This is a genomic window from Microvirga brassicacearum, from assembly GCF_008757455.1.
In the GTDB taxonomy this organism is placed as follows: domain Bacteria; phylum Pseudomonadota; class Alphaproteobacteria; order Rhizobiales; family Beijerinckiaceae; genus Microvirga; species Microvirga brassicacearum.
The window spans coordinates 1-115,343 of sequence record NZ_VCMV01000071.1; the positions used below are offsets into that span (position 1 = coordinate 1).

A 115,343-nucleotide genomic window follows, 5' to 3' on the forward strand; every position below is an offset into this window, starting at 1 on the left:
ATGAAGGAACAGCGTCATGACCGGCATGACGATGTAGAGCAGCGCCGCCCATGGATCGTCCGAGAAGGAGACGTAGCCGACGACGGGAAGCCACTCGAGCTTCAGGCCGAAGAACAGCAGCAGCAGAAGTCCGAGCCAGAATGTCGGGATCGACAACAGGACGGTGGCGGTTCCGACGAGCACGAGATCGAGAGGGCTGTTTTGCCGCCATGCCGCGATGACACCGGCCGGAACCGCAATCACGCTCGCAATCACCACGGCGATAAAGACGATCTTCGCGCTGATCCAGAAGCGGTCGAGGACGAGCGGGAAGACCGGCTGCGACGAGGTGATCGAGTTCCCGAGATCGCCCTGCAGCACGTTGCCGAACCAGATCGCGAACTGCACCGGCAGGCTCTTGTCGAGGCCGAGCCGCTGCTGCAGGTCGGCGAGGCTTGCCGGGTCGGCCAGATCCCCCAGCATCAGCGACGCGGGATCGCCCGGAATGAGGCGGATCAGCACGAACACCGACACCGCCATGATCAACAGAGTCGGTACGGCCATGAGGATCCGTCGGATGGCGAAGCGCAGCATGGTCGTACCTCCCCCGTTACCAGCCGATCAGTTCGTCAAGCGAACTTCCCAGACCCGTGAAAGTGAACCGGACCAAGACTCGAATCCTTCAGCGCGCTTTGCGGAGGCGGAAGTCTTAAGGCCGTTGTAGAGCATGATCATCGGTACATCGTCGATGAACATCTCGTGCAACCGGTCGAACAGCTTCTGACGCTCACCTTCATCCGCCACAACCATAGCGCGCTCTAAAAGCTTCTGCGCCTCCGGGTTATCCCACACCTTGCGTGGCTGCTTGTCCTTCGCACCCATGATCGCCTCGAAGCTCTGGGCCGGGTCTAGGCGCGCCGAGTACGTGAAGGACATCATTTGATAGTTGCCCTTGTTGTAGCGATCGAGCTGGGTCGCCCATTCCAAAACTTCCAGCGACACGTTGAACCCAGCCGCCTTCAGCATCGCCTGCGTGATGATGGCGGTATCGTACATCGCGGAGAAGCGCTTGTTGGTGAGCATGACGATCGGCTCTCCCTTGTAGCCGGCTTCCGTCAGCAACCGCTTCGCCTTGGCCGGATCGTAAGACCAACCCTTGGTTTCCGGTGATTTATAGTAGCTCGATAACGTAGGAACGATAGAGTTGTTGCGCTTACCTAACCCTTCCGTCACCGCTGCCACCACCTGATCACCATTGATGGCCGCGGCGACGGCCTGACGTATCTTGGCGTTCGCGAATATCGGATCGCGCGTCTGGATCAACAATCCCGCAAGGCCCATATGAGGGGATACCGACAGTTTGATCGCGGGGTTGCTCTTCAACTCCTGTGCGTCGGCGTTGGTTACGTCAGGAATGATATCGATATCACCGCGCAGAAGCGCCGCTTTGGCAGTGGAGGAGTCAGGAACCACCATAAAACGCACGTGATCCACAAGAGGACGTTTGCCCCCCGTGTAACCATCCCGTTTACCGCCGCGATTGGCGTAATCCGAGAAGCGTGCGAGCTGGATGTATTCACCGCGCTTCCACTCATCGAGTTGGAACGGCCCGGTTCCAACCGGCTTATCCCACGAACCATCCGCCTTCACGGAGTCTTTGTGAAGAATTGCCGTCATCCCGCAATCGGTGCGTGCCAATGCGTTGAGAAATAGCGCGTTCGGTTTGTCGATTCTGAAGAGGACCGTCATTGGGTCCGGCGCTTCGATTGCGGTGACTTTCAGTCCGTTCCGTCCATCGAATTCGGGGAAGCAGCGCCATTCCGTTTTGGGATCCATGTAGCGATTCCAGCTCCAAACGACATCCGCCGAGGTCATGCCGGCACCGTTATGGAACTTCACGCCCTTGCGTAGTTTGAAGGTGTAAGTCAGCCCATCCTCGGACATCGCGACGGATTCCGCCAGGAGCGGCTTGACGCGGGCGTCCTCGCCATAAGCAACGAGTCCTTCCACCATGTGCAGCACGACCGCGTCAGTATCGCTGTCCCGGTTGACGCCTGGGTTTGTCGATCGGACATCCGTACTCAATTGCACGCGCAGGGGCGTCGCAGCAGATCCCGGAGTGCTTCCGGCAAAAGCGAACCCCACTGCTAGCACAACCGCAATCGTTCCTTGGCGCATCATGATTTCCTCCCGTTCTGGTTCTTGAATGAGTCTTCCGACGTCTTGCTTTGCGTGAAAGCAACTACTCCGCCGCCACCGCGACGTTCACCGGTTCTTGCGTGAAGCTGTATCGGGTAAATTGCCGGTTCAGTGCCGGCAGAGGCGCTACTTCCATCATACCCCGAGCGGGCTCCATGATGACCATCGCGACCGTCGCTGAGAGGTTGCCGCTCATAGCAGGGCGAGGCGGGCGACAAACGGCGTGAGGCGAAAGAAAATTGTCGAAGAAGGCATGCTTCAAATCATTCGTCGTCAATTTTGCGCCAGCTTCGTCGAGTAGTTTGCGCACACGCCAGTCGCGATAGACGCTCTCTGGAACACTCACCAGACCGGTATCTTTCAACTTGGCGAGTGCAATTGGACTGATCCAGTGGTTGGCATGCACGATGAGTCCATCCGATGGATAAATTTGAAAGGCCTCGTCCGGCGCGCATTCGAAGTCGATCGCGAAGCCTTCCACCGTCGAGAGCATCATATTGTTGGAGCAAGCCTTCGGTGTCGTCGCCACTGCTTTCACGGCGAAGGCGAAATGTTCCTGCTCGAGGACTTTGCGGCGAATGAGGGCGAGCGGCACACCGGCTTGGCGGAAGTCTCGCTCTGATTCGAGATAGTTGGCGGTGATACACACGCCAGCCTCATTGAGGCCGCAGCGTGCAAGACCTCCAGCTTCGACGAAAGTCATGAAATCCGGGCCGTCGTCGCGGCGCACCCGTAAGACGACGGCCGTTTCCACACATTCGGCCTTCCAATCCCAATTCTGGCCGTGGATCACCGTTCCCGTCGCGCTGCGCTCGGGCATGATCACGGCGCCGGTGCATCCATCGTCGAGTTCGCTCTCCTCCATCGACAGGGCGCCTCGCTCGAGTCGGGCCTTCGCGATGACCTCGGTGCGCGCATTGATCATCACGATGTCTTCGAAGGCAACGCCAGCACCGTCCGCGATGCCCCGCATCTCCTCAATGTAATGCGGACCGAATGCCTCAATCTCCTTGGCGAATTCTTTGATAAGGCGTGATTTTTCCACGGCGCTGTAGCCGAATTTTGCAAGCTGTCTGCCATAAAGATCAATGCTCAGCTTCACCTGCTCCGGGACAGAGGAACCGTATTGACGCCCTCGCTCATGAGGAGCGCCGGATACGGAAACAAAAGGAAACGGAGATACAACCATCAGGAGAGCACCTTATCTACGTCGGCAAAAACTGTCTTTTAGAGTCGTAAAAGCCACTAACAACTCAAGATATTTGTTGTCAAGTGTCTTATGTGTTACGAGTGAACTGCAACAATGGCGCATATCATGACCAACCCGACTGTAAGCAATTTGCAAGCCGACCTTGCCCGGCAGATCGTGTCCCTCGCCGGAGAGAAGCAGTGGGCGGTCGGGCAGCGTGTGTCCGATTTCACGCTTGCCAAACAACTTGGCGTATCGCGCTCACCGATCCGCGCTGCCCTTGTGCTCCTCGCTGAGCAAGGCTTGCTCGTTCACGTTCCCGGCAAAGGCTATGAACTGGCTCGCGGGCAGACCGGTAGCGAAGAGATCGACAACGTGGCGCCCCCGTCGCAGGTAGAGACTCTGTATCGGAATCTCATGGCGGACCGGGCGTCCGGTGCCTTGGCGGACGAAGTCTCAGAAGCGGAACTCGCCGAGCGCTACGGCGCGACACGGGGCGCGCTCCGCAAGGTGCTGCTGCGCTTTGCGGCGGACGGCCTTGCCCAACGGTCGCGAGGCCATGGCTGGGCCTTTACCGAAAGCCTCGTAACAGATGAGGTTGTTTCGGAGAGTTACCAATTCCGACTGGTGATCGAGTGCGGTGCGTTACGCCAACCTAACTTCAAGGTAGATCAGCAAGAGCTGGACAGTATTCGCGCGGCACAGAAGGCAACGTTGCAGTCGCCTGCCGGAACGATCCGCCGCGACCAATGGTTCCGTATCAACGCGCAGTTCCACGAAACACTTGTCTCATGGTCTCACAACCGCTTTCTCGTCCAGTCCGTCCGTCAACAGAACAATCTCCGTCGCATGACGGAGTACGCCGACTTCGACAAGTTGAGTGGCTCACGCATTTACGACGCCTGTGCCGAACACATCGCGATTCTTGATGCCGTAAGAGATGGTGACATCGATTTCGCGGAAGCGTTGCTGCGGCGCCATATAGAGCGCGCAAGTCGTGATCTGACGGATGCGAGTTGAGGGTTTGACGGGCAGACTCGCGCACCGGTTGAACAGGATCGTGGCGATCGGGTGGATTACAACGGCTCGCGCCTGAGGCCGAGAAGCTGTCGCGCAAGTGAGAGCGCAGAGTGATAAAGCGAGGCTGCAAAATCAGCCGCACCCCTTCGGGAATCGTCATGGCGCCGGCGGCTCCTGTGGCGGTCACTCAGGTAGCTGGGCGGCTGTAAACCCCTTCACGTTAGCGCGACAACGGAAAGCACGGGCTGGCACCGAGGCATGACGGCTCTATTTTCGGATCCGCTTAACTGCGCCCGGGATTCCAATGTCCTACCATCCCTCCCTTCTCCTCGATCGACGTACTCTGTTGACGCAGGCTGCCCTCACGGTCGCCGCTGTGATGAGTCCACGGGAACTCGTCGCCGCCGAGCTTGCACCGACACCGGGGCAGACTGAGGGTCCCTTCTATCCCGTCGAGTTTCCGCCCGACATGGACAATGATTTGGTTCGGGTTACCGGTCAGGCTGCGAGGGCTGTCGGGCAGGTCATCCATATTTCGGGCCGCGTGATGGATACCCGCGGACAGCCGAAAACGGGCAGTATCGTCGAGATCTGGCAGTGCGACGCGAACGGCATCTACCGCCACCCCCGTGCGGGGGACCAGGGCCGCATCGACCACGCTTTCCAAGGCTATGGCCGCACGCAAGTCAGCGAGCAAGGAGAGTATCGCTTTCGCACCATCCGGCCCGTGCCGTATCCGGGCCGTACACCCCACATCCATTTCGCCGTCCATGTGCCGGGGTACGGGCGCTTGGTGACCCAGATGTACATCGAGGGCGAACCATTGAATTCGCGCGACAGGCTCCTGAACAGCATCCGAGATGCCAAGGCCCGCCGCAGCGTGATCGTTCCCCTCGCGGCGCAGCAATCGCCGGAGCCAAGCGCTCTCCACGGGCAATTCGACATCGTCGTCGCGGCATAACCTGATCATCGCCCGGAAAACGCGGCGTGTTTTCTCGGCAAACCAAGCAATGTCGCTCATCACCCGCGCCTCGTCGGCAGGCGACTTCGGTGGAACTCGCTGGTATCTGGCGGGTTTCCACGGTTTGCGAGAATAGCCCGATCCATCGCCGATTTCGGGCGATTTCCTACTGGACAGAACAGCCGAATGCTTCAGGTTCTCGAGGTTCTGACTGTTGTGCTGACCGCCGTGGCGATGACGTTCGCGCTGGCGCACGCTGCCGAACTGCCAGGAAAGATGCGGCTCAACAAAGAGACATACCTAGCAGTGCAGCCGATCTATTATCCAGGTTTCACGATCGGTGGGTTCTCGGAGCCGGCGAGTACCATTGCGGTCATCGTGCTCATGTTCTTCACACCTTTCGCAAGCGCCGCATTCTGGTGGATCGCCGCTGCCCTGATCTCGCTGCTCGTGATGCAGCTCGTCTATTGGACGACCACGCACCCGGTGAACAAGCTTTGGCTCAAGGACCAAAAGCTGAAAGGAGCCGGCGCCGGCTTTTTTTCGATTGGTCAAAACCAGCGGGACACCCGGGACCCTGAGGATTGGCAGGCGCTTCGTAACCGGTGGGAATATTCCCACGTGGTTCGCGCCGGCCTCGCTCTGCTCGGCCTGTGCCTCCTCGTGATCGGTGTTACGACGCGGTAACGAATGGACTCGGTGATCCCTCGACGGATCCGTGGCGCCGCTCGGACAGCGACCAATGACGCTTTCGTTCGGGCGCTTCGCTGAGGGCCGGCATTCGCACAGCGCAGTACCATTGGAGGAGAGCCGAATGGAACAGCACCAGCGACATGTGATGAAAGGCAGCTACAAGAGTTTGACGGTCGAATTGGCAGTCGACTTCGTCATCATGTACTTCGTCATGTACACGATGATCGCCACGCTCGATCACCTCTATCTCAACATCAATAATGTTTACATGACGCTGATGATGGTGGCGCCGATGGCGCTCGTCATGCTTGTCTCGATGCTTTCCATGTTTCCGTCCCGCCGGCTCAACTGGATCATCGGCGTCGGCGCGGCAATCATCTTCGCCGCCAGCTTCGCCGCGATGCGTACGCAGGCGGCCGTGGGCGATAAGGCCTTCCTCCGATCGATGATCCCCCACCATTCTGGCGCGATCCTGATGTGCGAGAAGGCGTCGATCACCGACCCGGAGATCGTCGCCCTATGCGGCCAGATCATCCCGGCGCAGAAGGACGAGATCGCCCGGATGCAGGAAATCCTCAAGCGGTATTGACCTCTCGACGGGAAGCGGGCTGGGCGGGACGGCACACCCGCGCCGACCGTCCGTTCAGGCGCCGCCGGAACCGGAAAGCTCATGGGGAAGTTGTCTTACGCGCGGCGCAGTGCACGAGGCTCCCATGTCCACTCCCAATCCCCGCACGACGGCGCAGATTGCCGGACACCCAATCCACCCGATGCTGATCCCATTCCCGATCGCTTTCCTGGTCGCAACCTTTGTCTGTGACCTGGTTTTCTGGCGCACGGGCAACAGCGCCTGGAGCACGGCGTCGCTCTATCTTTTGGGCGCCGCGCTGGTCATGGCGGCGTTGGCCGCCCTCGCCGGGCTTACCGATTTCTTGGGCGATGCGAGGATCAGGGACTTGTCTGCCGGGTGGCATCACATGATCGGCAACGTGATCGTGGTTCTTCTGTCCCTATGGAATTGGTATCGTCGCTATGAGGCCGGCGATGCCGCTGTACTACCGACGGGTCTGCTCATCTCGTTCCTCGTCGTTCTCATCCTGGTCTATACCGGCTGGCGCGGCTGGGAGATGGTCTATCGCCATCGGGTGGCGGTGGCCGACGAGGCAGCCTGATCGCGCCGTCGGCGTGGTCCAGAGTGTTCTTCGCGTCAGCGACGCCGGCGCCCGACAACGCGTACTGTGGTCATGACCCGGGCGGTCAGCATGCGAGGCGGCCATGATCCGCGCGATCGATTATCGGAAAGCCGTCCTCGCCGGCATGGCGGGCGCAATCGTCTGGGAGATCGTCGCGCGGCTGCTGATCCTTCTTGGCGTCCCGTTTTTCGATATTGTGGGCACCCTCGGCACGCTGGTGCTGCCGCATGCGAGCGCGTGGGCATCGTGGACGGTCGGCATGCTGCTGCATCTGCTGGTCGGCGCGATCTGGGCGGTGTTCTACGCTTACTTCTTCTGGTCCGTGCTGCCGTTGCGCCCGGTGCTCCAGGGCCTCGTCTTCGCCTTCGTGCCAATGCCGCTGGCAATCTTCATCATGCATCCGCAGCTTGAATTGATGCAGCCGCTCGTTCAAGCCGGCCAGGCGCCTTATTCGGGCCTGTTCGGTCTAAGCGGCGGTTTGCATGAGCCGTTGTCGATCGCTGCCGGTCATTTGATCTGGGGCGCGGTCCTGGGTCTGCTCTATACGCATCCAGTGGGCTATCCCGCGGACCGTCCGCCGCGCCTGAGCAGCAAACACCGCCGATCAAGCCGATCTATGAACTCTTCACCCGCGGTAAGCGACGACAGGTTCATGTTCGCCACCGGAATCGAGTGCAGCTACCCGACTCTCGAAGGCGGGCGCTGGCGCATGGACCAGATGGCGGCATGCGGCCATTACCGCCACTGGCGCACCGACCTGGAGCTCGTCCAGGATCTGGGTCTGCGCTATTTGCGCTACGGCCCTCCGCTGCACCTGATCCATCAGGGACCCGGCCGGTACGACTGGGCCTTCCTCGACGAGGTTTCCGCCGAGATGCAGCAACTCGGCATCGTGCCGATCATGGACCTGTGCCACTTCGGCCTACCGGATTGGCTGCAGAATTTCCAGAATCCCGAGGTGCCGCACGCGCTGGCCGAATATGCCCGCGCCTTCGCCCGACGGTACGCCCGGGTGCGCTTCTACACGCCGGTCAACGAAATGTACGTCTGCGCCAAACTCAGCGCGCTCGAGGGCCTGTGGAACGAGCAATGCAGGGATGAGCACGCCTTCGTGACCGCCGTGCGCCATCTCGCCAAGGCCAGTGTTTTGATGATGCAGGCAATCGCGACGGAGCGTCCGGATGCGGTGTTCGTCAACAGCGAGAGCGGCGAGTTCTACCAGCCCTGTTGCCCCGATTCCGAGATTCGCCGCATCGCCGGATTCGAGAACGAACGGCGCTTTCTGCCGCTCGACCTGCTCTATGCGCGTGCGGTGAACGAAGACATGCGGGCATATCTCGGCCGGCACGGGATGCCTCCCGAGGAATACGCGTGGTTCATGGCGCAGGATGTTCGCAGGCGCGCGATCCTCGGCGTCGATTACTACGAGTGGAACGAGAAGCTCATCGACAGTCAGGGACATCCGCAAGCACTCGGCGAATTATTCGGCTGGTATGCCATCGCGGGTCAGTATTACGAGCGCTACCGGCGACCGATGATGCATACCGAGACCAATCGACTGGATGCTCGCGAAGGGCCGCGCTGGTTGTGGCGTCAATGGCACAACGTGCAGCTCATCCGCCGTGCCGGCGTGCCGGTGGTCGGCTTCACCTGGTATTCGCTGACCGATCAGGTCGACTGGGACATCGCGCTCCGGGAGGCGCTCGGCAACGTCAACCCGGTGGGCCTGTTCGATCTCAACCGCGATCCCCGAGTCGTCGGCCTCGCCTATAAACACCTCATCGGCCTTTTCGCCTCCGAACTCGGCCAGGATCCATCGCTTGAGATCGCGTTGAACGAGGCGCGGAAGCTGGCGGTGGCTCGGAAGGAGACATTTCATGCTTAGGATGCTGCAGGCTCACGGCCTCGATGCCGGCCCGACACAGCGCCCGCTGCTGGCTGGCGCTGCTGCCGGCGCAGCGGCCGCTATCCCGGCGATTGCCGTGCTCGTTCCGTTTGGCTCCCTCGATGCGCTCAGTCAGGCCGCTGGCGTCTCGCCTGTGATAACCAGCCTGGCTTGCGGCGCGTTGATGACGGTCGGTGGCGTGCTCTATGGCTGGCTGTTTCGGCGCGCCGCCAATGATCCGCGGGGCGGCTGGCTGTTCGGTTTGTCCTTTGGTTTCGTGCTCTGGATGCTGGGACCGATCCCCCTGCTGCAATGGCTCCCCAAGCAGCCAATCCTTCTCGGCTATCCGTCAGCGGGGCTGCTGCTCGGCCAGTTGCTCTGGGGCCTCGCATTGGGCGCGGTGTTTCCTGTCGTTCATCGGCGTTTTCACGTGACGCTCGATGACGGGTCGAGCGCGGGGTCGAGACGCGCCGGTCCCGAGGCCGCGGCCCAGACGAAACTGCTGCGCTCCCTCCCGTCATCGAAGCGTCCATCCTGATCGCCGGCGTCGTGCCTTATCCACGCTCCCTGGATGGCAGCTGGCGCGCCATGTGGGTGGTGCGGATATTGCGTGGTACGGTCGTCTTCGAGAACTGGAAGGCTGGAATGAAAGGACGATTGCCGCGACCACCCTCGCACCCCTGCGTGAGCGTCCGATGATCGGCTTTGGCGGGGCATCGTGCGACGAGGGCGTCATCCGCGCCGCGGTGCGGGACACGCCTGGCTGCGCCGAACACGCAAAGCCTTGGGTGCTGGCTGCGACCATCCTCGGCTCCAGCATGGCGTTCATCGACGGCTCCGTCGTCACCGTGGCGCTGCCCGCCATCCAGGCTGAATTGACGGCATCGACGAGCGCGATGCAGTGGGTCGTCAACGCCTACATGCTCTTTCTCGGCGCCCTGATCCTGGTCGGTGGCGCGGTCGGCGATCGCTTCGGCAGGCGGCGCATCTTTGTCCTGGGCATCGTCGTTTTTACCGCCGCCTCCATGGCGTGCGGCCTGGCGCCGAACGCGACCGCGCTGATCGCCGCGCGTGGGCTGCAGGGTGTCGGCGGTGCGCTGCTGGTCCCGAGCAGCCTCGCCATCATCAGCGCGGCCTTCCCGGAAGACGAGCGCGGACGAGCGATTGGCACCTGGGCCGGATTCTCGGCTCTTACGACCGCTCTGGGTCCGGTCCTTGGAGGCTGGCTGGTGGACACGCTCTCCTGGCGTGCGATCTTCTTCATCAACCTTCCCCTCGCTCTGGTGACCCTCGGCCTCGCGTTCTGGCGGGTGCCGGAGAGCCGCGACGAGTCGAACCAGGCCGCGGTCGACTGGCGCGGCGGATTGCTTGCAACGCTTGGGCTTGCCGGGCTCGCCTACGGACTCACCGCCGCCTCTGATCGCGGCTGGAGCGATCCGGCCGTCCTCTCCGCGCTGGTCGCCGGTGCGCTGGTGCTGGCAGTCTTCATCCGGTCCGAGGCACACGCACCGTCGCCTTTGGTGCCGCTCCGCCTGTTCCGGTCGCGGACCTTCAGTGGCGCCAACGGAATGACGCTGCTCCTCTACTTCGCCCTGGGCGGCGCCCTGTTCTTCCTGCCCTTCAATCTAATTCAGATCCAAGGGTATTCCGCCACGCTCGCAGGGGCCGCTTTCCTGCCGTCCACCCTGATCATGGGCGGGCTGTCGCGCTGGTCCGGCGGGCTCGTCGAACGCTACGGCGCATGGGGTCCGTTGACGATCGGACCGGGCATTGCGGCGGTCGGATTCGCCCTGCTCGCCGTGCCCGGCATCGGCGGGTCCTACTGGACGACCTTTTTTCCGGCAATGACCGTGCTCGGTCTCGGTATGGCCATCAGCGTGGCGCCGCTGACGACGACGGTCATGGGAGCGGTCGCGGACCGCTATGCGGGCACGGCATCAGGCATCAACAATGCCGTCTCGCGGATTGCCGGAATGCTCGCCGTCGCGCTCCTCGGCACCGTTGCGGTCGGCGTGTTCGGTGCGGCGCTCGATCAGCGTCTGGATGCGTTGCAGGTTCCACCCGAACTGCGACAGGCGTTGCGCAATGAGGTTCCGAAGCTCGCGGAGGCAAAGGTGCCGCCGGAGATCGGCAATGCGGAGCGGGAGACCTTGTCGCGGGCCCTGGACGAGTCGTTCGTGCGGAGCTTCCGGATCGTGATGCTCGTCACATCCGGTCTGGCACTCGGCAGCGCCCTGTGCGCGGGGCTGACGATCTCACGGAACCGGCAGGGCTCTGTTAAGCGGTCGTGAGGGTAGCGCCGGCGCATGGATATCAAGCCTGCGGCCGCCGGCGAAGGCGCTCCCTGAAAGGTGCGGTTTGCGGATATCCCCTGAGGCGCATCTGATATAGTTCCTGGACGCACCAAGGCTCGATCTATAGGGCGCAAGAACATCATGACATCTCTTTCCGTCGCCGTTTCAGGACAGGCGCTTCTTCACGGCGCAATCGATCTCTCGACGCCCGGCGCCGATCAGGTTCGCGCCGTTCTGACGCAATCGGATGCTGCCATCGTCAACCTCGAAGCGACCTTGGAAACAGATGGCACCTGGCCGACGAAGACCAAGACGCTTCACCTGACGAATGCCGACGGCATCGCGTCGCTCAGGGCTCTCGGCTTCAATGGCCTGACTCACGCCAACAACCACGCTTTCGATCTCGGCCCGCCCGGCATCGTCAACACGCGCTCCATCGCGGAGTCGCAGGGGTTTCAATTCGCAGGAAGCGGGATCGACAGAAGAAGCGCTGGGGGGGTGGCATCCATTGCGACCTCCCGCGGGCCGATTGCCTTTCTTTCGGTCGATCTCGGACCGCAACCTGACATCGTCTACGCATCCGTCGAACGTGCCGGGATCAACCCCTTGCGCGTCCGCCGCAAGGTTTCGGTGCCGCCGCAGGAGTTTGAGACCCTCCGCACGATTGTCTCGACGCTGGGCGACGATCGCCGCGAGGCCGCGCGCGCGGCTGTGGGATATCGCTCCGACCTGCCGAATGCCGCGCGGCTCCTGGAAGTCTTCGGTACGGAAGTGTCCGAGGGACAAGCCATCGAAAACCGCTTCGAGGCCGACCGGGACGATCTCGCCGCGTTGGAAAAGGTGCTTGCGGAGGCTCGCGCGACATCGGCCATCGTCGCGGTTTCGCTGCACAACCATCACTGGGATCCGGATTGGGGCCGCAGCCCCGCCTGGGTGCTCGACCTCTCCCGCCAGCTGATCGACATGGGCGCCGATCTGGTTTTTGGAACCGGCGCACCGGTTCTGCAGGGCGTCGCCTTTCATCGGAACAAGCCGATATTTGCGGGCCTTGGCAACCTGATCTTCCATACCCGTCGCAGCGACACCTATGATCGCCAAGGCGTCGATGTTTGGACCGGCGCCGTTTGCCGCTGCATATTCGACGTGAGCGATCGGGCGTGCACTAGGCTGGAGATTCTCCCCGTCACGGTGGGCCATCCCGCGCCTGGACCGGGTGCCTCCGCGCCCGCTCCGGCGCCGCTCGATCAGCATGACGCAGAACGTGTTTTTGAGGCGATGACGAAGGATCTGAGTGCCGAGGATCGTGCGCGCGTGGTTCGCCTCGATCCTCGCGCGCGCGCTGTCAGGTCCGCTTCAACGGCGTGATGTGCTCTGCCGGGACGCACGGCAGTATGACACGCGACGCGCGCTCCGCATCGCAGAACACCGTGTTGCGCGCGACTTTGCGCGTCCGTCCCATTCCCTCGGGCTCGCCCGTATTCGGATTGACGTCGAATTTCGGGAAGTTGGAGGACGAGATGTCGAGGCGGATGCGATGTCCCTTGGCGAAAAGGTTGGCGGTCGCAAACGGCTCGATGGTGATCGAGAACGCTTCGCCCGGGACAAGCGGTTCCGGCTTCTCCCATGACTTGCGGTAGCGGCAACGGAAAATACCATCCGTCAGGATCATGGCGTAGCCGGTCGGATAATCCTCCGACGGCGGGTAGACGTCGATCAGCTTTGCGGTGAAGTCGGTGTCGAGCGCGTCCGACGAGACCCACAATTCCACGCTGATCGGCCCGATCACCGCCACATCCGCGGGGAGCGGCTCCGTTTCGAACGACAGCACGTCGCGCCGCGCCGACAGTGGCAGCCCGGGGTTGCGGCAACCGAAGAATTGCGGCGCTTCGCGCTGGTCGAAGCCGCCACCCTCGAAGACCGGCTGCCCGCTTGTCAGCGCGCCGCCAATCGTCGGCACCGGGTCCGACGGATCGAAATCATAGCTGAGCGGCGCGATGTCGCGCGCCTGACGCGTCGACGAGAGCTTCCCGTCGCGGTGCAGGTAGAAGGCTTGTTGATTGGTCGCCGGCAAGGGCCAGCGTGAGGCTTCGATCCATCTCCCGCCGTGATCGAGCCTGCCGGTATCCGTCTTTCGCCCGGTTCCGCCGCCCATGAGGAACAGGCGAACTCCGGGCTCCTCGTTCGCGCCGTTCTCGATGCCTTTGAGCCAGCGATCGAACCAGCGCTGCCGGAACGCGAGCCAGGACGGGGTCACGTTGCCGGCAAGCGGCGCCCGCGGACCGAATTCGACGTCGCCCGCAAAGGTCGAATTGCGGTTTCCATGCAGCCCCGCTCCCATGATCAGGGAAAGCGGGCGCTGGCCGCCGCGGGAAAGACCCTCATAATTGTCGAATGTGGTCCGGACATAGGCGTCGTACCAGCTCGACATCAGCGCGACCGGCACCTGCGGGAACCTGTCGTATGCGCCCTCGGCGTAGATTCCGGACTTCTTCCAGAAATCGCCGAACGCGCCCTGCCGCCATTGCTCGAGAACATAGGCCTCGTATTCGGGCACCCACCGCACCGGCGAGCGCCCCTCGGACCACGGCATTACCGTGAACCAAGCCTTGATGTCTTCCGCCTCGAGCGCCTTGCGCACGAGCGGGTCATTCTGCGCCTCCGGGCTTTCCTTGGCGTTGTTGTAGGCCCAAGTGAGCTGCTTGAGTTCGAATGCGCCGCCCTGCCGAATGCCGGTGCGATAGGCGCTGGAGAACCCGCCGGAATCCATCACCATGCAGGCAAGGCCGGGCGGGTTGAGCGAGGCCAGCGCGGCTTGCGTATGAGCCGCATAGGAGAGGCCCATGGTGCCGATCTGGCCATCGCACCACGCCTGTTCGACGATCCATGCGCAGGTGTCGAAACCGTCGGGGCCTTCGGAAAGATATTTGGTGAATTCCCCCTCCGAGCCGTAACGGCCGCGGCAATCCTGGTAGATCACCACATAGCCGGCGCGGACGAAATGCGAGGCGGTTTCGCCTCGCGTCATCGGCTGGGTCATGCCCGGCTCGATTTCCGAGCGCGACCGTTCGCTCTTGCCGTAAGGCGTCCGTTCCATAATCACCGGAAGCGGCGTCTCGACCAACTTTCCATCGACGGCAGGTCGATAGATATCGGTCGCGAGGCAAATTCCGTCGCGCATGCGCACCATCACATCGCGATGGATTGCGATGTCGTCGGCGATGAATTCCACCTGCTGCGAGGTGGAGTGATCGGTGAAGCGGAGCGCCTTGGCGGTCATTGAGCCTGTCCTGCAAGTGTCGCCATGAAATCCTCGCCGCGGTTGGCGGTGTAGGTGATGTTGTCCTTCGAGGCCCAATAGACCTTGGGCCAGAACAGCGGAACAAAGCCCACATCGTCGATGGCAATCTTGGTGGCTTCCTTCAGAAGCGCGACCCGCTTCTCCACGTCGAATTCGGCCATCGCTTCCTTCATCTTCGCGTCGAAGGCCGGGTTCGAATATTTGGTCCGGTTGAAGGAGCCCGTTCCCGCTTCCTTGTTCTGCGTCATCAGCAAGTTGCGCAATCCAGTGGCCGAGGTGGGCGTGGTATTGCCAAGCGAAAAGATGAAGGCGCTGAAGGTCTGCTTGCCTGCGGCTGTCGCGTAGACGTTGTAGGGCTGGGCGACGACGCCATTCACCTTGAGGCCGCCCTGCGCAAACATCTGGCCGATGGCCTGCGCGGTCTCAGCGTCGCCGGCGAAGCGGTCATTCGAGGTGTGCAGGGTGATGCCGAACCCTTGTGGGAAGCCCGCATCGGCGAGCAGCTTCTTGGCTCCGGCGACATCGGGTGCCGTCGGTTTCAGCGACGGATCGGATCCACCGATGCCGACCGGCACGAGCTGTCCCGCCGGCTCGCCTGCGCCGTCGAGCAGCCTGTCGACGATGAGCTGGCGATTGATGAGTTTCGACAGCGCCTGACGAACGCGCTGGTCCTTCAGCGGATTGGGATTGAGCGGCTTGCCATCGGCACCGACGACGAACGGGCTCTCGTCCCGGCTCGAATCGAGCGCCAGATAGATGTTGCGTGCGGAAGCGATGGACGAGAGCTTGATGCCCTTCGTCTTCTCCAGCGTCTTCACGTCGCCGGGCGGAACCGCGTCGATGAGATCGACCGAACCGGACCGCAAGGCCGCCACGCGGGCCGCGTCATTGGCGATGAATTTGATCGTCACGGTGTCAAACGCCGGCTTCTTGCCCCAGAATTTGTCGTTGCGCACGAGCGTGATATGATCGCCCGGCACCCATTCCTTCACCTTGTAGGCCCCGGTGCCGATGGCGGCGGAACGGTCGTTGAAGGCCTCGATGCTTTTGCCTTCCGCAAGCTTCTTCTGGACGATGTAAACGAGGCCGATCTGCTCGATGAATTCGGGCGTCGGGCTCTTCGTCTTGAATTCGATCGTCAGGGGATCAACCGCTTTCATGCTGGCGATCGCGCCCACATTGCCGCTGAACGGTGCCGGGCTGTTCGGGATGTCCTTCGCCCGCTCCAGCGAATAGATGACATCCTCCGTCGTCAGCGGGCTGCCGTCCTGGAATACCACGCCTGGGCGCAGCTTGACGCGCCAGGTGGTAGGATCCACGTTGGTCCAGGATTCTGCAAGAGCTGGCGTCACCTGGAGATTCGGATCCGGCTCGATGAGACGATCGAAGATTTGCGCGGCGACATTCTGGTTGTTGCCGGTGCGCGAAAATTGCGGATCGAGCGACGACGGCTCGGTCGAGCTGCCGAGGGTGATATCGGCTGCCAGAGCCGGCGACATGGCGATAAAAATCGCCGTCGACGCGACGAGGCCGAGACGTTTGAGGCGAGATGTTGAATTCATGGCGTTCTCCTTCTGGGTTCAGAGCGCGGCGATTGTTGGTTTTGGATGAGCCGCTTGATTGTCGTTGAGATGGCAGGCGCTGATATGGCCCGATGCGATCTGCTTGAGTTTCGGAGCCTCGCGCGAACAACGGTCGAAGGCGTGCGGACAGCGCGGGTGGAAGTGGCAGCCGCTCGGAGGATGGAGCGGCGACGGGATTTCGCCTTTGACCGGAGAGAAGACCCGGCGGCGATGGGCGATGCTGGGAACCTCGTTGAGGAGCGCCACCGTGTAGGGATGGTTCGGCTGCGCAAAAAAAGCGTCCGCCGGCGCGCTCTCGACGATGCGGCCGAGATACATGATCGCGACCCGGTCGCTGACATGCTTTACGACGCCGAGATCGTGGCTGATGAAGAGATAAGTCAGGCCGAGGTCTCGCTTGAGCTCCAGGAACAGATTGATCACCTGGGCTTGGATCGAGACGTCGAGCGCCGCGACCGATTCATCGCAGACGATGAATTGCGGCTTGACCGCGAGCGCCCGCGCAATCCCGATCCGCTGCCGCTGGCCGCCGGAAAACTGGTGCGGATACCGGCTGCGGAAGGACGGATCGAGGCCGACCCGCTGCATCATTGCGGCCACATAGGAATCCTTCTCGCGGCGCGTGATCATGCCGTGGGCGACCGGTGCCTCGCCGATGATGTCGATCACCTGCTTGCGCGGGTTGAGCGAGGACATCGGATCCTGGAAGATCATCTGCGCTCCGAGGCGCGCAGCACGCCCTGCGGCCGGCGAGAGCGTCCGCGTGTCCTGCCCCTGCCACAGGATCTCGCCATCGCTCTGCGGCATGATGCCCGCCATGATGCGTCCGAGCGTGGACTTGCCGCAGCCGGATTCACCGACGAGCCCGACGACTTCGCCCGGCATGATCCTGAGATCCACGTGATCGACGGCATGAACGGTCTGGGCTTCGAGATTCGCCCCGAGCATCCGCGCCAGCTTTTCCGCATAATCGAGGTCGCGGACGAAGCGCTTGGAGACGTTGCGGGCTTCGACGAGAGGGATCATGCGGCTCTCCTCGCCTGCGGATGGAAACAGCGCCAGGCCACCGCGCCCGCCGCATCGAGCGGCGGTTCGGTCTCGCAGATCGTCGTCGCAAAAGCGCAGCGCTGGCGAAACGGGCAACCGGAGGGGCGTTGCAGCGGCGGCGGCGCCATGCCGGGAATCGCCAGCAACGGCGCTCCGCGCGGCACGTTGGCCGGCACCGACTGCAACAACCCGATCGTGTAGGGATGGGTGGGATAGTCGAGCACATCGTCTGTCGGCCCGATCTCGACGATGCGGCCGGCGTACATGACGGCAACGCGATGGGCCAGGCCGGCGACGACCCCGAGATCGTGGCTGATCCAGACGAGAGCCATGCCGAGCTGCTTCGTCAGTCCCTGCATCTGCGCCAGGATCTGCGACTGGATCGTCACGTCGAGCGCAGTCGTCGGTTCGTCCGCGATGATCAGTTCGGGGCGGTGAAGCAGCGCGATGGCAATCGCCACCCGCTGCCGCATACCGCCGGAAAACTGGTGCGGATACGAGGCGAGACGCTCGTCGGGAGACGGAATGCCGACCATGCCGAGTGCATCTCGCGAGCGGGTGCGCGCCTCTCCACGGCTGACATTCTCATGCGCCAGAACCGTTTCGACCATCTGCGTTTCGATGCTCAGAACCGGATTGAGAGTCATCATCGGATCCTGAAAGATCATCGCGATCCGCCGTCCGCGCAGAGTACGCATCTCCTTCGACGACAGGCCGACGATATCCTCGCCCTGGAAAAGGATGCGCCCGCCAGTCACGCGGCCGGGCGGATCGACCAGACCGAGGATCGAGAAACCGGTGATCGATTTTCCCGAACCGGATTCGCCGACGAGGCCGAGAACTTCGCCCCGAGCGACCTCGAAGCTGACGCCGTCCACCGCCTTGACGACGCCTTTTTCGGTGAAGAAATGCGTGTGGAGGTTTTCGACCTTGAGAGTTGGACCGTTCATCGCGCCGCCCTCACCGTTGCAGCCGCGGGTTCAGCACCTCGCGCAGGCGATCGCCGACGATATTGATGCTGAAGACGAGGGCGACAAGGAGCAGGCCGGGATAGACGCTGATCCAGTATTGGCCTGACATGAGGACTTCGTATCCGTTGGAGATGAGCAGGCCGAGGGACGGCTCGGTGATGGGCAGCCCGATGCCGAGGAAGCTTAAGGTCGCCTCCGCCGAGATGGCGTTCGCCACCTGCAACGTGGCGATGACGAGCAGCGGCGGCAGGCAGTTCGGCAACAGATGCCCGAACAAAATGCGCCCCTTGCTAAGGCCGAGGCAGGTCGCGGCCTCCACGTATTCCTTGCTCTTCTCCACCAGCGCGGCTCCGCGCACGGCGCGGGCGAACAACGCCCATTGCACGAGCACCAGCGCCGCCATCACTTTGCCGAGCCCCTGCCCGATCAGCGCCAACATCATCAGCGCCACAAGGATGGTCGGAAAACCGAGCATCAGATCGACGAGGCGCATGATGAGCGTATCGACGCGCCCGCCATAATAGGCGGCGATGAGTCCGAGCGACGTGCCGATTCCAAGCGCCACGATGCCGCTGACGAGCCCTACCGCAAGGCTCGTCCGCAGGCCGTAGATCATGGCCGACAGCATGTCGCGCCCCTGCCCGTCCGTGCCGAGCCAGTAGGTCGCGCCCGCCATGCTCTGCGAGCCGGGGCTGAGCTTGGCATCCATGATGCTGATCTGCATCAGATCGTAAGGATTCTGCGGTGCGATCCACGGCCCGATGACGGCAATCACCACGAACAGGATGCAGCAGATGCCGGCGATCGTCGCTTTCGGGCTCTTCAAAATCCCGTTCAGCGCGCGGGTTGCGAGGCTGTCTGCATTCAATCGCGGAAGAGAAATCGCGGTCATGCGGCGCTCCCGAGGCGGATGCGGGGATCGAGCAGCGAATAGAGGATGTCGACCACGAAGTTGATGACGATGAACAGGGTCACGACGACGAGAAGATAGGCCACCACCACCGGTCGATCGAGACGCATGATCGAATCGATCAACAGCTTGCCCATGCCCGGCCAGGCAAAGATCGTCTCCGTCACGATGGCAAACGCGATGATGCCGCCGAACTCGACACCCACCACCGTGACGATCGGGATCATGATGTTCTTCAGCACATGCACCGAGACGATGCGGCGCTCCGAGAGACCCTTGGCGCGCGCGAACTTGACGAAATCGAGCGGCATGTTTTCCCGCACGCCGCTGCGGGTCAGCCTGGTCACCAGGGAGATCTTGAACAAGGCGAGATTGAAGGCCGGCAGGATAAGGTGGCTGATGCCGGACCATGATGTCAGGCTGGTCCGCATGCCGAGGACGGTATCGACCTCGCCTCGCCCGGTGGACGGCAGCCAGCCGAGCCAGACCGAGAAGATCATGATGAGCATCATGCCCTGCCAGAAATTCGGCAGGCTGAAACCGAGGATCGATCCGGTCATCACAGTCTCGTCGAGCACCGAATTCGGCCGCAGGCCCGACCACAGGCCGAGCGGAATGCCAATGGCGAGCGACAGGAACAGGGCCACGAACGCCAGTTCCAAAGTCGCGGGCATCCGGTTGAGGATGAGGTCGATCGATGGCTGGTTGAACACGAAGGAGCGGCCGAGATCCCCATGCAGGGCGTTCCACAGGAAAGTGCCGTATTGCTCGATGAGGGATTGGTCGAGCCCAAGCGCCTTGATCGCCTGCTCCCGCTCGGCGAAGGTCGCATCCGGCGCGATCAGGATGTCGATGGGATTTCCTATGGCGTAGATGCCGGCGAAAACGATGATCGAGGTGATGAAGAGGACGAGCAGGCTCTGGGACAAGCGGCGGATGATGAAGACGGTCATGCCCGACGCCTCTGACGGGCGCCAAGGGCGCGACGTGCAATAATGTTCTTATCTTCACTGCCGAGTGCGATCGTCAACGGCGTGCTCCTGTCAGATCATCCGCTCAGTTACGCATCGCTCGAAAGGCGGCGCAATCGTATGAGCCGAGCGGATAGGGTGATGACTTTTTGGAAATGCAGTAAAAGGCGGTTGCCGGAGCGCCTCGCCAATGAATCTGAAACAGCTTGAAGTCCTCAAGGCCGTCATGGCCTCCGGCTCGACGGTGGGCGCGTCGGCGATCCTGCAGCTCTCGCAATCCGCCATCAGCCGCCACCTCACCGCGCTCGAGACCGATATCGGCTTCGAGCTCTTCATCCGCGACAAGGGCCGCCTCATCCCGCGCCCCGAGGCTCGCGCCCTGGTGCCCGAGGTCGAGGAACTGACCGACGTTCTCGAACGGGTGAAGCGCAAGGTGACCGATCTCAAATCGGGGCTTGGCAGCGATACCCTGCTGCGGGTGGCGTTTCCCCACAGCATGACGACGACCGTGCTGCCGGGCGTCCTCGCCCGCTTTCTCGCCGAGAGGCCGCGGGTCCTCGTCGAAGTCCTGGCCGGCCCTTACGGGTCGATCGAACAGATGGTGCAGGCAAGGCGCACCGATCTCGGCTTCGTGCGGCTGCCCACCGAGGATCAGGGATTCGATATCCGCCCGGTCCTGCGCGGCAACATCGCCTGCGTGATGGCAAAAGATCATCTCCTGGCCAGGAAGGACGTGGTCACCTTGGAGGATCTGGCCGGAACCGACCTGATCCTGCTCCGGCGGCAGCGTTCCGGTCGCCACGAGCTGGAGGATGAACTGCGTGCTTCGCGCGTACCCTATCGGTGCCGCATCGAGGTTCACTCGGTGGAGGCGGCCTGCGCCTGCGCCGCGTCGGGTCTCGGCATCGCCATTGTGCCGGGTCTGATCGCCAGCTCCTTCCACTCACTTCCCATCGCGCTGCGACCGTTCCGGCCTGCGCATCCTTCCGATTACGGCATCGCCACGCTGCCCGGAATGCCCCTCTCCCGCACCGCAGACGCCTTCATTGCCATGTTCACCGACGAGGTGTTGATGCGGGCATTCGAGACAACGCGCATCACGGACGATCGAGACGCGCCCGATTTTCCCTCTCTGGATCCAACCGCGACAGACTAGCCGGCGAGCGTGGGAGAGCATCCACATCGTCGGGCAGCCCGGAGCGGATCGTCTTCGTGTGGAGATCCGGTCGATGTCTTTGCAAATGGCTTTGCGAGGCCCCGCGATCGACAGGTCCGTAAGCGCTAAGTTTGATGTTTCATACGCCGTTCGACCCGATCGAGGTGGGCGGTCGCCCATAATGCAGCTTGGGTCCGGTTCTTTACGTTGATCTTGCGATGAATGGCTCTGATGTGGACCTTGACGGTGGCTTCGGTGATGTCACATTTTCGAGCGATCACCTTGTTCGACTCGCCATCCATAAGGCAGCGCAAAATCGAAGCTTCGCGGAACGAGAGACCCTGAGGCTTGCGCCGATCATGCCCGTCCCACGGCTCGGTCGAAGACTTTTCTGGCACTTCTATTTCCGCGGAATGCCAGAGCTGAACGGTCTTTCGCAACGACTCGACGGCCGGCGCAGGAACCATCAGTTCACCCAACATCGTGAGTGAAAGATAGAGCACCAGCGCCTCCTGTGAAACGGAGGTCGTAAGATAACCATCGGCGCCGTCGTCGAGAGCTGCCATCAGGTTTTGCGGCTCGTAGCTGTCCGCGAACATTACCGCACGGCCGCCCGCGTGCAAGCTCCGAAAGGCCTTCATATCCCGCACTGCCTGAGCATGACCGACGGTTCCGTCAATCAGAAGGAGCGCCGCGTGCTCAGGAGCAACGTCCATCTGTGGAATTTCGTCGTACGAGGAGACGGATGCGGCAACTTTGAATCGTGTGCCGCGAAGATAATGTTGGATTCCGGTTCTGAGAATAACCGACGGCGCGACGAGAAACGTCGAAACAGATGTAATCTTGGCGCCGCTTGCTGAATGTATCTTGCTCATGCTTGATCCACGAAGGCTATCAGAGAACACGGAGGCGGCATAGCGGAAGCGCAAGGTGTCGGGTGCGAGCTTGGCGAACAAGCTCGCCGCTCATCACAGCGAACCGTTTTGCTACACCCTGCCGCCTGTTGCGTGACATATCGTAGGCTCATGAGGTGAGACTCGCCAGACGTAACCCGTTCGCTTGCGGCTGCCGACATCCGGATTGCAGCGGGGTAAAAACCCCTGTCTCCAGATTATCGCCGCCTTGCGCTGGAATCGTCCTCCGCTCGGCGATCCGTAGGCGCTTCATGCGCCACACATTACCTTTCGTAAAGTCCCGCCTCATGGCTCCGGGCTGTTCCATGCGCAAACACAACGTTATTGACTTTCCAAAACGTTTCGGATGCACTGGGCTTCGGGGGTCGCATGATGTCGAACCTGAAGCAACTCGCGCAGACCTTGGGTCTCTCGATCACCACGGTGTCTCGCGCGCTGGACGGGTACTCGGATGTGGCGGTCGTCACGCGCGAACGCGTTCGGGCAGCCGCCCATGCGATCAATTACCGTCCAAACTCCGCAGCGCGCAGCTTGAGACGCCGAAAGGCTGAGACGGTCGCCGTGACTCTGCCCATGGAGCCCGGCCGCTTCGGCCCTCCTGTTTTCCTGAATATGCTTGCGGCCTGCAGCCAGAGGCTCGCCGAAGAGGGGCTCGATCTGATGCTGCTGCCGACCGCCGGTCGAGCGGCGGAGATGGAGACCTATCGGCGATTGGTGGATGGCGGACGGGCGGACGCCATCATCGTCGTGCGCACCCGGTTGGAGGATGAGCGCGTGGCCTTCCTCAAGGAACGCGCAATCCCCTTCGTTACGCACGGACGCACAGCGCGCGCTCACGAACATGCCTTCATCGACGGCGACGGCGAGGCAGGCTTCCGCGAGGCGACCCGATTGCTGGCCAGCCTTGGTCATCGCCGGATCGCCCATATTTCGGCGCCGCAGGATCTGACCTTTGCACACCTGCGCCGGATCGGCTGGCACGCCGGTCTCGCGCACGAAAACCTGCCGGAAGCCCTTGAATGCGCCGCGCGACCGACCGAGATCGGCGGCTACGAGGCGACCCGGTGGCTCTTGCAGCAACCTTCACGGCCGACGGGGCTCCTCTGCGCGACGGACAGCATCGCGATCGGGGCGTTGAGCGCGTTGAAGGAATGCGGATTGGTCGCCGGGCGCGACGTGGCGGTGATTGGCCACGACAATCTTCCGTCGGCCGCTTTTACCGACCCGCCGCTCTCGACGATGGAGATCGCCGCCCCCGATGTGGGGTGCCAGCTCGCCGAAATGCTGATCGCCCGCTTGGGCGGCCGCGATCCGCGCGACCTGCAGACCATTCTGCCGGTTCGGCAGGTTCCACGGGCGACGCACGGAAGGCCGAACTGAAGTTGAGAGCCGCTCGTCCTCTCGGACCCGGGTCGAGCGGCGCAAAAACAGGGACCACCGGAGGAAACACATGACCAGACAGGTGACTTTCCGCATCATCGCCCTCGCGGCCACCCTTCTCGCAGGGTCATCCGCAGCGCAGGCGCAAGAGACGATCTTCTACTCGACGCAGCTTCGTCCCATCGAAGAGGCGAGCAAGGTTCGCGACGTCCTGCTGAAGGGCATTCCCGGCAAGGTCACTTACGTGGTCGACGAACCGTCGCCCTTCGCCGTTCGCCTGAAGGCGGAGACGCAGGCCGGCAAGCGCACCATCAGCGTGGTCGGCGCCCTGCACGGCGAACTCCAGCCGCACGTGCCGGGCGATCTCCAACCCATCGACGATGTGGTGGCGAAAGTCGCCAATCGCGGTATTCCGGCAAGCCTGATGGATCTCGGGAAGCTCGGAACGGCCCAGCAGCAATATATCCCGTGGATGCAGGCAACCTACGTGATGGTCGCCAACAAGCAGGCCTTGCCCTTCCTGCCCGCGGGCGCGGATGTGAACACGCTGACCTATGCGCAGTTGCAGCAATGGGCGAAGAATATCGTCGACCGCACCGGGCAGCGCCGGCTCGGGTTTCCCGCCGGTCCGACAGGCCTGATGCCGCGCTTTTTCCAGGGCTATTTTTATCCGTCCTTCACAGGCGGCGTGGTGTCGACGTTCAAGTCGGCGGATGCGGAGGCCGGCTGGAATGCCATGAAGGAATTGTGGGCCGTGTCGAGCCCCAACTCGACCAACTACAATTTCATGCAGGAGCCGCTGCTCGCGGGCGAAGTCTGGATCGCCTGGGATCACATCGCGCGCGTCAAGGAGGCGCTGACGCTACAGCCCGACCAGTTCGTGGCGTTCCCGGCGCCAGCCGGACCGAAGGGCCGCGGCTATATGCCGGTGATCGCGGGCCTCGCCATTCCGAAGGATGCGCCGGATCGCGCAGGAGCGGTGGCGGTGATCGAGCACATGACCAAGCCGGAAACACAACTTCTGACCGCCACCGAAGTCGGCTTCTTCCCGGTCGTCAAGGCGGATCTGCCGCCAAACCTCGCGCCCGGCATCAAGCTCCTCGCCGGTGCAGTGGCGGCGACGCAAGGCGCGAAGGACGCGCTTGTGTCGCTGCTCCCTGTCGGCCTCGGCGCCAAGGGCGGCGAGTTCAACAAGGTCTATAGCGACACCTTCCAGCGCATCGTGCTGCGCAACGAGCCGGTCAAGACCGTGCTGGCGGATCAAGCGAATGTTCTCGCGACCTTGATGAAGGATACCGGCGCGCCGTGCTGGGCGCCGGACAAGCCAAGCCAGGGCCCCTGCCCCGTCAATTGATTGATCCCAAAGACTCGGCGGACCTGTCTCCGCCGAGTTTCACTCTCGTGGTCGGAGCGGTCCCATGCCCGCGCGTACATCCTGGATTCCCTACGCGCTCATCGCGCCATCGGTCGCATTTCTCGGCGCGCTTTTTCTCGTGCCGCTCGTCCAGACCATCTGGCTTTCGTTTGCCACAGCCGACGGCCTGACGCTCGCCAATTACGAGCGGATGACCGGCGATCTGAATTTCTCTCTCGCCGTTCGCAACACCTTCCTGCTGACGCTTGTCGTTGTGCCGATTCAGGTCGCGCTTGCGTTGGCCATGGCGACCATGGTGTCGAAACTCGAAAAAGGACGCGATCTGGCGCTCTGGATTCTCACGATTCCACTCGGAATTTCGGATCTCGCGGCGGGCCTTGCCTGGCTCGCCCTGCTCCAGAACACGGGCTACTTGAATTCCGCATTGTACGCACTCGGCCTGATTTCGGGTCCGGTTGGATGGCTTTCCCAAGAGACGCCCTGGAGCCTCTTCGCCGCCATCGTTCTCGCCGAAATCTGGCGCGCGACCGCCATCGTCCTGGTGATCCTGATCGCCGGACTTCAGCTTATTCCGAAAGAATTCGCCGAGGCTGCGGAGATTTTCGGCGCCAAACCCTGGACGCGATTCCGCAAAATTACCCTTCCGCTGCTGAAGCCGAGCCTGCAATCCGCCCTCATCCTGCGGACCGTGCTTGCCTTCGAAGTCTTCGCGGTTGTCTACGCGCTCGGTGGACGCAACTTCCCCGTTCTCGCCGGGGAAGCCTACACTTGGCAGAACGAAAACCAGAACTACGGGGTCGCAGCAGCTTATGCGGTTCTCATCATGGGGATCTCGCTTGCCGCCACCGCCGTGTATCTGCGCGTCTTGAAGACCCGGCCGGAGCAGCTCCCATGACCGTCAGTGCATCCGAACTTCGGGAACCGGCGCCGAGCCGCGGCCTGACTCTTCCTTCCGCGCGGCGGCTGCTCCTCTGGACAGGCCTTGCGGTGCTCCTGGCGTGGGTGCTGGTTCCAATTTATTTCGTCGCGCTCGGCGCCTTCGGCGGCCGGCTCGGAGTTTTCCGGTGGCCAAAGTCGATCTGGCCGACCGACCTGTCCCTTGCGCCGATGCTGCAATTCCTTGCGATCGAGGGTGTGTTCAACGCGCTGATCAACTCGCTCATCGCCGCGGGGTCGACGGTGTTGTTGTCGGTCGCTCTTGGCGCACCGGCAGGCTACGCGCTGGCGCGCTACACGTTTCCGGGGCAGAACGTTTATCGCCTGCTCGTCCTTTTGACCCGCGCCTTCCCGCTCGCGATTCTGGCTCTGCCGCTGACGGTCTCGTTCATCCGCATGGGCCTCTACGACACGCCGTTCGGCGTTTCTCTCATCCACACGGTTCTTGCGTTGCCCTTCGCGGTCTTGGTGACTCAAAGCCTTTTCATGGGAATTCCGCGCGAATATGAGGAGGCCGCATGGGTCTTTGGCTGCACCCGCTTTCAGGCCTTCCTGAAAGTGGTTCTACCTCTCGCCCTGCCTGGCCTTGCGGCAACGGCGATCTTCGCTTTCGTGATTTCGTGGAACGAGGTTTTCGCCGCGTCGATCCTGACCGTGCGCGAGAGGACGCTGACGGCTTACCTTCTGAAGATCCTCTCCGAGAGCCCGCTCCATTATCGGTTTGCGGGCGGCTTCATCCTCATTCTTCCCTCCGTGCTCTTCATCTTCGCCATCAGGAAATATCTGTTTGCGGTGTGGGGCATTGCCAGCAAGTAACGGAGCGCCTCGATGGCTGATATCGTGATCGATCGGGTGGTTAAGGAATTCGGCTCCTTTCGCGCCTTGAAGGAGGTTTCGCTGAACGCGCGCGACGGCGAGTTCGTGGCCCTACTCGGTCCGTCAGGTTGTGGCAAGACAACGCTTTTGCGCATCATCGCCGGGTTGGAGACCCAGAATTCCGGACGCGTTGTCATCGGAGGACGGGACGTGAGCGAGCTCCCGCCCCGCAAGCGCGGCCTCGCCATGGTGTTCCAGAATTATGCTGTCTTCCCGCACATGACGGTGTTCGAGAACGTCGCATTCGGTCTGCGAATGCAGAAAACGAGCGAGGCCGAGGTGAAGCGGAAGGTGGGGCGCTCAGCCGCGCTGCTCCACATCGAGAGCTACCTCGATCGCTATCCCGCCAAGCTCTCGGGCGGCCAGCGCCAACGCGTGGCGGTCGCCCGCGCGCTCGCCGTCGAACCCGCTGTGCTGCTCATGGACGAGCCTCTGTCGAATCTCGATGCGCTCCTCCGGCTCGAACTGCGCACCGAGTTGAAGGCGGTGCTGCGCGAAGCCGGCACGACTACGATTTATGTGACCCACGATCAGACGGAAGCCATGGGTCTCGCCGATCGTATCGCAGTGATGTATGGCGGCAAGATCGAACAGATCGGCACGCCGCTTGAGGTCTATGCGACGCCTGGCACCCGCTTCGTGGGCGGGTTCCTCGGCAGTCCGCCGATGAACTTCATCAGGGTGGCGTGCTCCGAGGGTGCCGCGCGCATCGGCAACATCACCCTGCCCTGCCCGGTTGCGAGCTCCGAAATGGAAATCGGGTTGCGAGCCGAGGATGCGAGCCTTGCGCCCATTGGATCCGGTATCGGCTTTGATGTCCGGGTGGTGGAGCCCATGGGGTCGCACCTCCTGCTCACCGGGTCCATCGATGGGCAACTCACAAGGATCGTCGTTCCCCCGACCGCCAAGGTGGCGGCCGGCGAGCGCGTCGGCCTGACTGTCGACCCCTCCCGCCTGACATGGATCGACGGCGCCACTGGCCGCGCCGTCGTCCGAGCCTGAATGGAGCCATCATGGATCATATGACCAAGCCCGACATGGACGAGGCTGCGCGCGCAGTCCTGGCGCGGAATGACCGCGGCGGCTACACGGTTCCGACAGACAGGCTTTATCCCTTTCAGTGGAATTGGGATTCGGCCTTTGTGGCAATGGGATTTGCCATTTTCGACATCGACCGCGCCTATCGCGAGCTCGAGCGGCTTGTGGAGGGGCAATGGGATGACGGAATGATTCCGCACATCGTGTTTCATGCTCCGAGCGACACTTATTTTCCCGGCCCGGAGGTTTGGGGAACGCGACACCGGATTGCGACCTCCGGAATCACCCAGCCGCCGGTTTTCGGCATGGCCTTGCGCCATGTGCACGACGCGGCGGTGGCCGCCGGCCGGCCGGATGCGGCGGATCGGACGCTCGCGCTTTTTCAAGCAGCCTTGCGCTCCCATCGCTGGTGGCTCAGCGCCCGCGATCCGCATGGTCTCGGCCTTGTCTCGATCCTTCATCCCTGGGAAAGCGGAAGCGACAACTCGCCGGCCTGGGACGAGGCTCTGGCGCGCGTTCCTCCCACCACGACCACCGCGATCCGTCGCAAGGATACGGGGCATGTCGATCCTGCCATGCGCCCGCGCGATGAGGATTACCAGCGCTTCATTCACCTCGTCGATGTCTACCGCGACTGCGGCTGGGAGCCGGCGCGGCAATGGGCGGTTGCGCCGTTCAAGATCGCCGACGTGCAGATGACCGGAATTCTCGCCCGCTCGACCGCCGATCTCATTTATCTGGCGGAGGCGCTCGGCCTTGAAGGGGAACGTGCAGAGCTTGCCAGCATGCATCACGCGCTCACCACAGGCCTTGCCGGCCGCTGGCGGCCGGACCTCGCGCGCTTCGTGTCGCTCGATCTCGTCTCCGGCGAGGATGTCGGGGCGCCGACACAAGCCTGCTTCATGCCGCTCGTGGCCCTGCACGTGGACCATACCCAGCTTCAAGCGGTGGAGGCCGAGATCAAGCGGTGGCTCGAGGGGATGGTTGTCGGGCTGCCGTCGACCGCTCCCTATTCGCAAGCGTTCGAGCCTAAGCGATACTGGCGCGGACCGGTTTGGGCAGTCGTCAATTGGCTACTCGCCGACGGACTGCGTATGAACGGCGCACTGGAGCTTGCCCGACAAATCGAACAATCGACTGTCAGCGCGATCGAGCGGAGCGGGTTCTGCGAGTATTTCGACCCGACCACAGGTGAGGGTCTGGGTGGCGATGCCTTCTCCTGGACGGCTGCCGCGTATCTGGTGCTCAGCCGGCGCGGACACGGCCCCTCTGCGCAAGCGACCAGACCATGAATCCCGACCGGCTGAAGGGCCGCATTGCCTTGATCACCGGCGGATCGCGAGGCATTGGGCGCGCCGTCGCCGAACGCTTCGCTTTCGAGGGTGCGACGGTGGCAATCAACCACGTTCGCGACGACAACGAAGCCGCACTTGCCGTCGACGCGTGCACGACAGCATCGATCAATGGCGGCCACGTCAAACGCCCGCATCGCATCCTTGAGGCCGACGTGAGTTCAGCTGCGGCGGTCGACACCATGATGGCCGAAATCGTGGCTGCTTTCGGCCGGCTCGACATTTTGGTGAACAATGCAGGCATCCAGTCGCCGACGCCAGGAGACGTTTTCGAGGCTGCGGAACTCGAGCGGATTATCGGCGTCAATCTTCTCGGCGCCGCCTATTGCGCGCGAGCGGCCATCCGTCATTTTCTGATGCGTCCCGAGCCGCGCGGAGTTATCATCAACACGTCCAGCGTGCATGAGGTGATCCCCAAGCCCGGCTACCTCGCCTACTCCATGAGCAAGGGCGGGCTCGGCAATCTCACGCGCACGCTCGCGCTCGAATTTGCCGACCGCGGAATTCGTGTGAACGGCGTAGGCCCCGGCGCGATACTCACCAGCCTCAACGATTCCTGGCGCAATGATCCGGCGGACCGCGCCGGCGTTGAACGTCATATCCCCATGGGCTACGCTGCAGCACCCGACGCAATTGCGCCGGTCTTTGCTTTTCTGGCTTCCGATGAGGCTGCTTACATGACGGGGCAAACGCTGTTTGCCGATGGCGGCCTCACGCTCTATGGCGATTTCAGGGATAACTGGGCTTCATAGGAAATCTACGTTAGCGCGCTGAAACGACCCGGAAGATGCGAGGTGCACGCCATGACCCAGGTGATCGCCTCCCGGTCATATTCATCACCGGAGCGCCAACCGTCAAAATACGTGTTGAGCCGCTCCACGCGATCGGGCCAGACATCGGCGGATTGCAGCCCCAGGGAGACGCCGTAATTGGTGAAAGCGAATTTGGTGGCACGCTGCCACGGCGCGCGACAGAAATAGCCGGGCGGATCGACCCACATTCCATCCAGCGTTCGAAGCGCACGCCGTGTTTGCTCCTTCGCCCATGGCTCATCGGGAAAGAAATGAGCGAGCCACAGCATCATGCCGAGACCCAGATCCTGCTCGATATCGAGACTGCGCCAGTCGCGCTCGATCAGAATTCGCATCTGCGCGATCTCGGGCGCGAGCGCCTCCTCATCGAGCATCCGATACGAAACATAACCGTCATAGGCGTCGATAGCACCGAGGCCATATCCCGGATACGGCCCGCTCAGATCTTCGGTCATCTTCCAAACGACGCCGCGTCCGGGAATCACGAACGCCCGATGGATGTCGCGCGCCAATGCGATGCCGCGCGCGCGATAATCCGGCTTCACGTCCCCGAGCCGCGCCAGCGCAAACAACCACATGGCAAGATAGTGAAAGTATTGTCCATCACGATCAGCCGCCTCCCCGATCCGAAATCCGCGCGGGCGGCCAAGCACCCGCTCCACATCGGCGACGAGCCATTCGGCGCGGGTCAACCAGCGCTCCTCGCCAAGTTCGCGGTAAAGCGAGACATAGAGCACGACCCCGAAAGCGTCGGTCCAGAGATAACGAAGACCGTTCGGCCAAATGTGCTCTGCCTGCATCCAGTCAAGCTTTTTCAGCACATATGGAATGTTGCGAAGCATTGCCGTCACAGCCCGAATGGATAGGTGTCCGGCAGGCCCGGCTTCGCGTGTTTGGGGCCGAGGGGCGTCACTGCGGAGGTTTCATCGAACCAGACCCAGGCATCGAATTGCTGTGGCAGGGAAGCGTCGGCGTAGTGGCTCATCAACTCGGTGTCAGGCCGGTAGATAACGCCGATGAAACGCTCCAGCCGCGGCTCCAGGAGCTGTTGCCGAAGTGTTTCGTGTCGACCAGGATCGAGCAGGAAGCGCGTTACACCTGCGTCGTGGCAAAGCCGCTCGTAACTGTCGGGGTGAGAGGGCTGGACACGCTTGATTTCCATATCGCCGTCCCAATCGGACGCCGCCGCGACGGTGCCCGTGTGAGTGCCGAAGCCGATCAGCGCAGCCTCCTCGCCGAACCGTTCGCGGCAGAGCTGACCGATGTTAAGTTCATCCCGGATTACCCCCATCTCCGTGTGGCGCGCATCGCCGATATGCGAGTTATGGGCCCACACCACCGCCTTCGATTGCGGGCCGCGGGCTTGCAGAAGATGCTCGAGCGTTTCAAACATATGCGTGTCGCGCAGGTTCCAGGATTCCGCGCCGCCATAATACATGATGCGGTAATAGCGCTCGGCGGAGGCGACCAGGCGAGCGTTCTGGGTTGCATCGAGAAAGTTGTCGCCGTCGGCCTCCCCGTATTCCAGCTGCTTGCGGAGCAGGTCCTGGCATTGTTGCAGCACTGCCTGTTCGCATTTTCCGTAGCCGGAGGTGAGCACCGCGCGGCCATAGGTCGACGGCTCCTTCTGCCACGGCGTCAGACACCCGTAACGCTCTCGCGCGATCACGGCTGCTTCCGGATCAACCCGGTCGAGATAGGTCAGAACCGCCGCGATGGACGCGCTCATGTTGTAGATGTCGAGGCCGTAGAAGCCGGTGCGCTGCTCCGGCTCGATCGGGTCATTATGCGCTCGCAGCCAACCGATGAAGGCGTCTACATCAGTGTTGCGCCACATCCAGGTGGGAAACCGTCGGAATGGAGCTTCCAGGCCGGGCCGGAACGGCTGATGGTGCCGGACGTAGCGGTCAAGGGCGGCAGCATCCGGCCAATCCGCCTCGACCGCCACGATCGTAAAGCCGTGCTTCTCGATCAACCGGCGCGTGATCGCCGCCCGCGCGCGGTAGAATTCCGAGGTGCCGTGGCTGGCCTCGCCCAGCAGCACCACACGCCGGTCGGCGAAGCGATCGAACAATTCTCCAAATCCCGGATCGCTGAATTCAGGCAACGGCTCGGCGGCGTCGGCGATCATTTCTGGCAAGCTTTGGTAACGGGAATTGGCGGGCTGATTTGCGGCCCGGCGGCGGCCACCCTCGGCCCAGCCCTGCTCACCGATCAGCGGCACGAAGCTGACCGCGCCAAGATCTTCTTCCTCGTAGTCAGTTTCGGTCGTGCGCGTCGCCTTGAGCAGCCTTTGATGCCCGCCGCCCGGCCCCACCGGAATGACGATCCGGCCGCCGATGGTCAATTGCTCTCTCAGCGCTCGCGGCACATCCGGACCGCCCGCTGCCACCAATATGGCGTCGAACGGGGCGGCTTCAGGCAGGCCGCGCGTGCCGTCGCCCACGCGTAGATCGATGTTGCCATAGCCGAGCCTGCCAAAGCGATGCTGCGCGCTTTCCACCAGCGAGGGATGGCGCTCGATTGCATAGACCGTCTTGGCGATCCGGCTCATCACTGCGGCTGCATAGCCCGAGCCGGCACCCACCTCGAGAACGCGATTGCCCGGTTTGACCTCGGCTGCCTCGATCATCAGAGCGACGATGTAGGGCTGCGAGATTGTTTGGCCGGCGCCGATCGGCAAAGGTCCGTCCTCGTAGGCAAATTCCTCGAAGCCGGGCTCGACAAAGGCCTCTCGCGGCACCTCCCGCATGGCATCGAGAACGTTGCGGTCACGTATGCCGCGCCCAGCGAGCTGAGTTTCAACCATGCGATTGCGAAAGCGAGAAAGATCGAGCATAGCGACGGCTCCGGTTCGTCCAGACGTCAGCCCCTCTTGGAGCGCGTTGCCCACTTTCGGCCGCGCCGAGCTCGCGATAGAAATCCCCCTCAGGGCTCTCCCCCGTTAACTCGAAGCCCGGCCCGCCGTTCCGCGGGGCGCCGGTCGCACACAGGGAGCAACGAGGCACCGTCGCGCTTGTCGTCCGGGGCGCGACGAATTCCGAAACGTTGAACCGCCCTCTTCTAATCGCCGTGGCAGATCGTGACAGATTTCAACTGCGCCTCGAGCAACGCCGCGTAGCGACAGCTCATCGCCTGCAAGCGGACGCGTTCCTCACCCGGACTGATCGCATCGGCCGCCATGGCGAACGCCCCCAGCTGAAATGCCAGATAACACGGCTGCATGTAGGCGAGTACATCCGGATCGATCACACGTGCGGAACAGGCCTCCACGATCGCACATAGCCGCCTAGTTTCGTCGGGAGCGAGGTGAAACTCGATCCTTGCTCCGGCCACGTCCCACGCGATGTCCTGGTGCCCGATGAGGTCATGTGCGGTGCTGTGATCGAGTGCATCCGTCTTTATCAGCTGTTGATCGACAATCAGCCACTCCCATGCGTGCATCCGGTTGTCCGTGTCGACAGGTCGGACTTTGTGTTGCAGTTCCGGCCATCGGCACAGGACACCTGCGAGCGCATCTGCAGCGCTGTCGCCAAGAGCCATGCGCGCGTTGTGAACCGCCATATGGGCCAGCGCTTCCAGCGACGCGCCCTGACTTCCTGCTGATTCCAGATGTCTGCCCCGAAATCCGAGATACGCCCCAATCCGCTCGATGAGACGATCGCGGTCGAATGAAACCTGATCCAGGGATGGCGCGTGCTCGTGCCACTTTTCGACAAGAAATCCGTGCCGGAGGCCCGCAATCGATGGCGTGAAGCCAGCGTGATGAAGAAGGCGGCCCGTTTGGAGCTTTTGCTCGCCGAGCTCCCCCAACCCCGCAAACTTGACGAGCCACGATTGCCCACCTGCGCGCGCCATGTACTTTCGGCGTTCCTGCTGAATATTGGACGCGGGCCATTCTTCAGTGCTGGCATAACGCTCAGCCCGCGATGCGCCGCCAGATATGTCCCGCAAGGGACAATCGAGAGGTCCCAACAATGTTTCGAGCCATTCTGCGAGAGAGCGGCATTCGCCGGGTGGCCGCAGCAGAACGTCTTCAGCCGAAACCACGTGCCGCGCGACGCTGCCCCAAAGCGATCGATGAACTTTACTGGCTCTTGGCCCAAGGTCGTTGTCGTGGCTCGGAAAAAAGTGAATGGAGTGGCGGGCGACCCCGTTCGCCTCCAGCCAATCGGCGACCGCGCCGAACGAACTTCCCGTTAAGCCCGGTCCTTCATCGACGACAGCAAAATCTCTTCTCGGATTCATTCTCAGTCGGGCAGCAAGGGCAGCGCCGATTTTGAGCTCGCGGCAACGTGGATCGCCCACCGGCCGCACTGTAACCGGCGGCTCCGCGCCGATTCCGGCAGCAACCAAAGCCGCAAGCCCGGTCCCGATGCTTCTGATGCCGATGACCTGAGTGTCGGCGCCCAGCCCCGAACATGCGGCGGCCTGCAGGTAGGCCTCCGGATAGAGCGCATAGAACGCGTAGCCTTCCGCTTTTCTGCATGAAATGGCGACGGTTCCATCCAGGCTTGCCAGTCTGCGCGTGAGAGAAGTCGGCAACTCGATCGGCGCGAAGCCGCTTCGCCAGGACCGATCGAGCAGAAGCGCCAGGTCGACGAGGAATGCCATCCCGGTGGCCTGCGCGTCGGATACGGCATCGAACCCAGTGCGCTGAAACTCAAAGTCGGCGATCCCCTGCACGAGTTCGCCGGCGGTGACGAACGCTGAAACGAGCGCGGCATGGCGCTCGATACCCACCCCTGGCTTCGCGACGCCGCGGAGTGCGGTTTCAATGAGGTCTCGTTTTTTTCCTACAGTCTCCAGACGCGTCACATCGCCGTAGACCAACATTTCGAAACCCCGGCAGACAGGCTGCTGAGAGATGGATCAGGCCGGAATGGCTCCGTCGTGAGCAGCTGAGGCGGCGGGCTGGGTGCGTGCGCGCTCACGTTCATGGGCGAACCACGCGATGGTGGCCTTCAAGCCGACCGCAAGCGGTGTCTGCGGAGTCCAGCCCAGAAGCTTGTTGGCACGGGTGATATCGGGCCTGCGGCGACGGGGATCGTCTACCGGCAGCGGCCGCATGACGATCCTTGAGGATGAATCCACCATCGTTCGGATACGCGCCGCGAGTTCGCCCACCATCAGTTCGATCGAGTTCCCCAGATTGACGGCTCCGCCGATTTCGCGCTCACAGGCCATCAGGCGAAGGAAGCCTTCCGCGAGATCCGATACATAACAGAATGAGCGCGTTTGCGAGCCGTCACCATAGATCGTGATATCGTCTCCCGCGAGAGCCTGGCAGATGATGTTCGATACGACGCGGCCATCATCCGCTCGCATGCGCGGTCCGTAGGTGTTGAAGATACGTGCCACGCGAACATTGACGCGGCCAGACCGCTCATAATCGAACGTCAGGGTTTCGGCGGCCCGTTTTCCTTCGTCGTAGCACGCGCGCGGGCCCGTCGGGTTGACGTTTCCCCAATAGCTTTCCTTCTGCGGATGAACTTCCGGATCGCCGTAAACTTCACTTGTTGACGCGAGAAGGAAGCGTGCGCCCATCGTCTCCGCCAGCGACAGCAGGCGCTGTGTGCCGACGACGCTGGTGAGAAGCGTGTGTTCGGGGTTAGCCTGATAATGTGGCGGAGACGCCGCACAGGCCAGATTGAAAATCTGATCGATCTTTCGGCGCTTCGATTGCAGGCTCACGGGCAGAGGCGAGATGATGTCGGCTCGAATAAGGTCGAAGCGAGGCTCCCGCTCAAGGTGATGGATGTTCTGTTTGCGGCCCGTGATAAAGTTGTCGAGTGCGATCACACGGGCGCCTTCGCTTAGAAGGGCATCGCATAAATGCGAACCGAGGAATCCGGCACCGCCAGCAACAAGGACATGCTTTCCTTTAAAACGGTTCATGAACCAGGCTCCTCACGACGCCGGTTTGATCGCGTTGGCGAACGATCTTCGGTCAGCTCACCAAATTTCAGGAATTCCGTGTGTGATCTCATGCATGCTCCTCAGATCAAATCCTGTCTGTCACAGGCGTGTCCGGATCCATCACTGATCTGCCCATTTCCCCTGACTGTGCCGGAGATGAAGGCAACGCTGTTGCGGTTGAGACGCGCGAACTTGTTGGTTTGCTTCTGAGGCTCACATCCAGTCTGGCTATTCGGGAACAAACCGGCCAACATCATCTTTGTTCCTCAAAACTTAACATTGGGATGAACATTCCTCGTAGAAGAATGTGGTCCCAGGAAAGCATGGAAAAGGAACAACTTACCTCGTTCGGATGTTGAGATCGCAACTCGAGTGTTTCGGCGCCGGCAATGACCTTCTCTTCCGCGTCGACCGGCCGACAAAGCTTGGCTTTTTGCTCGCCACGAGGTTTTTAACTTAGGAATAACTGCCATGAGGTCGAGAAAGGTTCGTGTAGGCGTTGTCGGCGTTGGCAATTGCGCATCGTCATTCGTTCAGGGGCTGGCCTACTATCGCGAGGCGAAAGACAACGAACCGGTGCCGGGCCTCATGCACGCGGAGCTTGGCGGCTATCACATCAGCGACATCGAGATCTCTGCGGCTTTCGATATCAACACACTCAAGGTGGGAAGAGACGTCTCCGACGCCATTTTTGCTGAGCCGAACAACACACACCGTTTCTCGTCGGTTCCCCGATCCGGCATCATCGTCGAGCGTGGAATGACTCTCGATGGACTGGGCAAATACCTGCGAGACGAGATCGACGAGTCACCGGAAGACGTGGCGGACGTCGCTCATATCCTGCGGGAGACGCGCACCGACGTGCTCGTTTCCTATCTGCCCGTAGGCTCTCAACAGGCGACCGAATGGTATGCGGAGCGTGCACTTGAAGCGGGCTGCGCCTTCGTCAACTGCATCCCGGTTTTCATTGCCTCCAATCCAGAATGGCGAGAACGCTTCGAACAGCGTGGACTTCCCATCATCGGCGATGACATCAAGAGCCAGGTTGGCGCCACCATCGTGCATCGCGTCCTGACGAACCTTTTCCGAGAACGGGGCGTGCGCCTCGATCGAACCTACCAGCTCAACTTCGGAGGCAACACCGACTTCCAGAACATGCTGGAGCGGGAGCGTCTCGAGTCGAAGAAGATCTCCAAGACGCAGGCGGTCGCGAGCCAGCTCGACATCCCGCTTGCGCGCGGTGACATCCATGTGGGCCCGAGCGATCACGTGCCGTGGCTGACTGACCGCAAATGGGCCTATATCCGCATGGAAGGCACCACATTCGGCGGGGTGCCGCTGAACGTGGAGCTGAAACTCGAAGTATGGGATTCGCCCAACTCGGCCGGGATCGTCATCGACGCGGTTCGTTGCGCGAAGCTTGCGATGGACCGCAAGATCGGCGGCGCGCTCACAGGCCCTTCCAGCTACTTCATGAAGTCGCCGCCCCGACAATTCACCGATCATGAAGCACGTGAGAGAACCATCCGGTTCATCGAAGGAGATGGAGAAGAGGAGGCCGCCGCGTGACCACCACGTTCTTCCTGGTGCGGCATGCGGCGCACGAACGCGGAGGCACCATTCTATGCGGCAGGCTGGAAGGGTTGACGCTTGGAGAAATCGGACGGGCGCAAGCGCAGCGGGTTTCCGAGCGCCTTGCGAACGAGAATATCGCGCGCATCCGCACAAGCCCCCTCGAGCGCGCCCGCGAAACCGCCAATGCTATCGCTGGACGCCTCGGCAGGCCGGCGGAGGTCTTGGACGAAATCGTCGAGATCGATTTTGGCGCTTGGACGGGCCTGAGTTTTGCGGATCTGGCGCAGGACCCTCGTTGGGTACGCTGGAACGATGCGAGGAGTGTCAGTCGGCCACCGGATGGTGAATCGATGTTCGAAGCGCAGGTCAGGATCGTCACCGCAATGGAGCAACTGCGCAGAGGGCATTCAGGCGAGGCCATCGCGCTGGTGAGCCATGGCGATGTGATCAAGGGCGCGTTGCTCTACCATCTGGGATTGCCACTCGACGCCTATAACCGCTTTGACGTGGATCCCGCCTCGATCAGCACTCTGGTTGTGGGCGATTGGGGATCGCGGCTCCTTCGCCTGAATGAGGTGGTCGAGCCATGAAACTCGTCGTTTTCGGGCTTACGATCTCGTCCTCGTGGGGCAACGGCCACGCCACTTTATGGCGCGGGTTATGCCGGGCGCTCGCTCGGCGCGGACAGCGGGTCGTCTTCTTCGAGCGGGATGTGCCCTACTACGCCATGAACCGCGACTTGTTCGAAATACCGGGCGGCGAGCTTGTGCTCTATGGCAGTTGGGACGAGATCAGCGCCCGTGCAAAACGCGAAATCGACGAGGCTGATGTGACCGTCATCACATCCTACTGCCCGGATGGCGTCAAGGCGACCGCGCTGGTCCTCGATGCTCCCAGTGCGTTGAAGGTATTCTATGATCTCGACACCCCGATGACCTTGTCGCGGCTTGGCGCCAAGGAGACGGCCACCTATATTGGCCCACGGCTGCTTCGTGATTTCGATCTGGTGCTCAGTTACACCGGCGGCGCCGCATTGACGAAGCTGCGAAGCGAACTTGGAGCAGGACGCGTCGAGCCATTGTACGGCCATGCGGACCCGGCGTTTCATCGGCGGGTTGCAGCCGTTCCGCGTTACACGTCCGATTTCTCCTATCTCGGAACATATGCGGCAGATCGCCAATCGATGCTTCGCGAGTTGTTCATCGAGCCGGCTCGCCTTGCTCCGCAATGCCGATTTCTGGTCGGTGGCGCGCAGTATCCGGACGATTTCCCGTGGTTGCCGAACATCTTCTTCACGCGACATCTGCCGCCATCGGAACATCCGGCGTTCTTTTCGTCCTCACGTCTCACGCTCAACGTGACGCGACAGGCAATGGCCGAGATGGGCTGGTGTCCCTCGGGCCGCTTGTTCGAGGCCGCAGCGTGCAGGACGCCAATTCTATCGGACACGTGGGAGGGCCTTTCCCGGTTCTTCGAGCCGGGAAAGGAGATCCTTCTGGCGCGAACGGCGGACGAAGCGGTTGCCGCTGTCGAACTCAGTGACGCCGAGCTGAAACGCATTGCCACAGCCGGCTATGAGAGGACGATGCAAGAGCATACCTCCGAGTGCAGAATCAACGAGCTTGAGCGGTTGCTCGACGACTGTCGCTCGGGGTCAGCGTCAGATGCCGTCGCTATGCTGGAGGCTTGATCATGTGGGGTATAGTACCTGCCGCCGGCAACGGGAGCCGCATCCAGCCTCTGGCATTTTCGAAAGAGCTTCTCCCCGTGGGGAGTCGCCTCGAAAGTGGCATCGAGAGGCCATGCGCGGTGAGTGAGTACTTGCTCGAACGCATGATCCATGGCGGTGCCGACAAGATCTGCTTTGTCATCTCGCCCGGCAAATCCGACATCATGGCATATTATGGCGCAGCGTATGGCAACGCGTTCATCGCCTATGTGATTCAACCCAGCGCTCGCGGGTTATGCGATGCCATCTTTTGCGCGTCGGCTCTGATCCCGCCTGACGAAAGCTTGATCGTAGGCCTGCCGGATACGGTTTGGTTTCCCGACAAGGCGTTGCAGCAGCTTCCGGAAGACGTGCTCTCCTTTTTGTTGTTTCCCGTGCCCAACCCGGAGGTTTTCGATGCCGTCGTGATGGAAGACAACGGACAGGTACGGGAGATCCAGGTAAAGCGCGTCGACGCGGCTTCTCACTGGATCTGGGGTGCGTTCAAAATGCCCGGCCGGGTTCTGGAAGAATTGCGACAACTCTGGCTGACACGCCGGTGCGAGGATGAGTATTTCGGGACCCTCGTCAACGCCTATCTGTCGCGAGGCGGTTCGGCGCTCGGCGTCAAGGCGGGTCACTCATACGTCGATGTCGGAACGCTGAACGGCTATCGCGCCGCCATGAGCCTTCTTACCAACGCCGCACATGAGCCCGACACGGCGGGCGCGCGCGTCGGGCTCGGTTGGCCGGCGGGCCGATCGTTGGGCCATGTTCACGACCCGAGAAGGGAATGATCGCATGATCGAAGCCGCGATGATTTGGAACGAGCCAAACAACAAGTCGCATTGGGACCCGGAGATAGACCCCGAGTGGCGGCTGTTCTCGGAGATGGCCATCGCGGCCGGCCAGGCGATCGAGGCAGAAAACTCCAGCCTGCCTCGCGTCCTCGGCGGCATCTCACCCATCGATCCGGGCTTCGTGCGCACATTGGCAGAACGCGGCGTTCTGGATCATCTGGATGTCGTTGCCCTGCACGGCTTCCCGCTCGACTGGAACCTCTGGCAAATCGACGAATGGCCTGCCAAGATCGACGAGATCCGCGAGGTGACGGATCTGCCGATCTGGGTCAGCGAAGTCGGCATCTCGACCTTCGGCGCGGAGGAAATCCAGGTCTGGGGCCTGAACCGTACGGCCGAACTCTTGATCGGCAAGGTACCGCGCATCCACTGGTACAGTCTCTACGATCTGCCGCGGGCCTGGGGAGCGACGACGCGACACCGGGAGGCGGAAGGCTCATCCTACTTCCGGCATTTCTATATGGGGCTCTTGCGCGAAGACGGCACGCCCAAGCCTGCCCTGCACGAGTTTGCCAGGTACACACCCGACGTGGGATTCTGCCAGTGGTTCCATTACCAGGACCCGCGTTTGGATGACGCTGTGGGTTGGATGAAGCGCCTCGGCGTCAAGTATCTCCGGACCGGCATCTCCTGGGCGGATAGCTTCCGCCCGAACGCCCTCGACTGGTTTGATCGACAGATGGAGGCCCTCGAAGATTTCGACGTGACGGTGACATTCTGCTTCACGCCGGAGCACCGGGGAATCGCTCCGCACCACACCAGCCCGCCCCAGGCGAAGGAAGAGTTTGCAGAATTTTGCGCATCCATGATCCGGCGTTATACCAATGCCAAACCAGTCTCGCAGCGACCTGCGGGGGGCGATCTCATGGTCCCGTCGCATAATGTGCCCTGCAACGAAGCCTGACGCTCAAAGCTTGGGAACGACCGGGAGGTCCTCGTCGCCTGCCTTCAGAAGCTCGACCAATCGGGCAATTCGACCGGATGGAATCGCCCGACCCTCGTTGAGCATCACCTCGTCATTCTCAATCCAGGCGCGCGCCTCGACCAGTTCAGCTTGGGTCGCGGCGGTGTCGAGGATCTCACTTATAACCTTGTCGTTTGCCGGTCCGATCAGGACCTTCACCTCATCGTATGTCAGCTTGGCAGCCATGTCTGTTCTCCATCAATCTTGAGTTTTTGGATTGTAGGGGCCAGAGGGTGGCGATTCTGCCGCTCAGGTCAGGGCGGTCCTGTAAGCCGCTTGGCCAGCTTGCCGAAGCCCAGAAGGTTTAAGGCTGACATAGGCTCGCTTTTCACATTCGCCAACGGCGCCAAGCAGACGCCTGTCTCTGCAAACCATGCGCATGCCGTGACATAGGGCATGTGATTGGAACCGCCACTCCGGTCTGCTGGTTAAACGCCCAACAGGCTCCCCTAGATGCGGAGATTCCGGATGCGAATTGCGCAGGTTGCTCCTTTGGCCGAATCAGTTCCGCCCAAGCTTTACGGTGGTACCGAGCGGGTTGTTTTCTGGCTTACCGAGGAACTCGTGCGTCAGGGACACGAAGTCACGTTGTTCGCAAGCGGAGACTCGATGACTTCGGCAAAGCTCGTGCCGTGTGTTCCCCGAGGATTGAGGTTGTCGGGAATCCGCGACCATGTGGCCAGTCACCTCGTCATGATGAACGAGGTGCGCTCGCGGGCGGATCAGTTCGACATCATTCATTTCCACGTGGATCTCTTGCAGCACGTATTGTTCCGCGATCTCGCTCATAAATGCCTCACGACGCTACACGGCAGGCTTGATGTTCCCGACTTCATGCCGGTGTTCCGGACTTTCGATGAAATGCCGCTGGTTTCGATCTCAAAACACCAGCGTGCCCCGATGCCGCCGAACGTGAAGTGGCTCGCAAACGTCTATCACGGGCTACCTTCGACGATTTGTACGCTCAGCGTGCGGGCTGGCGAGTACCTCGCGTTCCTGGGTCGCATCTCACCGGAGAAGCGTCCTGATCGCGCCATCGAAATTGCCAAGCGCGCTGGTATTCCGTTGAAGATCGCCGCCAAGATCGATCCAGCGGACCAGGGTTATTTTGCTCAAGTCGTCGAACCGCTGCTCGATCACCCGTTGATCACATTCGTGGGGGAGATCGACGATAGCGCCAAGTGTGATTTTCTCGGGCACGCACTTGCGCTCCTGTTCCCGATCGACTGGCCCGAACCTTTCGGTCTGGTAATGATCGAGGCAATGTCGGCCGGCACACCCGTGATCGCCTTCGACCGCGGCTCGGTGCCGGAAGTGATTGCGAGCGGAATCAGTGGCTTTATCGTCAAGACGGTGGAGGAGGCCGCCACGGCCGCCCATCGAGTGAGGGAACTGAGCCGTGCGAATGTCCGGCAATATTTCGAGCGCCGCTTCACGGTGGCCCGCATGGCCAAAGATTATGTGAGTGCATATGAGGCGCTCCTTGCCGGGGCGAGCGTCGATCCGCGCCGCCTGATCGCCGCCTAATCAGCACCGACCGCTTGCAGTCCGCTTGGCTAGGAGCAGTTTCAAAATTTCGATTACGCGCCCACAACGAGGATCCTGGCATGAGCGAACGCGTCGTAAGTCCAGCGTCAGATCATAACGAGAATCCTCCGGAGCAGCGCTCGGAACATTCGATCGAGACGCAGACGTCGCTTGTCGAGCGCGCGCTACGGACACTGAAGGTGGGCGACGCCTTTGCGGTGCTGGACATCCAAGGCGATTGTGGCTCCGTGCCGGATTCTCCGGAGGGCCTCTTCTTCGAGGACACACGCTATTTGTCGCGCTTCGAGTTGCGCCTTGACGGTAAGCGACCGCTGCTCCTGGGATCGGTCATTCAGGACGACAACGCGGCGCTCACCGTCGACTTGACGAACCCCGATATCCTGTCCGGAGAGAAAACGATGCTCCCGCGGGACATGATTGCGCTGAACCGGACGAAATTTCTCTGGCAGGGAGCTCTCTATGAGCGGATTGGCCTTCGCAATTACGATGCGCACCGTCGCGTCTTCCGCCTCGACTGTTTTTTTGACGCCGATTTCCGCGATCTGTTCGAAGTCCGCGGCATGCAGCGGCCGCACCGCGGTCGCCGCACCGTGGCGGTGCTCCCCCCTGACTGCGTCACGTTCCGCTATGAGGGTCTCGACGGCGTCATGCGTCAAATGACAATGCGCTTCGAACCGTGGCCGACGCGGCTGGCGTCCGACCGCGTCACCTACGAGATAGGACTGGAGCCGGATGAACGCCGCTCGATCGTAATCACGGTGGCCTGCGAAGAGCAGGAGCCCGGAGGGACATCTCGTTCTGAGGTGCCGAACTTTCTCAAAGCTTTTCGAGACGCGCGTCGCGCTCTACGGGCGGTGACGAGCAAGGTGGCCAATATCGAAACGTCGAACGACCTCTTCAATGAGGTCGTCTCCCGTTCGTCATCCGACATGTACATGCTCGTGACGCCAACCGAGAACGGCCTTTACCCATACGCCGGCATCCCCTGGTACAGCACGGTCTTTGGTCGAGACGGCATTATCACCGCGATGATGCTCCTGTGGGCGGACCCATCCATCGCCAAAGGAGTCCTGCGCTATCTGGCGAAGATGCAGGCGACTGACATCGATCCCGCGGCGGACGCTCAACCGGGCAAGATCCTTCACGAGAGACGCCTCGGCGAGATGGCGCAACTCGGCGAGGTGCCTTTCCGGCGCTACTACGGCTCGGTCGACGCGACGCCGCTCTTCATCATGCTGGCGGGGCAATACTACGAATGCACCGGCGACGGCGAAACGATCGAGGCGATTTGGCCGAATATCGAGGCGGCGTTGCGCTGGTGCGATGAGTACGGCGATCGCGATGGCGATGGCTTCGTCGAGTACCATCGCGAAACCGAAAAGGGACTTGCCAATCAGGGATGGAAAGACAGCCACGACTCGGTATTTCACGCCGATGGTTCGGGAGCCGAAGGTCCCATCGCGTTGTGCGAGGTGCAGGCCTATGTCTTCGCGGCAAAACGGGCGGCTGCACGGCTCGCGATCGTGCGCGACCGACCGGATCTTGCCGCTAAATATATCAGCGAGGCCAATGATCTCCAATCGCGCTTCGAGGCCGCGTTCTGGTGCGAGGAGATCGACACCTATGCGTTAGCGCTCGACGGATCCAAACGGCCCTGCCGTGTGCGGACGTCGAACGCCGGGCATACCCTGTTTGCAGGCATTGCAGCGCCTGAACGAGCCCGCCGTGTTGCCGCGACACTGATGGGCCCGGACTCGTTTAGCGGCTGGGGGATTCGCACGCTCGCGCGAGGCGAGCCGCGTTACAACCCGATGTCATACCACAACGGCTCGGTTTGGCCTCACGACAACGGGATGATCGCGCTCGGAATGGCGCGGTATGGATTGAAGGCGCAGGCCGCGCGGATTTTCAAGGCGATGTTCGAAGTGGCAACGTACCAGGAACTGCGCCGCCTGCCCGAGCTCTTCTGTGGATTCACCCGCCGCCGCCATCGCGGGCCAACCGCCTATCCGGTCGCCTGCTCGCCGCAGGCCTGGGCTGCGGCGACACCCTTCATGCTCCTCGGCGCCAATTTGGGGCTCCAACTTGATTGTGCCGGCAACGCCGTGCGCTTCAATGATCCGATCCTGCCGGACTTCCTGGACGAGATCGTGATCCGCGGGCTGCGCCTGGATACGTCACGCTTTGTCTTGCGGCTGCATCGCTATGGACGGGACGTGGCGCTAAATGTGCTGGAGCATTCCGGCGATGCTCGCGTTCTGCTCTGCAAATAGCAGGCGCTCGCATCGCCGGTGCGTCCGACACGCATGACGCCTTGCCATCAGAACTTGCTGACCGCAACGGTGCCGCATCGCCCGAACTCGCGCAATACTTGGCTTTCAGTTGAACCGGCATCGCGCCGACCTTGATTTAACGCCGCGGGTAGATCGTCCTCCAGTCGTTTTTCATATCGACAACAAGCCAGCCTCGGCGGGGTGCTTCATCGAGCGCCTTGTCGAGTTTGCCCACCGCGGAATGGCGATCGTAAGCGTATTCGCGCTCCGCATCGGTATGGTGGACGATCAACGCGAAGCGCGGACCGGCATCGAGCGTCGTCCATTGCAGCATCTGAAGGTCTCCGTCCGAATTGCCGGCGGCGAAGATTGGGCGCCGTCCGACAAAGCGGTTGATGCCGACCGGTTTGCCCGGACCGTCATCGATGAACTCGACCGTCGGGAGCTTGTTGATGACTGGCTTGTCGCCGTTCAGTTCGAAGGCGGTCTTCCCGCTCGATCCGATCACCTGTTCGGGCGGGATACCATAAGCCTTCTCCGCCCACGGCCGCATGAATTCGACACCGCCACCTGAGACGATGAAGGTCTTGAATCCGTTCGCCCGCAGATGGGCCAGCAGCTCGAGCATCGGTTGGTACACGAGCGCCGTGTAGGGGCGGTGGAATCTCGGATGTTGCGCGGTGGCGATCCAGTCGCGGACCGTCTTCTCGAAGTCGGCGGTGCTCATGCCGCTATGGGTCGCGGTCACGAGTTCCACAAGTCCCTGCTCGCCGAGCGCCGCCAGCGTCGCCCGGTCCGCCTCCAGCACCGCCTTGAACGGCTGCGTCTCCTTCATCTCCGGCCGTTCTTTTGCCATGGCGGCAATCCGGTCGAAGACGAACATGGCCTGGACATAGTTCGGCTGCTCGGTCCACAGCGTCCCGTCATTGTCGAAGGTCGCGATGCGTTCCTCGATCGGCACGAAATCGGGTCCGCCCTCCGTCGTCACGCGCTTCACGAATTCGACGATCGCCGACTTGGCGTTGCCGTCGTTCCAGGACGGCAGGGGATCGGTCTGGGCGACAGAATGTGTCGCCGCCAGGCCAGCGGTCATGGCCGCAAAGATCAACAACAAGACCCGTCGCGTAAACATCGTCATTACACCTTTTCAAAGCTGGGCTGGCAGGGGCGACGGTCGGTCGTCGTCCCTGACGATTCACTTGCCGGGCAAAACGGTATCTGTTGGCAGCCGGACGAACTGGACGGGAGGCTTCGCGGCGTTCGCCTTGATCTTGTGAGCGGGTTGTCGGCGTCGTTCTGCGAGTTGCTGTCCCGGGCATTTGCCTGTCCCAGTGCGAGCGATAGACCGAACCTTATTCGCACAGGAGCATTGATGCCCGGTCCCATTTGGCCCTCATTGCACGTCAACAATGGCCGGACTGTACGATGTCATGCGCGGCTGTCCACCCACTTTCGACGCAACGAGGACGCTGACATATCCCGCCGCCGTCACTTTACCTCGCGCTATTGACGGCGCGCTGCCGTGCAATGACGCGGTAAACAGGACGACCGAGGCTAGTCCACAAGCAGCGTGCCGACACCGAGAAGCGCCTCGCCCTTGTTCACCGAAAGGCTGGTCAGCCGATACAGGATAAAGCCCTCCTTCTCCGAGCGGACGCTGGCGAGCACTTTCCCGAACACGTCTTTGATTTCGCCCAGAATTTCGCCGGCCACGACAGGCTCGGAGAGCTCTTTTCTTGCATACCATAATCCATCGCAGGGGGCTGACGGCACCCACATGGTGACGAATTTGGGCATGGCCTGAGGCGCCGGCTTCACCGGTCCGGAAATCATGCCGAGGGTGTGCATGACGCGCTCGATCCCGGCGATCATCTGGCCGACGGTCTCCTCACCCCAGAGGCCGTTGCCGCTCACTTCGGGAAGAATGCTCGGCACACCGACCCTGTGCGCTGCGTTGATGGTATAGCCCTCGCCTCCCGCAGCAATCGCGACCGGAATCCCGAAGGCGGTCGCGAGCGCTTTCGACTTCTCGCAACCGCTCGGGAAAATCGTAAAAGGCGCGAGCGACTCGTCGAGATCCCCGCCGTGAAGATCGAGATATGCGTCGGCTTGCGGATAAACGCTTGTTACGAGCCAATTCGCGAGACGCTCGCTGGTGGTTCCATCAGGCTTGCCGGGGAACATGCGGTTCAGATTTTTCCCGTCTTCAGGCATCACGTAGATGCTGCGCCGGCGAAAACCTTGCACGTTGAGGATGGGCAGCACGACGAGCGTTCCCTTGATCTGCTCAGGCCGCATCTGCAGCAGTCGGATGGCTGCCTCCACCGAGCAAAATTCCGAACCGTGCACGCCGGCCGTGACGAGCAGGCACGGACCTGGCTCCGCCCCTTCGATGATGCCGAAGGGAATTTCGACGCCGTCGATCGGTTGAATGTAACCCTGCTCGATACGAGCTTCTCCTGTGCGGATTGGCGGCAGTGTCTTCATCATGGTTCATCCCGGTTGACGAAAATGTTCAGGCTGCCTTGCCCTCGAAGGCGCGGAAAAAGCTTCGCAGATAGCCGCCGAGATGAGGACTGAGGTAACCGCCCTCCTGCACCAGAAGAGTCGGCAGGTCGAGCGTGGCGAACTTCCGTCCGGCTTGGGCGAACCCGTCATTGGTGATCTTGAAGGTCGCAACAGGATCGTGCTCCGAAGCATCGAAACCGAGCGAAAGCACGAGCGCACCTGGCGCGAACTCACGCACCCGCGTGAGCGCCGCATCCACAGCCTCGAGCCAGAGAGGGTCCGGCGTCGCCCATGGAAGCGGCTGATTGAAATTCAGCCCCCGCCCCGCACCTTCGCCGATCTCGTCGGCATGGCCCGCATAATACGGCGCGGAGAGCCGCGGGTCGACGTGGATGGAGCAAAACAGCACGTCGGGCCGCTCCCAAAAAATAAATTGCGTGCCGTTGCCGTGGTGCACGTCGATATCGACGAGCGCCACCTTGCCGTACGTTTTCGTCAGGCGATTTGCCGCGATCGCAGCATTATTCAGGAAGCACACGCCCGTCATGAGATCCGGATAAGCGTGATGGCCCGGAGGGCGGCACAGCGCATAGACCGGACTGCCCGATGCCGCGAGACGGTCTGCTCCGTGGATCGCCGTCTGAGCACTGGCGTAAACGGCCGGCCATGTTCCCTCCGTCATCGGACACGATGTCGAGTTCGAGTACCAACCAAGTTCGCCCAGCAGTTCTGTCGGTTTCCGGTGCATCCGATGGGTCGGGTGCACATTCGGGATCACCTCAGGCCCATAATCAGGGTTGGCGGCCCAGCGGGAATAAACCGTCCTAAGAAATTCGACATAGTCCCGATCGTGAATTTCGGTCACCGGATCGAGGCTCCCGAGTGGAGCCTTGACGATTTCGTGGCCATCTTCCTGCACGATGTTCAAGAAAATCCGATAACGTTCCGCTCGATCGGGCTGGTCGACGAACTTCCCGGTCCGGAAGACGAATTCGGGGTCGTGAAGAGCCTGATCGGGGTGATGGACGACAAGCATCGATCGTTGTCCTTTGTTGTTCTCGCTTGGTTGGTTCAGTCGAGGTTTGGCGGAGGCTCAATCGAGCGACCGGCCTCGCGTCTCCGGCGTCAGGAAGATGTGCGTCAGAAGCGTGATTGCGCAGATGATCATCACGTAGATGGAGATGTAGAGCGGCCCTCCGAGTCCTTGCAGCCACGTTGCGATCAATGGCGCCGTGCCGCCGAAAATCGCCGCGCAAACCGCATAGGGGATGCCGATGCCGGAGGTGCGAACTTGCGTTGGAAACAGTTCGGCGAATAGCGTTCCGATGACCGAATTGTTGAGAGAGATGAAAATCGCGCCGACCACTGCAACGAACAGGAAAGTGCCGAAGCTCGGGTTTCCGACAAGCATCGACAGGAGCGGATACGTGAAGACAAGGAAGCATACCGCCGCAGCAATCAGGAACGGCTTGCGCCCAATCCGGTCCGACAGATAGGCGAAGGTTGGAACTCCGACGCAATAGGCTGCGGTCGCCGCGATATTGCCGGCAAATCCAGCTGCCCGGTCGAGACCGCCGACGAGGTTCGCATAGGTGGGAAGGAAGATCAGCCAGAGATAATATTGGACGCCGTTCATCTGCACGACGAACACGATGAAGGCCTCCTTGGGATACTTCGCCAGTGAGGCGAGGATCGAGGCGGCGCTGAGTTTCTGCTTGTCCTTGATCTTCTCGAAGGCTGGCGTTTCATCGATCCCCCGGCGCATGTAAAGCCCGTAGAGCGACAGGAGGGCTCCCAAAAGGAAAGGCAACCGCCAGCCCCAGGAAGCGAGGGCATCCGGCGGAAGAAATCGCGTCGTCAGGCTTGCGACCGCCGTCGCCACCAGAACCGACAACCCGATGGACACCATCTGCGGCGAGGCGCCAAGCGCGCGATTGCGATCAGACGCATGCTCGTTCAGAAACGTGATCGCAATCTGGAACTCGCCACCCGAGGAGAAGCCTTGCAGGAGGCGCGCAGCGACGATGATGATGGGCGCAGCAACGCCGATCTGAGCGTAAGTCGGGCATAAACCGATGATCAGGCTGCCGATACCCGCCATGATGATGGTGGCGGAAAGCATCGTGCGCCGTCCGTATTTGTCCGCCAGGGGAGAGAGCACAAATGCTCCAATCGGGCGACCGGCAAAACCGATGGCGAAAGCCGAGAAACTCGCGATCAGCGAGGCGGTGGGGTCGTCCGCCGGAAACATCTGGACGGCGAAAATGCCTGCCAACAAACCGTAGATCGACCATTCGTACCATTCGATGAAGTGACCGATTGATCCGCCGAAGATCGTCTTCAGTCGGGACGACGATGCACGCGCATCCACCGGGGTCGCGTCCCCGTAGGCTCTGACACTTTCACTCATGACTTACCCCTTCCCCTTGGCCTCTGGAGCCATTTCACGTTGGTCTTGGTGCCGCCCCGTTCTCACGCCGCCGCATTCAGCGGCTGAAATCGTGTTGTGCGAGGGTTTCAAGCCGCTGGCCGACCAACTCGGCCAGGATCTTCAGATTTCGTTCGAAATACGCCTCGTCCTTGTCGAGGAAGCGTTCGAGACTGAGCCCGCGAATGGCGATCAGCATGAATTCGAAAATCGCCACAATGTCGGGACGCGCATCGTTCTCGGAGGTATGACGCTCAAGCCAGGGATGCAGAACGGTGCGCATGGTGTCGAGGCGATGCGTGACGACGCGAGGGTGCAGCACCCCATCCGAACGTGTCCCGATGATGATTTCCCAGATGGCCCAGTATTCGGGGTCGCCGTAGACCTGCCAAAGATGTTGCACAAGGTCCGAAATGTGCAGGACGCCGTCCGGAGAGAGGTGTTCCTCCGCCTCGAGGCGATCGCGCATGCGCTCCGACGCATGATCGAGCACGCCGAACATGAGTTCGTCCTTCGTCGAGAAATGATGATGCAAGGCGCCCGTCGTCACCCCTGCCCGCTTGGCAATGAGCGCGGTCGTCGTGCCGGCAAAACCGACCGTATGGAGGAGCTCGATTGCCGCGCCGATCAAGATCATGCGCGTTTCGGCGCTGCGATCGACCTGCGTCCGTCTTCGACTGGGCGCGACGCTCATCGGCGGGAATTTTCATACATATCGATTAGTATGTAAATTTGCGAAAGCCTGTCAACCGCCAAAGTTCCCCTACGGCGTCTATTCAATGGGGGAGATGACGAGCCCTGCGCGCCACGCTCACCGGAGCAAACCATCCGTCAAGGTCGGCCACTCCTGCAAAAACGCACCGCGCGCCCTTATTCCCGCTAATCCCGTCTGTCTCTTCTCGTCCTGGATCAGACGCGCGAACACCAAAGTATCATCACCCTTCGTTGCCCAACCGACGAACCAACCCCAGCCTCGCGCTCTGTCGAACTTTCCATCGGCCTGCCGAGGAAACGCCGAACCTGATTTACCAAAAATCATCCAACCACCTTGAAGCCGGGTGCGTTCGACGATCTGTCTGGTCATGTCAAAAGCCCGAGGGTGCACTTTCAGCCGTCGATTGACGAGCTTCTCAAGAAAGGCGACCTGCTCCAACGGTGAAATCTGCAACGAGGAACTAATCCAGGCTCGCTCCAACGCGTTGTTCTGTCCCGCATCTCCTGAGAAATCGGCGTTTCCATATTTGAAGTCCCCGGCGTATCGCTGAAGGCGCTCTACTCCGAGAGCATGCGCGACTTGTTGCGAGAACCAGACCACCGAGTATTTCATCCACCTTGTCGGGTCTGTGGGCTGCCTCCAAGCCTCGCCCAGCCAATCGGCATATCCCGGACGGAATGGCAGCGTCGGCGAATGCGCGTCAGTCAAAACGCCAGCATCGAATCCCATGAGACTCAGGGCGACTTTGAAAGTGGAGGCTGGGGTGACGCGGTTCGTGCAATCGCCTTGCTGCAGAAGAATCCTACCGTCCGCTGCGTTCGCGATCACGGTGCAAATGGTCTTTGCATCAGCAGTGGAGACCGGCAGCGCGATCGTCAAGAGAGACAGTGCAGCCAAGCAGTACTTTATCAAATTCATGTGCTGGATCGATCTGAAATGGTGCGTCGGAACCGATGACGCGTTGGCAATTCTCGAGCAGTCAAACTTTGGAGCCAACAAACCGAAGCCGCCGCCCGCAATGACCGTGAGACCGCCGCATGGCAACCGGCTGAGACAACCGGTTTTACATGCAGCGGCACGCGAGGCGGGAGACGATCATCCGTTCGCCAGTTGCAAATGAACGCCGAGCTCAAAAACCGCCGGCCTGCCCATCCTTGCGCGGATCGGAGCCTGCCACGTAGCCTCCATCGATGGACTGGATCAGTTGGCTCCCGCCAAATCCGAAGCTTTCGTCGGCTGTCTCGGACTTGATCACGTGTCCCCGCACGGCGAGGCCGTCGCAAAGATCTTGTCGCATGGTCGACTCGAGAGCGACGTCCAAACCTTGCAGGATCCGCCACCGGGGAGCGTCGGATGCGGTCTGAGGATCCTGTCCCCAGATTTGCGTGCGCAGCACCATCTGCACATGCCCTTGGGCCTGCATCGGTCCTCCCATGAGGCCGAACGCCATCGTGGGTTTGCCGCGCTTGGTCACGAAGCCGGGGATGATGGTATGGAACGGCCGTTTAGACGGGCCCACCTGGTTCTGATGTCCGTTCTCGAGCGAAAAGCCGAAGCCGCGATTCTGCATGCTGATTCCGGTTCCCGGCACCACGATTCCCGATCCAAAGCCGGAATAGTTGGATTGGATGTAGGACACCATCATGCCGGATTCGTCGGCCGCGGCGAGACAGACCGTCCCGCCATCTTTCGGGGCACCCGCTCCAAAATTCTGCGCTTTCGACCGATTGATCAGCTTGGCTCGGCTCGCCAGATAAGCGGGATCGAGAAGATGCTCGGTCGCCACATCGATCATGAAGGCGGGATCCGCCACATACGCGTGCACATCGGCCGTCGCGAGCTTCATCGCTTCAATCTGCAAGTGAACGGCGTCCACGTCGTCTGCGCCCATCCCGGCGAGATCGAAGGTTCTCAGGATCCCGAGCGCCATCAGGGCGGCAATGCCCTGTCCGTTGGGCGGGATCTCATGCAGCGCCACCTCGCCGATCTCCTGGGAGATCGTGCCGCACCAATCATTGGTGTGCGCAGCGAGATCGCTCTCGTCCAGCACGGCGCTGTGTTGGCGCGCGAAGGCGGCGATCTTCTCGGCCAGGGCTCCCCGATAGAACGCATCGCCTTCCGTCTCCGCGATCGACCTGAGGGTGCGGCCAAGGTCCGCATTGCGATAAAGTTCGCCCGTTTCAGGCGCTCGGCCATCGGGCATGAACGCCTCGCGAAAGCCGGGTTGCACGTGCAGTTCCAGTGCGGCCCGACGCCATTGTTCTGCAACCAACGGCGTGACGTGATACCCGCGCTCTGCATAATCGACCGCCGGCGCAAACAGATCAGCGAAGGGAAGTCGGCCGAACCGCCGTGAGAGATCAACCCATGCCGAGACAGCTCCAGGGACCGTGACGGATTCCCAACCCCGACGGGGCATCGATGAAAAGCCGACGAAACGCTCCGGCGTCCATTGAGCCGATGAACGACCCGAAGCGTTCAGTCCGTGCAGCTCCTTGCCATCCCAGAGAATGCAGAACGCATCCGATCCCAATCCGTTGCCGGTCGGCTCCACGACCACGAGCGCAATGGCGGCGGCCAACGCTGCATCGACGGCGTTTCCGCCGCGCGCGAGCATACGCAAACCCGCCTGGGTCGCCAGCGGATGGGACGTTGTGACCGCGTTGCGCGCGAACACGGGGGAGCGGCGGGACGGATATTCGGATTGAATGACGTAACGCACAGGGTGATCCTTCGTTATGGCCTGACAGAGCGGTGATCGCGAACGTTATCCGCCGAGCTGCGCTTCGATCTTGTTGAGCGTTCGGTGGTAGTGTTCAACAAGCATCTCGCTCGCAACCGGGATATCTCCGCCGAGGACGACGTCCATGAGTTCGCGGTGCTCCTCAAGGCCGTTGCGCCGTGGATAGGCGTATGAATCGGAGACGAAGATGTAGCGCTGCGCATGATCCATCAAAACCTCGCAGAACTCCAGCATCCAGGTGGACTGACAGTTTGCGATGAGTGCGATGTGGAACGCGCGGTGCGGAACCTCCCACTCGCTTCGATCCGCTGCACTCAACTCCTGCTTGGCCGCCTGGACACGCGACAGGCGGTAGAAGGCCAGGACGATGTTTTCCTCCCAGGCGGTGGAGCGATTGCGCATCGATTCCTCGAGCGCCTTTGTCTCCAACCAGCAGCGCGTCTTCACCAGTTCGCGCCAATTCTCGATGCTGATGGCGGGAACGAAAAATCCCCTCTGCTCATGCCGATCGACGAGACGTTCTGCAGAGAGCCGGTTCAGCGCCTCGCGGACCGGGTTCGTCCCGACGCCGTATCGCTCGGCCACAAGATCGATCGCGAGCTTCTGGCCGGGCTCGAGAGCACCCATGAGGATGTCCTGCCGAAGTTTTCGGTAAACGATGGTTGCCGCGGTGGTTTTCTCGATGACCTTGGTCACGTGCCGGTGCTCTTTTGGTGGGTGAACAGGAGAGCAGGAGGAGCTTGGTCAGACATTATTTGTGGCTGTCCTGAAGATTGCTGTCCCGATGCCAGAACACGAAGCGTTTCTGGATCCAGACCACGGTCCCGAACGTCATAAGGCCCAGGAGGCTCAGGTAGATGATCAAGGAGAATACCCGCGGGGTGTCAAGCTGAGATGCGGCAACGCGGATCAGTTCACCGAATCCCCGGCCTCCACCCAGGAATTCGCCCGCGATGGCCCCGGCGACGACGCTGATCGAGGCAATTTTCACGCCTGTGAAGAACTGTGGCAGGCCCGTTGGGATCTTCAGTTTAATCAGGGTCTGCCAACGGCTGGCGCCAATGCTCTTGAACAGCATGCGCGCATTCGGATCCGCGGCGTGCAACCCGGCTGCTGTCCCGACAACGACCGGGAAGATCGAGATAAAGGCAGCGAGTGCGACTTTTGACGCGATTCCAAAGCCCATCCACGCGACAAAAAGCGGAGCGAAGGCAAGTTTCGGCATGGTGTCGATCGCCACGATATAGGGCATCACGGCGCGCTCTCCAAAAGTCGTCTCCCCGACCAGAATGCCGAGCGCAACACCGATTCCGACGGCGAGGACGAAGCCGAATATCACCTCCTGCGCGGTGATCCAGAACGCGGCGAGCATGTAGTTTCCAGACAGCAGGCTCTGTCCCACGAAAACCAGATCCTGCGCCGTCCGCCAGGGGCTCGGCAGAATGATCGGGGACACCAGGCCAAGACCGGTCACCAATTGCCATAGGCCGAGGAACACCACCAAGAGACCGAACATCGAGACGGCGCGTGGAAGGGCGTCGAACCAGGACAGGTTCTCATCCCAAATCGTATCCGGCGGCAGGCCCTCGCCGGCAACCGTCGGCTGAATCCCGCTCATATGAAAGCTCCCTTGTCGAGACGGCCGCGGATCTGCTTCGTGTATCGCCCGAACAGCGGGTCGCTCAGCATGTCGAGCGTCCGCGGACGGGGAAGGTCGATTTGAACCGCTTCGACAAAACGCCCGGGACGAGGCGACATGACGTAAACCACGTCCGACAGGATGACCGCTTCGGGGATGGAATGGGTGACCAGAAACGCCGTCGCATTACGCTCCAGGCAGATCCGCTGCAATTCCATGTTCATGAAGTCACGGCTGATCTCGTCGAGCGCGCTGAAGGGCTCATCCAGCAGCAGGACGTCCGGCTCGGCAATCAGCATCCGGCACATGGCCGCACGCTGCGCCATGCCGCCGGATAACTCGCTCGGGTAAACCTTGTCGAAGCCGCGCAGACCGACAAGGTCGAGAAGCGCATGGGCCCGATCATGCACCGCCAATGCTGCCTTCTTGCCGTCTTGAATCTCAATCGGCAGAACGATGTTTTCGAGCGTTGTGCGCCAAGGAAAGAGCGTGGCCTGCTGAAACATCATGCCGATGTCGCGGCGTGGGCCGAGGACCGGTTTTCCGGAAAGCATCACGCTTCCCGAAGACGGAGGCGTGAGCCCGGCCATGATCTTCAAAAGAGTGGACTTGCCGCAGCCGCTGGCTCCGATCACGGAAGCGAACTGCCCTTGTTCGAGGGTGAGATCCACCTTGTCGAGAGCCTGCACGTTGCGTCGTGCAAAGGACTTGCTGACGCCGCGCAATTGAAAGACCGGCCGGGCGACGTGCCCGGCCGGTGCCTTTAGGTTGGAAACAACGCTCACTGAGCGATCCCGGTATTCCAGTCCTTCACGAACTGGTTCGTATACGCCTTCTGCAAGTCGGGCAGAGGAGCCTTCAACGCGCCGCTCGCCACGAGCGCCTTCTGCCACAGGTCCCATTGCTCGGGATGATGATAGCCCCAGCCGTTGGAGAGATCCGCTGGCGTTACCCGGCCCTTCATTGCCTCGAACAGGGCTCCGGAGAAGGCTTTGTCCTCGCCTTCCTGCGGGTTACCGAGCTTCGCATGCGTCAGGACCTTGTCCTTGTTGGCGGGATCGGCTGCAAAAACCGAACCCTTCACGAGCGCCCGTCCGAAACCTTTGAGCGCCTCAGGATCCTTGTTGATGAAATCGCGGCTCGTCACATAGCCATTGCCGAAATAGGCAAGGAACTTTTCAGGCGTGATCTCGCGCAGCGGAACACCGCGCAGACGCAGGATCGCCGCATCTCGCGTGCCGGATGCGTAGGCGTCGATATCGCCGCGCATGAAAGCAGCCGTCGCCATGCCCCCATCACCGACGGTCAGGAACTCGTAATCGGTGCCTTCCTTCATCTTCAGGTCATCGAGGATCGCGCGAACGAACGCCACCTCTGCGCCATCGGCAGTGCCGACACCGATCTTCTTGCCCTTCAGTTGATCGGGAGTCTTGAACGTCGAGTCTTCCTTGACGACCAACCCGAACTGGCTTTTGGCAAAGTTGTTGTAGAGAAAAACCATGTCGAGGCCGGATGCGCGGGCCGCAAGCAATGGGCCCGGCCCGGGATGGCCGATCTGCGCCTGCCCGGCCGCGAGCATCTGGAGAACCTGGCCGGAACCGTTCACGCTCTCGGGGCGGACCCGCAGGCCTTCCTTCTCGAAATACCCTTCGCCCATGGCGACATAGAACGGATAGTAGCCGACGCCCCCGGGACTCGGGAAAACGACGGTGATGTCCTTGGGACTCTGGGCGCCGGCCGGCGCGATCCCGCTCAATCCACAGGCTACGACCGCCGCACAGATACTGAAAAAGCCTCGACGATTTCCCATGCTTGTCCCCTCGTTCCTTGTTGAAGGCAAAATAAATGCATTATTGCGGATATGTGTCAAAAAATATTTTTTTTGACGTTTGGCCTCTTTCATGCATTTTTGCATCACGCTGCCTAACCGCGCGCCAGTTGATCCAATAAGGGCAAAATCGACCATGTCAGAGCATGCAGAATTCGTCGTTGCGAGACCCGCGACCGTCTCGCTTCCCGTCGCGGGAAGTTCCGAGCGGTTCCCGGTTCGGCGCATCTACTGCATTGGGCGAAACTACGTGGCGCATGTCAGGGAGATGGGCGGCGACGAGAACCGCGATCCGCCCATCATTTTCCAGAAGCCGACCGACAGCATCGTGCAGGACGGGTCGCTCGTTGCGTATCCGGCGATGACCGACAATTACCACTTCGAACTCGAACTCCTCGTCGCGATGAAATCCGGCGGATACGACATCCCGGTGGCGGAAGCACTCGAGCATGTTTATGGCTACGGAATCTGTCTCGACATGACCCGTCGCAGCGTGACCGAGGCGCCGGAATCACCGCGCCTTCCGTGGGAATTGAAGAAGTCGTTCGACCAATCGGCCCCCTGCAGTGCGATCTATCCTGTCGAACAGGTCGGCCATGTGAGTTCAGGGGCGATACGTCTGGAAGTCGACGGAGAGGCGCGCCAGAATTCCGACCTCAATCTGATGATCTGGAAGACACCGGAGATCATCTCCACATTATCGCGCTATTTCTCCCTGCAGCCGGGCGATCTCATCATGACGGGCACGCCCGATGGCGTCGGTCCCGTCCTGCCGGGAAATGTCATGGTAGGGACGATCGAAGGGTTGGGAAAACTGACGATCACGGTAAGCAACCCCGCCGCATAAATGCAACGTTGGCTTCCCGTTAGAACATCAAGCGAAAGCCCTGAACGCCGAAAGGCTTCGGGGCTTTTTGCTCGTCGTTTCCCACCTTCGGCAGCTGCGATCGATCGGCCGAGGGAACGTCAATAGGACAAGGTTATACCCGCAAAAGCACCTTGCGCGCGATCGTCACCCGCCAGCTTGGCACGGTACTGAACGTTGATGTCGATGAACGACATCGGCGCCGTGTGCTTGCTCTCCCGGAACCAGTAGCGGAGATTGAGGCCCGCTCCCGCGCCGACGGCCTCGGGGGTGTCCAGGAGGCTGTCATACCCGCCGCCGACCGACAGAAACGGCGTCAGGACCAATCGATTGCTGATCCCGTCCATCCGAAAGCTGCGGCCGACACGAGCCTCGAAGGCGCCGACCGTCTGCTTCTCCTCGACGTAATATCCAAGATCCCCGTACACCTGCCATGTCCACCAATCGGAGACATCGACCCGCAAATCCGTTCCGCGACCGTCGGAAAAGGCCGCGCGGAGAAGCCCATCCGTGCGGGCATATTCGCCGATCGGAAACAAGCGGCTTGCCTCCAGCACGAGATTGAAGCTGCTGAACGGCTTCCAGCGCGCGCCGACCGAACCTTGCGCGGTCGAGATCCCTGTCGGCCCGTCGGTCTCGTCGCTCAACGTTTGAAAGACCCGGCCGAAGACTTCGACGATCGCACCGTTGCGATAGCCAATCCCGGGCGGGCGCCAGTAGATCTCGGATCCAGCCTGCAGCACGTTCCCGGCCGTTGGAACCGGTGCGAACGGCACACTCGGCATCACACCGACAGCGCCATAAAGCAGGCTCGCATAGGCGCCCCAGGTTCGCTCCAGTTCGCCGACTTCGCGGCGCAGCCCGAACAGATATTGCGGTTCGATCGCGAGTCGCCCGCTCGCAGCCTCATCGATGGCTGCCTTGAGCAGTTCCGCGGCTGAATCGTTCTTATACAACCGCTTCGCCGCATAGGCCGCATCCACATAGCCCAAGCCCTTGAGTTGGCCTGCTGCGCGGGCGCGGCTGAAGTGCTCGTCTGCGGTCCGATCATCCCCGACACGGTTGGCCAAATAGGCGAGGTCAAGAGCCGCGAGGGGTGACAACACGCTCTGCGCCTCGGCAAACCGGCGGCGCGCCTCGTCCTTGCGATTCAAATCGACCAGAAGCCCGATCTCGGCGCTTGTGACCGTCGCCTTCTCCTGAGCGGTCGCTCCATACGTGGCCGCATTCCGGAAGGCGTCGAGAGCCTCCTCGCGTCGACTGAGGGCGAGGAGCGCGAATCCGGCGCGGGCCGCGACCGCGTAGCTGCGTTCGCCTCTCAAGCCCTTGAGCGCATCGAGCGCGCGCTGCGGTTGCTTCGCCGTCAGGCTCGCGTCGGCCAGCGCCAGCCGCAGGGCTCGTGTATTCCGGACGGGCGATCTGCGGGCCTGAAGTGCCGCCGCGAAATCATCGGCAGCGGCGGCGTGCTGGCGGAGCGTGACCCGAATATAGCCCCGTTGCGCGAGAATCTCTCCGTCACCTGGGTGGTCCGCCAGCGCAGCGGTGGCAACCCGCTCGGCCTCCTCCGGGCGTTTGCCGGCCGATAGGGTATTGATGAGAAGAAGGCGATAATCCCGACGGTCCGGATCGAGTTCCACGGCTTTGCGGGCCTGCTCGATCGCCGTCGCATAATCTTTGCGCGCATAGGCCTTGTAGGCGCTGTCGGCTGCTTGAAAACTCCGATCCGAGACTGCCTGCTGCTGACCCGGCCGTCCGGCTGCAATCGCCCTCTGAGAGATGCGCTCGCGCACGCGGTCGCGCTGTTGAACCAGTTCAGGATCCTGAATTCCCGCCTCGATGAAACCGGAAGCCGTCCTGTCGGCCTCCTCCAAATCGCCCGATGCAGCCAATGCCTCGACGAGCAGGCGCCTCAGGCGGTTCACATCTGGACGCTGACGGATCGCGTCCCTCGCTTTTGTGACGGCAGCCGCGTAATCACCGCGACTGAACGCTTCATAGGCTTGACTTGCGCTCTCGTAGGCTGAGCCCGTCAACGGCAACTCCTCGGCGGCCTGAGCTCGCGCATCTCCCACCGGACCGACCAGCGCGGCGACTGCCATCAGGGCCAGCACGCTCTTCCGTGAGTGTCGGAGTCTATCGGGCATGCACGTCCATCTCGTGAATCGGCCGGCAATCAGAGGGACTATCGTGCCGCTGGTTGGACTCCATGCTCTCGGATGCGCGAGCCGCTGGCGCATTTTCCGCGAACGTGGTGAAAAAGCCGTTAACTTGGGGCCACTAGACGTCCTCAAGCAAAAGCCCTTGCTGCACGCGGACCGCCTCATGGATCGCGTCGCGTGTGACGACGCCTTCCTTCACGAGAAAATCGCCGATGCGTCCGTGCTGATCAGGCCGGTAGGTTTCGAGAGCCGATGCGAGCACTCCGGCGCCGACTAGGCCCCGTTCCAACAAGATATCCCCTAGGGGCGGCACGGCATGAACCTGGAGGCTACCTGTTTGATCCTGAAGCAGGAGCAGGCCCGCGGTAATCTCACTCTCCCGCGCGATTCGCTGCTCCGGCTCGTAGCCTAGAATGGAGCGTAGTTTCTTCAGGACATCCGCGCTAATCGGCCCCGCGACGGCGACCACGATCGGCGTATCGTTGCCGGCCCTGACAGGCAGCAAGTGCTCCCTCAAGCATAAATCGGCCGGCAACAGACCAACGTTCGAGCGCACCGATTCCGCGTCGAGATGGATGCGCGGCAGATCCTCCTGGAATGCAATGGCCTCCGCAAGAGTCTCCTCGTTGAGAAGGCCTCGCGAAACCAGGATGCGGCCCAGCGGCATGGCCCTCTCCGTCTGCTCGTCAAGAGCACTCTGAACGGCCTGCTCGTCCACGGCCTGCCAGGCGATCAAAATCTCCCCGAGCCTGTGCCGATCCCGGACCAACGCCTCGGCATTGGGAAAGTCATGCATCGTCTTGTCCCAGACGATGCGGGTGCCAAAGATGTAATGTGACAGAAAGATTTTCCAGGCGCGGGCTGTCGCCATGAAGTTAACGAGGTTGCCCACCACGAGACGCGGAACCGACATGACTCCGTGCGCCCAGCCGAACAGACGTGTGACGAAATAAATCCGCTGCGCGACGCGGAGCGAATAGGCGATCACGTTCAGCCAGATGATCGTGCCGAGCCACTGTTCGGTCGCAAAGATCGACGGGTACTGGTTCGTCCACCATCCGGCTCCTGCGGCCGCCTGGAACAGGATGAACTGCGCCAGCAGGATGTAGGCCAGGATCGCCACGAGACTCGTGAGAATGCCCTTGCGGTCGCGAAGCAGAAGATAGCGGTGCGCGAACGATCCGGCCCAACCGATCTGCGACCATCCCTGCAACCCGATCCCGAGAGTCCACCGCGCCTTCTGCCGATATGAGGCTCGAAACGTGTCGGGGAAATACTCGCGAACGCAGAGCGGCATCATCAGAGTCACCTCCTTGACGCGCCCGTAACCGAACCATGTCTTGCGCCGGACCTGGAACTGGACCGGGAACCGCGCCATGATCGCCTTCATTCCCATGCGCGACAGCCTGATGCCGATATCGTAATCTTCGGTCAGGCTGTCCGTGTTGAAAGGCTGGTTGTTGGACGTGGCGATGAGCGCCAGCAATGCCCGCCGCGAGAAACAGGTTCCGACGCCGGCAGAGGGCACGACGCTGGTCATGCTTTCGCGAACGACCAGGTCCTTGGCGTGCCATTCGGCGAACTCATCCATGTAGACGCCGGCAATGAGTTCGTACCAATCGCGCTCGAGCGACGTGACGGGCAGCTGGATGAGATCGATCTGTGGCAGCAGGTAATTGAAGAACTTCAGCTCCAGAGGATGCAGCACATCTTCGCTGTCGTGCAGGATGACACCCGCGAACTGGATGTCGTGCTGCTGCTCGTGAAGGAAAACCGCTTGCACCACCCAGTTAAGGCAATCCGCCTTGCAGGTTGGTCCGTCGTGAGGAACCTCGACACGGACCAGCTGCTTGTAACGTCGCTTCATGCGCTCCACCTCGGCGATGGTGGCGGCGTCGTTGATGTAAGTTCCCACGAAAATCGCGTATTGCCGATAGTCGAGCACGCTCACCATGTTTTCCAGCATGGGCGCGATGACGTCGTATTCCAGCCAAGCAGGGATCATGATGGCGAGAGGCTGCTCGTCGCGCTCCCGTAGTTGCTCGGGCGTCAGCGGCGTGTATCGGCGCTTGATGACGAGTGCTCGGTGCGCCTCCCGAGTCCAATACCACGCGTCGACGAAGAGATCGTCGATGCTTGAGATCAGGATAAAGATTGCCACCGCAGCCGAAACCATTTCCAGGACGGCGTAGTACTCGGCAATGAAGTATGGCCCGAAGGAGAACATGAGGGACCGGCTATCCGTGGTCGCCGCGGGCGCGGCGTCGCCGCACGTGTCTCGCCCTCAAAACGATCAGCACGAAGAGGCTCGCTGCCGCAGCCGATCCACTCCACGCAACGTTGCCCCACAATTTTTGAAGCCATGACCTGCGATCGATGCCGGCAGGCCGGTTGCCGAACGGGTCGCGCGTATCGATCTGGGCGAGAACTCCTCGAGGCCCCAGCACCGCAACGTCTCCTCCAGTCAGGACGAATGGCATCTCAAGGGTCGGCAGGCGATCGCCGATTGTCTTGTAAAGAAGTCCCGCATGATCACCCGCGCTGACGACGCTGAGGGCTCCAAGCCCATCGAGGCCAGCCACATCGAGCAGATGGGTGCTGTCCCGCCCGGCGATGATGAGGCGGTCGCCCTCCACGCTGGTCCTTGCCGGCACACCGTCGATCGGCACGTTCAGAGCAAGAAAGGGCATCGCCGGTTTCACGGCTCTCGAATCCGAGCTTGCCATGAACGATGCCCGCACGGGAGACAACCCGGTTGCGTCGGCCAGACGGATCGCCGTCGCCAGGGTTGCGGGCGCGTTGGCGAGCCACGTGTCTGGAACGATGAGCGCTGCGGCGCCGGCAAGGCGTGGCATCACCCCCGCGAAATCATTGGCGGCCGGAGCCTTTTCCAGAAGGAGGCGGCTGGTCGGCAGGACCGCAACGGGATAGGCCTGCGGCGTTTCCCGGCACGGCTCTCCGGCAGTCTGTCGCTGAAAAGAAACGCGCAGGACGTTGGCGGGCTTGAGGACATAGGAGGGAATCCCGAGCGCGATGCGCTCCGGCTGCCCGTCGGCGTCCAGACGCCTGGCGCCGAGCAGACTGTCGTTGAGAAATACCGACGCGACGGGAGGGGTCGTCGATGCACCGGGGGCGGCGGATACATCGAGTTCGATCCGGGTGGGCACGCGTCCATCGGACGCTAGGGCTCCCAGATCGAAAGCGGCACTCCAATCTCCGCGCTCCAGCACGTCGAAGCTCGTGGCAGCGCCGCCAAGGCGCGTCAGCGACACGGCCGATGCCTTGCCGGAGGCGTCGTTGGCGCTGCGAATGACGACCGCCTTCGACACGGCGATCCTTCGCCAGTGATCATCGAACAGACCCGCAGCCGTGGCGCCCGCATCCGGCGCAACGGCGATCAACGGCTGCCCGGCCAACCGCAAGAGTTGCACGGCACCGGATTCGAGCGGCTCATCCGCAAGGTTCATGGCCTCGGAGCGCCACTTTGCCAAAGCCGCGTTGGCATCTGGCGCCGCGGCATCGATTTGTCGGTCGAGGGCTGCAAGCGCCGCACTGATCTTCCGCCGGAATTCTTCGTCGATGACAGCCACCTGCGCCTGAACCGGCGCCGCACCGAGCGCCAATAAGGCGCCAATTTCAGCAGGATCGGTGATTTTGCGACGCCCCGTTCCAACCAGATTTCCAAACGCCGGGATAGTTCGCAACGCGTCCGGCACGACGATAGTCGCGAGATCGACCTCATCGCCGACAGACGGCAAGGCCTTCACGATGGCGCGCTTGCCCGCCCGCTCGAGGGCGACGCCGAGACGCCATGCGGCATCGTAGACATCCCTTGAGATCGTCTGGCCCGAAACGGCGATGGTCACGGATAACGGCAGGGCCGTCCAGGCGGTGGCAAGATCGCGAATCGAAGCGCCGTTGTAGCGGTAGAGCAGCCGGGTCGTCGGCGCGATTTCGAGGATGTTGCCGTTCATCCGCTCGCTGCCGCATGCTCGTTCCGAGGCGATCGAGGACCACACCGCGCCCAGCCGCACAAAGCCGCCGTTCCGGGGCGATCCATCGACATCGATCGACAGGCCGGCATTTCCCTCCGGCTGCGTGAAGGCGCGGGATGAAACGGGGGAGCCGTCGAGGGAGAGGACAAGAGTCGTGCGGTCGCCATCGCTGCGCAGATACCGGGCGTCGAACTGCAGGCGCGCATCGGAGATCGGAATGTCCACCGGAACGGGGAGAAAGATTTCGCGACGCGCGTCCGCCGCGTTCAGGATGAGCGGCTCTCGAATGCCGATCTCCTTCAGCATGATTTCCCGCGCGACCACCGTGTCCGCTGTAAGCTTGACGAGAGCATCCGCGATTTCGCTGGCGGAGCCGGCGCTCGGCCAGGTGATGAGAGCGAGAGCCGCCGTTGTCTTGGCGGCAGCGAGAGCTTTGTGGGCGAGCGACTGGTAGGGATTCATGGCGTTCATTCGATAATCACTCGGCGGCGACAGGAAATTGCGGCGAGAATTCCTCGACAGATCGACCCGTCAGGGTCGCGGTGATGCGTGCTGCCGCGCCGCCGTCGCCATATGGGCTCCCATGCGGCACAAAGGCTGCGGATATCGCCTCTCGGTCGAGAAGCGCCGCAACTTCCCTGACGATGCGCTGCGGATCAGTGCCCACGAGGCGCACGTTTCCGGAAGCGACCGCCTCGGGACGCTCGGTGACATCGCGCATAACGAGAACCGGCCTTCCCAAGGATGGCGCTTCCTCCTGCACGCCACCGGAATCGGTGAGGATCAGGTGCGAGCGTTGCATGAGATAAACGAACGGGATGTAGTCCTGAGGCTCGATGAGATGGATGTTCGGCCTATCTTCCAGAGCCGCGCGGACCGGCCCGCGAACATTCGGATTGAGATGAATCGGGTAGACGATCTCAATATCTTTTCTGAGAGACAACGCCGCCAGGGCAGAGCAGATATTGGCGAAACCGGCGCCGAAATTTTCACGCCTGTGACCAGTGACGAGCAACAGCTTCCGGTCGGGCCGGAGTTGATTGAATTGTGTGTCGAGACGCGCCCGGAGGTCAGCGTCGCCGCGGAGCCGATCGGTCGTCAGGCGCAAGGCGTCGATCACCGTGTTGCCGGTCACGACGATGCGCCCGGCAAGCCTCTCGGCTTCAAGATTGCTCCTGGCGCTCGCGGTCGGTGCGAAGAGCAGGTCGCTCGCGATATCGACGACGCGCCGATTGAGCTCTTCGGGCCATGGCTGACCCATATCATACGTGCGCAAACCTGCCTCCACATGGCCGACGGGAATGCGCCGGTGGAATGCCGCGAGGGATGCGGCCATGGCGGTCGTCGTATCGCCGTGAACAAGCACCCGATCGGGGCTGATGGAGGTGAGCAGGGTATCGAGAGCCCCCAATACGCGAGCCGATAATCCATTCAACGTTTGGTCGGGGACCATGACGCCGAGATCGTGCTCAGGCCGGATCTCGAAAAGCCCGAGAACCTGATCGAGCATCGCACGATGCTGCCCCGTGACGCAGACGACGGATGTTATGCCGGGCTCGGATTCCAGTGCCTTGATCAACGGCGCCATCTTGATGGCCTCAGGACGGGTCCCGAATATTGAAAGGATCTTCACCGGAGGAGGCCTTTGTTTTTGCGGCCCCTTTGGGCGAGAAGCCGACGGCCCGAAGTTTCATGGGAATTATGCCGGCCGCGAGGGCCGCTAGAGGACGTGCGCTAGCCAGGACGGTTGAACGACGGAGTCGGAGAATGCTTGCTACGAACGCGCTCGCAGCCAGCTGAGAAGGGCTGTGGTGGCGGGTCAGCAATTCTAGTTACGCAGAGGAAATTTCACAACAGGGCCCCACCTGTCTTTATCATTATGGTAATTTTTGCCTGATCGCATGCCTTTTTCAGATTGCTCCCAAAGTTGTCAATGGGAAAATCAGACGTTTCCGGCCCTGCAGGTTGAAAAACAGGTAATTACCTGTCGAATAATCAACGATTTACAGGCGACAGCGCGGCGAAAGCGAAACTATGTTCCAGTTGACGCGAATCCGCCGATAATCGCTGCAATTCCGATCACAACGCAAAACGGCTATTCGGCCTTGGCCGAGATCATCGCGATGACAGCTTGCCGCATATGGTCGAGATGGCCGGCAAGAAGTTGCAGGCATTTGGGGTCACGGGCATGCGCCGAAGGATCGTTGTCGCGCAGCACACTGTTGCCGGAGGCAGCGAGCACTTGGCCGTCGCGCACCGAACGGCCCACCCGTCTTGTCGATCACACCGGCCTGACGCATGAGCTGGATCGCCTGGCTCATATACTCGCGGTCTTGATCGGTCACAGCCCGCTCCGTCGCGGATTTCGCGTCCTGCGCCTGGGCGGACGTTGCGCCCGACCCCGCGACGGTGGCGGCGAACATCGCCGCCCCGGCTGTCAGAAAATCGCGGCGTTGCAACACGCGCGGACGAAAAAAGAACGTCCAACGACGGTTTCGCCGCGATCGCCATTGGGTAAACGGGCCGGCATCCCGCAGTGATTTCTCCTTCGTACGCGGCGGCGTCTCTTTGTCGATTTGCGCCCACGCGTTCGCGTGAGCGCCCCATTCGCTGAGTGTCTTGCCACTCGCCCCGCTAGATCCCGATCTTCCCGCCCTCCGTCTTGGTGATCGCCACGACGGAGGGACGTGTCGGCATATCGGGTTTGAAATCGGGCCAACGCGTGGAGAGGTCCTCGTAATAGGACGGGCGGCCGTGGCCGTCCCAGTCGTCGCCGCCGTCGGCAGGGTGCTGGATGGCGACGAAGGCAGTTTCGTCGTCCGGAGTGAAGAGCGGCCCGCAGAGTTCGCCGCCGACCGGGACGCGGTAGAACAGTTTCGAGGTAGCGCGTGCGGGACCTTCGGTGTCCACCGCCCAAAGCCCGTCGGTGCGGCCGGTGGCTTTGTTAGTGTTGCCGTCGGTCGAAACCCAGAGGCGCCCGGCGGCGTCGATGGCGCAATTGTCCGGCATGCCGAACCATCCGTTCTTCGTCGTCTCGGTGGAGAAGGTCGCGCCCACCTCGGCGATCGAGGGATCGCCGCATTTCAGGAGCACTTCCCACTTGCCCTGTGTGGCGGCGAAATCACCGTCGGCTTCGGCGATCTCGATGATGTGACCGAAGGCGTTCTTGGCGCGCGGATTGGCGGCATCGACCTGCTCGCCGCCGCGTTTGGTGTTGTTGGTCAGCATCACGTAGACCTTGCCGTTATGGGCGTTCGGTTGAACGTCTTCTGGCCGGTCCATCTTGGTCGCGCCGAGAAGGTCGGCGGCACGGCGGGTTTCGATCAGCACGTCGGCCTGGCTCTCGAAGCCGTTGGCAGAAGTGAGCGGTCCCTGACCGAATACAACCGGGAGCCAGGCAAGCGTGCCATCCTGTGCAAATTTTGCGACGTAGAGCGTGCCCTCATCGAGCAGATCCATGTTGGCGGCACGGTTGTTCGGATCGAATTTTCCGGCGGTGACGAATTTGTAGACGTAGTCGAAGCGCTCGTCGTCGCCGAGATAGAACACGACGCGCCCGTCCTTGGCAACGATGGATTCCGCGCCCTCGTGCTTCGTGCGGCCGAGCGCCGTGCGCTTCTTCGGAACGGCGCGGGGATCCAGCGCGTCGACCTCGACGATCCAGCCGAAGCGGTTCGCCTCGTTCGGCTGCTTCCCGATGTCGAAGCGATCATAGAAGCGCGCCCATTCGTAGGAGCCTTCAGGGATGCCCAGGCGCTTATAGTTTGCGGTCTCGCGATGGCCCTCGGGCAGCTTGCCGTCGAAATAGCCGTGGATGTTCTCCTCGGCCATGATGTAGGTGTTCCACGGCGTGACGCCGCCAGCGCAATTGTTGATCGTGCCGAGCACCTTGATTCCGCTTGGATCGGCCTGCGTCTTGAGGCGGTCATGGCCGGCGGCGGGACCGGTCATCATCATCTCGGTATCCGCCGTGATGCGGCGGTTGTAAGGGCTTTCCAACACGATACGCCACTTGCCGTTCACCTTCTCGATCTCGACGATGGTGCCGCCATGGGCCGCGATTTCGATATCGACCTGCTCCTTCGTCAGCGCCCCCTGCTTCACCTTGCCGTCGGTGATGGTGACGAGACCGGGAAACATCAGATGCGGGTTGGTGTATTCGTGATTGACGACGAGAAGGCCGCGCGTCGAGGAGCCCGCAAGCGGGATGAAGCCCACATAGTCGTTGTTGTAGCCGAACTGCCGCACCTGGGCGGCCGCGCTCTGCTTCGTCGGGTCGAATTCCGGCGCATCCGGAAAGAGGCGATCACCCCAGCGCAGCAGCACGTCGGCCTCGTAGCCTTCCGCAACATGGTGATCGGCATCGACGCCGGCGGCCACCTCCTTGAAGGCAAACGCCGAGGCTGTCCCGGCCTTCGCGGTTTCGGCGCTCAGCAGGGCGACCGGACTCACTGTCGCGGCGATCGCCGACACGGCGAGCGACCCTTGCAGAAAACCGCGGCGGGAGAAGCGCGCGCCGATGATCTCGCCCATGGTCGGGTTGTCGCTCGGATTGCGCGCCGGCGCGTCGGCCTCCTCCAACTGGCTGGTCTTGAAGAGATCGTGTTGCGAAACCGGCTTGTTCATGAACCTGTCCTGGATATCCGTTGATTGGAATACCTCCAGCCTGTAGGGCTCGCATATGACGCGCAGATGACCGCTACCGTCCTGCGCTCTGTAACAACGCGCGGCGGCCGGAAGCGGTCGACCGAGCTTGCTTGCGCCTGATGCGAGGCGTAGCCTCCCGCATATCTGGACCGCCGATCCACACCCGCTGCCGCAGCAAGCCGGCGCTGAAGGGAGATGTCCATGGACCACTCCGCCGCTGCCTGGCCCGAACTGCCCTATCCGGCCTGGCAGGAGACCGCCGCAACCCTGCAGCTCTGGACCCAGATCGTGGGCAAGGTGCGCCTGGAGCTGACCCCATGGCTCAATCATGGCTGGCAGGTCCCGCTTTACGTGACGGCCCGCGGCCTCGGCACATCACCGATCCCGATCGATCACGAGATCCTCGAGATCGAGTTCGACTTCATCGACCACCGTCTCCTCTTCCGGAGCAGCCGAGGCGACGAGCGGATGCTGGCGCTTGATCCGCAAACCGTTGCGGACTTTTATCGCCAGGTGATCGATGTCTTAAAGGGCATGGGCGTCGAGGTGGCGATCCATGAAATGCCGAACGAGGTGCCCCACCCGATCCCCTTCTCGCAAGACCATATCCATTCTGTCTACGATGCTGCCGCGGCCCATCGCTTCTGGCGCGCACTTGTTCAAGCCGATCGCATCTTCAAGCTGTTTCGCAGCGGCTTCCTGGGCAAGGCCAGTCCGGTGCATTTCTTTTGGGGCGGCTTCGATCTCGCGGTGACCCGCTTCTCCGGACGGGCAGCGCCGTCCCATCCCGGCGGTGTGCCCGGCCTGCCGGACGTAGTTACGCGCGAGGCCTATTCGCACGAGGTGAGCAGTGCCGGTTTCTGGCCAGGAAACGAGGCTTTCCCGCAGGCGGCCTTCTACTCCTATGCGTATCCTGAACCGAAGGGATTCAGAAACCAGCCGATGACGCCCGGGGCGCGCTTCGATGAATCGCTAGGCGAGTTCATCCTGCCCTACGACACCGTCCGCGCGGCGCCGGAACCGGACGCCCTGCTGCTCGACTTCCTGTCGACCACATACGCCGCCGCCGCGGAGACCGGCAACTGGGACCGCGCCGCACTGGAATGCCCCATGGGTGTGCCGGCGCAACCCCGTCGGCTCCAGCATCCGGTCCGTTGAAGTGCGGCAGTCCCGTAGAAGTCGCGTGCGCTAGAACAACCGTCCTTGCGCGTCCTCGTCCCGCTCGGGCCGCCGTCTGCCCGACCCCGCGACGGGGAGCTCGGGCGCGGTCACCGGTTCCATCAATCCGGCATCGTCGTTCTCGACCTTGTTCACGCGCCGGCTGACCGGCACCATGTCGAGCCATTCCTCCGGGCACGGCCGCACAAGCCGCATGACATCTTTTGTGTTCTCGCTCGTCGGATCGAGCCACGTTGCCACGTCCTCGCGCGACAGGATCACCGGCATCCGGTCGTGGATGGGGGCGAGCACGCCGTTGGCCATGGTCGTCACGATGGCGGCTGTGTCGATCTCGCCGCCGCTCGCATCGCTGTAGGTCTCCCAGAGACCCGCCATCGGCAACGGCATGCGATCGCGCCTGCGAACGAGGAACGGCGATTTATCGTTACCCTGCCGCCGCCATTCGTAGAAACCATCAGCTAGGAAGATGCAGCGCCGTCGCTTGAAAGCCGCCTGGAATGCCGGCTTGGCATCGAGCGTTTCGCCGCGCGCATTGAGCAGCAGCGGAAACGCCTTCGGGTCCTTCACCCATTCGGGCAGAAACCCCCAGCGCACGAGCTGGAAATGGCGACCGCCCCGGTCCGCAACGACTATCGGCACCGGCTGGGTCGGCGCGACGTTGAAGCGCGCCGGGAAGTTCGGGCGCTCCGAATAATCGAAAAAGTCCCGATACGTTTCCGGCGCAAGGGTGATGGTGAAGCGTCCGCACATGCTAGAGCTTGATTCCCAAATGTGGAAAGCGGTTTTCGGGCAACATCATGCTCCGGACTGAACTGATCATGGTTTATGAGGTTCGGTCGATTCGGTCCAACAGACGCCTTAAAGCCAACGCTTCCAGCGGAAGATGACGTAGGGCAGCACCGCCGCCAGAACCATGAGAAGGACTGCGAACGGATAACCAAGCTTCCATTGGAGCTCGGGCATTAGTTCAAAATTCATGCCATAGACCGAGGCGAGCAAGGTCGGCGGCAGGAAGATGACGGACATCACCGAGAACAGCTTGATGATGTCGTTCTGCTCGATGGTGACGAGTCCGAGCGTGGCGTCGAGCAGAAATTGCACCTTGGTCGACAGGAATGTGGCGTGCTCCTCGATCGATTGCACGTCGCGCAAGGCGGTTCGCCATTCGGCCTGAAAGCCATGGGTCCGTTGCGGACGCGGCATCGCGGCCGAGAGAAACAGCAGCATCCGTTCGACCGACACCATGCTCTCGCGCACGTTCGAGATCACGTCGCCCTTTCGCCCGATGGAGCGCAGGGCTGCGCGAAACACCTGGGTCTGCCGCGCCTTCTTTCGCTCGGTCTCGAAGATTTCACGCGACACGTAATCGATGCGCTTGCCAATCGTGGCGAGGATTTCGGCCGCCCGGTCGATGACGGTTTCGATCAAGCCATCGAGTACCGCCTGGGGTTGATGGCGGCAACCGCCCGGCTTTACCGCGCGGGACATGAACATCGCGAAGGATCGTGGTTCGCCGTAGCGAACCGTGACGAGTGCCTTGTCGGTGAGGATGAACGAGACATCGAGGAGCTGCGGCCTGTCGGCCTCCGAACTGCAAAGGACGCGAGCGGTCATGTAGAGCGCGTTGTTCTCGCGATAGAGAATTTCGGACGGTTCGATATCGGCCATTTCCTCGCGCGTCGGGATTTCGATGCCGAGATGTTCCTCGACGAGCTTGTCCTCCGCGCGGGTGGGCTCGATCAGATCGATCCAGAGCGCATCCGCGGGAATCCTCTCACCCGGCTTGAGGACATGGCGGTCAAGCGACTCGCCCGCCGAACCGATTTCGGCGGCCCCGGTGTGGATCACGATCATATGGTTGTCCGTCCTCTGGCCCAAACCTTCATCGGCATTTCATGACGGTTGCTTGGGCGGAATGCTGTCATCGGGAACAAAGAAATCTGGCATGAGCGGCACGGACGGGTCGACGCGGTATGGCTCGAAATCGGTCACGCCTTGCTCGCTCAAGAAAGTATCGTCAATCAGAAAGTTGCCGGTGAACTCCCGCGCAGGCTTCTCAAAAATCGCGTGCGCCGCATCGGCCAGGATCTCGGGTGTGCGGCTCGCCTGCACGATGCGCTCACCCCCGAGCAGGTTCCTGATGGCGCTGGTGGCAATCGTGGTGCGCGGCCAGAGGGCATTGACGGCAATTCCTTTCGGGCGCAACTCGCCCGCAAGCCCGAGGACGCAGAGGCTCATGCCGTATTTCGCCAGCGAATAGGCCACGTGCGGCGCAAACCACTTTTCCTTCATGTCGAGCGGCGGGGACAGCATCAGGATGTGCGGGTTGGCGGCTTTCTCGAGATAGGGAATCGCATATTTCGACACCACGAAGGTGCCGCGCGTGTTGATGTCGTGCATCAGGTCGAAGCGCTTCATGTCGGTCTGCGGCGTCGGTGTGAGGCTGATGGCGCTTGCGTTGTTGACGACAATATCGAGTCCGCCGAAGGTCTCGACGGCCTTTTCCATCGCGCTCTTCACGGCCTCTTCGTCGCGCACATCGACCAGCAGCGGCAGCGCCTTGCCGCCCGCCGCCTCGATCTCGGCTGCTGCCGTGTAGATCGTTCCGGGAAGCTTCGGGTGCGGCTCTGCGGTCTTGGCCGCGATAACCACATTCGCACCATCGCGTGCGGCCCGAAGGCCGATCGCGAGACCGATACCGCGCGAGGCGCCGGTGATGAAAAGCGTTTTGCCGTGAAGGGTCATGTCAGCTCACCAGCGCCAGTCTTGCATCGTCGAGGAAACCCGCGCCACCCATGACCGTATCCTCCAGGCCCTTCGCGCCGACGGCGATATTTTCCGCAAAGAAGCGACACAACGCGATCCGCGCCGGATGGGCAGGATCCGAATCGCCGCCGGCGATGAGCCCGGCGGCCGCGAGCGCCATTTCGGCAAGCGCCGCGCCACCCTGCGCCAACGCGAACAGGCGCAGATATGGCGTTGCTCCCGCGAGCGCCTGCGCCGGAGCATTGCCTGCTACGGCCTTGAGGCAGTAGCTTGTGGCTCGGTCGAGACTTTCGATCGCATCCCGCAGCCGCGACGCGGTCTGGCCGAAAGCCGGATGGGTCTCCTTGGTCACGCGCACGATCGTCGCGCGCATAGCAGCGATCTGGGCGCGAACCGCAGCGCCGTCGGCAAGCGGCAGCTTGCGCATCACCAGATCGATGGCCTGGATGCCATTCGTGCCCTCGTAGATCGGCGCGATGCGCGCGTCGCGCAGGTGCTGCGCCGCGCCGGTTTCCTCGATATAACCCATGCCGCCGTGAACCTGCACGCCGAGCGATGCGACCTCGACACCGATATCGGTCGAGAAGGCCTTGGCGACCGGCGTCAGCAACGATGCGCGCTCATATGCGCTCTGGCGAGCCTTCTCGTCGCTGTCGCGATGGGCACGGTCGATTCCTTCCGCCGTCATGTAGCAGATGGCACGCGCCGCCGCCGTCAGCGCTTTCATGGTGAGGAGATTGCGCTGCACGTCCGGGTGCTCGATGATCGGGCTCATGCCCTCTGCGGCGCCCGGCGCCCGCCCCTGCCGGCGTTCGTTGGCATAATGCAGCGCCTGCTGATAGGCGCGCTCCGCAATCGCCACACCCTGCAGACCGACGGCGAGACGCGCATTGTTCATCATCGTGAACATGCAGGCGAGACCGCGGTTCTCTTCGCCGACAAGCCAGCCGACAGCGCCATCGTGATCGCCGAAGATCATCGTGCAGGTGGGCGATGCGTGGATGCCGAGCTTGTGCTCGATGCTGTGGCAGCGCACGTCGTTGCGCGTTCCGTCGCTCAAGAATTTCGGCACCAGAAACAGCGAAATCCCGCGCGTACCAGTGGGCGCATCCGGCAGGCGCGCGAGGACGAGATGGACGATGTTGTCGGTGAGATCATGCTCGCCATAGGTGATGAAGATCTTCTGGCCCTTGATACGGTAGGTGCCGTCTGCGGCCCGCTCGGCGCGACAGCGGATGGCCGCAAGATCGGAGCCGGCCTGCGGCTCGGTCAGGTTCATCGTCGCAGTCCATTCGCCGGAGACGAGTTTTGCCAGATAACGGGCACGCAGATCGTCCGTACCATGCGCGATCAGCGCTTCGATCGCGCCCATGGTCAAAACGGGCCCGATGCCGAACGCCATCGAGGCCGAGTTCCACATTTCGACGCAGGCGGAATTGAGCAGGACCGGCAGCCCCTGACCGCCAAAATTGACCGGGCCCGGCAGCGCGTTCCATCCGGCCTCGGTCCACGCGCCATAGGCCTCCTTCCAGCCCGGCGCCGTCGTCACCGCGCCGTCCTTCAAGGTGACGCCTGCTGTGTCGCCTTCGCGATTGAGCGGCGCGATCACGTCGTTGGCGAAGCGGCCCGCCTCCTCCAGGATCGTCGTCGCGAGATCCGCCGTCAGGTCTTCATAGAGGCCATCCGCAAGCGCGCGGTCGAAGCCCGCCGCGTGACGCATGGTAAAGACAATGTCGGGGACCGGGGCCCGATAGACCATCGCGTTTCCTCTTCGGCGTTCGGTTTTTGCTGTTGACGCACGTCTCCGCGCGGATAAACCCGCCCGATAGCTTTACATCCCGCGCGGTGACAGGCTGAGGCTGAAGGGTAGGTTAGACGTGAACGATCCGGGGTCAATGGTCCAGACTGAACGCCTCAGCCCAGACGCGGCCGGTATTGCACGAGCGGCCTCGATTCTCCGCCGCGGCGGCCTGGTGGCCTTCCCCACCGAGACCGTCTATGGCCTCGGCGCGGACGCGACGAGCGCCGAGGCCGTCACCGGCATCTACGCTGCCAAGGATCGCCCGCGCTTCAACCCGCTGATTTCTCATGTGGATTCAGTGAAAGCCGCGCAAAGACAAGGCGTGTTCGATGACGTCGCGTCGCGGCTGGCCCGTGCGTTCTGGCCCGGGCCCCTGACGCTGGTGGTTCCGGTGGCGCCCGGCTGCACTGTCTGCGACCTCGCTCGAGCGGGGCTCGACAGCGTCGGCCTTCGGGTTCCCTCCCATCCGCTCGCACGCAAGCTTCTGGCAGCGGTGGGCCGGCCGGTCGCCGCGCCTTCGGCCAATCGGTCGGGCCGGGTCAGCCCGACCCGTGCGGAGCACGTTCTGGTGGATCTCGACCATCGAATCGAGGCGGTTCTCGATGGCGGCGCCACGGAAGTGGGGATCGAATCGACCATTGTGGCCTGTCTTGGTGGAACGCCGCGCCTGCTGCGTCCGGGCGGCGTGCCGCGGGAGGCCATCGAGGCAGTGATCGAGGGAAGGCTCGATCTGCCGCCGGCCGTTTCATCCGCCCCCGTCGCGCCTGGAATGCTCGCCTCCCATTATGCGCCACGCGCGCAGGTCCGCCTGAACGCCACCACCATCCGCCCGGGAGAGGCCGCACTCCTGTTCGGCCGCATGCGGCCCGCCAACGCCGATCAGGCCCACGCCACCCTCAATCTCAGCGAAAACGGCGACCTTCGGGAAGCCGCCGCCCGGTTGTTCTCCGCCCTGCGATCGCTTGATGCGGCGGATATCGGCACCATCGCGGTATCGCCGATCCCCGACGCCGGCCTCGGCGAGGCCATCAACGACCGCCTCCGGCGCGCGGCGGCGGAACGGTAGCCTATCGCGCACGACCAGGAAGGACCGACTTTGCACTCTGCCTTCGCACCTTACGAAAGCCTCGCTGAGCGTCTTCTTCCCCACGGAATCGGGGCGGATGGCGACGGATCGCACGACGTCTCACATCTCCTAAGGGTCTGGCGAAATGCCTCACGCCTCCATGCGGAGGAAGGTGGGGATGATGAGATTCTCTTTGCAGCCGCCATGCTGCATGATTGCGTGGCGGTCGAGAAGAATTCGAGTTTCCGGCCACAGGCCTCCCGCCTCTCCGCCGAAAAGGCGACGAGGTGCCTCCGCGGACTCGGCTGGAGCGAAAGCCGCGTTGCCGCAACGACTCACGCCATCGAGGCCCACAGCTTTTCGGCGGGCATTCAACCGATGACCGTGGAGGCGAAAATTCTTCAGGATGCGGACCGGCTGGACGCCATCGGAATGATCGGCGTCGCCCGATGCTTCTATGTCGCCGGTCGTCTCGGCACCGCCCTCTACGATCCCGCCGACCCCGATGCGAGCCAGCGTCCCTATGACGACGAGCGCTATGCTGTCGATCATTTCCAGACCAAGCTGTTGAAGCTTGCCTCAGGTTTTCAGACGGTCTCGGGAGCGCGACTGGCTCAAGAAAGACACGAGCGCCTTCGACGTTTTCTCGCGGATCTCAGGAGCGAGATCTAAACAGACACCCGTCGGGTTCAGGGTCGAATGCGGCTCTTCCCTGAACCGATCGGGTTGTTGATCAGCGCGCCAGCTTGGCGGCAATCTCCGCCACGTGCTTGCCCTGGTAGCGTGCGCCGTCGAGTTCGACCTGGCTTGGCTGACGGGAGCCGTCACCGGCGGCGATGGTCGAGGCGCCGTAAGGTGAGTTGCCCATGACCTCGGACACGCCCATCTGGCCAGCGAACGCGTAAGGCAGGCCGACGATGATGAAGCCAAGATGCAGGAGGACCGGGTGGAAGGTCAGGATCGTCGATTCCTGGCCGCCATGCTGCGTCGCGCTCGAGGCGAAAACCGACCCGACCTTGCCGACGAGCGCGCCGCTCATCCAGAGGGCTCCCGTCTGGTCGAGGAAGTTCTTCATCTGCGCGGTCATGTTGCCGTAGCGGGTCGGCGTCCCGAAAATGATCGCGTCGTATTCGGGGAGTTCCTCGACGGTGGCGATCGGGGCCTTCTGGTCGAGCTTGTAATGCGCCTTCTCGGCGACCTCGCGAGGAACAAGCTCGGGCACGCGCTTGACCACGACCTCGGCTCCGCCTGCGCGGGCACCCTCGGCGGCCGCATAGGCCATCTGCTCGATGTGACCCCAGGACGAATAATAAAGCACCAGAACCTTGGCCATGACGTATCTCCTGTGAGTGGGCTGGCGGCAGAGAATGGGAGGATGCCGGACGGACTGGGTCCGGCAGACCGGCCAAGCCAGTGACATTGCGGAATGCCTCACAAGGATAGGATTTCCAAACTGCAAATCCAGTGGTACTCTTGCACTGTTCTTCTTGCATGGATGCATAATGACGAAGCCGCATCTCGTCTGGGACGACTTCCGTTTGGTCAAAATTATCGCCGAGGCACGCGGTCTGGCCCCGGCCGCTGACCGGCTCGGCGTGAATCATTCGACGGTATTCCGCCGCTTGGGACAGCTTGAGGAAGGTCTCGGCATCAAGCTGTTCGAACGCCACCGCACCGGCTACGTGCTGACGCCCGCCGGCGAGGAAATGACCGCTCTGGCGGAGACCATGGAAGAGAAGGTCGAGACCTTCGCCCGCAAGCTTGACGGGCAAGCGGTGGCGCCCGCCGGCGAATTGCGGATCACCACCAACGATACGCTGCTGGTGCACCTCCTCACGCCGATCTTCTCGCGCTTCATCGATGCCAATCCCGAAATGCGGCTCGATGTGGTGCTGGCGAACCAGGCGCTCAACCTGTCCAAACGCGACGCCGACGTCGCCATTCGCGCCACCGACAATCCCCCGGAAACGCTCGTGGGCCGGCGCGTGGCAACCATTGCGTGGGCGATCTATGGGCGTGCGGCGGATTTCCCCGAGCCGGCAGATTTCGATCTGACCTCCCTCTATGACCGGCCCTGGGTGATGCTTGGCGACAATCTGGCAACGCTCAAGGCAGCGCGTTTCGTACGCGACAGGGTTGCGCCGGAAAGGATCGTCTACAAGGTGAACACTGTGCTGGGCCTCGCCGAAGCGGTGGAAGCGGGCGCGGGCATCGGCCCCCTGCCCTGCTTCATCGCCGACAGGAAGCCGCATCTGGTGCGTCTGTCGGAGATCAATCCGGACTTTTCCGCGGGCCTGTGGCTGCTGACCCATCCCGATCTGCGCCAATCCGCCCGCGTTCGGGCCTTCATGGATTTTATCGGCGCCGAGATCAGCAAGCAGAAACGCGCCATCGAAGGCGGCGCAAAGCCCGATTAGGTCGGAATTCTGGTGCTATGGCGCCACTTGCACCACGAGGCGACCGCGAACCTTGCCGGCGACGATGTCTCGCGCCGCATCAAGCACTTGGTCGAGCGGAATCGTGGTGGTCATCGCCGCCAGCTTGCCGAAGTCGAGTTCCCGCGCTAGGCGAGCCCACGCCTCCACCCGCAGAGCCTTCGGCGCCATGACGGAATCGACGCCAAGAAGCGCCACGCCCCGCAAGATGAAGGGTGCGACCGAGCTCGGCAGATCCATGCCGCCCGCAAGCCCGCACGCCGCGACGGCGCCGCCATACCTGGTCATCGACAGCACATTGGCGAGCGTTGTGGAGCCGACCGTGTCGATTCCTGCGGCCCAGCGTTCCTTGCCGAGAGGCCGCGCCGCGCCTTCGAGTTGATCCCGCGCGAGGATTTCCGCCGCGCCGAGGCTTTTCAGGTAATCGGCTTCTTGCGGCCGACCCGTCGATGCGATGACGTGCCATCCCGCGCCTGACAGCAGCGCGACCGCCACCGAGCCGACGCCGCCGGCTGCTCCGGTGACGATCGCGGGGCCACGATCCGGCGTCAAACCGTGCCTCTGCAGGGCCATCAGGCATAACATCGCGGTGTAGCCGGCGGTCCCGATCGCCATCGCCTGTGCGGCGTCGATGCCGGTGGGCAGGGGAATCAGCCAATCGCCCTTCACGCGCGCTCGCTCGGCATAGGCACCGAGATGGGTTTCACCCACGCCCCAGCCGTTCAGCACCACCGCGTCGCCGGCTTTGAATTCCGCATGAGAGGAGCGCTCCACGATGCCCGCAAAGTCGACGCCGGGGATCATGGGAAACCGGCGCACCACCGGCGCCTTGCCGGTGATTGCCAGCCCGTCCTTGTAATTGACGGTCGAATGGGTGACTCGAACGGTCACGTTCCCATCCATGAGATCCGCATCGTCGAAATCCCGGATTGCCACCTGCTGTCCGGCTTCGGTCTTATCGATGACGACCGCCCTGAATGTTCCCATTTCTTTCTCCCGCCTGTCTTCGCAGCGGGGCGCGAAAGCCCCGTCGCCGGAGCCCGCTTATTCCGCCGGCTGGAGCGCGGCCGTCCGATCGACCGGCCGCTCCTTGATCGGCAGGTTGATCAGGCCCGACGCAATGCCAAGCGCGACCGACAGCCACCAGACGAGCGTGTAGTTGCCATATGCTTCATAGAGCGCGCCGCCGAGCCACACGCCGAGAAAGCCGCCGACCTGATGCGAGAAGAACGCGAAGCCGTAGAGCATCGCCATGTAGCGCGTGCCGAACATCAGCATCACGAGGGAGGATGTGGGCGGCACCGTCGAGAGCCACAGAAGACCGATTGAGATGCCGAACAGGATCGATGTCATCGGCGAAGGCGGCAGCAGGATGAAAACCGCAATGGCAAGCGAGCGGCCGAAATAGATCCACGCCAGTAGCCAGCGCTTCGACATGCGCGTGGTAAGCCAGCCGGAACCGAGCGAGCCGAACGCGTTGGCGAGGCCGATGACCGCGAGGGTCCAGCCGCCCACGGTCGCCGACAGGCCGGCGTCTTTCAGATAGGCCGGCAGATGCGCGGTGATGAAGGCGAGCTGGAAACCGCAGGTGAAGAAGCCCAGCACCAGCAGCACGAATGAGCGATGTTTGAGCGCCTCGCCGAGCGCCTGCCTGATCGACTGACCCGGCACCGGAACCGGTCCCTCGCTCGTGGTCTCGTCGGCGCCCTTGCGCTTGGCGAGCGCCAAGGCGAGGGGCAGAACCAGCAGCACACTGGCGGCAAAGACGATAAGGGCCTGTTGCCAGCCATAGGTCTCGATGAGGATGTTGCCGATCGGCGGGAACAGGAACTGGCCGAACGAACCGGCGGCCGTCCCGGCGCCGAAGGCCATCGGCCGCCACTTCTCCGGCAAAAGCTTGCCGAATGCGCCGAGCACCAGATTGAACGAACAGCCCGACAAGCCGAACCCTATGAGCACGCCGGCGCCGATCTGCAGCATGCCGGGGGTCGTCGCATAGGCCATCACCACCAGTCCGGCCGCATAGAGAAGCGCGCCGACGCAAAGCACGCGCACGGCTCCGAACCGATCCGCCACGGCGCCGGCAAAAGGTTGCCCGATGCCCCAGAGCAGGTTCTGCACCGCGATGGCGAGCCCGAACACATCGCGACCCCACCCGAACTCGACCGTCATCGGGATCTGGAACAGGCCGGCCGAGGCCCGTGGCCCGAAGGTGATGAGGGCGATGAGACAGCCCGAAAGGACAATCAGCTCGGGCGAGAAGCGGGAGCGGGCATAGGGTGCGGACATGGCGGTGGCCTTTGTGAGCGGCCGAAACTACCCGAACTCTTAAGGCGGCGACATTGAAATTTTGACGATCATGCCATGAGATATCGTGATGAATGGATGGCATTGAGGATGGTCATTTTTTAGCCGTGCCGTGCCGAGCGCATTGCTAAACGATGAAAAAATCTTTCCCCGCGCTGCCGCTCAGGTCTGCCCAGGCCGCAGCTTGTAGAAGATGTGCTGGCCGATCACGTCCATTTTCTTCAACCGCTTGGCCCAATAGGGCCGCACGTATTTGGCGTGATAGTGGGTCGCGCCGCCGACCTCGGCCAGGTACGTCTTGCCTTCAAGAACGGCGCTGGCGATTTGCTTGGCCGATTCCCAGGCCGCGGATTCCGTCGTCCGCAGGGCCTTGCCCTCGCACGCAAAGGTGAATTGGCAGGCGAGATGGCGGTGGCGGTTCTGATAGACGACGCCGCAGATCGAGGCCGGATACAGCCCGCTCTTCATACGGTTCAGGACGACCTGCGCGACCGCCGCCTGCCCATCGGGCGGCTCGCTGCGGGCCTCGAAATAGACCGCTTCGGCAAGGCAGCGCTGTTCCTTGCTGAGATTGTCCGGATCGATCAGATCGGCATAGCGCGGGCGGTCGTCGTCGCGGCCGAGAGTAGCGCTTCCGATCCCCTGCTCGCGCGAGACGGGGGCTGCGGCAATCACCACGGGCGTAGAATCCGACGCCGCCGGCGTTGTCGAAGACAGGACGACCGCGCGCCTGACCGACGGGGTGGTGGCGCTGGCCGCGGCGCCGGTCGATCCGGCTGCGGCGGCGACGGGCGATTGAATCGATGTGGCCTGGCTTGTGGTGGTGAGTTCGGGAGCCTGCCACGGTTCGAACCCGCGTTGCTCCATTTCGGCGCCCTCGACCTTGCCTTCCATCAGCACCGTCGGCGGCAGAAGATTCTCGTCGCGCGTGAACAGCATGCGCGATCCGGGCGCGCCGATGCTGGCGCGAATGTGTTCGGCGCGGCGCGTCAGGGCAAGCCGTTCGGAGGTGTCGGGATCGCCCTTCCCGCTGCGTTGGACAACCGGGTTCGAACCGGCGCCGATCTTGCGGTCGGCCCGCAGCGGATCGCCTTCGAGTGCGGCCGATGCGGAAACATCGTGCGGGAGGTGGCGAAGGATGTCGGCGCCGATCGCGTTCAGGCCGGAGCGGCCGATGAGGGCGCCCACCGGCGGTACGAGCGCGGAATCGGTCAGACGTCCGGCGGCCGTGCGGGGCGAAAAGCTGATGCCCGATTCGGCATTATTGCTGGCGGATGCCGTGAACGAGACCAGGAGGCCGGCGGCCAGCGCCCATGGCGCTGTCGTGGCGCAGATCCATCTCATCCGGGAGCGATGATACCGAAGACGCACGCGACACACCTCAACCAGAACCTGACATTGGGCGCATTCGAGAGATCGCCCGGTTCACGTCCGTTATCGCGGATTAAGGTTGATGGCGGGTTAAGAGCGCTCAGCCTTCTGCGCCGCGCCTTTCCGCCATGGTGCGAAGAATCGCCGCGGTGTCGGAATCGGCGGGGAAGAACGCCTCGATCGCAAGCTCGGAGAGCGTCACGTCAACGGGCGTGCCAAAGACCGTGGTGGTGCTGAACAGCGTCAGCGTGCCGTCCGGTGTGGCAAGCTGCAAAGGCACGAGGACGCCCGCATAATCCTGCCGCGCGGTGGGTTGGTGCTTCCGGCCCGATGGCGTCGGATAAGCCCGCAATTCGTCCATCAGCTTCATGAGCACGGCGTCGGCCGTCACGTCGACCTGATGATGCAGGCGGGCGAGAAGATGATCGCGCCACTCTCCAAAATTGACGATGCGGGGTGCGAGCCCGCCCGGATGCAGGCTCAGCCGCAACACGTTCACCGGAGGCTTCAACAGCGCCGGATCGACGCTGCCGACCAGCGGCATCAAGGCCGCGTTGGCGGTGACCAGCGACCAGTGACGATCGACGGCGAGCGCCGGATAGGGCTCGTGCCCTTTCAGCACCAGATCCACCGCCTGACGCGCGGCATCGAGCGCCGGATCGTCGAGAGAGCGTTGCGAATAGACCGGCGCAAACCCGGCCGAGACCAGCAGCACGTTGCGTTCCCGCAGCGGGACCTCCAGTTGCTCGGCCAGATGCAGCACCATCTCGCGGCTCGGCTGCGAACGTCCGGTTTCGAGAAAGCTCAGATGGCGCGTGGAGATATCGGCCTCGAGGGCGAGGTCCATCTGGCTCATGCGCCGACGCTGACGCCAATCGCGCAGGTGGTCACCGATCGTCGAAGTCATGTTCATCATGCGGCAACATTAGCGCAGACCGAAGGTAGGTTCCATGACCCGCGAGGTAATCGACCCACGTCCCGCAACCGACAATGATCGACGCAAGGTCAGCAACGCCAAGCGACGCGGACCGCGAGCCACCGATCAACAGGAGCGATATCATGACCATCTCCCCTTCCCCCTTCCTCCGTCAGGCCCTCCTCGCCGACGCCGTCACCAGCACCGCCTGTGGAGTACTGATGCTGCTGGCAGCAGGCCCGCTGGCGGGCATGTTAGGATTGCCCGAGGCCTTACTGCGCATTGCCGGCGCCGTGCTGCTGCCGTTTGCAGCGCTGGTCGCCTATCTCAGCCTGCGCCCGCGCCTCTCGCGCATCGCCGTGTGGGCAGTCGTGCTCGTGAATGGGCTTTGGGCAGCCGACAGCGTCCTGCTGCTGATGAGCGGCTGGGTGGCGCCCACCGCCGCCGGCTATGTCTTCGTGCTGGCACAGGCTGCCGTCGTTCTGATGTACGCGGAACTGCAATTCATGGGCCTGCGCCGCTCGGACACCTTGCGGTCGGAGACGATACGGACCTGAAAACCTCTGCCAAACGTTCAACGGCCGGAAGTCATTTCCGGCCGTTCTTGCGTCTCAACCGTGAATCATATGTTCGACTTTCGTGGCAAGCGCGTTGCCCGAAAACGGTTTTGCGATGACCTCCATGTGAGGGCCAAGAAATCCGTTCAGCAAAAGCGTGTTCTCCACATAGCCGGTCATGAAAAGGATCTTGAGATCCGCGCGTCGTTCTCGTGCGGCATCGGCGAGCTGGCGTCCATTCATTCCGGGAAGGCCGACATCCGTCAGGAGAAGATCGATGGTCTGCTCGGCTTGAAGGATCGCCAGGGCCGAGGCTCCGTCCTCCGCCTGGAGCACGCGATAGCCGAACTCACCAAGCATATCGATTACGAGTTCGCGCACGACGGGCTCATCCTCGACCACCAGCACGATTTCCTTTGCCTTCGCGCGCGGCCTCGTCGTCGAGGATGGCGATCCATGATCGGGCGCCGCCTCGCCCCGATAGCGCGGCAGGTAGATCCTCACCGTCGTACCGACACCGGATTCCGACTCGATGGTCACGTGTCCACCCGATTGCTTGACGAAGCCATACACCATGGAGAGGCCGAGGCCGGTGCCCTGGCCGATCGGCTTCGTCGTGAAGAAGGGTTCGAACGCCCGCTCGATCACGTCCTTCGGCATCCCCGCGCCATTGTCGGTGACCGACAGCATCACATACTCGCCGGGAGACAGATCGCGCTGCGTCGAAGGGGACGGCTCGTCCACTTGAACATTCTCGCACGCGATGACGATCCCGCCGCCACTGCTCATGGAATCGCGAGCGTTGATCATCAGGTTGAGAAGTGCGCTTTCAAGCTGGTTCGGATCGCACAAGGTCAACCAGAGATCGCGCGGTGCCGCCACGTCCACGCGAATCGCCTCGGTCATCGTGCGCCGGAAAAGCTCGTCCATCGAAGCAACCAGTTCGTTGGCATCGACGGGCCGCGGATCGAGCGGCTGGCGTCGTGAGAAAGCCAGCAGCCGATGGGTGAGTGCCGCCGCCCGATGAGCGGACGCCATGGCGGCATCGATGTAGCGGCCGGTCTCGCCGATACGCCCCTGCGCGATCCGTGTGCCCAGAAGATCGAGGCTGCCGATGACGCCGGTCAGGAGATTGTTGAAGTCGTGCGCGATGCCGCCGGTCAATTGTCCGACGGCTTCCATCTTCTGCGATTGACGGAGCGCCTCCTCGGTTCGCTGCAGGGCGTCGGCCGCCACCTTCTCGGCCGTGATGTCGCGCCCGACTGCGTGAATGAATTGTTCGCCGGGCACCGCTTTCCACGCGATCCAGCGATAGGTACCGTCCCGATGGCGGAGTTGGATGGGTCCATTGCAGCCGACGACGCCATTCGCGATGTCGGCAATGTCGGCCGCAACCAGTTGGCGCCCCTCCGGATGCACCAGGTCGAGAAATGATCTGCCCTGCAGGTCCGCATCGGGCCAGTCCAGAACCAACTGCCATGCCGGGTTGGTGGTAAGGATCGTGCCATCGAGGTCGGTCACCAGCATGAGATCGGTGGCGAGTCGCCACATGCGCTCGCGATCGCGCGTGCTTTCCTCGACCCGCTCCTCCAACGTGGAATTAAGCCGCGCAAGTTCGCTTGCGGCTGCTTTCTCCTCGTGGATATCGGTGTTGGTGCCGATCCAGCGGATCACTTCCCCATCCGCATTGCGAACCGGCACGCCCTTGGCGAGGAACCAGCGATAGGAATCGTCCTTTTGCCTGCGCAGGCGGATCTCGCGTTCGAAGACGGAGCCTCCCCGTTGGGCCTGCCGCCAGGCCGCCGCAATAGAATCGTAATCGTCCGGATCGAGAACCCGACCCCACGCGCCGTCATGGAGATCTTCCACTGTCATGCCGGTGTATTCACCAAACCGCCCGTTGAACCATTCGATTTTTCCGTCCGGGCCCGCTTCCCAGACCAGATGCGGGACGGCTTCCACGAGCGCGCGGAACCGTTCCTCGCCTGCCCGCAACGCCGCTTCGGACGATTTGCGGTCCGTCACGTCGCGATAGAAACTGACGATGCCGCCGAGAACCGGGCAGATGCGCAATTCAAGCCAGCGATCCTTGCCGAAGCCGAGATAGCGACGTTCCATCGATATCTGGACCTGCTCGTCGAGGCACTTGCGGTACGCGCCTTCAAGAACCGAACCGGCCGACGTGGGCCAGGCCTCCCAATGAGTCTTGCCGAGGATCTCGTGTTCCTCGCGGCCATCGTATTTGAGGGCCGCCGCGTTCATCTTGACGACGCGGAAATCGTTGTCGAACGCGACGAAACCGTCGCCCAGCACGTCGAGAATGCTTTCGGCCCGCGCTTGGCCTGCCCGCAGCAGAGCCTCCGATCGGACTTGCTCGCTCACGTCGATTCCGTGAAGCGCGAGGGCGACGATACGGCCCTCGGGGCACAGCATCGGCTGCACAACGAAATCGACAAACATTTCGCACTGCGCTCCGGACGGCGTGATCGGAACCCGCCGTGCGTGACACGCCCCTCCCGTGGCGGATGCCTGGCGGATCTGATCTCCCAGCCGTTCCAGAGTCCCTATTCGCGTCTCCCGGAACACCCTCCCGGTGAGCGTGCAGGCGGCAAGCTGCTGGATGGCATCGTTGGCGAAGGAGATCACCCCCTCGGGCATTCTGATGACGCAGAGAAAACCGGGTAATTGCTTCAACAGCGCCAGCGCGTCGAGAGGCTGACGCTCGAGGACGGACGCGGCCGCCCCGTCGGCAGCGCGAGGATCCGCTCTCCTGAGATTGTCGTTCGTGACGCCCAAGCTCTCAAGCATGTCGATCTTTCAGGCAACGGCTCCCGGGGTGCCACGGACGGCCCGCGCGACGGGTCGCTCCCTGACCTAACGGTAAGACACGTCATCATAATCGATGTAACGTTGCGTTTCAATGGTTCGATCGAGCTATCGGGCCGTGCCGTGCCTTTCGGCCGCCGCCGGCGCGTCTAGAAGCTGCGGCCGTCCACCGGCACCGGCTTTACCGCAGACAGATCGACGGTTTCGAGACAGCGCACGTTGATGGCGGCGGTTGCCTCGCCGGTGGGCTTCTTGCCTTCAGAGAACGGCGCGCAGCCGCAGGTGGCGCAAAAGCGATGCGCGATCCTGTGCGTGTTGAACGTATAGGTGACGAGGTCGTCCTCGCCACGGATCACATCGAGCGCCTCGCGCGGCACGAAAGCCAGGAGGTAACCCTTCCGGCTGCAATGCGAGCAGTTGCAGGACATTACCTGTTCGAGATCCGTCTCGACCTCGAACGCGACCTTGCCGCAATGGCACGATCCTTTGTGCAGCATAAAATTTCTCCTCAGGCCTGACTCGCAGCCTTGTCGCCGAGCGCGGCCTGCGCTGCCGCCAGACGTGCGATGGGGACGCGATAGGGCGAGCACGAGACGTAATCGAGACCGATCTCGTTGCAGAAATGAATGGAAGCCGGGTCGCCGCCATGCTCGCCGCAGATTCCGAGCTTGATGTCCTGACGGACCTGTCTGCCACGTTCGACGGCGATCTGGATCAACTCGCCGACGCCTTCCTGATCGATGGTGACGAAGGGATCGGCTGCGAGAATTCCCTTCTGCGTGTAGGAGCCGAGGAACGACGCGGCGTCGTCGCGCGAGATGCCCAAAGCCGTCTGCGTCAGGTCGTTGGTGCCGAACGAGAAGAACTCGGCCGATTCGGCGATATCGCCCGCACGCAACGCGGCACGCGGCAATTCGATCATGGTGCCGACCTGATACTCGACCGTAACGCCCGTTTCTTTCGCGACCGCCGCCGCCATCGCGTCGATGCGCGCGCGCACGAGATCGAGTTCGGCCTTCGTCATCACCAGCGGCACCATGATTTCCGGCACGACCGGCTCACCGCTCGCACGGCCCGCCTCGACCGCGGCCTCGAAGATAGCGCGCGCCTGCATCTCGGCGATTTCCGGATACGCGATCGCAAGCCGCACACCGCGGAACCCGAGCATGGGGTTGAACTCATGCAGTTCGGCCGCGCGCCGCTTCAGCTTTTCGACCGATGCATTCATCGCCTTCGCGACTTCCTCCATCTCCGCTTCCGAGTGGGGCAGGAATTCGTGCAATGGCGGATCCAGCAGGCGGATCGTCACGGGAAGGCCGTGCATGATCTTGAACAGTTCGGCGAAATCCTTGCGCTGCATCGGCAGCAATTTCGCAAGCGCCGCGCGCCGTCCTTTCTCGTCGTCGGAGAGAATCATCTCACGCACGGCGACGATGCGATCGCCCTCGAAGAACATGTGCTCGGTGCGGCAGAGGCCGATGCCCTCGGCGCCGAAATTGCGCGCCGTCTCGGCGTCGAGCGGAGTTTCGGCATTCGCCCGCACTTTCATGCGCCGTACCTTGTCGGCCCACCCCATGAGTGTCGCGAACTCGCCGGACAATTCGGGCTCGAGCATCCGCACCTGGCCGAGCAGCACCTGGCCGCTGCCGCCATCCACGGTGATGACGTCGCCCTTCCTGAGGGTTTCGCCGGCAACCGTCAGCGTCTGCGCAGCGTAATCGACGCGGATCGAACCGGCACCGGAAACGCACGGTTTGCCCATGCCGCGCGCAACGACCGCGGCGTGCGAGGTCATGCCGCCGCGTGTGGTGAGAATACCCTCGGCCGCATGCATGCCGTGGATGTCTTCCGGCGAGGTCTCGACGCGAACGAGAATGACCTTGCGGCCGGCTTTCCGCGCCGCCTCGGCGTCGTCCGAGTTGAACACGATCTCGCCGCAGGCCGCACCGGGCGACGCCGGCAGCCCCGACGCGATGATCTTGCGGTCGGCTTTCGGGTCGATCATCGGATGCAGCAACTGGTCGAGGGCCGATGGCTCGACGCGCATGATCGCCTCTTCGTCGGAGATCAGGCCTTCGCTGGCGAGTTCCACGGCGATGCGCAAGGCGGCTTTGGCGGTGCGTTTGCCGTTGCGCGTCTGGAGCATCCAGAGCTTGCCGGTCTCGACCGTGAATTCCATGTCCTGCATGTCACGGTAGTGCTTTTCGAGAATGCCGTAGATGCGCACGAGTTCGTTGTAGGCAGCGGGCATCGCCCGTTCCATCGACGGCCTGTCGGAGCCGGAGGCGATGCGCGCGCGCTCGGTGATGTCCTGCGGCGTGCGGATGCCCGCCACCACGTCCTCGCCCTGAGCGTTGATAAGAAACTCGCCGTAAAGCTCACGCTCGCCTGTCGACGGATTGCGCGTGAAGGCAACGCCGGTGGCAGAGGTTTCGCCCATATTGCCGAACACCATCGCCTGCACATTCACCGCCGTGCCCCAGCTCGCGGGGATAGCGTGAAGCTCGCGGTACTTGATGGCGCGGTTGTTCATCCACGATCCGAACACCGCCCCGATGGCGCCCCACAATTGCTCCTGCGGGTCCTGCGGAAACGGGCGACCGAGCTGCTTCTCGACGATCGCCATATATTGCGGGATCAACGCTTTCCAGTCATCCGCCGTCACATCGGTGTCGAGCGTATAGCCGCGACGATCCTTGTAGGCGTCGAGCGCTTCCTCGAAATGATGATGCTCGATGTCCAGCACCACGTTGGAATACATGGTGATGAAGCGGCGGTAGCTGTCATAGGCGAACCGCTCGTCGCCAGCGCCCTTGGCGAGCGCCGCGACGGTGATGTCGTTGAGCCCGAGATTGAGCACCGTATCCATCATGCCCGGCATCGACGCGCGGGCTCCGGAACGGACGGAGACCAGCAGTGGATTTTGCGCATCGCCGAAGGTGCGGCCGGTGAGCTTGCCCACGTGCTCGAGTGCTTTATCGAGCTGGGTCTTCAGTTCCGGCGGATAGGAATTGTCGTGATCGTAGTAATAGGTGCAGACTTCTGTGGTGATCGTAAACCCGGGCGGGACCGGCAGCCCGAGATTCGACATTTCAGCGAGGTTGGCGCCCTTGCCGCCGAGCAGGTTCTTCAAACCCGCCTCTCCCTCAGCCTTACCATCACCGAAAGCATACACCCATTGCGTCATCGAAAGACCCTTTGGCTAGACGTACCCTGCTCATACGCAGGTGCTGGCTTGAAGCATACGCCGCCAAAACGCAACCTGAACGGCCGAGGTTCCCCGAGAGCGTGACCGCCGGCAGCCGCGATCCCCCGGAAACGATTGCGGAAAAGGAGGATCGTGATAAATATGAAATGATATATCTTTAAATATGCTGAGGGCATCATGGCCGCACCGCGTCAAATCAACACCGCCGAAACCGTCACCGTTACGCTGACGGGCAACGACTCGGATCTGACCGTGAACGCCGCGGTGACGGTGGCCGACCCGCTTTCCGACGGCATTACGGCAACCGCAGGCGCCGGCGGCCTGATCACCCTCAACGCGTCGGTCACCGGTTACGAGGGTATCCGCAGCGAAGCGACAACGGCGATTTACAGCGTCGCGATCGCGGCAGGAACCACCCTCAAGGGAACGACTGGCTCAGGGGTCAAGTTCGACATCGGCGGAAGCCAGATCACCAATAGCGGGCGGATCGAGGCGGCGCAGAGTGGCGTCAGCATCACCGGTGACGGTGGGAACGGTGTCGTCAATTCGGGTGTGATTGTCGCCGACGCCGGAATCGATCTCAGAGGAGACGATAACTTCATCGGAAATTTGGGCAGCATCCACGGGACGACGACCGGGATCGTTCTGTTTGGCACCGCAAACGATATCGAGAATTTCGGGACCATCGGCTCGGCCGGCACCGCAATCGCCATCTTTGGCAGCGGCGACAATAATATTGGTAATTATATCGGCGGAGTGATCGCCGGTGGACTGAACGCGCTTGCGATCGGCGGCGGCGGCGGGATCGAGCACGTGGTCAATCAGGGCACGATCACCGGCAATATCGCACTCAAGGGAGGAAATGATTATCTCGACACCCGCGTCGGCACAATTGCGGGCGAGATCGATCTCGGCCTGGGCGACGACACCTTCCTCGGCGGCGGCGGAAACAATTGGGTTCTGGGTGGCGGCGGAGACGATGTGATCACCGCCGGTTCTGGCTTCACCGGAGCGATCTTCTCCGGCGCCCGCGCCGACTACAATGTCGTCAAGAACCCCGACGGCACGCTCACCGTGACGTCCACGGCAGACGGCGTCGATCAACTGAAAGGCGTGCGCCTGGGACGTTTCAGCGATGGCACCTTCGCGCTGGTCAATACCGCTCCTGACAACATCACCCTCTCGAAGAACGCAGCGGCGGCGGACACAATGGTGGGTAGCGTTGTCGCGTCACTTGCAGGTGACGATGCGGATGGGGACGCGATCACCTACCAGCTGGTGGGCAATGCGGGTGGGATTTTTACTCTGAACGGCGCCAATCTGATTCTTAGCACGCGCCTGGATTTTCAACCGAAACCTGAGCACACGATCACCATCAAGGCGACCGATCCCTGGGGCGGTGAGACCTTGAAAACCTTCACCATCACGGTGACCGCTGCGAGTGTGCCCCCTGTCGTCGGGGCCCCTGCGGTTCCGCTGGTTTTGACAGGCACTTCAAGGGCCGACGTCCTGCGAGGCGAGTCTCTCAACGACATCCTCTATGGGCTTGCGGCAAACGACAGGCTGTTCGGTGAGGCCGGCAATGACCGGCTCTTCGGCGGCACCGGCAAGGACATTCTCTCCGGCGGCGCCGGCAATGACATCTTCGTGTTCGATACCAGGCCCAACAAGAAAACCAATCTCGACCGCATCGTCGATTTCTCGGTCGCCGAGGACACCATCCATCTGTCGAAGAAGGTGTTCAAAAAGATCACTAAAAAGGGCGTGCTGACGAAGAGCGCCTTCTGGTCCGGCGACAAGGCGCACGATGCGAACGATCGGGTGATCTACAACAAGAAGACCGGCGCATTGTTCTATGACAGCGACGGATCGGGCCAGACCGCCGCGGTGCAGATCGCGACCCTGTCGAAGAGGCTCAAGATGAACGCGCTCGACTTTTTCGTCGTGTGACGAGACGGGGAAGCCACAAACAAGAAGGCCGGGCATTCACCCGGCCTTCTTCAGTTCCACAGACCGTCAAATTCAGACGCGATGACGCCCGTTGCGCTTGACATACACCGTGGTGCCGACGGGAACGCGGTCGTAGAGATCGGCCACGTCCTCGTTCAGCATGCGCACGCAACCGGAGGAGACCTGTTCGCCGATGCTCCAGGGTTCGTTGGTGCCGTGGATGCGGAACAGGGTGTCGCCGCCGTTCTGGTAAAGGTAGAGTGCGCGCGCGCCGAGCGGGTTGTCGAGGCCGGCTTCGCGGTAGCTCGGCAGGTCCGGCTTGATGCGCACCATGGTCTTGGTGGGCGACCATGCGGGCCAGACGCCCTTGCGGCCGACGGAGGCGACGCCCTTCCACGAAAAGCCCTGCTTGCCGACGCCGACGCCGTAGCGGATCGCCTTCTGGTCCGGCTGGACGAGGTAGAGATGCTTGTCGTCGATATCGACGACGATCGAACCGGGCTTCTCCATGCCTTTGTATTCGACCACCTGCCGCGCATATTGCGGCTCCATCTTGCGGCGGTCCACGATCGGGATGTTGAACGGCTTGTCCTCGACCGCGCCCACATACCAGCCCGCATAGGGGTCTGCCGAGGCCACGGATTGAGGCGGCATTTGCGCGGTCTGGCAGGCTGCGAGCGACGCGCCCATGAGACCGAGAACGAGAAAGCGGCGGACGATCATCTTTTATCCTGGCATGATCCGGAGAATTAGGCACCGGTTCGCCGCGCGTTCAAGCGACGAAACAAACGTTGGAAGCTGGTTCGGCCCCGAACCGGAATCTCGCGGTAACGGAGTTGCCATCTGCCTATCGCGAAGCGGCCCGCATGGCTGTGACCGCGGCGCAACAGGTTTGAGGAATGTCGTCTCTATCCGGCGATGCGGGAGAAATCTGCGACATTGTGCATCGTCTCGCGAATGGCGTTGAGCAGCCGTAAGCGGTTCTCGCGCAGCTCGGAATCCTCCGCATTGACCGTCACCTTGTCGAAAAAGTCATCGACGGGGGTGCGCAGGGCCGACAAGGCTCGCATGGCGCCTTCGAAATCCTCGGCCTTCACGTATTCGCGAGATTGCTCTGCGGCTTGCTCAAGCGTGGCCATAAGACGCTTTTCCTCAGGCGCGCCGCGTTCTTCGATGATTTGGCGATTCGGCGCGTCCGCATAAGCACGCCCGTCCTTCTTCTCCTCGATGCGCAGGATGTTCGCCGCACGACGATAGCCGGTGAGCAGGTTGGCGCCGTCATCGGTGTCGAGAAAGCGACCGAGCGCCTCGACGCGGCGGACAATCATGAAGAGGTCATCCCATAACCAAGACAGAATTGCGCCATTAACGGCGTTAATTAGATCGTGACGAACACCTCTATCCCGAAGGCTGACTTCCAGACGATCGAAAAAGAAACCTTGAACAAGATCCAGCAAAATTAGTTCTGCTTTTACAGGATCGTCTTCACCAGCACGCCCTTGAGCAGTGAGAATTCTCAGTGCACTCGCACACGCTCCATACAATTCAAACCTAAGTTCATTCTCCAAGGCCAACCAAATGACGCCCAACGCCGCCCGCCGCAACGCATAGGGATCCTTCGATCCCGTCGGCTTCTCATCGATCGCCCAAAAACCCACCAGCGTGTCGATCTTGTCGGCAAGCGCGACCGCCACCGAGACTGGATCGGACGGCACGCGGTCTGACGGTCCGAGCGGCTTGTAGTGCTCTTCGGCCGCGGCTGCGACGCTCGGGTGCTCGCCCTGCAACGTCGCGTAATAGCGCCCCATCAACCCCTGCAATTCGGGAAACTCGCCGACCATTTCGGCCACCAGATCGGCCTTCGCCAGACGGGCCGCACGCTCCGCCAGGTCCGGATCAGCGCCGACGATCGGCGCAAGCTCCTTCGCCAACGCCGCGATGCGCTCCACGCGCTCGTATTGCGTGCCGAGCTTCTCGTGAAAGACGATCGATTTCAGCTTCTCGAGCCGGTCTTCCAGCCGCACCTTCTGGTCCGTCTCCCAAAAGAACTTGGCATCCGATAGCCGCGCGCGCACCACCCGCTCGTTGCCGCCGATGATGGTGGCGCCGCCGTCGCTGGCGACGAGGTTGGAGACGAGCAGGAATTTATTGGAGAGCGCCACAGGCTCTCCTCCCCCTTGTGGGGAGGAGTTGGAGGTGGGGGTGCGAGAGCCAACAGCGGATGAGTCCGGCGCCGACACCCCCACCCTGGCCCTCCCCTCAAGGGGGAGGGAATCAGGCTGGCGCAAAACGAAACATTTCTGATTGGCGCGAATGGTCGTGCGGATCACTTCCGGCGGGATTTCGAGAAAGGCCTCGTCGAAGGAGCCCATCAGCACCACCGGCCATTCGACCAGCCCCGCGACCTCTTCGAGCAGGCCTTCATCCTCCACCAGCTCTAGCCCCTGCGCGAAGGCGAGGTCCTTCGCGTCGTGCAGAATGATGTCCCGGCGCCGGTTCGCATCGAGCACCACGCGGGCGCGCTCCAGCGACGGCGCATAATCGTCGAAGCGCCGCACCTTGATGGCGCCCGGCGCCATGAAGCGATGGCCGTGGGTCACGTCGCCCGACGCGATGCCGTCGACGGAGAAGCGCACCACCTCCGGCTCCTCGGTCTCGGGACCGAAGGTGCAGAGAATGGATTTCAGCGGTCGCACCCAGCGCAGGGCACCGGCCTCCGTCGAGGCAGCACCCGAGCGCATGGATTTCGGCCATGGGAAGGTGCGGATGATGGCGGGGATGATTTCCGCCAGCACATCTTCCGTCGCCCGGCCGGGACGCTCGATCAGCGCCACGTAGAACTCGCCCTTCTTCGGATCGGTGACGATCGTCGCCTCATCGAGCGAGGACAAGCCGGCGCTCTTCAAGAATCCCTGAACGGCGGCCTCGGGCGCCCCGACGCGCGGGCCTTTGCGCTCCTCGCGGACATCCTGGCCTTTCACCGGCAGCCCGACAATGTGGAGCGCCAGCCGGCGCGGGGTCGCATAGGCCTTGGTGCCCTCATAGACGAAACCGCGCTCGACCAGCGCATCCGTCACCAGCCTCAGCAAATCCTCGGCGGCACGGCGCTGCATCCGGGCCGGGATTTCTTCGGAGAAGAGTTCAAGAAGGAGATCGGGCATGGGAAACGCAGCGCCTGTTACTCCCCTCCCCCTTGTGGGGAGGGGCCGGGGGTGGGGGTGTCAGCGCCGGACCCCTGAGGGTTCGCACTGGTTTCAGACGGGGTGTAAAGAGCCGCATGGATCGTGTCGAGTACGACGTCGATCTGCGACAGGACTTCGTGGTTCCAAAATCGCAAGATCCGATATCCTTGCGAGTTCAACCATGCCGTCCGCTCCGCATCCGCTCGCATGCCCTCATCAAGGCCATGCGGCGATCCATCCACCTCGATGATCAGCCCTGCTCGGTGACAAACGAAATCGGCGATGTAGGGTCCGACCGGGGCCTGTTTCCGGAAATGCGTGTCGGCGAGGGGAACGCGGTCGAGATGCCACCACAGACATTTTTCGGCTTCGGTCATGCGCTTGCGGAGGACGCGGGAGAGAGCTGTGTGCGGTTTGCGCGAACGAGACATGAGCTTTAGCGATCCGGCTGGAGTTGGCACCCCCACCCTCCCCACAAGGGGGAGGGAATAGAGTTGCGCTCCCCACCCCGGCGCTTTTCAGCACCGACCCTCCCCGTCAAGGGGAGGGTTGAAGTAGCCTCGTTTCACCCGCTACGCCCTCACGCCACCTCTCCGCCGCCCTCCGTCCGCAGCCACGCCGCCCCGCACGCCTTCGCCAGTTCCCGCACGCGCAGGATATAGCTCTGCCGCTCCGTCACCGAGATCACGCCGCGGGCGTCGAGCAGGTTGAAGACGTGGCTTGCCTTGATGGCCTGGTCGTAGGCGGGAAGGGCCATCAGGTGGCGGTTGTCGTTGGCGCCTTCCTTCGGCTCGCCGTCGGCGAGGTATTTCCGGCACGCGGCCTCGGCGTCGCGGAAATGGCGGAAGAGCATTTCGGTATCGGCGTATTCGAAATTGTGCCGCGAGAATTCCTGCTCGGCCTGTTTGAAAATCTCGCCGTAGGTGACCTTCCGGTCGCCCTCGAGCCCGTTGAAATTGAGGTCGTAGATCGACTCGACGCCCTGCAGGTACATGGCGAGACGCTCGAGGCCATAGGTGAGTTCGCCCGCGACCGGTGAGCACTCGAAGCCAGCGACCTGCTGAAAGTAAGTGAATTGCGACACTTCCATGCCGTCGCACCAGCATTCCCAGCCGAGGCCCCAGGCGCCGAGCGTCGGGCTTTCCCAGTCATCCTCGACGAAACGGATGTCGTGCAGGGCCGTATCGATGCCGATCGCCTCGAGCGACTTCACGTAGAGGTCCTGGATGTCGGGCGGGTTCGGCTTCAGGATGACCTGAAACTGATAATAATGCTGAAGCCGGTTGGGGTTTTCGCCGTAGCGGCCGTCCTTCGGGCGCCGCGAGGGCTGGGCGTAGGCCGCGCGCCAGGGTCTTGGCCCCAAAGCCCGCAAGGTGGTGGCCGGATGAAAGGTGCCGGCGCCCATTTCCATGTCGTAGGGCTGGAGAATGACGCAGCCCTGCTCCGCCCAATAGCGCTGGAGCGTGAGAATCAGCCCCTGAAAGGAGCGCGCAGGGTTCATGTGCGCGGGTTCGCTGGTCATGCTGGAAACCGGAATCGTGATTGAAAATGTCAGCCGAACCCTTGGGATGGGGGCCGGCGCGAGTCAAGTTTTGCCCTGCCCTTTGCCGGCCCTTACAAACCGAGGCGCGACCAGGCCGAGCGCTCTTCCACCGCACCGAGAACTTCAGACGGGTCGAGAAGGCTCGACTGGCCGGCGTCGCGACGCCCCAGCAGGCGGCCGAGCAGCGGCGCGCGGGCGGGCTCGATCATGCGAAGCTGCACCTTGTCGCCGAACCGCTGGCGCAGGATCGAGCGGATATCGCCCAAGCCATCGACGAGACCGAGACTGACGGCTTCCTGCCCCACCCAGAAGGCGCCCGAGAACAGCTCTTCGTTGTCCGTCTGCAGTTTTTCGCCCCGGCGCGAGCGGACGAGGCCTTCGAAAACCTCGTGAATGCTGCGCTGGAGCGCTTTCAGGCGCGCCACGTCCTTCGGATTTTCGGGCTGGAACGGGTCGAGCATCGCCTTGTTGTCGCCGGCGGTGTGAACCCGGCGCTCGATGCCGAAACGCTCGATCAGGCGGTCGAAGCCGAAACTAGCCGACACCACCCCGATCGACCCGACGATGGAGGCGGGATCGGCGTAAATCTCGTCGGCCGCGCAGGCGATCATGTAGCCGCCGGAGGCCGCCGCATCTTCGACGAAGGCGAAAACCGGCAGCTTCTTCTCCTCGGCGAAAGCGCGGATGCGCCGGTAGATCAGATGCGATTGCGCCGCCGATCCCCCCGGGGAATTGATCACGAACGCCACGGCGCTCGCGTTCGGCACCGCGAAGGCGCGCTCCAGCAAGGGCGCCACATTCGCCATGGCAAGCCCCGAGCGCAGCGGCATGACGGCGCCGATCGCGCCGCTGAGGCGCACCACCGGGACGACCGGATGCCGGGTCCGGAAACGGGCCGGAATCAGGAAGTGCAGGCGCTCGGGGAGATAGGCGGAGAGGGGCTTTGCGGACATGGCTTCCATGTAATGCATCGAGCTAAAACTGCGAGTCGAAACAGCCAAGATGAACATACCGCAACGGAATGTCGGGGGCGCATTCAGTTACGATCGCTTAAACAATCAACGCTAGAACAAGGCATGTCGAAACAATATTGCGCACCGACCGCTGCCCGAGTGAGGAGAATTGTGATGCGGAAACTGCTTCTTGGCATTCTTGGTTTTGCGGCTATCGGCTTTGGCGCCGCCGCTTTCCAGCCGGCTGAAGCCCAGCCTTATTATCCGGGCTATCGTGCGGGCCCCATCTCGGTGGAATTCCGAGGCGACCGCGGCTACCGGGACGGCTATCGTCCGGTGGAATACCGGGGTGATCGCGGCTACCGGGGCGATCGCGGCCACCGGTCGGCTTATTATCGGGGCGGTTATCGGGATGGTTACGGCCCGCGCCGTCACGGCTATTACCGCCCGGCCTTCGCCGCGCCGCGCTGCTTCGTGCGCATGGAGCGCGCCTGGAACGGCTGGCGCTGGATCCGGCAGCCGGTTCGCGTCTGTCGCTAAGCTTTTTCGCCGAACGAAGCGGGCGCCTCAGGGCGCCCGTTTTCATGTGAGGAAAGCCTCGCCCCGATGCAAAGCTTCGGATTGCGGCGTGAAGCGCCCTTCGACCGTGTTGAGGATGACCGGCGGCGCGATGGTCAAGGGTGCACGGCTTCCCTTCGTGCCGCCGAGCAGGAAGCGAATCGCCGGCTGATCGGCCTGCGGGTGAACAAAACGCAGTTCAACCCCGCCAAGCCCCCTCGACACGGCCGCAAGGCAATCCGCCAGCCGGTCGGCACGGTGGATCAGGACGAGGCGGCCTTTCGGTTTCAGCAGGTTGAGGCAGGCCGAAAGCCAGGCATCAAGGCCGCCCGCCGGCAGGGCATGCGCCGCCGCCCTGCGCGCGTCCGGCGAGATTCGGGCCTGCCCCTCTTCGAGAAAGGGCGGATTGGTGAGGACCCAATCGGCGCGCTCGGGCTGCAGGCCCGATTGCCGCAGCGACGCCCGATCCAGAACATCCGCGACCGCCACATGCGCCGGCACGCCGTTGGTCTCGCAATTGAACCGGCATAGCCCGGCGAGATCCGGGTCGCGCTCGACGAAGACATAATCCGCATGGGGAACGCGGTTTGCCGCCATGAGACCCACTGCGCCGGTGGCGGCGCCGATATCCAGCACCAGGTCGCCCCGCCGGATTCGCGCCGCGGCCGCCAGCAGGACAGCGTCGGTGCCGGCCCGGTGGCCCTTGGCCGGCTGGCGCAGGTTGACCTTTCCGCCGAGCAGCAGGTCGTCGGTGGTTTCAATCATGAAAGCAATTCGGCCTTGAGCCCGGCTTCGTCAATCAGCCGGCGGGCCTGCGTAACATGATCCGCCGGAACCAGGACCCGGCGCGGGAACGCGCCGATCATGCCTTCGAGCGCGCTCATGTGCAGGTCGGCCACAAAAAACGGGATATTGGCGTTCTCCAACAAGGATTGTAGGAAGCCAAGCAGAACGAGATCGCTCGTGCGGACGATTTCGATCATCGGGCCCCGGTCTCCCTTGCGGCAAGCTTTCGCGTTGCGGCATGGGAATCACCATGCCACGGTAATTTCATATTCCTACCGGCTCACCTTGCCGGCAACCCGGGTTTTCAGGCGTGGGCGTCGTCGTACCATTCGAAGATAAGCATCCCGACAGGAATCCGAGCATCGAAAAGCTCGTGTCGTTGGTGGCAGCCGACATGCAGCGGGTCAACACCATGATCCTGTCGCGCACCGGATCCGACGTGACGATGATCCCCGAGGTGGCAAACCACCTGATCTCGTCGGGCGGCAAGCGCCTGCGTCCGATGCTGACCCTCGCGACCGCCAGCCTCTCGGGCTATGAGGGCGACGGCCACGTGAAGCTCGCGGCCAGCGTCGAGTTCATGCACACCGCCACCCTCCTCCACGACGATGTGGTGGATGAAAGCGACATGCGCCGCGGGAAGATCGCGGCCCGCATCAAATGGGGCAACGAGGCCAGCGTCCTCGTCGGTGACTTTCTTCTCGGCCAGGCTTTCCGCATGATGGTGGAGGTAGGCTCGCTGCGCGCCCTCGATATCCTGTCGGCCGCCGCCACGGTGATTGCCGAAGGCGAGGTCATGCAGCTGGCTGCTGCGAAGAACACCGAGACCACCGAAGACGAGTATCTGGCGGTGATCCGCGGCAAGACCGCGGAGTTGTTCGCGGCCGCCTGCGAAGTCGGTCCCGTCATCGCCAACCGGCCCAAGGCCGAGCAGGCCGCCTGCCGGTCCTACGGGATGAATCTCGGCATCGCTTTCCAGTTGGTGGACGACGCGCTGGATTATGGCGGCACGGCCGCGGCGCTCGGCAAGAATGTCGGCGACGATCTTCGCGAGGGCAAGATCACCCTGCCGGTCGTGCTGTCGTTCCGGCGCGGCTCATTGGAAGAACGCGCGTTCTGGAAGCGCGTGCTCGAACAGGGGGAGGTCGAGGACGGCGATCTTGAGAAGGCCATCGCGATCATGCGCCGGCACCGGGCACTTGAAGACACGGTGGAGCGCGCCCGGCATTACGGCGCCATGGCGCGGGACGCGCTCGCGCTCTTCCCCGATGGCCCGCTCAAGCAGGCGCTCCTCGACACCGTCGATTTCTGCATCGCGCGGGCGCATTGAGGCATCGCCTGCTGCATCAGACGACGAAGAAGTCATTGTAGGTGAGCTTAAGGCCCTTCTTGAGAACGGCGATCTCGACGGCTTTGCCTAAGCCTGAGCCGTCGATGTCGAGGAAAAGCAGGCCCGTCTTCTTGTTGTAGATGAGGTAGTCGTTGCCATCCTTGGCTTTATCAATGCTGAAGAACTTCTTGTTCAGCTTCACCGGCTTGGAAGCCGTGCCCTTGCCGAGCTTCTTGCAGAGCGCATTGTCGATCCAGAGCGTGTCGTCGACCACGTTGAAGTCGGTGATCTTGTCCAGGTTCGTCTTCTTGTTCGGCTTCGTATCGAACACAAAAATATCCTTGCCCGCGGCGCCTGTCAGCACATCCTTGCCGAGCTTGCCATAGAGCTTGTCGTTCCCCACACCGCCGACAAGCTTGTCGGCCCTCCTCGTGCCGATCAGAACTTGGTCCTGCGATCCGGGGCTGCTGTCTGGAACGCTCGCAGGCGGCACGATTCCGTCAGCGAATTGGAACGCTTCGATCCCCGAGACAGTGTCGCGCCCGTCCCCGCCGGTCCGGTTGTCCAGAACCGTGAACGAGCCGTCCTGGTTTTTCGTGACGGTATAGTCTGCGCGCTTGCCGCTGAAGATCGCCCTGTCCTGATCGCCTGCCCCACCATCGAGAACGTCGTTGCCGAACCCGCCGGTCAGAACATCGTTCTCTGCCCCGCCATTGAGCCGGTCGTGCCCGGCGCCGCCCCACAGAATGTCGTTCCCGCCGGCGCCCTCCAGCGTGTCGTTGTGATAGCCGCCATCGAGCTTGTCGACATTGCCCGTGCCGTTCCAGACAAGGCCTGTCACGTGAGCCGGGCTCGAATAATGCGTGGTGACCGTGCCGTTCGCGGGCTTCCACTGTGTGGTGTAGTCCGTCCACGCCACGCCCCGTTCCTCCATCGGGTTTTCGAAGGAATAGTAGCTCCAGAGGAACGACCCGGCGAGCCACTGGCCGCCGTAGTTCTCCATCACCTTGTAGAGCGCGGTGTAGCAATCCACCTGCTCCTGGAGGTCGACGGTGCCGCTGCCGCCGAACACGCCCGGGTCTTTGTTGGCGCCGTCCATGCTCTTGTAGCCGACCTCGGTGAAGATCACCTTCTTGCCGTATTGCTCGGAGAGCGCCTTGTAATATTCGACGACGGATTTGCCCCCGTGCAGAGTGTCTCTGATCCACGGGTTGAAATGCGGCTTGGTCCAGGCATCTACGATCTGATCGACGGTCGGATCATTGACCGTCGAGGATGGGATATAGGCGTCGACGCCGATATAATCGACCTGATCCCAGAAGCCGACATCCTTCACCGTCCCATAGGTGGCCGCGTAAGTGATCTTTCCTGAATAGACGGCGCGCACGGCCTCGATGATTTCCGCCCATTTCTGTGTGTAGGTCTTGCCGTCGCTGCAGACCTTGGTCGGATCGATCATGCTGTCCATCTCGGTGCCGACGCAGAACATCGCTGCGCCTGCCTCCTGCCCCACCTTGGCGTATTCGACCATCATCGCCTTATAGCTGTCGAACCATGCCTTGGGGTCGGTGGGAGCAAGTTCGGCGCGCCAGACGCGATTGTTGGTTTCGAGGTGAGGCTTGAGCACAACGTTGAGGCCGCGCGCCTTGGCGTCGAGAATGGATTGCCTGACCTGCGCAAAGGTGTCGCTCTCGTTGTCCCAGGGATTGTTCGGATCGCCGAGATTCAATGCCACCGAGTTGCTGAATTTATCCGCCTGGAAGAAATTGGGCACGAGGGTGAGGGTGCTGGCGCCGGTCGCCGCAATCTGATCCATGGCCTTATGGCCAGTATCGGTGATCGCTTGTCCGCCCCAATATGAAGGCTGTGTGATGCCTTCCCACTCGAAGATCTGACCGGGGATACTCATGCCTTAGCCCTCTGTTCGCAATGGATGAGCCGAAGCCTATCAGTCGACTCGTATATTAAGTTATAACATTGCATATGGTTCCATTGATTATGTCAAACGGCCTCACTGTCCCAGTGATGCGCCCTCCCGCCTACCCGTCCTCAGGCAGAATCGTGGCGTTTGCCCACCAACCCGGCTGCTATGGCTCGGGCGCCCAGCCGTTGTGGCGGCATGGGCCCGCGAGTGCGCGTTGAAGCAGGATCGAGCGAAGACCTCCAGGCTCAGCCGACGGCGCGGCGATCCTCAAGCCAGGTTCCGGTTGCTTTCGTGTCGGCCTCGTGGCTCGGCTCGCGCGTCGGATCAGCCAATGCGGCCGCTTCCCACTCACGCATGGAAGGCAGCGCCAGGAGGCGCGCCACATAGGCGGCCGAGATTTCGTCGACCTTCAGATTGTAGGTCTGCACGCGAAACGCCACAGGCGCGAAGAACGCATCCACGGCGGTGAATTTTTCGCCCGCGAGGAATGGGCCGCCGAAGCGGGCGAGGCCGTCGTTCCAGAGTTCCTGCAGCCTCGCGATATCCTGGCTCAGGGCAGGCGACATTTCCCACAACTGGACCCGGATGCCGCAATTCATCGGGCAGCGCGAGCGCAGGGTGCCAAAGCCTGAATGCATCTCGGCGGCTGCGCAGCGCGCCCATGCGCGCGCCGCCGCATCTTGCGGCCAAACGCCCGGATGATGCTCAGCCAGATATTCGGTGATCCCCAGCGAATCCCAGACAGTGATGCCGTCGTCGGTCAGGCACGGCACCTGGCCGGTCGGGGAAAACTTGCGGAACGATTGGTAACTCGAACCTTCGGTGAAGAGCACGCCGCGCTCCGTGAACGGAATCCCAAGCTCGCGCATCAGCACCCACGGCCGAAGCGACCAGGACGAATAGTTCTTGTTGGCGATGAAGAGCTCGTACATGGCGGTCCGTCCCGATTCGTTTAGCGACAACAGGTGTCATACGCGAAATCGCCGGACCGGCGAAGGCTGTCAACGCAGCATCGTCGGCTTGACCCACCAATGCGGGCGCACTGCCTGGATCTGCCTTGCCGCCGCCGCCGCCGCATCGGCATCGTCGAACAATCCGAAGACCGTCGCGCCAGATCCGGACATGCGCGCGAGCCGGCAATCCGGCGTCTCGGAGAGCCGACGCAGCACCTCCGTGACGAGCGGCTGCAGGCTGCAGGCAGCGGGCTCAAGGTCGTTGCGCGCATCGCGAAGCGCCGCCACGAGATCCGCAGCGGAGGTCATCGGCCAATCGCTTGCGGTTGGCGATCGGCGAATTTCCCCCGGCGGCAATCCGAGCGCTCGAAAGATCTCCGGGGTCGCCACCGGAACGCCGGGATTGACCAGCACGGCGAACAGACGCGGCAGGCGCAAAACGGGCCCGAGAACTTCGCCCGTGCCGCGCATGACGCGTGCACGCGCTTGCAGGCAGACGAGCACATCGGCCCCCGTCTCGCGCGCGGCATCAACGATGGCCGGATGCGACAGCGGAAGATCGTTCAGCCGCGCGAGCAATCGCAATGCGGCCGCCGCGTCGGACGAGCCGCCGCCGATGCCGGCCGCGACCGGCAAGCGCTTGACGAGATGAAACACGCCGACCTTCACGCCGGGCATCCGTTCCACCAACAGGCGCGCTGCCTTGAGGACGAGATTGTCGGCATCATGTCCCGCCGAGACGGCGGTCGGACCGCTTGTTTGCAATCCGAGCGTCGCCCCCGGCCGCAGGGTCAGGCGATCGCCCGTTCCCGCGAATGCAACGAGGCTGTCGAGCTCGTGATAGCCATCGGCGCGCCGCCCCAGCACATGGAGGCTCAGGTTGATCTTGGCGGGAGCGCGGGTGGCGAGCGGAAGCAGCATGGCCCTTCCATGCCCGAGAGCGGCAGCGTTGGGAAGAGACGCCGTCCAGCCGGATCCTTCGAGATGGTCTGCGGGTCTTGGGGTCGAGCAACACCCCATCAGCCTCATGCTGAGGAAGGCCGAAGGCCTGTCTCGAAGCACGAGGCGCCTGGAGAGACCGCTGGAGGATCCTTCGAGACGCGAGCGTTGCTCGCTCCTCAGGATGAGGCGGAGTGAATTCGCAGCGCCCCCGGGGATTAGGTCGGCGGAGAGACCGGCTTCTCGCCTTCGACGGCGGGTTTGGAATCGTCGAGCCCGTTGTCGATCTTCTTCAGGATCTTGACCAGATCCTCATGCTCGGGGTTCGAATCCTTGGCGTGATTCCACTGGAATTTTGCCTCGAGCTTGCGACCGACCCGCCAATAGGCATCGCCCAGATGGTCGTTGATGACCGGATCGCCGGCCTTCAATTCAACCGCCTTCTCGAGTTCGCGCACCGCTTCGTCGTAGCGGCCCATGCGATAATACGCCCAGCCGAGCGAGTCGATGATCATGCCGTCGCGCGGTGCAAGCTCGACGGCGCGCGTGAGCATCTTGAAGGCCTCGTCGATATTGGTGTTCTGGTCGACCCAAGAATACGCGAGATAGTTCAGAACCTGCGCCTTCCCCTGCGGCAGGGTATCGGGCACGAGTTCCATCGCTGTCTTCAGATCCGCCTCACCCTTCGACCATTGCTTCGCCCGTTCATACGAGGTGCCGCGATAGAAGAAGAGAATCCAGTGGCCGCGATCCGGCGTTCCGATCAGTTCGATCGCCTTGCTGTAGGTCTCGGCGGCTTCCGCGAACTGCTTGCGTGAGCGCTGCACGTTGCCAAGGGCGATGACCACCTCGACGTCCTGCGGACGCTCCTTCATGAGGCGGCTCAAATGTCCTTCGGCCTCGGCGCCACGGCCGAGCATTTCGAGATTCTGGCCGATGGTGATTTCGGCGCTCGGGCGAACCGGTGAATCTTTCGGCACCCGCGCGAAAACCTCATTGGCGCGATCGTATTGCTTCAACCGCTCATAGACATCGCCGAGGGTCACAAGCGCGAGCCCGTGATCGGGATTGAGATCGAGCCCGAGGCGCAGATAGATGATGGCGGTGAGCTCATCGCCTTGCGTGTTGCCGACGACGCCGAGACCGTAGAGAAGCTCCGCCGCGCCATCCTGCGCAGACGTCACCACCGGCGCCAGGGGCTTGCCGCTTTTGAGGGTTTCCATGGCGGCGCGCACAACGGGGTGCCGCGGCAGGGCATCGTCGAAGGTCTTGTAGAGCGCCAGCGCCTCATCGCGCCGGCCGCGCTTTGCGAGGAACCGCGCATAGGCATCGACGACCTGGAGCGTGTTGCGTTCGCCGTCATAGGCCGCCTTGAAGCGCTTTTCGGCCTCGGCCGAATTGCCGACCACGTCGGAAATCAGCGCTGCGTGATATTCGCGAAACTGATTGAAGGCGCGCTCGCTTTTGAGACGGTCGACGGTCGCCAATGCGCGCTTGCCGTCTTTCGACCCCGCATAGGCCCAGGCCGTCAACAGCGTTGCGGTCAGGTCCAACTGCCGATCGCGCTTTCCGCCCGCAATCTTGGCGCGGGCATCGCCATAATGGCGCTCTTTCAAATCGCGAACGGCAAGCGCGAATTGCGCCAGATTGTTGGAGGGATCGCGGGCGGCGAGGCGTTCGGCTGCGCGATACGCTTCATTCATCGAGCCATTGCCGAGAAAGGCCACGAAGCCGCGCTCCAGCAATTCCTGATTGCGCGGATCCTCCTGGATGGCCTCGCGGAAGAAAACGGTCGCGGCAGCCGTATCGCGCGCCGAGCCCGCAATGTAGGCGGCCAGGAAATTTCCCTCCAGGCTTGCGGCCGGCCGGATCGTTTCGGCCGGATCGGTGCTCGCGGCATTTGCGGGAGCGGCAGCGAACCCGACCATCGAGAGCGCGAGAACAGACAGGCCTTTGCGGGCCAAAGGCAAAATAAAGGTTGGCACTAAACGCGGCTCCACTGATCGCAGCATCCCGGCACGAGATGTGCGCCAAATCAGGCCGGAGAATGGCGGTTCCCGGCCAAGGGGGCAAGGGGCGGCGCCCTTGCGGTCAAGCTCTCGTGATGCGGCGGCCCGATCCTGAGCGCCGCGCCACGCAACGATTTTCTCACATGTTGACGTAATTCGGGCCGCCCCCGCCTTCCGGCGTGACCCAGTTGATGTTCTGGTTGGGGTCTTTGATGTCGCAGGTCTTGCAGTGGACGCAGTTCTGCGCGTTGATCACGAAGCGCGGCGCATCGGCCTCCACCCATTCGTAGACCGCAGCCGGGCAGTAATATTGCGAGGGGCCGCCGTAGACGTCGAGTTCGGAGGCCTTCTGCAGCGCCATGTCATTCACCTTCAGGTGAATCGGCTGATCTTCCTCGTGATTGGTGTTCGAGAGAAACACCGAGGAGAGCCGGTCGAAGGTGAGAACGCCGTCTGGCCGCGGATATTTGATCGGCGCGACCTCGGAAATGGGCTTGAGCGTCTCGAAATCGGCCTTGCCGTGCTTCATGGTGCCGAAAAACGACCAGCCGAGAAGCTCGTTCGTCCACATGTCGAAGCCGCCAAGGGCGGTTCCGACCATCGTGCCGAATTTCGACAGGAACGGCTTCACGTTCCGAACGCGCTTGAGATCCCGGCCGATGGCGGACGAGCGCCAGGAATTCTCGTACTCCGTGACTTCGTCGTGCTGGCGTCCGACCGCAATGGCCGCAAACACATGATCGGCGCAGAGGATACCGGACAGAATCGCGTTGTGGCTGCCCTTGATGCGCGGCACGTTCACGAAGCCGGCCGAATCGCCCACGAGGCAGCCGCCGGGGAAGACGAGTTTCGGCACCGATTGCCAGCCGCCCTCGACAATGGCGCGACCGCCATAACCGATGCGCTTGGCTCCCTCGAAGGTGTCGCGGATCATCGGGTGGGTCTTGAAGCGCTGCAGCTCTTCAAACGGCGACAGGGTCGGGTTCTTGTAGTTCAAGTGCACCACGAAACCGACCGACACCAGATTATCGTCGAAATGATAGAGCCAGGAGCCGCCGCCGGTATCGTTCGACAGCGGCCAGCCCATGGAGTGACGGACGAGGCCGGGCCGATGCCGGGCGGGATCCACCTGCCAGATTTCCTTGACGCCGAGGCCGTATTTCTGGTGATCGCGGCCGTTGGCGAGATCGAACCGGCGGATCAGCTGCTTGGACAGGCTGCCGCGCGAGCCTTCGGCGAAGATCGTGTATTTGGCGCGAAGTTCCATGCCGCGGGTGAAGCTGGCATTGGGCTCGCCCTCGCGGCCGATGCCCATGTCGCCGGTCGCGATGCCGACGATCCGGCCATCCTCTTCGAGAAATTCGGCGGCCGGGAAGCCGGGATAGATTTCAACCCCGAGCTCTTCGGCCTTGCGGCCGAGATAGCGTGCCACGTTGCCGAGCGAACCAATGAAATTGCCGTGGTTGTTCATGAGTTTCGGCATGAACAGATTGGGCAGGCGCACGCCGCCGGCCGGGCCGAGATAGAGAAATTGATCCTCCGTCACCTCGGTCGTGAGGGGCCGGTCACCGTCATTGCGCCATTCCGGCAGCAGCTGGTCGAGGCCGCAGGGGTCGATCACCGCTCCCGAGAGGATGTGCGCGCCGATCTCCGAGCCTTTTTCGACCACGACGACCGAGACGTCGCCGCCCTTCCCGGCTGCTTCCTGCTTGAGCCGGATCGCCGCAGCGAGGCCCGCTGGACCGCCGCCGACGATCACGACGTCGAATTCCATCGATTCACGGGCGGGCAGATCCATTATTGTTCTCCTGGCGCATGATCCGGCGAGCGATCACGCGGTTAAGCACCATCCCGAGGTCCGACAATCCGGACCACGGCGCTCATTGTTTACCTATGAACAAGTCGGCCGCACTCCTCAACCTCCCGCTTGGGAAGTTTTGAACGGTTCCATTTGACCCAAACCGCCCCTGACGCAAGACCGGCCTCCGGAATAATGCCGAGTTGTCCACGTGGCGCGGCCGGCTTACATACGATCCATGCAGGACCAGCCCCTCGACCGCGACGCGCTCCACGCGATCCTCGATTTCCATATCGAGGCGGGGGTCGACATCGCACTCGACGAAGTGCCGCATAACCGGTTCGCCGAGGCTGCGGTCCCCGCACCGGCGCGCAATCCCGAGCCCGCTTCCGAGCGGCCCGAGCCCGCGGCTCTCGCCTCGCCGGAGCCGTCGCGCCCGCCCCGTCCGCTGCCGGCGCTTGCCGCCTTGGCCCCCGAGGAAGCAGCGTCCCTTGCCCGAGAGCATGCTCGCGATGCGACCTCGCTGGAGGCGCTTGAAGCGATCCTGCAGAGCTTCGACGGCTGTGCGCTGAAATTCAGCGCCAAGAACCTGGTCTTCTGCGACGGCAACCCGCAAAGCCGCGTTATGCTCATCGGCGAGGCGCCCGGCGGCGACGAGGACCGGATCGGCAAGCCGTTCATGGGCCGTTCCGGCCAGTTGCTCGATCGGATGCTCGCGGCTATCGGCCTCGACCGGACCCAGGTCTATATCGCCAATATCGTGCCGTGGCGTCCTCCTGGAAACCGCACGCCGACGCCGCAGGAAGTCGCGATCTGCAAGCCCTTCATCGCCCGCCAGATCGAATTGGCGAGCCCCGAATTCCTGCTCTGCCTCGGTGGGCCCTCGACCCAGAACCTGCTTGAGACCAAGGAGGGGATCCTGCGCGCCCGCGGCCGCTGGCTCACCTACAAGACCGGCGACGGTCGCGCGATCCGCACGCTGCCGACCCTGCATCCGGCCTATCTGCTGCGCCAGCCTCTGCAGAAACGGCTTGGCTGGCGGGATTTCCAGAGCTTGCGCCGGGCCCTCGACGGGCGCGAATAAGCGGGCTCTTTTGGTCGCGACGGAACTTGCTTATACGCTCCAGCTTATAAGAATGCAGCGGCGTGCCGCGATTTTCCGGGAAAGTTTAAGCCATGCGCTGGGATGATTTTCGCCCCTCATCGAATGTCGAGGACCGCCGTGGAATGAGGATGCCCGGCGGTGCAGGCGGCCTCGGCATCGGCACCATCGTCATACTCGGTCTGGTCGGCTGGGCGCTGGGCATCGATCCGCGCATCCTGATCGGCGGCGCCGAGATGATCGCCGGCGGCGGCTCCGGCTACGAGCAGCCGCAACAACAGGGCCGGCAGGGCGCGCCGCAAGACGAGATGGGCCGGTTCGCCGCCGCGATCCTCGGCAACACCGAGGACGTGTGGAAGGACGTGCTGCCAAAACAGGCCAACCGGCAATACCAGCCACCCAAACTCGTGCTCTTTTCCGAAGGGACCCGCTCCGGCTGCGGCGCCGCCCAATCGGCCATGGGACCGTTCTACTGCCCGCTCGACCAAACGGTTTATATTGACCTCACCTTCTTCCAGGACATGCAGCGCAAATTCCGGGCCGGCGGCGAGTTCGCCTACGCCTATGTGCTGGCGCACGAGGTCGGTCACCACATCGAAAATCAGCTCGGCATCCTGCCTCGCGTGCAGGCACGACAGCGCGAGGTGGGACAATCGGAGGGAAACCTGCTCTCGGTGCGCGTGGAACTGATGGCCGATTGCCTGGCGGGGGTCTGGGCGCATCATTCGCAGGCGCGCTGGCAATCCCTGGAACCCGGCGATGTGGAGCAGGCTGTGGCCGCGGCCGAGGCCATCGGCGACGATCGCCTGCAGCGCAAGACACAAGGTCAGGTGGTGCCGGATTCGTTTACCCACGGCTCCTCGGCCCAGCGCGTCCGCTGGCTCACGACCGGCCTGAAGGAGGGCTCGATCCAGGCCTGCGATACGTTCCGGGCGAGCAGGCTTTAGAGCTTGATGCCGAAAGAGCGAGAACCCCATGCCCGGTATCGATGAAACCCGACCGTTCGTGCCGCTTGGCATCGCGGTGCTGACCGTCTCCGACACCCGCTCGCTTCAGGACGACCGTTCCGGCGACACCCTGTCGGAACGGCTGACGAAGGCCGGTCACGTGCTGGCGGATCGCGCCGTCGTGCCGGACAATATCGAGATGATCCGCCGCAAGGTGAAGGCGTGGGTGGCCAATCCGTCCATCGATGTGGTGATCACCACCGGCGGCACCGGTTTCACGGGCCGCGACGTGACGCCGGAGGCCATCGAACCCCTGTTCGACAAGCGGATGGAGGGCTTCTCGACCCTCTTCCACCGCATCTCGTTCGATACGGTCGGCACCTCGACGATCCAGTCGCGGGCGACCGCCGGACTTGCCGGGACCACCTTCATCTTCGTGCTGCCGGGCTCGCCCGGCGCGTGCAAGGATGCGTGGGACGGCATTCTCGCGGCTCAGCTCGACTACCGGCACCACCCGTGCAACTTCGTCGAGATCATGCCCCGTCTCGACGAGCATCTGAAACGCGGCAAGCTTACCTGAAGGCCGGGTCGCGCTCGATTACAGCAGCAAGCCGCACCGGCGATCCGGCTTTCGTCCCATCCATGAAGACGCGGCGGTGAACCAGATCCCCCGCCCGGATGGCTGACGGCGAGACCCAATCCCGCAGCATGTGAACAGCTGCCTGAAGGAACCCCTGACGGCGCCTGAGCCGGGCGCGGTCCTGCCGATGGACGCTGACAAACCGGTCGAGGACGCGGATCCAGCCCTCCTGTGGCAGGTCGCCGTCGTCGAGACAGAGCAGCCATTCGCGACGGGCACGCTTCGCGCCGTCGCTCCACGACAATGCGGGTGAGAGCGCCAGGGTGGCTCCCGCCTCCTCCACCACCCGCTCGACGGCCTCGTCCGCCGCCCTCACCAGAACGACCGCATCCGCCACAAGTCCGGCCGTGACCGCCGGCACAAGGGCGCCGAGGGTCACCGCCAAAGCTTCGGGGCCGTGCGTGACGCGGATGAGAGCGGTGATCATGGCGCCGACCCTACCGTTTTGGGGAAATCCTGTCGCCCTGAAGATGCCTTGATTTCGTTCCAGTTTTGTTCTCTGTTCTTGAAACGTTCTCATTTCGATTCTCCCGAGGCACCGCACATGTCCGCCCGCGCCAGAGAAGCCAGCAGCCCACCGGCCCCGTTCCAGCCCGCGCTCCCCCGCAGCGAGGCGGCAGACGCCGCGCGACGACGCCTGATCGATCCCGCCTACCGCGTCGACCCGGATCGCCGCCGGGGCCGCGGCGCGGTGGCAAACCCGACCGGCCGCTATGAGCCCGCCCAGCGCGAGACCTTCGAAGACGGCTGGGCCGTCGAGGAGGAGTTGGCGCCGCTCGACACGGAGGTGATCATCGAGAAGCCGCGCACCATCATCGCGCGAAACGATTCTCCCGATATCGGCTTCGACCGCTCGATCAACCCCTATCGCGGCTGTGAACACGGCTGCTCCTATTGCTTCGCCCGTCCCAGTCACGCGTTTCACGGGCTCTCATCGGGTCTCGATTTCGAGACCAAGATCTTCGCCAAGCCGAGCGCACCCGATCTGCTCGAAAAGGAATTGCGAGCGAAAGGCTACGAGCCGAAGACGATCGCGATGGGGTCCAACACCGACCCCTACCAGCCGCTCGAGCGGCGTTTCCGGATCACGCGGGCCATTCTCGAGACCCTCAACCGGACGAATCACCCGGTCGGCATCGTGACGAAGTCAGCGCTAGTGACGCGGGATATCGACATCCTGAGCCAGATGGCCGACCGGCAGCTCGCCAAGGTGGCGATCTCGATCACGACGCTCGACCCGAGGCTCGCACGCAAGATGGAGCCCCGCGCCGCCTCGCCGGCAAAGCGGCTGGAGACGGTGCGCAAGCTTGCCGAGGCCGGCATTCCCGTCACCGTCCTCGTGGCGCCGATCATCCCGGCGATCAACGACCACGAGATCGAGGCGATCCTGAAGGCCTCCTATGCGGCAGGCGCCCGCGAGGCCGGATATGTGCTGCTGCGGCTGCCGCACGACCTGAAGGACCTCATGCGCGACTGGCTCGCCGAGCATTATCCCGACAAGCTCAACCACGTCTTCTCGCTGCTGCAGGAAGCCCGCGGCGGCAAGGATTATGATTCGGGCTGGGGCGTCAGGCAGACGGGAGTGGGCCCCTTCGCGTGGATGCTCGGCCGCCGCTTCGAGACCGCCACCGCGCGCCTCGGCATGAACACCCGACGGATCAAGCTGCGCACGGACCTGTTCGTGCCGCCGGCGCAGGACAAGGCTCAATTGTCGCTGTTTTGAGAATCTGTCTGGAATGGATGCGCCACAGACTTTCTAATGGGGCATGTCCGAACCGATTCGCTTACCCCCGCCCGATATCGGCCTCAAGCGCGAGCGCGCCCTGCGCCGCGCAGGGTTTCAATGCGTCGCCGGTCTCGACGAAGTCGGACGCGGGCCGTTGGCAGGACCGGTCGTGTCGGCGGCCGTGGTGCTCGATCTGAAGAAGGTCCCCTCAGGCCTTGCTGATTCGAAGGCCCTGACGGCGGAACAGCGGGAGGCGCTGTTCGAGCAGATCCTCACCACCGCCCATGTGGGCATCGCGTCGATCTCGCACACGGATGTGGACAGCATCAATATCCGGCAGGCCTCCTTGCGCGCCATGTGCCGCGCCCTGGCGGCCCTGCCCTGCACGCCCGATATGGCGCTCGTCGACGGCAATGACCCGCCTGCCCTGCCCTGCCGGGTCGAGGCGGTCATCAAGGGCGACGCGTCGATCGCATCGATCGCCGCGGCCTCCATCGTCGCCAAGGTGGTGCGCGATCGGCTGATGGTCCGGCTCGGTGCCATCTACCCGTCCTATGGGTTTCACACCAACGTCGGTTACGCCACGAAATTCCATCTTTCGGCGCTCGCGAGCGACGGCCCCTCTCCGTTCCATCGCATGACTTTTTCGCCTTTGCGCCAAGGGTTACTGGACCTGTAACCTAGCTTAACAAGCATTAACCTTGAAAACTCAATCATATCAATGGGTAGGCAAAGTTTGCCGATCTAAAATAAGATGCGTTTTCTCCGCTTTTAAACTTCGTCTTTACCCTAACGCGCCATGATCCGGATTGTCAGTTGCGTAAACGGTGATCACCCATGGGTACCTCGCGTACCGGGGCCGCCGGCGCCGCCTCCCGGATTGTTGTCTCGCGTACCGGGCGGCTTGCGTCGGCGCCTCGGACGGGGCTCAAAGCCCCCTCGTCCGCCTTGCCGAATCCATCCCTCAAGGCAGTTCCTGTCCGCAAGGGTGGCGCTCTCCCTGAGGACCTTCCTCTCAACCAGATTCTTCTCGGCGATTGCATTGCGTCGCTGGCGAAGCTTCCGGCCGAGAGCGTGGACGTGGTCTTCGCCGACCCGCCCTACAATCTCCAGCTCGAACAGGCGCTGACGCGCCCTGACCACAGCCTCGTCGACGCGGTCGACGATGACTGGGACAAGTTCGCGAGCTTCTCCGATTACGACAGCTTCACCCGCGCCTGGCTCTCGGGCGTTCGCCGCGTGATGAAAAAGAACGCGACCCTGTGGGTGATCGGCTCCTACCACAACATCTTCCGAGTCGGCGCGACGCTGCAGGATCTTGATTTCTGGCTCTTGAACGACATCGTGTGGCGCAAGGCCAACCCGATGCCGAATTTCCGCGGCCGCCGCTTCACCAATGCGCACGAAACCATGATCTGGGCCTCGAAGAGCGCGGATTCAAAGAGCTACACGTTTCACTACGACGCGATGAAATCGGCCAACGAAGACGTGCAGATGCGCTCCGACTGGTTCATCCCGCTCTGCACCGGCGACGAACGGCTGAAAGGCGAGGATGGCCGCAAGGTTCATCCGACCCAGAAGCCCGAAGCGCTGCTTGCCCGGGTTCTGCTGTCGTCGTCCAATCCCGGCGACGTGGTGCTCGATCCATTCTTCGGCACCGGCACCACCGGTGCGGTGGCAAAGAAACTCGGGCGCAACTTCATCGGCCTCGAACGGGACCCTGCCTATGCAAAGGCAGCCCGCGCGCGCATCGATGGCGTCGAGCCCTTGTCCGACATCTCGATTGCGGCAGCGCCGGAGAAGCGCACCGAGACGCGCGTGCCGTTTCTCTCCCTGCTCGAAGGCGGCCATGTGAAGGCCGGCGAAACCCTCACCGACGAGCGCCGCCGCTTCCAGGCGACCATTCGCGCCGACGGCACCCTGACGCTCGGTCCGGTCATCGGTTCGATCCACAAGATCGGCGCCCTCTCGCAAGGCCTGCCGGCCTGCAACGGCTGGACGTTCTGGCACGTTCTCCGCGACGGCAAACTCGTCTGCATCGACGATTTCCGCGCCAAGGTGCGGGCGGAAATCGGGGCGTAGCGGACGAGAATTCTTGAACCAGAATGGCCGGGCGTTTTTCCGGCCATTTTGATTCGGTGCCATGTCAAACAGCGTGGACCTCACCAAACTTGAAGGTGTCCCGCACGAACATGGCGGGCTGCGCCAAAACCGCAATCGCGTGATGGTCGGGCTGCAAATCAGCTCCGCACCAACCGCGATGTCCCCATGCCAAATCACCCGAAGAGCTTTAGCATCGTCTCATGGCTCCTTCTTCTCTCGACCCCTCCCTACTCGCCGCCGCCTCGCAACCGTCGTGGGACGATCTCCGGATCTTTCTGGCCGTGGTGGCTCATGGATCGATGAACGGCGCCGGGCGTGCGCTCGGACAAAGCCAGCCGACGATCGCGCGGCGGATGCGGGTGCTGGAGGATGGCCTCGGGGTCGCCCTCTTCATTCGCGGACCGAACAATCTGAGCCTGACGGAGGCGGGGCGAGCCGTTCTCGAAGCGGCGGCTCCCATGGCAAGCGCCGCGGACGCCGTTCCGGCTGCGGCGGCCGCCTATGGTCCGGACCCGGCGGCGCCGGTGCGCGTCACGGCGACCGCATCCGTCACCATGTTCCTGTCGCTCCATGCGGGGAGCCTCGCAAAGCAAGGAAACGCCGATATCGCCTACATCCCGACCCGACGCCACCTCGACCTTATCGGCGGAGAGGCCGATATTGCCCTGCGCATGCGCCGCCTTCCCGAGCTGGCGCCGGAACTGGTCGTCCGCCGAGTCGGACGCGTGGCATTCGCCATGTACGCCCAGACCGCTAGCCCGACCGCGGTGATTGCGCCCTCGGATGATCCCACCCTGTCGCGTCAGGCGGCGTTCGTCGCACGGTTTGCCGAGGGCCGTCCCATCGCGGCGCGGATCGGTGACATGCCGATCCGATATCAGGCGGCGAGATCCGGATTGGGCGCCGCGTTCCTGCCCTGCTGGCTCGGCGATTCCGACCCTGATCTCGTACAGGTCGCGCCTCCGCCTCAGGATCTTGCCGAAGACGTGTTTCTCATCATGCACGAGCGCAGCAGGAAGCGGACGAACGTTCAGCAAGTGGCGAACGCGATGGTCGGCCTGTTCAAGAAAAAGCATGGCCTGCTGGCGGGCCTCGAGCCGCGCCGGACTGAGCTACTTCAGATCTGATCCGGCTTCGGTTTTGCCGCCCCGTTCCTGACGGGCTTGCCGTCCCCAAGCGCGTGCGCCAGCACTTTCTTCATCACACCCGGCAGGGCTTCCTCGTGGAGATCGCGGCGGAGCGTCCAGCGCATGTCGCCCGGCTCCGGCGTTCCCCGCGGCACCTTGGCCAGGAACACCGTCAGTTCGAGCGGAAAATGGGTGAAGACGTGGCGCACGAGGCCGGGCAGCCGCTGCCACCGCGCCTCGATCGGAGCATCGAGCATGGCGCGGGACGGTTCGTAACCGGGCTCCCAGGCGCTTGTGGGCGTCTCCACCATGCCGCCGAGCAGGCCCTGCGTCGGCCGCGTTCGCAACAGGATGCTGTCATCGGCGCGCAGAACCACGAAGGCTGCGCCGCGGCGCAGGTCGCCGGTGAGCTTCTTCTGTTTCTTCGGATAGAGCTCCTGCGAGCCTTGCGCACGCGCCTCGCAAGGCGCCATCCACGGGCAGAGGGCGCAGGCCGGGCGCTTGGGGGTGCAGATCGTCGCGCCGAGATCCATCAGGGCCTGGGCGAAATCCCCCGGCCGGTCCAGCGGCACCATTTCAAGGGTGAGCGTGCGCAGCAGCGGCTTTGCCTTCGGAAGCGGTTCCTCCACCGTGAAGAGCCGCGAGACGACGCGCTCCACATTGCCATCCACCGCCGCCGCTGGTTCGTGGAACGCGATGGCGGCGACCGCCGCCGCCGTGTAGGCGCCGATGCCGGGCAGAGCGAGCAATTCCGCTTCGGTCGCGGGAAATGCGCCGGCGTGCTTGTCCACAACCGCCTTGGCGCAGGCATGGAGGTTGCGGGCGCGGGAATAATAGCCGAGGCCGGCCCATGCCTGCATGACCGCGTCGACCGGCGCCTCCGCCAAGGCGGCGACGGTCGGAAACCGCTCAAGGAACCGAAGATAGAATGGCTT

The 115,343-nt window shown here is 62.6% G+C and carries 98 protein-coding genes (1 of these 98 running past the window's edge); 40 read left to right on the forward strand and 58 right to left on the reverse strand.

All coding sequences use genetic code 11. The features are described from left to right. The 3 genes from FEZ63_RS22485 to FEZ63_RS22495 form a co-directional block, all read right to left on the reverse strand. The coding region (locus tag FEZ63_RS22485; RefSeq protein WP_150949072.1) for an ABC transporter permease at nt 1-573 on the reverse strand (573 nt) is incomplete at its 3' end. Between the two features lie 27 nt (nt 574-600). Then, nucleotides 601-2,160, reverse strand: a complete 1,560-nt coding sequence (locus FEZ63_RS22490; RefSeq protein ID WP_338042247.1) for an ABC transporter substrate-binding protein — start codon at nt 2,158-2,160, stop codon at nt 601-603. A 61-nt stretch (nt 2,161-2,221) separates the two neighbouring features. After that, nucleotides 2,222-3,367 carry a C45 family autoproteolytic acyltransferase/hydrolase gene (locus FEZ63_RS22495; protein WP_201274263.1) on the reverse strand — a complete coding sequence of 382 codons (1,146 nt, stop codon included), beginning with the start codon at nt 3,365-3,367 and terminating at the stop codon, nt 2,222-2,224. 114 nt (nt 3,368-3,481) lie between these two features. Between FEZ63_RS22495 and FEZ63_RS22500 the strand changes: the two genes are divergently transcribed. The 9 genes from FEZ63_RS22500 (at nt 3,482) to FEZ63_RS22540 (ending at nt 12,778) form a co-directional block, all read left to right on the forward strand. Continuing rightward, nucleotides 3,482-4,387, forward strand: a complete 906-nt coding sequence (locus FEZ63_RS22500; RefSeq protein WP_150949079.1) for a GntR family transcriptional regulator — start codon at nt 3,482-3,484, stop codon at nt 4,385-4,387. A 304-nt stretch (nt 4,388-4,691) separates the two neighbouring features. Further along, nucleotides 4,692-5,348, forward strand: coding sequence for a dioxygenase family protein (locus tag FEZ63_RS22505; RefSeq protein ID WP_150949082.1), 657 nt, complete (start codon nt 4,692-4,694; stop codon nt 5,346-5,348). A gap of 186 nt (nt 5,349-5,534) precedes the next feature. Continuing rightward, nucleotides 5,535-6,035 carry an anthrone oxygenase family protein gene (locus tag FEZ63_RS22510; RefSeq protein ID WP_150949085.1) on the forward strand — a complete coding sequence of 167 codons (501 nt, stop codon included), beginning with the start codon at nt 5,535-5,537 and terminating at the stop codon, nt 6,033-6,035. A 127-nt stretch (nt 6,036-6,162) separates the two neighbouring features. Then, entirely contained in the window at nt 6,163-6,630 is a 468-nt protein-coding gene (locus FEZ63_RS22515) for a DUF305 domain-containing protein (protein ID WP_244622941.1), read from the forward strand. A 124-nt stretch (nt 6,631-6,754) separates the two neighbouring features. After that, nucleotides 6,755-7,213 (forward strand): DUF2231 domain-containing protein, encoded by a 459-nt coding sequence (locus tag FEZ63_RS22520; protein ID WP_150949088.1) that lies wholly within the window; start codon nt 6,755-6,757, stop codon nt 7,211-7,213. A gap of 103 nt (nt 7,214-7,316) precedes the next feature. Next, complete coding sequence (locus FEZ63_RS22525; protein WP_244622942.1) at nt 7,317-9,119, forward strand: family 1 glycosylhydrolase; 1,803 nt, start codon at nt 7,317-7,319, stop codon at nt 9,117-9,119. Beyond that, on the forward strand, nt 9,112-9,657 hold the full coding sequence (locus tag FEZ63_RS22530; RefSeq protein WP_150949091.1) for a hypothetical protein: 546 nt from the start codon (nt 9,112-9,114) through the stop codon (nt 9,655-9,657). The genes FEZ63_RS22525 and FEZ63_RS22530 overlap by 8 nt, the downstream gene beginning before the upstream one ends. 52 nt (nt 9,658-9,709) lie before the next feature. Next, on the forward strand, nt 9,710-11,410 hold the full coding sequence (locus FEZ63_RS22535) for an MFS transporter (protein ID WP_201274264.1): 1,701 nt from the start codon (nt 9,710-9,712) through the stop codon (nt 11,408-11,410). 144 nt (nt 11,411-11,554) lie between these two features. Then, entirely contained in the window at nt 11,555-12,778 is a 1,224-nt protein-coding gene (locus FEZ63_RS22540) for a CapA family protein (RefSeq protein ID WP_150949094.1), read from the forward strand. Here the strand turns inward: FEZ63_RS22540 and FEZ63_RS22545 are convergent. Genes FEZ63_RS22545 through FEZ63_RS22570 form a run of 6 tightly spaced genes read right to left on the reverse strand, consistent with a single transcriptional unit; the run spans nt 12,756 to nt 20,175 of the window. Further along, nucleotides 12,756-14,690: a CocE/NonD family hydrolase gene (locus FEZ63_RS22545; protein WP_244622943.1), complete on the reverse strand. Its 1,935-nt coding sequence runs from the start codon at nt 14,688-14,690 to the stop codon at nt 12,756-12,758. The genes FEZ63_RS22540 and FEZ63_RS22545 overlap by 23 nt on opposite strands. Next, complete coding sequence (locus FEZ63_RS22550) at nt 14,687-16,273, reverse strand: ABC transporter substrate-binding protein (protein WP_150949097.1); 1,587 nt, start codon at nt 16,271-16,273, stop codon at nt 14,687-14,689. The genes FEZ63_RS22545 and FEZ63_RS22550 overlap by 4 nt, the downstream gene beginning before the upstream one ends. A gap of 18 nt (nt 16,274-16,291) precedes the next feature. Next, nucleotides 16,292-17,320 carry an ABC transporter ATP-binding protein gene (locus tag FEZ63_RS22555; protein WP_150949100.1) on the reverse strand — a complete coding sequence of 343 codons (1,029 nt, stop codon included), beginning with the start codon at nt 17,318-17,320 and terminating at the stop codon, nt 16,292-16,294. After that, the gene (locus FEZ63_RS22560; protein ID WP_150949103.1) at nt 17,317-18,291 is read right to left on the reverse strand and encodes an ABC transporter ATP-binding protein; all 975 of its coding nucleotides are present in this window, start codon (nt 18,289-18,291) and stop codon (nt 17,317-17,319) included. The genes FEZ63_RS22555 and FEZ63_RS22560 overlap by 4 nt, the downstream gene beginning before the upstream one ends. 10 nt (nt 18,292-18,301) lie before the next feature. Then, entirely contained in the window at nt 18,302-19,204 is a 903-nt protein-coding gene (locus FEZ63_RS22565) for an ABC transporter permease (RefSeq protein WP_150949107.1), read from the reverse strand. Further along, nucleotides 19,201-20,175, reverse strand: coding sequence for an ABC transporter permease (locus tag FEZ63_RS22570; protein WP_150949111.1), 975 nt, complete (start codon nt 20,173-20,175; stop codon nt 19,201-19,203). The genes FEZ63_RS22565 and FEZ63_RS22570 overlap by 4 nt, the downstream gene beginning before the upstream one ends. Nucleotides 20,176-20,383: 208 nt before the next feature. Between FEZ63_RS22570 and FEZ63_RS22575 the strand changes: the two genes are divergently transcribed. Next, entirely contained in the window at nt 20,384-21,349 is a 966-nt protein-coding gene (locus FEZ63_RS22575; RefSeq protein ID WP_150949114.1) for a LysR family transcriptional regulator, read from the forward strand. 125 nt (nt 21,350-21,474) lie between these two features. Here the strand turns inward: FEZ63_RS22575 and FEZ63_RS22580 are convergent, their stop codons facing one another. Next, entirely contained in the window at nt 21,475-22,305 is an 831-nt protein-coding gene (locus FEZ63_RS22580; RefSeq protein ID WP_150949118.1) for a response regulator transcription factor, read from the reverse strand. Between the two features lie 330 nt (nt 22,306-22,635). Between FEZ63_RS22580 and FEZ63_RS22585 the strand changes: the two genes are divergently transcribed. The 7 genes from FEZ63_RS22585 to FEZ63_RS22615 all read left to right on the forward strand — a co-directional run bounded on the left by FEZ63_RS22585 (nt 22,636) and on the right by FEZ63_RS22615 (nt 29,972). After that, on the forward strand, nt 22,636-23,643 hold the full coding sequence (locus FEZ63_RS22585) for a substrate-binding domain-containing protein (protein ID WP_150949494.1): 1,008 nt from the start codon (nt 22,636-22,638) through the stop codon (nt 23,641-23,643). Nucleotides 23,644-23,713: 70 nt separating this feature from the next. Beyond that, entirely contained in the window at nt 23,714-24,997 is a 1,284-nt protein-coding gene (locus tag FEZ63_RS22590) for an ABC transporter substrate-binding protein (protein ID WP_150949122.1), read from the forward strand. Nucleotides 24,998-25,061: 64 nt separating this feature from the next. Beyond that, nucleotides 25,062-25,913, forward strand: coding sequence for a carbohydrate ABC transporter permease (locus FEZ63_RS22595; protein WP_150949125.1), 852 nt, complete (start codon nt 25,062-25,064; stop codon nt 25,911-25,913). Further along, the gene (locus FEZ63_RS22600; RefSeq protein ID WP_150949128.1) at nt 25,910-26,770 is read left to right on the forward strand and encodes a carbohydrate ABC transporter permease; all 861 of its coding nucleotides are present in this window, start codon (nt 25,910-25,912) and stop codon (nt 26,768-26,770) included. Before FEZ63_RS22595 ends, FEZ63_RS22600 begins: the two co-directional genes overlap by 4 nt. A gap of 12 nt (nt 26,771-26,782) precedes the next feature. Further along, nucleotides 26,783-27,832 carry an ABC transporter ATP-binding protein gene (locus tag FEZ63_RS22605; protein ID WP_150949131.1) on the forward strand — a complete coding sequence of 350 codons (1,050 nt, stop codon included), beginning with the start codon at nt 26,783-26,785 and terminating at the stop codon, nt 27,830-27,832. 11 nt (nt 27,833-27,843) lie between these two features. Next, nucleotides 27,844-29,160, forward strand: coding sequence for an MGH1-like glycoside hydrolase domain-containing protein (locus FEZ63_RS22610; protein WP_244622944.1), 1,317 nt, complete (start codon nt 27,844-27,846; stop codon nt 29,158-29,160). Continuing rightward, complete coding sequence (locus tag FEZ63_RS22615; protein ID WP_150949134.1) at nt 29,157-29,972, forward strand: SDR family oxidoreductase; 816 nt, start codon at nt 29,157-29,159, stop codon at nt 29,970-29,972. Before FEZ63_RS22610 ends, FEZ63_RS22615 begins: the two co-directional genes overlap by 4 nt. A 5-nt stretch (nt 29,973-29,977) precedes the next feature. Here the strand turns inward: FEZ63_RS22615 and FEZ63_RS22620 are convergent, their stop codons facing one another. From FEZ63_RS22620 to FEZ63_RS22635, 4 genes are all read right to left on the reverse strand, one after another. Then, nucleotides 29,978-30,874: a hypothetical protein gene (locus tag FEZ63_RS22620; protein WP_150949136.1), complete on the reverse strand. Its 897-nt coding sequence runs from the start codon at nt 30,872-30,874 to the stop codon at nt 29,978-29,980. A 5-nt stretch (nt 30,875-30,879) separates the two neighbouring features. Continuing rightward, complete coding sequence (locus FEZ63_RS22625) at nt 30,880-32,871, reverse strand: protein-L-isoaspartate(D-aspartate) O-methyltransferase (protein ID WP_150949139.1); 1,992 nt, start codon at nt 32,869-32,871, stop codon at nt 30,880-30,882. 224 nt (nt 32,872-33,095) lie between these two features. Continuing rightward, complete coding sequence (locus FEZ63_RS22630) at nt 33,096-34,868, reverse strand: hypothetical protein (protein WP_150949143.1); 1,773 nt, start codon at nt 34,866-34,868, stop codon at nt 33,096-33,098. 36 nt (nt 34,869-34,904) lie between these two features. Continuing rightward, nucleotides 34,905-35,930 (reverse strand): UDP-glucuronic acid decarboxylase family protein, encoded by a 1,026-nt coding sequence (locus FEZ63_RS22635; RefSeq protein WP_150949145.1) that lies wholly within the window; start codon nt 35,928-35,930, stop codon nt 34,905-34,907. A gap of 492 nt (nt 35,931-36,422) precedes the next feature. Between FEZ63_RS22635 and FEZ63_RS22640 the strand changes: the two genes are divergently transcribed. The 5 genes from FEZ63_RS22640 to FEZ63_RS22660 are packed head-to-tail and all read left to right on the forward strand — an operon-like array spanning nt 36,423 to nt 40,998. Beyond that, on the forward strand, nt 36,423-37,520 hold the full coding sequence (locus FEZ63_RS22640; RefSeq protein ID WP_150949148.1) for an inositol-3-phosphate synthase: 1,098 nt from the start codon (nt 36,423-36,425) through the stop codon (nt 37,518-37,520). Beyond that, nucleotides 37,517-38,116 (forward strand): histidine phosphatase family protein, encoded by a 600-nt coding sequence (locus tag FEZ63_RS22645; RefSeq protein WP_150949151.1) that lies wholly within the window; start codon nt 37,517-37,519, stop codon nt 38,114-38,116. Before FEZ63_RS22640 ends, FEZ63_RS22645 begins: the two co-directional genes overlap by 4 nt. Next, nucleotides 38,113-39,216, forward strand: a complete 1,104-nt coding sequence (locus FEZ63_RS22650; protein ID WP_150949154.1) for a CgeB family protein — start codon at nt 38,113-38,115, stop codon at nt 39,214-39,216. Before FEZ63_RS22645 ends, FEZ63_RS22650 begins: the two co-directional genes overlap by 4 nt. A gap of 2 nt (nt 39,217-39,218) precedes the next feature. Beyond that, a complete protein-coding gene (locus tag FEZ63_RS22655) occupies nt 39,219-40,031 on the forward strand; it encodes a sugar phosphate nucleotidyltransferase (RefSeq protein ID WP_150949156.1) in 813 nt (270 codons plus the stop codon). 4 nt (nt 40,032-40,035) lie between these two features. Continuing rightward, nucleotides 40,036-40,998 carry a glycoside hydrolase 5 family protein gene (locus FEZ63_RS22660; RefSeq protein WP_244622945.1) on the forward strand — a complete coding sequence of 321 codons (963 nt, stop codon included), beginning with the start codon at nt 40,036-40,038 and terminating at the stop codon, nt 40,996-40,998. Nucleotides 40,999-41,001: 3 nt separating this feature from the next. Here the strand turns inward: FEZ63_RS22660 and FEZ63_RS22665 are convergent, their stop codons facing one another. After that, nucleotides 41,002-41,244, reverse strand: coding sequence for a hypothetical protein (locus FEZ63_RS22665; protein ID WP_150949159.1), 243 nt, complete (start codon nt 41,242-41,244; stop codon nt 41,002-41,004). A 282-nt stretch (nt 41,245-41,526) separates the two neighbouring features. Here FEZ63_RS22665 and FEZ63_RS22670 point away from each other — a divergent pair, with 282 nt between their 5' ends. Both FEZ63_RS22670 and FEZ63_RS22675 read left to right on the forward strand, forming a co-directional pair. Continuing rightward, nucleotides 41,527-42,585 carry a glycosyltransferase family 4 protein gene (locus FEZ63_RS22670; protein ID WP_150949163.1) on the forward strand — a complete coding sequence of 353 codons (1,059 nt, stop codon included), beginning with the start codon at nt 41,527-41,529 and terminating at the stop codon, nt 42,583-42,585. Between the two features lie 80 nt (nt 42,586-42,665). Next, nucleotides 42,666-44,879, forward strand: a complete 2,214-nt coding sequence (locus FEZ63_RS22675) for an amylo-alpha-1,6-glucosidase (protein WP_150949167.1) — start codon at nt 42,666-42,668, stop codon at nt 44,877-44,879. Between the two features lie 136 nt (nt 44,880-45,015). On the opposite strand, the gene FEZ63_RS22680 is transcribed toward FEZ63_RS22675, so the two are convergent. The 11 genes from FEZ63_RS22680 to FEZ63_RS22730 form a co-directional block, all read right to left on the reverse strand. Next, nucleotides 45,016-46,017 carry an HAD family hydrolase gene (locus tag FEZ63_RS22680; RefSeq protein WP_150949171.1) on the reverse strand — a complete coding sequence of 334 codons (1,002 nt, stop codon included), beginning with the start codon at nt 46,015-46,017 and terminating at the stop codon, nt 45,016-45,018. A gap of 416 nt (nt 46,018-46,433) precedes the next feature. Beyond that, nucleotides 46,434-47,369, reverse strand: a complete 936-nt coding sequence (locus FEZ63_RS22685; RefSeq protein WP_150949174.1) for a succinylglutamate desuccinylase/aspartoacylase family protein — start codon at nt 47,367-47,369, stop codon at nt 46,434-46,436. A gap of 25 nt (nt 47,370-47,394) precedes the next feature. After that, complete coding sequence (locus FEZ63_RS22690; protein ID WP_150949176.1) at nt 47,395-48,423, reverse strand: histone deacetylase family protein; 1,029 nt, start codon at nt 48,421-48,423, stop codon at nt 47,395-47,397. Nucleotides 48,424-48,480: 57 nt separating this feature from the next. After that, nucleotides 48,481-49,797 carry an MFS transporter gene (locus tag FEZ63_RS22695; RefSeq protein ID WP_150949181.1) on the reverse strand — a complete coding sequence of 439 codons (1,317 nt, stop codon included), beginning with the start codon at nt 49,795-49,797 and terminating at the stop codon, nt 48,481-48,483. A 76-nt stretch (nt 49,798-49,873) separates the two neighbouring features. Further along, complete coding sequence (locus FEZ63_RS22700) at nt 49,874-50,509, reverse strand: TetR/AcrR family transcriptional regulator (RefSeq protein WP_150949184.1); 636 nt, start codon at nt 50,507-50,509, stop codon at nt 49,874-49,876. Nucleotides 50,510-50,626: 117 nt separating this feature from the next. Next, nucleotides 50,627-51,448 (reverse strand): class D beta-lactamase, encoded by an 822-nt coding sequence (gene blaOXA / locus FEZ63_RS22705; protein ID WP_150949187.1) that lies wholly within the window; start codon nt 51,446-51,448, stop codon nt 50,627-50,629. A gap of 211 nt (nt 51,449-51,659) precedes the next feature. After that, complete coding sequence (locus FEZ63_RS22710) at nt 51,660-53,252, reverse strand: gamma-glutamyltransferase family protein (RefSeq protein ID WP_150949190.1); 1,593 nt, start codon at nt 53,250-53,252, stop codon at nt 51,660-51,662. Between the two features lie 45 nt (nt 53,253-53,297). Beyond that, the gene (locus FEZ63_RS22715) at nt 53,298-53,969 is read right to left on the reverse strand and encodes a GntR family transcriptional regulator (protein ID WP_150949194.1); all 672 of its coding nucleotides are present in this window, start codon (nt 53,967-53,969) and stop codon (nt 53,298-53,300) included. A 55-nt stretch (nt 53,970-54,024) separates the two neighbouring features. Then, nucleotides 54,025-54,891 (reverse strand): ABC transporter permease, encoded by an 867-nt coding sequence (locus FEZ63_RS22720; RefSeq protein WP_150949197.1) that lies wholly within the window; start codon nt 54,889-54,891, stop codon nt 54,025-54,027. Next, complete coding sequence (locus tag FEZ63_RS22725) at nt 54,888-55,697, reverse strand: ABC transporter ATP-binding protein (protein WP_201274273.1); 810 nt, start codon at nt 55,695-55,697, stop codon at nt 54,888-54,890. The genes FEZ63_RS22720 and FEZ63_RS22725 overlap by 4 nt, the downstream gene beginning before the upstream one ends. After that, on the reverse strand, nt 55,694-56,722 hold the full coding sequence (locus FEZ63_RS22730; RefSeq protein ID WP_150949203.1) for an ABC transporter substrate-binding protein: 1,029 nt from the start codon (nt 56,720-56,722) through the stop codon (nt 55,694-55,696). Before FEZ63_RS22730 ends, FEZ63_RS22725 begins: the two co-directional genes overlap by 4 nt. A 154-nt stretch (nt 56,723-56,876) precedes the next feature. On the opposite strand from FEZ63_RS22730, the gene FEZ63_RS22735 reads away from it, so the two are divergent. Further along, nucleotides 56,877-57,587: a fumarylacetoacetate hydrolase family protein gene (locus FEZ63_RS22735; RefSeq protein WP_150949206.1), complete on the forward strand. Its 711-nt coding sequence runs from the start codon at nt 56,877-56,879 to the stop codon at nt 57,585-57,587. 119 nt (nt 57,588-57,706) lie between these two features. Here the strand turns inward: FEZ63_RS22735 and FEZ63_RS22740 are convergent, their stop codons facing one another. The 6 genes from FEZ63_RS22740 to FEZ63_RS22765 all read right to left on the reverse strand — a co-directional run bounded on the left by FEZ63_RS22740 (nt 57,707) and on the right by FEZ63_RS22765 (nt 68,385). Beyond that, the gene (locus tag FEZ63_RS22740) at nt 57,707-59,749 is read right to left on the reverse strand and encodes a bacteriophage N4 adsorption protein A (RefSeq protein WP_162419828.1); all 2,043 of its coding nucleotides are present in this window, start codon (nt 59,747-59,749) and stop codon (nt 57,707-57,709) included. A gap of 133 nt (nt 59,750-59,882) precedes the next feature. Then, entirely contained in the window at nt 59,883-61,991 is a 2,109-nt protein-coding gene (locus FEZ63_RS22745; RefSeq protein WP_150949212.1) for a glycosyl transferase family protein, read from the reverse strand. Nucleotides 61,992-62,001: 10 nt separating this feature from the next. Then, entirely contained in the window at nt 62,002-64,230 is a 2,229-nt protein-coding gene (locus FEZ63_RS22750) for a cellulose biosynthesis cyclic di-GMP-binding regulatory protein BcsB (RefSeq protein ID WP_150949215.1), read from the reverse strand. Nucleotides 64,231-64,237: 7 nt separating this feature from the next. Next, nucleotides 64,238-65,392, reverse strand: coding sequence for a non-hydrolyzing UDP-N-acetylglucosamine 2-epimerase (gene wecB, locus FEZ63_RS22755; RefSeq protein ID WP_150949218.1), 1,155 nt, complete (start codon nt 65,390-65,392; stop codon nt 64,238-64,240). 462 nt (nt 65,393-65,854) lie between these two features. Next, nucleotides 65,855-66,016 carry a hypothetical protein gene (locus FEZ63_RS25315; RefSeq protein WP_201274265.1) on the reverse strand — a complete coding sequence of 54 codons (162 nt, stop codon included), beginning with the start codon at nt 66,014-66,016 and terminating at the stop codon, nt 65,855-65,857. A gap of 377 nt (nt 66,017-66,393) precedes the next feature. Then, complete coding sequence (locus FEZ63_RS22765) at nt 66,394-68,385, reverse strand: PhoX family protein (RefSeq protein ID WP_150949221.1); 1,992 nt, start codon at nt 68,383-68,385, stop codon at nt 66,394-66,396. Nucleotides 68,386-68,607: 222 nt separating this feature from the next. Between FEZ63_RS22765 and FEZ63_RS22770 the strand changes: the two genes are divergently transcribed. Continuing rightward, on the forward strand, nt 68,608-69,564 hold the full coding sequence (locus tag FEZ63_RS22770; protein ID WP_150949224.1) for a DUF5996 family protein: 957 nt from the start codon (nt 68,608-68,610) through the stop codon (nt 69,562-69,564). Between the two features lie 30 nt (nt 69,565-69,594). Here the strand turns inward: FEZ63_RS22770 and FEZ63_RS22775 are convergent, their stop codons facing one another. The 4 genes from FEZ63_RS22775 to FEZ63_RS22790 all read right to left on the reverse strand — a co-directional run bounded on the left by FEZ63_RS22775 (nt 69,595) and on the right by FEZ63_RS22790 (nt 74,110). Next, a complete protein-coding gene (locus tag FEZ63_RS22775) occupies nt 69,595-70,335 on the reverse strand; it encodes an SOS response-associated peptidase (protein WP_150949227.1) in 741 nt (246 codons plus the stop codon). Between the two features lie 108 nt (nt 70,336-70,443). After that, the gene (locus tag FEZ63_RS22780) at nt 70,444-71,439 is read right to left on the reverse strand and encodes a magnesium transporter CorA family protein (protein ID WP_150949230.1); all 996 of its coding nucleotides are present in this window, start codon (nt 71,437-71,439) and stop codon (nt 70,444-70,446) included. A 39-nt stretch (nt 71,440-71,478) separates the two neighbouring features. Further along, a complete protein-coding gene (locus tag FEZ63_RS22785) occupies nt 71,479-72,330 on the reverse strand; it encodes an SDR family oxidoreductase (protein WP_150949233.1) in 852 nt (283 codons plus the stop codon). Between the two features lies 1 nt (nt 72,331). Next, nucleotides 72,332-74,110: an acyl-CoA dehydrogenase family protein gene (locus FEZ63_RS22790; protein WP_150949236.1), complete on the reverse strand. Its 1,779-nt coding sequence runs from the start codon at nt 74,108-74,110 to the stop codon at nt 72,332-72,334. A 118-nt stretch (nt 74,111-74,228) separates the two neighbouring features. On the opposite strand from FEZ63_RS22790, the gene FEZ63_RS22795 reads away from it, so the two are divergent. Together FEZ63_RS22795 and FEZ63_RS22800 are read left to right on the forward strand one after the other, a co-directional pair. Further along, a complete protein-coding gene (locus tag FEZ63_RS22795; RefSeq protein WP_150949240.1) occupies nt 74,229-75,218 on the forward strand; it encodes an L-threonylcarbamoyladenylate synthase in 990 nt (329 codons plus the stop codon). Nucleotides 75,219-75,248: 30 nt separating this feature from the next. Beyond that, nucleotides 75,249-75,890 carry an HD domain-containing protein gene (locus FEZ63_RS22800; RefSeq protein ID WP_150949243.1) on the forward strand — a complete coding sequence of 214 codons (642 nt, stop codon included), beginning with the start codon at nt 75,249-75,251 and terminating at the stop codon, nt 75,888-75,890. A 61-nt stretch (nt 75,891-75,951) separates the two neighbouring features. Here the strand turns inward: FEZ63_RS22800 and wrbA are convergent, their stop codons facing one another. Beyond that, nucleotides 75,952-76,551 carry an NAD(P)H:quinone oxidoreductase gene (gene wrbA / locus FEZ63_RS22805; protein ID WP_150949246.1) on the reverse strand — a complete coding sequence of 200 codons (600 nt, stop codon included), beginning with the start codon at nt 76,549-76,551 and terminating at the stop codon, nt 75,952-75,954. Nucleotides 76,552-76,720: 169 nt separating this feature from the next. On the opposite strand from wrbA, the gene FEZ63_RS22810 reads away from it, so the two are divergent. Then, on the forward strand, nt 76,721-77,635 hold the full coding sequence (locus FEZ63_RS22810; RefSeq protein WP_150949250.1) for a LysR family transcriptional regulator: 915 nt from the start codon (nt 76,721-76,723) through the stop codon (nt 77,633-77,635). 15 nt (nt 77,636-77,650) lie between these two features. Here FEZ63_RS22810 and acuI read toward each other — a convergent pair whose 3' ends face one another. The 4 genes from acuI to FEZ63_RS22830 all read right to left on the reverse strand — a co-directional run bounded on the left by acuI (nt 77,651) and on the right by FEZ63_RS22830 (nt 82,247). Continuing rightward, nucleotides 77,651-78,640 (reverse strand): acrylyl-CoA reductase (NADPH), encoded by a 990-nt coding sequence (gene acuI / locus FEZ63_RS22815; protein ID WP_150949253.1) that lies wholly within the window; start codon nt 78,638-78,640, stop codon nt 77,651-77,653. 57 nt (nt 78,641-78,697) lie between these two features. Then, nucleotides 78,698-79,942 (reverse strand): MFS transporter, encoded by a 1,245-nt coding sequence (locus FEZ63_RS22820; RefSeq protein ID WP_150949256.1) that lies wholly within the window; start codon nt 79,940-79,942, stop codon nt 78,698-78,700. 180 nt (nt 79,943-80,122) lie between these two features. Then, entirely contained in the window at nt 80,123-81,331 is a 1,209-nt protein-coding gene (locus tag FEZ63_RS22825; RefSeq protein WP_244622946.1) for a cell wall hydrolase, read from the reverse strand. A 100-nt stretch (nt 81,332-81,431) separates the two neighbouring features. Further along, on the reverse strand, nt 81,432-82,247 hold the full coding sequence (locus tag FEZ63_RS22830; protein WP_420846324.1) for a helix-turn-helix domain-containing protein: 816 nt from the start codon (nt 82,245-82,247) through the stop codon (nt 81,432-81,434). A gap of 143 nt (nt 82,248-82,390) precedes the next feature. Here FEZ63_RS22830 and FEZ63_RS22835 point away from each other — a divergent pair, with 143 nt between their 5' ends. After that, entirely contained in the window at nt 82,391-82,804 is a 414-nt protein-coding gene (locus tag FEZ63_RS22835; RefSeq protein WP_201274266.1) for a hypothetical protein, read from the forward strand. A 54-nt stretch (nt 82,805-82,858) separates the two neighbouring features. On the opposite strand, the gene FEZ63_RS22840 is transcribed toward FEZ63_RS22835, so the two are convergent. The 3 genes from FEZ63_RS22840 to ppdK all read right to left on the reverse strand — a co-directional run bounded on the left by FEZ63_RS22840 (nt 82,859) and on the right by ppdK (nt 88,817). Beyond that, nucleotides 82,859-85,612, reverse strand: a complete 2,754-nt coding sequence (locus FEZ63_RS22840; RefSeq protein WP_150949261.1) for a PAS domain-containing hybrid sensor histidine kinase/response regulator — start codon at nt 85,610-85,612, stop codon at nt 82,859-82,861. Nucleotides 85,613-85,779: 167 nt separating this feature from the next. Beyond that, complete coding sequence (locus FEZ63_RS22845) at nt 85,780-86,127, reverse strand: GFA family protein (protein WP_150949264.1); 348 nt, start codon at nt 86,125-86,127, stop codon at nt 85,780-85,782. An 11-nt stretch (nt 86,128-86,138) separates the two neighbouring features. Next, nucleotides 86,139-88,817 (reverse strand): pyruvate, phosphate dikinase, encoded by a 2,679-nt coding sequence (gene ppdK / locus FEZ63_RS22850; RefSeq protein WP_150949267.1) that lies wholly within the window; start codon nt 88,815-88,817, stop codon nt 86,139-86,141. A gap of 198 nt (nt 88,818-89,015) precedes the next feature. On the opposite strand from ppdK, the gene FEZ63_RS22855 reads away from it, so the two are divergent. After that, entirely contained in the window at nt 89,016-90,788 is a 1,773-nt protein-coding gene (locus tag FEZ63_RS22855; protein WP_150949270.1) for a M10 family metallopeptidase C-terminal domain-containing protein, read from the forward strand. Nucleotides 90,789-90,860: 72 nt separating this feature from the next. Here FEZ63_RS22855 and FEZ63_RS22860 read toward each other — a convergent pair whose 3' ends face one another. From FEZ63_RS22860 to FEZ63_RS22880, 5 genes are all read right to left on the reverse strand, one after another. Next, nucleotides 90,861-91,511 (reverse strand): L,D-transpeptidase, encoded by a 651-nt coding sequence (locus FEZ63_RS22860; protein ID WP_150949273.1) that lies wholly within the window; start codon nt 91,509-91,511, stop codon nt 90,861-90,863. A 185-nt stretch (nt 91,512-91,696) separates the two neighbouring features. Then, nucleotides 91,697-93,949 carry a glycine--tRNA ligase subunit beta gene (glyS, locus tag FEZ63_RS22865; protein WP_150949276.1) on the reverse strand — a complete coding sequence of 751 codons (2,253 nt, stop codon included), beginning with the start codon at nt 93,947-93,949 and terminating at the stop codon, nt 91,697-91,699. A gap of 17 nt (nt 93,950-93,966) precedes the next feature. Then, on the reverse strand, nt 93,967-94,401 hold the full coding sequence (locus FEZ63_RS22870) for an endonuclease domain-containing protein (RefSeq protein ID WP_150949279.1): 435 nt from the start codon (nt 94,399-94,401) through the stop codon (nt 93,967-93,969). Between the two features lie 149 nt (nt 94,402-94,550). Next, the gene (locus FEZ63_RS22875; protein WP_150949282.1) at nt 94,551-95,492 is read right to left on the reverse strand and encodes a glycine--tRNA ligase subunit alpha; all 942 of its coding nucleotides are present in this window, start codon (nt 95,490-95,492) and stop codon (nt 94,551-94,553) included. A 92-nt stretch (nt 95,493-95,584) separates the two neighbouring features. After that, the gene (locus FEZ63_RS22880; RefSeq protein WP_150949504.1) at nt 95,585-96,466 is read right to left on the reverse strand and encodes a S49 family peptidase; all 882 of its coding nucleotides are present in this window, start codon (nt 96,464-96,466) and stop codon (nt 95,585-95,587) included. A gap of 174 nt (nt 96,467-96,640) precedes the next feature. Between FEZ63_RS22880 and FEZ63_RS22885 the strand changes: the two genes are divergently transcribed. Next, nucleotides 96,641-97,006: a hypothetical protein gene (locus FEZ63_RS22885; RefSeq protein WP_150949286.1), complete on the forward strand. Its 366-nt coding sequence runs from the start codon at nt 96,641-96,643 to the stop codon at nt 97,004-97,006. A 42-nt stretch (nt 97,007-97,048) separates the two neighbouring features. On the opposite strand, the gene FEZ63_RS22890 is transcribed toward FEZ63_RS22885, so the two are convergent. Then, entirely contained in the window at nt 97,049-97,789 is a 741-nt protein-coding gene (locus tag FEZ63_RS22890; protein ID WP_150949290.1) for a tRNA1(Val) (adenine(37)-N6)-methyltransferase, read from the reverse strand. Further along, the gene (locus FEZ63_RS22895; protein ID WP_150949293.1) at nt 97,786-98,007 is read right to left on the reverse strand and encodes a putative signal transducing protein; all 222 of its coding nucleotides are present in this window, start codon (nt 98,005-98,007) and stop codon (nt 97,786-97,788) included. The genes FEZ63_RS22890 and FEZ63_RS22895 overlap by 4 nt, the downstream gene beginning before the upstream one ends. A gap of 113 nt (nt 98,008-98,120) precedes the next feature. Between FEZ63_RS22895 and FEZ63_RS22900 the strand changes: the two genes are divergently transcribed. Beyond that, nucleotides 98,121-99,140, forward strand: a complete 1,020-nt coding sequence (locus FEZ63_RS22900) for a polyprenyl synthetase family protein (RefSeq protein WP_150949296.1) — start codon at nt 98,121-98,123, stop codon at nt 99,138-99,140. A gap of 16 nt (nt 99,141-99,156) precedes the next feature. On the opposite strand, the gene FEZ63_RS22905 is transcribed toward FEZ63_RS22900, so the two are convergent. The 5 genes from FEZ63_RS22905 to FEZ63_RS22925 all read right to left on the reverse strand — a co-directional run bounded on the left by FEZ63_RS22905 (nt 99,157) and on the right by FEZ63_RS22925 (nt 106,763). Next, nucleotides 99,157-101,049, reverse strand: a complete 1,893-nt coding sequence (locus tag FEZ63_RS22905; RefSeq protein WP_150949299.1) for a glycoside hydrolase family 113 — start codon at nt 101,047-101,049, stop codon at nt 99,157-99,159. Between the two features lie 260 nt (nt 101,050-101,309). After that, a complete protein-coding gene (locus tag FEZ63_RS22910; RefSeq protein ID WP_150949302.1) occupies nt 101,310-101,996 on the reverse strand; it encodes a glutathione S-transferase family protein in 687 nt (228 codons plus the stop codon). 69 nt (nt 101,997-102,065) lie between these two features. Then, the gene (locus FEZ63_RS22915) at nt 102,066-102,935 is read right to left on the reverse strand and encodes a 4-(cytidine 5'-diphospho)-2-C-methyl-D-erythritol kinase (protein WP_150949506.1); all 870 of its coding nucleotides are present in this window, start codon (nt 102,933-102,935) and stop codon (nt 102,066-102,068) included. A gap of 239 nt (nt 102,936-103,174) precedes the next feature. Continuing rightward, complete coding sequence (locus tag FEZ63_RS22920) at nt 103,175-104,941, reverse strand: tetratricopeptide repeat protein (RefSeq protein WP_244622948.1); 1,767 nt, start codon at nt 104,939-104,941, stop codon at nt 103,175-103,177. 163 nt (nt 104,942-105,104) lie between these two features. After that, a complete protein-coding gene (locus FEZ63_RS22925) occupies nt 105,105-106,763 on the reverse strand; it encodes an electron transfer flavoprotein-ubiquinone oxidoreductase (RefSeq protein ID WP_150949305.1) in 1,659 nt (552 codons plus the stop codon). Nucleotides 106,764-107,001: 238 nt separating this feature from the next. Between FEZ63_RS22925 and FEZ63_RS22930 the strand changes: the two genes are divergently transcribed. The 3 genes from FEZ63_RS22930 (at nt 107,002) to moaB (ending at nt 109,392) form a co-directional block, all read left to right on the forward strand. After that, nucleotides 107,002-107,847: a uracil-DNA glycosylase gene (locus tag FEZ63_RS22930; protein ID WP_150949308.1), complete on the forward strand. Its 846-nt coding sequence runs from the start codon at nt 107,002-107,004 to the stop codon at nt 107,845-107,847. A 92-nt stretch (nt 107,848-107,939) separates the two neighbouring features. Beyond that, nucleotides 107,940-108,812 (forward strand): KPN_02809 family neutral zinc metallopeptidase, encoded by an 873-nt coding sequence (gene ypfJ, locus FEZ63_RS22935; RefSeq protein ID WP_150949311.1) that lies wholly within the window; start codon nt 107,940-107,942, stop codon nt 108,810-108,812. A gap of 28 nt (nt 108,813-108,840) precedes the next feature. Continuing rightward, nucleotides 108,841-109,392, forward strand: a complete 552-nt coding sequence (moaB, locus tag FEZ63_RS22940; protein ID WP_150949314.1) for a molybdenum cofactor biosynthesis protein B — start codon at nt 108,841-108,843, stop codon at nt 109,390-109,392. Here the strand turns inward: moaB and FEZ63_RS22945 are convergent. Next, nucleotides 109,385-109,879 (reverse strand): hypothetical protein, encoded by a 495-nt coding sequence (locus FEZ63_RS22945; RefSeq protein WP_150949317.1) that lies wholly within the window; start codon nt 109,877-109,879, stop codon nt 109,385-109,387. The genes moaB and FEZ63_RS22945 overlap by 8 nt on opposite strands. 117 nt (nt 109,880-109,996) lie before the next feature. On the opposite strand from FEZ63_RS22945, the gene FEZ63_RS22950 reads away from it, so the two are divergent. The 4 genes from FEZ63_RS22950 (at nt 109,997) to FEZ63_RS22965 (ending at nt 114,408) form a co-directional block, all read left to right on the forward strand. Beyond that, nucleotides 109,997-111,175: a PA0069 family radical SAM protein gene (locus FEZ63_RS22950; RefSeq protein ID WP_150949320.1), complete on the forward strand. Its 1,179-nt coding sequence runs from the start codon at nt 109,997-109,999 to the stop codon at nt 111,173-111,175. A gap of 43 nt (nt 111,176-111,218) precedes the next feature. Next, a complete protein-coding gene (locus tag FEZ63_RS22955) occupies nt 111,219-111,857 on the forward strand; it encodes a ribonuclease HII (RefSeq protein WP_150949323.1) in 639 nt (212 codons plus the stop codon). A 158-nt stretch (nt 111,858-112,015) separates the two neighbouring features. Next, nucleotides 112,016-113,260 (forward strand): site-specific DNA-methyltransferase, encoded by a 1,245-nt coding sequence (locus FEZ63_RS22960; RefSeq protein WP_150949326.1) that lies wholly within the window; start codon nt 112,016-112,018, stop codon nt 113,258-113,260. 221 nt (nt 113,261-113,481) lie between these two features. After that, nucleotides 113,482-114,408, forward strand: coding sequence for a LysR family transcriptional regulator (locus FEZ63_RS22965; RefSeq protein WP_150949328.1), 927 nt, complete (start codon nt 113,482-113,484; stop codon nt 114,406-114,408). Here the strand turns inward: FEZ63_RS22965 and mutY are convergent. After that, nucleotides 114,399-115,343, reverse strand: partial view of an A/G-specific adenine glycosylase gene (gene mutY, locus FEZ63_RS22970; protein ID WP_150949331.1) — the 3' portion only. Its footprint extends 171 nt past the window's final position; only the last 945 of its 1,116 coding nucleotides appear in the window; its start codon lies off the right edge, out of view; the stop codon is at nt 114,399-114,401. The two genes, FEZ63_RS22965 and mutY, sit on opposite strands and share 10 nt — an antisense overlap.

Coding starts and splice junctions, on each gene's coding strand:
- FEZ63_RS22745 (WP_150949212.1), bottom strand. CDS start 61,991: ATGTTCTCCTTCGGGCCATACTTCATTGCCGAGTACTACGCCGTCCTG.
- FEZ63_RS22895 (WP_150949293.1), bottom strand. CDS start 98,007: ATGATCGAAATCGTCCGCACGAGCGATCTCGTTCTGCTTGGCTTCCTA.
- FEZ63_RS22790 (WP_150949236.1), bottom strand. CDS start 74,110: ATGGTCTATCGGGCCCCGGTCCCCGACATTGTCTTTACCATGCGTCAC.
- FEZ63_RS22775 (WP_150949227.1), bottom strand. CDS start 70,335: ATGTGCGGACGCTTCACCATCACCCTTGCGCCGGAAACGTATCGGGAC.
- FEZ63_RS22780 (WP_150949230.1), bottom strand. CDS start 71,439: ATGATCGTGATCCACACCGGGGCCGCCGAAATCGGTTCGGCGGGCGAG.
- FEZ63_RS22830 (WP_420846324.1), bottom strand. CDS start 82,247: ATGATGAACATGACTTCGACGATCGGTGACCACCTGCGCGATTGGCGT.
- FEZ63_RS22495 (WP_201274263.1), bottom strand. CDS start 3,367: ATGGTTGTATCTCCGTTTCCTTTTGTTTCCGTATCCGGCGCTCCTCAT.
- FEZ63_RS22670 (WP_150949163.1), top strand. CDS start 41,527: ATGCGAATTGCGCAGGTTGCTCCTTTGGCCGAATCAGTTCCGCCCAAG.
- FEZ63_RS22930 (WP_150949308.1), top strand. CDS start 107,002: ATGCAGGACCAGCCCCTCGACCGCGACGCGCTCCACGCGATCCTCGAT.
- FEZ63_RS22905 (WP_150949299.1), bottom strand. CDS start 101,049: ATGAGTATCCCCGGTCAGATCTTCGAGTGGGAAGGCATCACACAGCCT.
- FEZ63_RS22595 (WP_150949125.1), top strand. CDS start 25,062: ATGCCCGCGCGTACATCCTGGATTCCCTACGCGCTCATCGCGCCATCG.
- FEZ63_RS22765 (WP_150949221.1), bottom strand. CDS start 68,385: ATGAACAAGCCGGTTTCGCAACACGATCTCTTCAAGACCAGCCAGTTG.
- FEZ63_RS22770 (WP_150949224.1), top strand. CDS start 68,608: ATGGACCACTCCGCCGCTGCCTGGCCCGAACTGCCCTATCCGGCCTGG.
- FEZ63_RS22630 (WP_150949143.1), bottom strand. CDS start 34,868: ATGTTGGTCTACGGCGATGTGACGCGTCTGGAGACTGTAGGAAAAAAA.
- FEZ63_RS22875 (WP_150949282.1), bottom strand. CDS start 95,492: ATGACCAGCGAACCCGCGCACATGAACCCTGCGCGCTCCTTTCAGGGG.
- blaOXA (WP_150949187.1), bottom strand. CDS start 51,448: ATGAATTTGATAAAGTACTGCTTGGCTGCACTGTCTCTCTTGACGATC.
- FEZ63_RS22550 (WP_150949097.1), bottom strand. CDS start 16,273: ATGAATTCAACATCTCGCCTCAAACGTCTCGGCCTCGTCGCGTCGACG.
- FEZ63_RS22655 (WP_150949156.1), top strand. CDS start 39,219: ATGTGGGGTATAGTACCTGCCGCCGGCAACGGGAGCCGCATCCAGCCT.
- FEZ63_RS22810 (WP_150949250.1), top strand. CDS start 76,721: ATGACGAAGCCGCATCTCGTCTGGGACGACTTCCGTTTGGTCAAAATT.
- FEZ63_RS22720 (WP_150949197.1), bottom strand. CDS start 54,891: ATGAGCGGGATTCAGCCGACGGTTGCCGGCGAGGGCCTGCCGCCGGAT.
- moaB (WP_150949314.1), top strand. CDS start 108,841: ATGCCCGGTATCGATGAAACCCGACCGTTCGTGCCGCTTGGCATCGCG.
- FEZ63_RS22500 (WP_150949079.1), top strand. CDS start 3,482: ATGGCGCATATCATGACCAACCCGACTGTAAGCAATTTGCAAGCCGAC.
- FEZ63_RS22960 (WP_150949326.1), top strand. CDS start 112,016: ATGGGTACCTCGCGTACCGGGGCCGCCGGCGCCGCCTCCCGGATTGTT.
- FEZ63_RS22635 (WP_150949145.1), bottom strand. CDS start 35,930: ATGAACCGTTTTAAAGGAAAGCATGTCCTTGTTGCTGGCGGTGCCGGA.
- FEZ63_RS22955 (WP_150949323.1), top strand. CDS start 111,219: ATGTCCGAACCGATTCGCTTACCCCCGCCCGATATCGGCCTCAAGCGC.
- FEZ63_RS22610 (WP_244622944.1), top strand. CDS start 27,844: ATGGATCATATGACCAAGCCCGACATGGACGAGGCTGCGCGCGCAGTC.
- FEZ63_RS22880 (WP_150949504.1), bottom strand. CDS start 96,466: ATGTCCGCAAAGCCCCTCTCCGCCTATCTCCCCGAGCGCCTGCACTTC.
- FEZ63_RS22565 (WP_150949107.1), bottom strand. CDS start 19,204: ATGACCGCGATTTCTCTTCCGCGATTGAATGCAGACAGCCTCGCAACC.
- FEZ63_RS22600 (WP_150949128.1), top strand. CDS start 25,910: ATGACCGTCAGTGCATCCGAACTTCGGGAACCGGCGCCGAGCCGCGGC.
- FEZ63_RS22665 (WP_150949159.1), bottom strand. CDS start 41,244: ATGGCTGCCAAGCTGACATACGATGAGGTGAAGGTCCTGATCGGACCG.
- FEZ63_RS22945 (WP_150949317.1), bottom strand. CDS start 109,879: ATGATCACCGCTCTCATCCGCGTCACGCACGGCCCCGAAGCTTTGGCG.
- FEZ63_RS22890 (WP_150949290.1), bottom strand. CDS start 97,789: ATGATTGAAACCACCGACGACCTGCTGCTCGGCGGAAAGGTCAACCTG.
- acuI (WP_150949253.1), bottom strand. CDS start 78,640: ATGGGAACATTCAGGGCGGTCGTCATCGATAAGACCGAAGCCGGACAG.
- FEZ63_RS22840 (WP_150949261.1), bottom strand. CDS start 85,612: ATGCTTGAGAGCTTGGGCGTCACGAACGACAATCTCAGGAGAGCGGAT.
- wrbA (WP_150949246.1), bottom strand. CDS start 76,551: ATGGCCAAGGTTCTGGTGCTTTATTATTCGTCCTGGGGTCACATCGAG.
- FEZ63_RS22625 (WP_150949139.1), bottom strand. CDS start 32,871: ATGCTCGATCTTTCTCGCTTTCGCAATCGCATGGTTGAAACTCAGCTC.
- FEZ63_RS22785 (WP_150949233.1), bottom strand. CDS start 72,330: ATGACCCTTCACGGCAAAACGCTTTTCATCACCGGCGCCTCGCGCGGT.
- FEZ63_RS22735 (WP_150949206.1), top strand. CDS start 56,877: ATGTCAGAGCATGCAGAATTCGTCGTTGCGAGACCCGCGACCGTCTCG.
- FEZ63_RS22560 (WP_150949103.1), bottom strand. CDS start 18,291: ATGAACGGTCCAACTCTCAAGGTCGAAAACCTCCACACGCATTTCTTC.
- FEZ63_RS22615 (WP_150949134.1), top strand. CDS start 29,157: ATGAATCCCGACCGGCTGAAGGGCCGCATTGCCTTGATCACCGGCGGA.
- ppdK (WP_150949267.1), bottom strand. CDS start 88,817: ATGACGCAATGGGTGTATGCTTTCGGTGATGGTAAGGCTGAGGGAGAG.
- FEZ63_RS22540 (WP_150949094.1), top strand. CDS start 11,555: ATGACATCTCTTTCCGTCGCCGTTTCAGGACAGGCGCTTCTTCACGGC.
- FEZ63_RS22605 (WP_150949131.1), top strand. CDS start 26,783: ATGGCTGATATCGTGATCGATCGGGTGGTTAAGGAATTCGGCTCCTTT.
- FEZ63_RS22685 (WP_150949174.1), bottom strand. CDS start 47,369: ATGATGAAGACACTGCCGCCAATCCGCACAGGAGAAGCTCGTATCGAG.
- FEZ63_RS22885 (WP_150949286.1), top strand. CDS start 96,641: ATGCGGAAACTGCTTCTTGGCATTCTTGGTTTTGCGGCTATCGGCTTT.
- FEZ63_RS22545 (WP_244622943.1), bottom strand. CDS start 14,690: ATGACCGCCAAGGCGCTCCGCTTCACCGATCACTCCACCTCGCAGCAG.
- FEZ63_RS22740 (WP_162419828.1), bottom strand. CDS start 59,749: ATGCCCGATAGACTCCGACACTCACGGAAGAGCGTGCTGGCCCTGATG.
- FEZ63_RS22570 (WP_150949111.1), bottom strand. CDS start 20,175: ATGACCGTCTTCATCATCCGCCGCTTGTCCCAGAGCCTGCTCGTCCTC.
- FEZ63_RS22585 (WP_150949494.1), top strand. CDS start 22,636: ATGTCGAACCTGAAGCAACTCGCGCAGACCTTGGGTCTCTCGATCACC.
- FEZ63_RS22820 (WP_150949256.1), bottom strand. CDS start 79,942: ATGTCCGCACCCTATGCCCGCTCCCGCTTCTCGCCCGAGCTGATTGTC.
- FEZ63_RS22870 (WP_150949279.1), bottom strand. CDS start 94,401: ATGTCTCGTTCGCGCAAACCGCACACAGCTCTCTCCCGCGTCCTCCGC.
- FEZ63_RS22695 (WP_150949181.1), bottom strand. CDS start 49,797: ATGAGTGAAAGTGTCAGAGCCTACGGGGACGCGACCCCGGTGGATGCG.
- FEZ63_RS22510 (WP_150949085.1), top strand. CDS start 5,535: ATGCTTCAGGTTCTCGAGGTTCTGACTGTTGTGCTGACCGCCGTGGCG.
- FEZ63_RS22575 (WP_150949114.1), top strand. CDS start 20,384: ATGAATCTGAAACAGCTTGAAGTCCTCAAGGCCGTCATGGCCTCCGGC.
- FEZ63_RS22950 (WP_150949320.1), top strand. CDS start 109,997: ATGTCCGCCCGCGCCAGAGAAGCCAGCAGCCCACCGGCCCCGTTCCAG.
- FEZ63_RS22860 (WP_150949273.1), bottom strand. CDS start 91,511: ATGATCGTCCGCCGCTTTCTCGTTCTCGGTCTCATGGGCGCGTCGCTC.
- FEZ63_RS22650 (WP_150949154.1), top strand. CDS start 38,113: ATGAAACTCGTCGTTTTCGGGCTTACGATCTCGTCCTCGTGGGGCAAC.
- FEZ63_RS22640 (WP_150949148.1), top strand. CDS start 36,423: ATGAGGTCGAGAAAGGTTCGTGTAGGCGTTGTCGGCGTTGGCAATTGC.
- FEZ63_RS22835 (WP_201274266.1), top strand. CDS start 82,391: ATGACCATCTCCCCTTCCCCCTTCCTCCGTCAGGCCCTCCTCGCCGAC.
- FEZ63_RS22620 (WP_150949136.1), bottom strand. CDS start 30,874: ATGCTTCGCAACATTCCATATGTGCTGAAAAAGCTTGACTGGATGCAG.
- ypfJ (WP_150949311.1), top strand. CDS start 107,940: ATGCGCTGGGATGATTTTCGCCCCTCATCGAATGTCGAGGACCGCCGT.
- FEZ63_RS22910 (WP_150949302.1), bottom strand. CDS start 101,996: ATGTACGAGCTCTTCATCGCCAACAAGAACTATTCGTCCTGGTCGCTT.
- FEZ63_RS22730 (WP_150949203.1), bottom strand. CDS start 56,722: ATGGGAAATCGTCGAGGCTTTTTCAGTATCTGTGCGGCGGTCGTAGCC.
- FEZ63_RS22965 (WP_150949328.1), top strand. CDS start 113,482: ATGGCTCCTTCTTCTCTCGACCCCTCCCTACTCGCCGCCGCCTCGCAA.
- FEZ63_RS22680 (WP_150949171.1), bottom strand. CDS start 46,017: ATGACGATGTTTACGCGACGGGTCTTGTTGTTGATCTTTGCGGCCATG.
- FEZ63_RS22690 (WP_150949176.1), bottom strand. CDS start 48,423: ATGCTTGTCGTCCATCACCCCGATCAGGCTCTTCACGACCCCGAATTC.
- FEZ63_RS22590 (WP_150949122.1), top strand. CDS start 23,714: ATGACCAGACAGGTGACTTTCCGCATCATCGCCCTCGCGGCCACCCTT.
- FEZ63_RS22925 (WP_150949305.1), bottom strand. CDS start 106,763: ATGGATCTGCCCGCCCGTGAATCGATGGAATTCGACGTCGTGATCGTC.
- glyS (WP_150949276.1), bottom strand. CDS start 93,949: ATGCCCGATCTCCTTCTTGAACTCTTCTCCGAAGAAATCCCGGCCCGG.
- FEZ63_RS22675 (WP_150949167.1), top strand. CDS start 42,666: ATGAGCGAACGCGTCGTAAGTCCAGCGTCAGATCATAACGAGAATCCT.
- FEZ63_RS22520 (WP_150949088.1), top strand. CDS start 6,755: ATGTCCACTCCCAATCCCCGCACGACGGCGCAGATTGCCGGACACCCA.
- FEZ63_RS22515 (WP_244622941.1), top strand. CDS start 6,163: ATGGAACAGCACCAGCGACATGTGATGAAAGGCAGCTACAAGAGTTTG.
- FEZ63_RS22525 (WP_244622942.1), top strand. CDS start 7,317: ATGATCCGCGCGATCGATTATCGGAAAGCCGTCCTCGCCGGCATGGCG.
- FEZ63_RS22555 (WP_150949100.1), bottom strand. CDS start 17,320: ATGATCCCTCTCGTCGAAGCCCGCAACGTCTCCAAGCGCTTCGTCCGC.
- FEZ63_RS22750 (WP_150949215.1), bottom strand. CDS start 64,230: ATGAACGCCATGAATCCCTACCAGTCGCTCGCCCACAAAGCTCTCGCT.
- FEZ63_RS22490 (WP_338042247.1), bottom strand. CDS start 2,160: ATGATGCGCCAAGGAACGATTGCGGTTGTGCTAGCAGTGGGGTTCGCT.
- FEZ63_RS22855 (WP_150949270.1), top strand. CDS start 89,016: ATGGCCGCACCGCGTCAAATCAACACCGCCGAAACCGTCACCGTTACG.
- FEZ63_RS22845 (WP_150949264.1), bottom strand. CDS start 86,127: ATGCTGCACAAAGGATCGTGCCATTGCGGCAAGGTCGCGTTCGAGGTC.
- FEZ63_RS22700 (WP_150949184.1), bottom strand. CDS start 50,509: ATGAGCGTCGCGCCCAGTCGAAGACGGACGCAGGTCGATCGCAGCGCC.
- FEZ63_RS22505 (WP_150949082.1), top strand. CDS start 4,692: ATGTCCTACCATCCCTCCCTTCTCCTCGATCGACGTACTCTGTTGACG.
- FEZ63_RS22660 (WP_244622945.1), top strand. CDS start 40,036: ATGATCGAAGCCGCGATGATTTGGAACGAGCCAAACAACAAGTCGCAT.
- FEZ63_RS22530 (WP_150949091.1), top strand. CDS start 9,112: ATGCTTAGGATGCTGCAGGCTCACGGCCTCGATGCCGGCCCGACACAG.